98 protein-coding genes, 3 tRNA genes and 2 pseudogenes are annotated in these 115,343 nt (G+C 51.8%); 49 read left to right on the top strand and 54 right to left on the bottom strand.

Annotated features, from left to right (window positions below; genetic code table 11):
• Window positions 1–108 precede the first annotated feature (108 nt).
• The 3 genes from AB1611_10280 to AB1611_10290 all read right to left on the bottom strand — a co-directional run bounded on the left by AB1611_10280 (window position 109) and on the right by AB1611_10290 (window position 6,865).
• The gene (locus AB1611_10280) at window positions 109–393 is read right to left on the bottom strand and encodes a type II toxin-antitoxin system VapC family toxin (protein ID MEW6379979.1); all 285 of its coding nucleotides are present in this window, start codon (window positions 391–393) and stop codon (window positions 109–111) included.
• Window positions 394–414: 21 nt separating this feature from the next.
• Entirely contained in the window at window positions 415–654 is a 240-nt protein-coding gene (locus tag AB1611_10285; protein MEW6379980.1) for a type II toxin-antitoxin system prevent-host-death family antitoxin, read from the bottom strand.
• Between the two features lie 265 nt (window positions 655–919).
• The gene (locus tag AB1611_10290; GenBank protein ID MEW6379981.1) at window positions 920–6,865 is read right to left on the bottom strand and encodes an AAA family ATPase; all 5,946 of its coding nucleotides are present in this window, start codon (window positions 6,863–6,865) and stop codon (window positions 920–922) included.
• A gap of 217 nt (window positions 6,866–7,082) precedes the next feature.
• On the opposite strand from AB1611_10290, the gene AB1611_10295 reads away from it, so the two are divergent.
• The gene (locus AB1611_10295) at window positions 7,083–7,289 is read left to right on the top strand and encodes a hypothetical protein (GenBank protein MEW6379982.1); all 207 of its coding nucleotides are present in this window, start codon (window positions 7,083–7,085) and stop codon (window positions 7,287–7,289) included.
• A gap of 192 nt (window positions 7,290–7,481) precedes the next feature.
• Here AB1611_10295 and AB1611_10300 read toward each other — a convergent pair whose 3' ends face one another.
• The 3 genes from AB1611_10300 to AB1611_10310 form a co-directional block, all read right to left on the bottom strand.
• Window positions 7,482–13,493, bottom strand: coding sequence for an HYR domain-containing protein (locus AB1611_10300; protein ID MEW6379983.1), 6,012 nt, complete (start codon window positions 13,491–13,493; stop codon window positions 7,482–7,484).
• A gap of 110 nt (window positions 13,494–13,603) precedes the next feature.
• Complete coding sequence (locus AB1611_10305) at window positions 13,604–14,320, bottom strand: acyltransferase (protein MEW6379984.1); 717 nt, start codon at window positions 14,318–14,320, stop codon at window positions 13,604–13,606.
• Window positions 14,321–14,848: 528 nt separating this feature from the next.
• On the bottom strand, window positions 14,849–15,238 hold the full coding sequence (locus AB1611_10310) for a desulfoferrodoxin (GenBank protein ID MEW6379985.1): 390 nt from the start codon (window positions 15,236–15,238) through the stop codon (window positions 14,849–14,851).
• Between the two features lie 456 nt (window positions 15,239–15,694).
• Between AB1611_10310 and nusA the strand changes: the two genes are divergently transcribed.
• From nusA to AB1611_10325, 3 genes are all read left to right on the top strand, one after another.
• Complete coding sequence (nusA, locus tag AB1611_10315) at window positions 15,695–16,975, top strand: transcription termination factor NusA (GenBank protein MEW6379986.1); 1,281 nt, start codon at window positions 15,695–15,697, stop codon at window positions 16,973–16,975.
• Window positions 16,972–19,050, top strand: a complete 2,079-nt coding sequence (gene infB, locus AB1611_10320) for a translation initiation factor IF-2 (protein MEW6379987.1) — start codon at window positions 16,972–16,974, stop codon at window positions 19,048–19,050. The genes nusA and infB overlap by 4 nt, the downstream gene beginning before the upstream one ends.
• 165 nt (window positions 19,051–19,215) lie before the next feature.
• A tRNA-Leu gene (locus AB1611_10325) sits at window positions 19,216–19,300 on the top strand.
• A gap of 118 nt (window positions 19,301–19,418) precedes the next feature.
• On the opposite strand, the gene atpC is transcribed toward AB1611_10325, so the two are convergent.
• The 14 genes from atpC to AB1611_10395 form a co-directional block, all read right to left on the bottom strand.
• Window positions 19,419–19,712: an ATP synthase F1 subunit epsilon gene (gene atpC, locus AB1611_10330; protein ID MEW6379988.1), complete on the bottom strand. Its 294-nt coding sequence runs from the start codon at window positions 19,710–19,712 to the stop codon at window positions 19,419–19,421.
• Window positions 19,713–19,875: 163 nt separating this feature from the next.
• A complete protein-coding gene (atpD, locus tag AB1611_10335) occupies window positions 19,876–21,285 on the bottom strand; it encodes a F0F1 ATP synthase subunit beta (protein MEW6379989.1) in 1,410 nt (469 codons plus the stop codon).
• Window positions 21,286–21,425: 140 nt separating this feature from the next.
• On the bottom strand, window positions 21,426–22,322 hold the full coding sequence (locus tag AB1611_10340; GenBank protein MEW6379990.1) for a FoF1 ATP synthase subunit gamma: 897 nt from the start codon (window positions 22,320–22,322) through the stop codon (window positions 21,426–21,428).
• A 117-nt stretch (window positions 22,323–22,439) separates the two neighbouring features.
• Window positions 22,440–23,996 (bottom strand): F0F1 ATP synthase subunit alpha, encoded by a 1,557-nt coding sequence (atpA, locus tag AB1611_10345; protein MEW6379991.1) that lies wholly within the window; start codon window positions 23,994–23,996, stop codon window positions 22,440–22,442.
• A 1-nt stretch (window position 23,997) separates the two neighbouring features.
• Window positions 23,998–24,558, bottom strand: coding sequence for an ATP synthase F1 subunit delta (gene atpH, locus AB1611_10350; GenBank protein ID MEW6379992.1), 561 nt, complete (start codon window positions 24,556–24,558; stop codon window positions 23,998–24,000).
• A gap of 66 nt (window positions 24,559–24,624) precedes the next feature.
• A complete protein-coding gene (gene atpF / locus AB1611_10355) occupies window positions 24,625–25,155 on the bottom strand; it encodes a F0F1 ATP synthase subunit B (GenBank protein MEW6379993.1) in 531 nt (176 codons plus the stop codon).
• Between the two features lie 43 nt (window positions 25,156–25,198).
• Window positions 25,199–25,423 carry an ATP synthase F0 subunit C gene (atpE, locus tag AB1611_10360; protein ID MEW6379994.1) on the bottom strand — a complete coding sequence of 75 codons (225 nt, stop codon included), beginning with the start codon at window positions 25,421–25,423 and terminating at the stop codon, window positions 25,199–25,201.
• Window positions 25,424–25,484: 61 nt separating this feature from the next.
• Window positions 25,485–26,258 carry a F0F1 ATP synthase subunit A gene (atpB, locus tag AB1611_10365; GenBank protein MEW6379995.1) on the bottom strand — a complete coding sequence of 258 codons (774 nt, stop codon included), beginning with the start codon at window positions 26,256–26,258 and terminating at the stop codon, window positions 25,485–25,487.
• Window positions 26,259–26,451: 193 nt separating this feature from the next.
• Window positions 26,452–27,354, bottom strand: coding sequence for an FAD-dependent oxidoreductase (locus AB1611_10370; GenBank protein ID MEW6379996.1), 903 nt, complete (start codon window positions 27,352–27,354; stop codon window positions 26,452–26,454).
• 244 nt (window positions 27,355–27,598) lie between these two features.
• Complete coding sequence (locus AB1611_10375) at window positions 27,599–29,314, bottom strand: hypothetical protein (GenBank protein ID MEW6379997.1); 1,716 nt, start codon at window positions 29,312–29,314, stop codon at window positions 27,599–27,601.
• A gap of 305 nt (window positions 29,315–29,619) precedes the next feature.
• On the bottom strand, window positions 29,620–30,261 hold the full coding sequence (locus AB1611_10380; protein MEW6379998.1) for an HAD-IA family hydrolase: 642 nt from the start codon (window positions 30,259–30,261) through the stop codon (window positions 29,620–29,622).
• Window positions 30,258–31,133, bottom strand: a complete 876-nt coding sequence (locus AB1611_10385; protein ID MEW6379999.1) for a hypothetical protein — start codon at window positions 31,131–31,133, stop codon at window positions 30,258–30,260. Before AB1611_10385 ends, AB1611_10380 begins: the two co-directional genes overlap by 4 nt.
• Window positions 31,134–31,160: 27 nt before the next feature.
• Window positions 31,161–32,285, bottom strand: coding sequence for a geranylgeranyl reductase family protein (locus AB1611_10390; protein ID MEW6380000.1), 1,125 nt, complete (start codon window positions 32,283–32,285; stop codon window positions 31,161–31,163).
• 298 nt (window positions 32,286–32,583) lie between these two features.
• A complete protein-coding gene (locus AB1611_10395; protein MEW6380001.1) occupies window positions 32,584–32,769 on the bottom strand; it encodes a hypothetical protein in 186 nt (61 codons plus the stop codon).
• A 186-nt stretch (window positions 32,770–32,955) separates the two neighbouring features.
• Between AB1611_10395 and AB1611_10400 the strand changes: the two genes are divergently transcribed.
• Window positions 32,956–33,030: transfer RNA gene (locus AB1611_10400), tRNA-Ala, on the top strand.
• 706 nt (window positions 33,031–33,736) lie between these two features.
• Window positions 33,737–33,812: transfer RNA gene (locus tag AB1611_10405), tRNA-Asn, on the top strand.
• 121 nt (window positions 33,813–33,933) lie between these two features.
• Here the strand turns inward: AB1611_10405 and AB1611_10410 are convergent.
• The 3 genes and pseudogenes from AB1611_10410 to AB1611_10420 all read right to left on the bottom strand — a co-directional run bounded on the left by AB1611_10410 (window position 33,934) and on the right by AB1611_10420 (window position 36,845).
• On the bottom strand, window positions 33,934–34,281 hold the full coding sequence (locus AB1611_10410; protein ID MEW6380002.1) for a hypothetical protein: 348 nt from the start codon (window positions 34,279–34,281) through the stop codon (window positions 33,934–33,936).
• Window positions 34,282–34,659: 378 nt separating this feature from the next.
• A complete protein-coding gene (locus tag AB1611_10415) occupies window positions 34,660–36,642 on the bottom strand; it encodes a tetratricopeptide repeat protein (GenBank protein MEW6380003.1) in 1,983 nt (660 codons plus the stop codon).
• A gap of 41 nt (window positions 36,643–36,683) precedes the next feature.
• Window positions 36,684–36,845 (bottom strand): annotated as a pseudogene (locus tag AB1611_10420) (sulfatase-like hydrolase/transferase).
• Between the two features lie 451 nt (window positions 36,846–37,296).
• Between AB1611_10420 and uvrC the strand changes: the two are divergent.
• A complete protein-coding gene (gene uvrC, locus AB1611_10425; protein ID MEW6380004.1) occupies window positions 37,297–39,234 on the top strand; it encodes an excinuclease ABC subunit UvrC in 1,938 nt (645 codons plus the stop codon).
• A gap of 121 nt (window positions 39,235–39,355) precedes the next feature.
• The gene (locus AB1611_10430; GenBank protein ID MEW6380005.1) at window positions 39,356–40,156 is read left to right on the top strand and encodes an MBL fold metallo-hydrolase; all 801 of its coding nucleotides are present in this window, start codon (window positions 39,356–39,358) and stop codon (window positions 40,154–40,156) included.
• Between the two features lie 116 nt (window positions 40,157–40,272).
• Here the strand turns inward: AB1611_10430 and AB1611_10435 are convergent, their stop codons facing one another.
• Window positions 40,273–40,467 (bottom strand): hypothetical protein, encoded by a 195-nt coding sequence (locus AB1611_10435; protein MEW6380006.1) that lies wholly within the window; start codon window positions 40,465–40,467, stop codon window positions 40,273–40,275.
• 90 nt (window positions 40,468–40,557) lie between these two features.
• Here AB1611_10435 and AB1611_10440 point away from each other — a divergent pair, with 90 nt between their 5' ends.
• The 7 genes from AB1611_10440 to AB1611_10470 all read left to right on the top strand — a co-directional run bounded on the left by AB1611_10440 (window position 40,558) and on the right by AB1611_10470 (window position 46,316).
• Window positions 40,558–40,776 (top strand): hypothetical protein, encoded by a 219-nt coding sequence (locus tag AB1611_10440; GenBank protein MEW6380007.1) that lies wholly within the window; start codon window positions 40,558–40,560, stop codon window positions 40,774–40,776.
• On the top strand, window positions 40,707–40,985 hold the full coding sequence (locus AB1611_10445; GenBank protein MEW6380008.1) for a hypothetical protein: 279 nt from the start codon (window positions 40,707–40,709) through the stop codon (window positions 40,983–40,985). The genes AB1611_10440 and AB1611_10445 overlap by 70 nt, the downstream gene beginning before the upstream one ends.
• Before the next feature lie 209 nt (window positions 40,986–41,194).
• Entirely contained in the window at window positions 41,195–42,334 is a 1,140-nt protein-coding gene (locus tag AB1611_10450) for an ABC transporter substrate-binding protein (protein MEW6380009.1), read from the top strand.
• Between the two features lie 261 nt (window positions 42,335–42,595).
• Window positions 42,596–43,522, top strand: coding sequence for a branched-chain amino acid ABC transporter permease (locus AB1611_10455; protein ID MEW6380010.1), 927 nt, complete (start codon window positions 42,596–42,598; stop codon window positions 43,520–43,522).
• A 213-nt stretch (window positions 43,523–43,735) separates the two neighbouring features.
• Window positions 43,736–44,785 carry a branched-chain amino acid ABC transporter permease gene (locus AB1611_10460; protein MEW6380011.1) on the top strand — a complete coding sequence of 350 codons (1,050 nt, stop codon included), beginning with the start codon at window positions 43,736–43,738 and terminating at the stop codon, window positions 44,783–44,785.
• A 2-nt stretch (window positions 44,786–44,787) separates the two neighbouring features.
• A complete protein-coding gene (locus AB1611_10465) occupies window positions 44,788–45,603 on the top strand; it encodes an ABC transporter ATP-binding protein (protein MEW6380012.1) in 816 nt (271 codons plus the stop codon).
• Window positions 45,597–46,316: an ABC transporter ATP-binding protein gene (locus AB1611_10470; protein ID MEW6380013.1), complete on the top strand. Its 720-nt coding sequence runs from the start codon at window positions 45,597–45,599 to the stop codon at window positions 46,314–46,316. Before AB1611_10465 ends, AB1611_10470 begins: the two co-directional genes overlap by 7 nt.
• A 601-nt stretch (window positions 46,317–46,917) precedes the next feature.
• On the opposite strand, the gene AB1611_10475 is transcribed toward AB1611_10470, so the two are convergent.
• From AB1611_10475 to AB1611_10490, 4 genes are all read right to left on the bottom strand, one after another.
• Window positions 46,918–47,538: a LysE family transporter gene (locus tag AB1611_10475; protein ID MEW6380014.1), complete on the bottom strand. Its 621-nt coding sequence runs from the start codon at window positions 47,536–47,538 to the stop codon at window positions 46,918–46,920.
• A gap of 13 nt (window positions 47,539–47,551) precedes the next feature.
• Complete coding sequence (locus tag AB1611_10480; GenBank protein ID MEW6380015.1) at window positions 47,552–47,956, bottom strand: gamma-glutamylcyclotransferase family protein; 405 nt, start codon at window positions 47,954–47,956, stop codon at window positions 47,552–47,554.
• A 45-nt stretch (window positions 47,957–48,001) separates the two neighbouring features.
• Window positions 48,002–48,664 (bottom strand): phosphoribosyltransferase, encoded by a 663-nt coding sequence (locus AB1611_10485; GenBank protein MEW6380016.1) that lies wholly within the window; start codon window positions 48,662–48,664, stop codon window positions 48,002–48,004.
• A 63-nt stretch (window positions 48,665–48,727) separates the two neighbouring features.
• The gene (locus tag AB1611_10490) at window positions 48,728–49,333 is read right to left on the bottom strand and encodes a superoxide dismutase (GenBank protein ID MEW6380017.1); all 606 of its coding nucleotides are present in this window, start codon (window positions 49,331–49,333) and stop codon (window positions 48,728–48,730) included.
• Window positions 49,334–50,135: 802 nt separating this feature from the next.
• Here AB1611_10490 and AB1611_10495 point away from each other — a divergent pair.
• The 7 genes from AB1611_10495 (at window position 50,136) to AB1611_10525 (ending at window position 58,735) form a co-directional block, all read left to right on the top strand.
• Window positions 50,136–50,390, top strand: coding sequence for a hypothetical protein (locus AB1611_10495; GenBank protein ID MEW6380018.1), 255 nt, complete (start codon window positions 50,136–50,138; stop codon window positions 50,388–50,390).
• A complete protein-coding gene (locus AB1611_10500; GenBank protein ID MEW6380019.1) occupies window positions 50,372–51,985 on the top strand; it encodes an ATP-binding protein in 1,614 nt (537 codons plus the stop codon). The genes AB1611_10495 and AB1611_10500 overlap by 19 nt, the downstream gene beginning before the upstream one ends.
• 60 nt (window positions 51,986–52,045) lie before the next feature.
• Window positions 52,046–53,467 (top strand): sigma-54 dependent transcriptional regulator, encoded by a 1,422-nt coding sequence (locus tag AB1611_10505; GenBank protein MEW6380020.1) that lies wholly within the window; start codon window positions 52,046–52,048, stop codon window positions 53,465–53,467.
• A gap of 253 nt (window positions 53,468–53,720) precedes the next feature.
• On the top strand, window positions 53,721–54,869 hold the full coding sequence (locus AB1611_10510) for a glycosyltransferase (protein ID MEW6380021.1): 1,149 nt from the start codon (window positions 53,721–53,723) through the stop codon (window positions 54,867–54,869).
• A gap of 20 nt (window positions 54,870–54,889) precedes the next feature.
• Complete coding sequence (locus tag AB1611_10515) at window positions 54,890–55,987, top strand: glycosyltransferase family 9 protein (GenBank protein MEW6380022.1); 1,098 nt, start codon at window positions 54,890–54,892, stop codon at window positions 55,985–55,987.
• Between the two features lie 39 nt (window positions 55,988–56,026).
• Window positions 56,027–56,971 carry a glycosyltransferase family 2 protein gene (locus tag AB1611_10520; protein MEW6380023.1) on the top strand — a complete coding sequence of 315 codons (945 nt, stop codon included), beginning with the start codon at window positions 56,027–56,029 and terminating at the stop codon, window positions 56,969–56,971.
• A gap of 42 nt (window positions 56,972–57,013) precedes the next feature.
• On the top strand, window positions 57,014–58,735 hold the full coding sequence (locus AB1611_10525) for a phospholipid carrier-dependent glycosyltransferase (GenBank protein ID MEW6380024.1): 1,722 nt from the start codon (window positions 57,014–57,016) through the stop codon (window positions 58,733–58,735).
• 166 nt (window positions 58,736–58,901) lie between these two features.
• On the opposite strand, the gene AB1611_10530 is transcribed toward AB1611_10525, so the two are convergent.
• Both AB1611_10530 and AB1611_10535 read right to left on the bottom strand, forming a co-directional pair.
• A complete protein-coding gene (locus AB1611_10530) occupies window positions 58,902–59,105 on the bottom strand; it encodes a hypothetical protein (protein MEW6380025.1) in 204 nt (67 codons plus the stop codon).
• Window positions 59,092–59,538, bottom strand: a complete 447-nt coding sequence (locus tag AB1611_10535) for a hypothetical protein (protein MEW6380026.1) — start codon at window positions 59,536–59,538, stop codon at window positions 59,092–59,094. Before AB1611_10535 ends, AB1611_10530 begins: the two co-directional genes overlap by 14 nt.
• Window positions 59,539–59,868: 330 nt before the next feature.
• Here AB1611_10535 and AB1611_10540 point away from each other — a divergent pair, with 330 nt between their 5' ends.
• The 6 genes from AB1611_10540 (at window position 59,869) to AB1611_10565 (ending at window position 65,441) form a co-directional block, all read left to right on the top strand.
• Window positions 59,869–60,174, top strand: a complete 306-nt coding sequence (locus AB1611_10540) for a hypothetical protein (GenBank protein ID MEW6380027.1) — start codon at window positions 59,869–59,871, stop codon at window positions 60,172–60,174.
• Between the two features lie 28 nt (window positions 60,175–60,202).
• Window positions 60,203–60,631 carry a hypothetical protein gene (locus tag AB1611_10545; protein ID MEW6380028.1) on the top strand — a complete coding sequence of 143 codons (429 nt, stop codon included), beginning with the start codon at window positions 60,203–60,205 and terminating at the stop codon, window positions 60,629–60,631.
• A gap of 806 nt (window positions 60,632–61,437) precedes the next feature.
• Window positions 61,438–62,604 carry a polysaccharide pyruvyl transferase family protein gene (locus AB1611_10550; protein MEW6380029.1) on the top strand — a complete coding sequence of 389 codons (1,167 nt, stop codon included), beginning with the start codon at window positions 61,438–61,440 and terminating at the stop codon, window positions 62,602–62,604.
• Between the two features lie 24 nt (window positions 62,605–62,628).
• Entirely contained in the window at window positions 62,629–63,204 is a 576-nt protein-coding gene (locus tag AB1611_10555; protein MEW6380030.1) for an FAD-dependent oxidoreductase, read from the top strand.
• Window positions 63,205–63,623: 419 nt separating this feature from the next.
• Window positions 63,624–65,255: an FAD-dependent oxidoreductase gene (locus AB1611_10560; GenBank protein MEW6380031.1), complete on the top strand. Its 1,632-nt coding sequence runs from the start codon at window positions 63,624–63,626 to the stop codon at window positions 65,253–65,255.
• Window positions 65,256–65,291: 36 nt separating this feature from the next.
• Window positions 65,292–65,441 (top strand): hypothetical protein, encoded by a 150-nt coding sequence (locus tag AB1611_10565; GenBank protein ID MEW6380032.1) that lies wholly within the window; start codon window positions 65,292–65,294, stop codon window positions 65,439–65,441.
• Between the two features lie 7 nt (window positions 65,442–65,448).
• Here AB1611_10565 and AB1611_10570 read toward each other — a convergent pair whose 3' ends face one another.
• The 6 genes from AB1611_10570 to AB1611_10595 all read right to left on the bottom strand — a co-directional run bounded on the left by AB1611_10570 (window position 65,449) and on the right by AB1611_10595 (window position 70,315).
• Window positions 65,449–65,628: a hypothetical protein gene (locus AB1611_10570; GenBank protein ID MEW6380033.1), complete on the bottom strand. Its 180-nt coding sequence runs from the start codon at window positions 65,626–65,628 to the stop codon at window positions 65,449–65,451.
• A 104-nt stretch (window positions 65,629–65,732) separates the two neighbouring features.
• Window positions 65,733–66,095, bottom strand: coding sequence for a NifB/NifX family molybdenum-iron cluster-binding protein (locus tag AB1611_10575; GenBank protein ID MEW6380034.1), 363 nt, complete (start codon window positions 66,093–66,095; stop codon window positions 65,733–65,735).
• 200 nt (window positions 66,096–66,295) lie between these two features.
• Window positions 66,296–67,693 carry a sigma 54-interacting transcriptional regulator gene (locus AB1611_10580; protein ID MEW6380035.1) on the bottom strand — a complete coding sequence of 466 codons (1,398 nt, stop codon included), beginning with the start codon at window positions 67,691–67,693 and terminating at the stop codon, window positions 66,296–66,298.
• A gap of 18 nt (window positions 67,694–67,711) precedes the next feature.
• The gene (locus tag AB1611_10585) at window positions 67,712–68,635 is read right to left on the bottom strand and encodes a patatin-like phospholipase family protein (GenBank protein ID MEW6380036.1); all 924 of its coding nucleotides are present in this window, start codon (window positions 68,633–68,635) and stop codon (window positions 67,712–67,714) included.
• Window positions 68,636–68,666: 31 nt separating this feature from the next.
• On the bottom strand, window positions 68,667–69,029 hold the full coding sequence (locus AB1611_10590; GenBank protein MEW6380037.1) for a DUF1232 domain-containing protein: 363 nt from the start codon (window positions 69,027–69,029) through the stop codon (window positions 68,667–68,669).
• Complete coding sequence (locus AB1611_10595) at window positions 69,026–70,315, bottom strand: tetratricopeptide repeat protein (GenBank protein ID MEW6380038.1); 1,290 nt, start codon at window positions 70,313–70,315, stop codon at window positions 69,026–69,028. The genes AB1611_10590 and AB1611_10595 overlap by 4 nt, the downstream gene beginning before the upstream one ends.
• A gap of 628 nt (window positions 70,316–70,943) precedes the next feature.
• Between AB1611_10595 and AB1611_10600 the strand changes: the two genes are divergently transcribed.
• From AB1611_10600 to AB1611_10645, 10 genes and pseudogenes are all read left to right on the top strand, one after another.
• Window positions 70,944–72,935, top strand: a complete 1,992-nt coding sequence (locus AB1611_10600) for an alpha-1,4-glucan--maltose-1-phosphate maltosyltransferase (protein ID MEW6380039.1) — start codon at window positions 70,944–70,946, stop codon at window positions 72,933–72,935.
• 9 nt (window positions 72,936–72,944) lie between these two features.
• The gene (treS, locus tag AB1611_10605; protein ID MEW6380040.1) at window positions 72,945–76,274 is read left to right on the top strand and encodes a maltose alpha-D-glucosyltransferase; all 3,330 of its coding nucleotides are present in this window, start codon (window positions 72,945–72,947) and stop codon (window positions 76,272–76,274) included.
• 34 nt (window positions 76,275–76,308) lie between these two features.
• Window positions 76,309–78,231: a 1,4-alpha-glucan branching protein GlgB gene (glgB, locus tag AB1611_10610; protein MEW6380041.1), complete on the top strand. Its 1,923-nt coding sequence runs from the start codon at window positions 76,309–76,311 to the stop codon at window positions 78,229–78,231.
• Window positions 78,232–78,730: 499 nt separating this feature from the next.
• A complete protein-coding gene (nfi, locus tag AB1611_10615; GenBank protein ID MEW6380042.1) occupies window positions 78,731–79,432 on the top strand; it encodes a deoxyribonuclease V in 702 nt (233 codons plus the stop codon).
• A gap of 299 nt (window positions 79,433–79,731) precedes the next feature.
• Window positions 79,732–80,667 carry a UTP--glucose-1-phosphate uridylyltransferase GalU gene (galU, locus tag AB1611_10620; protein ID MEW6380043.1) on the top strand — a complete coding sequence of 312 codons (936 nt, stop codon included), beginning with the start codon at window positions 79,732–79,734 and terminating at the stop codon, window positions 80,665–80,667.
• 277 nt (window positions 80,668–80,944) lie between these two features.
• Window positions 80,945–83,317 (top strand): endopeptidase La, encoded by a 2,373-nt coding sequence (lon, locus tag AB1611_10625; protein MEW6380044.1) that lies wholly within the window; start codon window positions 80,945–80,947, stop codon window positions 83,315–83,317.
• A gap of 29 nt (window positions 83,318–83,346) precedes the next feature.
• Complete coding sequence (locus AB1611_10630; protein ID MEW6380045.1) at window positions 83,347–84,528, top strand: nicotinate phosphoribosyltransferase; 1,182 nt, start codon at window positions 83,347–83,349, stop codon at window positions 84,526–84,528.
• A gap of 52 nt (window positions 84,529–84,580) precedes the next feature.
• Window positions 84,581–84,880: pseudogene (locus tag AB1611_10635) on the top strand (IS5/IS1182 family transposase).
• A gap of 307 nt (window positions 84,881–85,187) precedes the next feature.
• The gene (locus tag AB1611_10640) at window positions 85,188–85,457 is read left to right on the top strand and encodes a hypothetical protein (GenBank protein MEW6380046.1); all 270 of its coding nucleotides are present in this window, start codon (window positions 85,188–85,190) and stop codon (window positions 85,455–85,457) included.
• Window positions 85,444–85,887 (top strand): PIN domain-containing protein, encoded by a 444-nt coding sequence (locus AB1611_10645; protein MEW6380047.1) that lies wholly within the window; start codon window positions 85,444–85,446, stop codon window positions 85,885–85,887. Before AB1611_10640 ends, AB1611_10645 begins: the two co-directional genes overlap by 14 nt.
• Window positions 85,888–86,056: 169 nt before the next feature.
• Here AB1611_10645 and AB1611_10650 read toward each other — a convergent pair whose 3' ends face one another.
• The 4 genes from AB1611_10650 to AB1611_10665 all read right to left on the bottom strand — a co-directional run bounded on the left by AB1611_10650 (window position 86,057) and on the right by AB1611_10665 (window position 92,523).
• On the bottom strand, window positions 86,057–87,841 hold the full coding sequence (locus tag AB1611_10650; protein ID MEW6380048.1) for a TIGR04190 family B12-binding domain/radical SAM domain protein: 1,785 nt from the start codon (window positions 87,839–87,841) through the stop codon (window positions 86,057–86,059).
• Complete coding sequence (gene selB / locus AB1611_10655) at window positions 87,838–89,769, bottom strand: selenocysteine-specific translation elongation factor (GenBank protein ID MEW6380049.1); 1,932 nt, start codon at window positions 89,767–89,769, stop codon at window positions 87,838–87,840. Before selB ends, AB1611_10650 begins: the two co-directional genes overlap by 4 nt.
• Window positions 89,770–89,867: 98 nt before the next feature.
• Complete coding sequence (gene selA, locus AB1611_10660; GenBank protein ID MEW6380050.1) at window positions 89,868–91,310, bottom strand: L-seryl-tRNA(Sec) selenium transferase; 1,443 nt, start codon at window positions 91,308–91,310, stop codon at window positions 89,868–89,870.
• A 145-nt stretch (window positions 91,311–91,455) separates the two neighbouring features.
• On the bottom strand, window positions 91,456–92,523 hold the full coding sequence (locus tag AB1611_10665) for a sigma 54-interacting transcriptional regulator (GenBank protein ID MEW6380051.1): 1,068 nt from the start codon (window positions 92,521–92,523) through the stop codon (window positions 91,456–91,458).
• Window positions 92,524–92,876: 353 nt separating this feature from the next.
• Here AB1611_10665 and AB1611_10670 point away from each other — a divergent pair, with 353 nt between their 5' ends.
• On the top strand, window positions 92,877–93,422 hold the full coding sequence (locus tag AB1611_10670) for a UpxY family transcription antiterminator (protein MEW6380052.1): 546 nt from the start codon (window positions 92,877–92,879) through the stop codon (window positions 93,420–93,422).
• On the opposite strand, the gene tsaD is transcribed toward AB1611_10670, so the two are convergent.
• From tsaD to mazG, 10 genes are all read right to left on the bottom strand, one after another.
• Window positions 93,419–94,471, bottom strand: coding sequence for a tRNA (adenosine(37)-N6)-threonylcarbamoyltransferase complex transferase subunit TsaD (tsaD, locus tag AB1611_10675; GenBank protein ID MEW6380053.1), 1,053 nt, complete (start codon window positions 94,469–94,471; stop codon window positions 93,419–93,421). The genes AB1611_10670 and tsaD overlap by 4 nt on opposite strands.
• Window positions 94,472–94,695: 224 nt before the next feature.
• A complete protein-coding gene (locus AB1611_10680) occupies window positions 94,696–95,937 on the bottom strand; it encodes a divergent polysaccharide deacetylase family protein (GenBank protein MEW6380054.1) in 1,242 nt (413 codons plus the stop codon).
• Between the two features lie 18 nt (window positions 95,938–95,955).
• Window positions 95,956–97,320, bottom strand: a complete 1,365-nt coding sequence (locus AB1611_10685; protein MEW6380055.1) for a S41 family peptidase — start codon at window positions 97,318–97,320, stop codon at window positions 95,956–95,958.
• 50 nt (window positions 97,321–97,370) lie between these two features.
• Window positions 97,371–98,582: a peptidoglycan DD-metalloendopeptidase family protein gene (locus AB1611_10690; protein ID MEW6380056.1), complete on the bottom strand. Its 1,212-nt coding sequence runs from the start codon at window positions 98,580–98,582 to the stop codon at window positions 97,371–97,373.
• A 20-nt stretch (window positions 98,583–98,602) separates the two neighbouring features.
• Window positions 98,603–99,505, bottom strand: a complete 903-nt coding sequence (locus AB1611_10695) for a permease-like cell division protein FtsX (protein ID MEW6380057.1) — start codon at window positions 99,503–99,505, stop codon at window positions 98,603–98,605.
• On the bottom strand, window positions 99,492–100,148 hold the full coding sequence (ftsE, locus tag AB1611_10700; protein ID MEW6380058.1) for a cell division ATP-binding protein FtsE: 657 nt from the start codon (window positions 100,146–100,148) through the stop codon (window positions 99,492–99,494). Before ftsE ends, AB1611_10695 begins: the two co-directional genes overlap by 14 nt.
• 54 nt (window positions 100,149–100,202) lie before the next feature.
• Window positions 100,203–101,150: a transketolase family protein gene (locus AB1611_10705; protein MEW6380059.1), complete on the bottom strand. Its 948-nt coding sequence runs from the start codon at window positions 101,148–101,150 to the stop codon at window positions 100,203–100,205.
• Window positions 101,151–101,153: 3 nt separating this feature from the next.
• Window positions 101,154–101,981, bottom strand: a complete 828-nt coding sequence (locus AB1611_10710; GenBank protein ID MEW6380060.1) for a transketolase — start codon at window positions 101,979–101,981, stop codon at window positions 101,154–101,156.
• A 198-nt stretch (window positions 101,982–102,179) separates the two neighbouring features.
• Window positions 102,180–102,413: a KH domain-containing protein gene (locus tag AB1611_10715; GenBank protein MEW6380061.1), complete on the bottom strand. Its 234-nt coding sequence runs from the start codon at window positions 102,411–102,413 to the stop codon at window positions 102,180–102,182.
• A 159-nt stretch (window positions 102,414–102,572) separates the two neighbouring features.
• Window positions 102,573–103,376, bottom strand: a complete 804-nt coding sequence (mazG, locus tag AB1611_10720; GenBank protein ID MEW6380062.1) for a nucleoside triphosphate pyrophosphohydrolase — start codon at window positions 103,374–103,376, stop codon at window positions 102,573–102,575.
• A 236-nt stretch (window positions 103,377–103,612) separates the two neighbouring features.
• Between mazG and hrcA the strand changes: the two genes are divergently transcribed.
• From hrcA to AB1611_10735, 3 genes are read left to right on the top strand one after another with little or no spacing between them, the layout of a single operon-like run.
• Window positions 103,613–104,638, top strand: coding sequence for a heat-inducible transcriptional repressor HrcA (gene hrcA, locus AB1611_10725; protein MEW6380063.1), 1,026 nt, complete (start codon window positions 103,613–103,615; stop codon window positions 104,636–104,638).
• A 59-nt stretch (window positions 104,639–104,697) separates the two neighbouring features.
• The gene (gene grpE, locus AB1611_10730; GenBank protein MEW6380064.1) at window positions 104,698–105,255 is read left to right on the top strand and encodes a nucleotide exchange factor GrpE; all 558 of its coding nucleotides are present in this window, start codon (window positions 104,698–104,700) and stop codon (window positions 105,253–105,255) included.
• A gap of 19 nt (window positions 105,256–105,274) precedes the next feature.
• Window positions 105,275–106,063 (top strand): RsmE family RNA methyltransferase, encoded by a 789-nt coding sequence (locus AB1611_10735; protein MEW6380065.1) that lies wholly within the window; start codon window positions 105,275–105,277, stop codon window positions 106,061–106,063.
• 236 nt (window positions 106,064–106,299) lie between these two features.
• Here the strand turns inward: AB1611_10735 and AB1611_10740 are convergent, their stop codons facing one another.
• Entirely contained in the window at window positions 106,300–106,725 is a 426-nt protein-coding gene (locus AB1611_10740; GenBank protein ID MEW6380066.1) for a hypothetical protein, read from the bottom strand.
• A 585-nt stretch (window positions 106,726–107,310) separates the two neighbouring features.
• Between AB1611_10740 and AB1611_10745 the strand changes: the two genes are divergently transcribed.
• Together AB1611_10745 and AB1611_10750 are read left to right on the top strand one after the other, a co-directional pair.
• Entirely contained in the window at window positions 107,311–107,508 is a 198-nt protein-coding gene (locus AB1611_10745; protein MEW6380067.1) for a type II toxin-antitoxin system VapB family antitoxin, read from the top strand.
• A gap of 2 nt (window positions 107,509–107,510) precedes the next feature.
• A complete protein-coding gene (locus AB1611_10750; GenBank protein MEW6380068.1) occupies window positions 107,511–107,888 on the top strand; it encodes a PIN domain-containing protein in 378 nt (125 codons plus the stop codon).
• A 40-nt stretch (window positions 107,889–107,928) separates the two neighbouring features.
• Here the strand turns inward: AB1611_10750 and AB1611_10755 are convergent, their stop codons facing one another.
• Window positions 107,929–108,894, bottom strand: a complete 966-nt coding sequence (locus tag AB1611_10755) for an FHA domain-containing protein (protein ID MEW6380069.1) — start codon at window positions 108,892–108,894, stop codon at window positions 107,929–107,931.
• A 193-nt stretch (window positions 108,895–109,087) separates the two neighbouring features.
• Between AB1611_10755 and AB1611_10760 the strand changes: the two genes are divergently transcribed.
• From AB1611_10760 to AB1611_10780, 5 genes are all read left to right on the top strand, one after another.
• On the top strand, window positions 109,088–109,810 hold the full coding sequence (locus AB1611_10760; GenBank protein MEW6380070.1) for a Stp1/IreP family PP2C-type Ser/Thr phosphatase: 723 nt from the start codon (window positions 109,088–109,090) through the stop codon (window positions 109,808–109,810).
• 6 nt (window positions 109,811–109,816) lie between these two features.
• Entirely contained in the window at window positions 109,817–110,764 is a 948-nt protein-coding gene (locus AB1611_10765) for a serine protease (protein ID MEW6380071.1), read from the top strand.
• 13 nt (window positions 110,765–110,777) lie between these two features.
• Window positions 110,778–112,010 carry a serine/threonine-protein kinase gene (locus AB1611_10770; protein MEW6380072.1) on the top strand — a complete coding sequence of 411 codons (1,233 nt, stop codon included), beginning with the start codon at window positions 110,778–110,780 and terminating at the stop codon, window positions 112,008–112,010.
• A 111-nt stretch (window positions 112,011–112,121) separates the two neighbouring features.
• Window positions 112,122–114,116, top strand: coding sequence for a tetratricopeptide repeat protein (locus tag AB1611_10775; GenBank protein ID MEW6380073.1), 1,995 nt, complete (start codon window positions 112,122–112,124; stop codon window positions 114,114–114,116).
• The gene (locus AB1611_10780) at window positions 114,109–114,642 is read left to right on the top strand and encodes a CsgG/HfaB family protein (GenBank protein ID MEW6380074.1); all 534 of its coding nucleotides are present in this window, start codon (window positions 114,109–114,111) and stop codon (window positions 114,640–114,642) included. The genes AB1611_10775 and AB1611_10780 overlap by 8 nt, the downstream gene beginning before the upstream one ends.
• Before the next feature lie 25 nt (window positions 114,643–114,667).
• Here the strand turns inward: AB1611_10780 and AB1611_10785 are convergent, their stop codons facing one another.
• A complete protein-coding gene (locus AB1611_10785) occupies window positions 114,668–114,961 on the bottom strand; it encodes a hypothetical protein (protein ID MEW6380075.1) in 294 nt (97 codons plus the stop codon).
• Window positions 114,962–114,972: 11 nt separating this feature from the next.
• Entirely contained in the window at window positions 114,973–115,254 is a 282-nt protein-coding gene (locus AB1611_10790; GenBank protein ID MEW6380076.1) for a hypothetical protein, read from the bottom strand.
• Window positions 115,255–115,343: the final 89 nt, after the last annotated feature.

Below are 115,343 nucleotides of genomic sequence, written 5' to 3' on the forward strand. Positions count from 1 at the left end.
ACTTTCATCAGGACCTTGCCGGATTGGTTGTTCTCTGCGTCTCTGCGTCTCTGCGGGAGATCTTTTTTCCCTGTGTGCTTTGTGTCCTCTCTATATTATAAGCTTGGCTTATGTAAGTGCCATTCCACCTAACATCCTTTCCGGTAGCTCTTGTTCGATTACTATCGGAAGATCACGGAGCAAAGCGATAAATCGTGCACTGTCCGCCAAGCTCAGGCGCTTCTTACGTTCAGCCACTAACAACACATTGCCAACTTCCAAAGCCCAAATTGATGGCACGAAGGCGGTAGATACCTCCAGTTGATCCAAAATGACCTCAGCATATCGATTCACCTCGTCCTCGAAGCACCAGGTCATGATAATGGAGTTATCAATAACAAAATTCTCGTTCATCTTAACGCCTTCCACATATCTTTAACGCCTTCCCTCTTCGATCATTTCCCGAAGGGAAAATCCTTTAAGATGATGTTGGCGACGAAATTTGCGCAGTTCAGCAATGGCCTTTTTAGGTTCTGCCTTTCGCAGTGGTTCAGGAGGCAGCAATACCGCTACCGGTACACCATGTTTCGTAATGGTAATGCGCTCTCCTTTGAGCACCTGTTCAAGTAATTCAGGAAGATGAGTCTTGGCTTCATATGCACCGACTGTTTTCATAAGTCACTCCATAAGCTGGTTTAGACTATTTGTAACTACTCAGGCACAAAGGGGCAAAGGCACAGAGGCACAAAGTTACCTTTGGTTATTCGATGCTCAACTGCCCGATTACCGTGCTCAATATACATGGTATCTTCTTTTCCCCCTTTGTGCCTTTGCTCCTCTGTGCCTGAGTAGTTACGACTATTTTAATAATACTATGTCGATCCGTCAAGCCGGAAAGTCCTGGGCAGCGATTCTGCCATTATACACTTATCCCGCATTCTTATCCCTCCCCCCTTATGACCTTGAGCAATACCTCGTTAAGCTCCTTCATTTCAAAGGGCTTGGCAACGACGCCCTTGAACCCGTACTGCTGATATTCCGATATTACCGGATCATTGAAATAACCGCTTGAAACAACCGCTTTCACGTCAGGATCGAGCTGCCGGAGTTTTTGCATGGCTTCCCGGCCCCCCATGCCTCCAGGAACAGTTAAATCCAGAATAACGGCATCGAAGCCCTGGCCTGCCTCTTTATGTTTTTTATAAAGCTCGACCGCCTCGGCACCATCCTGGGCAGATTCTACCTGGTATCCAAGATGAGTCAATATTCGCTCGGTCATCTTTCTGATCTGCACTTGATCATCCATAATCAAAACATTACCCTTGCCTGCAAGGGGCTTTTCCCTTTTGACTCCCTGCTGAACAGGGGTTTCTCTTTCCGAAGCGGGCAGATAGAAGGTGAAGGTGGTTCCAATGCCAGGGGTAGACTCCACCGTGATGTGCCCTTCATGCTTTTTGACAATGGAATAGGTAATCGCCAGGCCAAGCCCGCTCCCCTTCTCCTTGGTCGTAAAGAATGGGTCGAATATTTTCTGCACATGCTCTTGTGGGATTCCCCCTCCCTGATCTCTCATTGATATTTTTACATATCTTCCACTTTTCAGGAATCCGTTATCCTTTGACTCAAGGGTGACATTCTCAGCATGCACCGTAATTGTTCCGCCTTCAGGCATAGCCTGATTGGCATTGATCATGATATTATTGATAACCTGGCTTATCTGGCCTTCATCGGCTTCGACACACCAAAGATCATCCGCTATGAATAATTCACATTTGACCTGAGAACCGCTCAAGGCAAGCATCTGCGCCTCCTGGAATAATTTTGTCAGAGCAATGCTCTTCTTGATTGGCTTGCCCCCCTTTGAGAAGGTAAGTAACTGCTGAGTTAATCGCTTGGCCTGTTTTGATGCCTTTTTTACCTCTTCTACTATTTCACCGATGTCTTTTCCCGTCAGCGCATTCAGCTCAATGAGAGAAACATTGCCTATGATAGCGGTCAGTAAGTTATTGAAGTCGTGAGCAATACCTCCAGCAAGAATCCCCAGGGACTCCAGCTTCTGAATTTTTTGCATCTCCTCTTCCATTTTCTTCCGCTCGGTAATGTCACGGACCAGGGCGAGAATGAGCTTGCGCCCATGATATTCAAGAGAACTCAACTTTATCTCAACAGGGTACGTTGATCCGTCCTTACGCCGGTGAACGCCGGAAAATGTTACCGGGATTTTCTCGATCGCTTGTAAAATCGAAGGTATTTTCTCACGGTCATAATTCATCTCAAAATCTGCAACCGTCATATTCAAAAGCTCTGTACGGGTATATCCCAAACTGTCACAGACCCGTTGATTTGCGTTGATGATCCTGCCCTTTGTATCATGCACAAAAACCATGTCAGGGGCCTGTTCAATCAGCGCTTGCATGAAACGCTCCTGGTCAACAAGGTTCTTTACCAAATGAGCATTCTCTATTGAAACAGCCGCCTGGACTGCAAAAGACTTCATGAGATTCAGTGCTTCCTGGCTAAAAATTCCACCCGCCAGCGAATTATCCAGATAAATCATACCCAGGCACTTGCCTTGTGCTCTCAAAGGGATGCAGAGTGCCTCCTTAATTCCATAATTTCTCAGTTCCCGCGATATCCCCTCTCCCTGCCCGTCGCAGTGACCCTGCGGCTCTGGCAGAGCGGATCCTTCCTGAGCGGCGATTACCGCTTCCTGACTTTTTTCAACAGCGTGGATCATCTCAAGGCTTATTCGGTAGCTGTCATACGCAAAGCTCTGCTCGACAATATCTTTTTTCATCCCCCGGACCACCGCGGGCCGTAAACGATTATCTTCCCTGCCGTAAAGAAACAATGCTCCTCTTTCCGCACCGGTTGCCTTGAGAGCGTAATCCATTACCCTGTCCAGTAATTCTTCCAGGTTAAAAATAGAACCTACAGCCTCGGTCATTGACAGGAGAGATTCCAGGTAACGCTTTTGGGTGAGGGTTTCACAGGATTCCAGGTCTTTTTCCGCTCTCCCTGTCCCATCAAGTAATTTATTGGTCCACGCCAGATCACCCTGTGCATCCGTCCGGATGAATAATTCCCTGGCTTCAAGAAGATATTCATACGCCCTGGAATCCCTGGAGTTATCCTGAAGCAGAAGCGAAGCCTCCTGGAGAAGTATATGCCCGAGGCGATAGGTATCTTCAGTATGCTCTCGTAAAAATTTTATCCCCTTTTCCCAGAGTTTCTTCGCCTTTTCCTTGTTCCCGCTCAACCAATAATACGTTCCATTAACTTGACAGGCCCATCCGAAAATATACGGGAACCTTTTCCCCCACCGCATCGATTGCCTGCAATACCAGGCACCTTTGGGGAGGCATTTCTTTCTTTCCTCAATCGATAAGGCCGGAGTATATAAGATCTTTCTCAGGTAAACCTCTGCTCCCATCGTGAACATATCCAAAAAATAGCATCCCGTATGGTAGCGGAAATAATAATCCCTCGATTTTTCTATGGCATCTATGGCCTTGTCATGTTCCTCTCTTCTTGAATAAGCGAAAGCCAATACCGATAAGGCAAATCCTGCCACAAAGTGATCTGCGGTTTTCTCCAGCAGCTCTATTGATTTTTGCAGATCATCGATGATTTGATCATCTACCTTCCCAAGACGGGAGAATACTCTTCCCTTCGTAACCAAAGCCCAGCCGAGGGCCTGCATAACTTTGGCTTCCTGCATGGCCCTTACAAACTCTTCATTATCCCGGATATTCTCCTGGAAGCTTCTTCCGAGGAGACAATTATGGTGATCTCTGAAAAAGTAACCCATCCCCAGTTCCCAGTATTCACCCAGCTTTTTCAGCAAATCGATCGATTCCTGTGCATATTCGCGGGCTTCTCCCGGTCTATTTGATATAAATAAAGGCATACTGAAATAGCAGTAGCCCCGTCCCTCCTGGATCCTGTCACCTATCCTTCTGGCCATCTCTATTCCTAACCTTCCATCCCTGAAGGCGCGGGATAGCCAGGGGAATATGGTTAATGTGAAAGCAGGGGGCCCGGTTACATAAAGGTGGGCTAATTCTGTGCAGGGACCTATCTTCTTCTCGGTAAAATTGAGTGCTTTTATATAGAAGTAAAACATCCTGTCCATATCCGAGAAGTAGTAAATATAGGCCAATCTCATAAAAATACGCGAGATGATTAAGTTTTTCTGATCATTGCAGTAATTTCTCCGGATAAAAACCTTGGGGAACCAGGTGTGCGCCATCTGGATAAGAAATTCCCCTGCCAGCCCCGCCATTACCCCGGCCTGGGTTCGAGGAACACTGAGGTTCAACATCTTCAAAGCACTCACCAGTGACTCTATCGCTTCCTCTACCTCTCCCTTTTCCCATAACGTATTCCCGATCTTATAGAGCAACTGGGCGCGATGCAGTTTATCCGATGCGGGTACAAGGACTTCACAGATTCTCAGTGCTTCCAGCGATTCAGTAAACCTCCCGGTGAGCCGGTAAATTTCGCCAAGGCTCTCCAGTATTTCCGCATATTGAGGAGTTTTCGTTTTACCTTGTTTCTCAAGTATTCTTCTTGCGGTTGTATAAAGCTCTACGGCCTGATTATGAGCATACGATGCCCTGGCCTTATGCCCAGCTTGTATCGAATATGGCAAGGCCCTGTCCTCTATCTTTGCCTGGGTAAAATGATAGGCCAATGCGTACAGGAAAGACTCACTGTCTTTACTTTCCCTCTCAAAATACTCCCCTATGAGCCGGTGAACAGGAATCCTGTCCTCCTCTTTCAACCTCTGATAAAATGCCTCCCGTATTCGGTCATGGACAAAACAGATATTCTCTCTCCTGCTGATATCTCCCATCACCAACTGTCTCTTGATCCCCTCCTCTATGGCTGACAAGAGTACTTCTGGTGCCTGATGAGAGATTCTCATCAGGATTTCAAATTGTATCTCTCTTCCCATTACCGCGGCATACGAGAGAATTTCCCGGTTTTCGGCCGATAGCTCCTGTGTTCGTTTGAGCACTACCTCGACAACGCTCTCAGGCGTGATGGCCTTTATGCCTCGCGATGCATCATAGGAATAATGATTATCCTTCCGGTAGACTATTCCCTCTTCAACCAAATAGTGCAGTGTTTCAACGAGAAAGAAGGGGTTCCCCCGGGATTTTTGATATATGTCATCAGCCAGGGGGGAAATGGTGTCTTCGTCCTCGGTCAGTATTTGTGAGATGATCTTCCTGGTATCTTCAATTCCAAGGTTTTCCAGGTGAATCTCGGAAGGGGGTGTTCCACCTATTTCGAGTTTCTCCACTGTTTGCCGCAAAGGATGGCTCTCTCCTAACTCGGTGTCCCTGAAGCCCCCTATGATCAGGAGTGGATAAGAGCCTGCTTTTTCAGCGATTCTTCCGAAAAGCTCGATGCTCCCTTCATCCGCCCACTGTAAGTCATCGAAAAAAAGTATCACCGGAATTTCCGGAGTTCCCAGGTTTACGATGAAGTTAGTCACCGTGATCAGGAACCTGGTTCGCTCTTTCTCCGTTTCAAGCTCTGCCAGTCTGCCTGATTCGCCTGTCAACTCGGTCATTTCCGGGGCTATTTTTACTATTTCACCTGCCAGGTCTCCTAAAGTATCTTTGATTCTTTTTCTTAAGACCTCCTGTTCTTCACTGCATCTGCGCTTGAGCTTCTCAAGATAGGCTCTGATTATTTCGCTGAAGATTTTATACGGGGTCTGGAATTCAAATTGATTACACTTGCCTCCGGCAAATATTCCCCTGATACTCTGGACATGGCCAGCCGCCTCATCCACCAGCTTGCTCTTGCCTACTCCTGCTTCTCCATAAACGAGAATCAGTGCTCCTTTTGACTCTCTGGTATTCTCGATACAGACTTTGAGCTGATGAAGCTCTTTTTCTCTGCCAAAAAGCCGGGTGGAATAGGTGATTTCCCGGACACGATCCTGAAGAGCAATGGGAAAATCTATCCTTCCCCCCTGTTTCCGGTAAGCTTTGTATTTATCCAAATCAGCAATCAGGCCGGAAAGACTTTGATATCTGTCTTGTGGCTCTTTAGCGATTAACCGCAGGATGATGCGATCGAGCACCTCCGGAACAGCCTTATTGATTGTGCCTGGAGGCTCAGGCCGTTGAGCGATATGCTGGTAGACTAAAGCCGAAACATCCTGGGCTTTGTAGGGGAGCTCGCCGGTGACAAGCCGGTAGAATAATATTCCAATCGAGTAAATGTCTGTCCGCTCATCGATCGGCCTTCGCAAAATACCGCTGGCTTCAGGAGACAGATACCCAAAGATCGTCTGTATTGTGCCTGCTCCTGCTACCAGGGTCAGATCCAGAAGCGAGCTGTAGCCAAAATTGGTTACCTTAACGTATGGTATGGTATCCGTTGCAGCATCAGGCGGCTCTCCATCCTGAAAAACCTGCGAAGATACCAGGATATTGTCCGGGTTGATTCTCCCGTGAATAGTACCTTTTTGATGACAAAGACTTAAGCATGAGGAAAGCTGAAGGATCATCTCTACCGCCCGGTCGACTGCTATCGGTTGAGCGAGATATTGTGAAAGAGGCTGCCCAGGGAAATTTTCCGTTACGGTATAGTATCTCCCTTCGAATTCTCCGACGGCATATATTTTCAGGAGGTTCCTATGGTCTGCTTTTGAAATCGTCTCCAATCTCCTCTTAAAATGGAGCTGCGAAGCGAGGGGTAACTTTTTAACCTCTTCCTTGAATATATGTATTATGACCCGGCGGTCACTTTTCTGGTCAATAGCTGTATAGTCCTCAGCCAGAGAGCTGGAGCCTATGTGTTCCCGTATCTTATAGCGGGAGGCGATTACCCTGTTTATCATGCCATTGCCAAAAGTGTTCATATCCTGACCCCTGGTGTCTGTCACTTTTCATTACTGCCTTGGGTCTGTGAGTATTCAAAAAGTATGCTTATTCCTGATAAAATGTTACTTCTATTATACCATAAGTCAAATCAATCAGTTAACGATTAATATCATAATATGCAGTCAATCTCGAAAAGAGCTGTATGCCCTATAATGCGTCACTCTCAGGCCGAATGGCACCTACAGAATGAATTGGATGGCTATCCTTATTCCTCTGGGAGCAATGCCATACTGCGAACGGGTGAATATTAAACTTTTTATTCAGGAGTCAGGGGTCAGGAACCAGAAGTCAGAATTAGGCTATCACCTTCTCATGGACTTTAAGGATGTACATGCGGCCACTTTCCTTGCGCATGGCTCAATGCAGCAGCCGCTTTTGAGAAAGCCGGGCTTAACTGAATAACAAGCCCCGGAGGGACTGGCCGCGGATTTATCGCGAACCTGTACTTAGGTAAGTGCCATTCAATAAGTGCCATTCAACTTAAATCCCCTCTACTCCGCAGGGAGCCCTGCCATATGGCAGGGCTCCCTGCGGAGCTCTGATAGCCGATATTTTTTAACTGACCACTGTCTTTACTGACCAGTGGCCACTTCTCTACATCCCATCGCACAGCGGCCCGGTGCACCATGTTCCATCGAACACTGACCTGCGGCCACTCGCCCCTGGCCATAGAGACTGGATTCGGTCCGGCCACACCACAAACTGGATGGTATCGGTACCGAAAAAGGTGCATTCCGTGCCTTTGTACCGGAAGGAGCCTGTCACCTCGAATTGGGTATCGAGCGGCAGCGTTTTGATATCGGCTCTCTGGAACTCGCAGACAGCCCTTTGTTCTGAGGGCTGGTAGTTGATGCCAAGATGCGGAGCTCCATCAGCTACTGCATCATACACGGTCGAGGTATCGTATGGCGGGGGAAGGGTCAGGGAGACGGTAAATGTGCCGGGAAAGGCCCGGAGAATTTCAGGTTTGATGGTAATCTGATTTCCGCTCAGTTTGAGGGCCACCTCAAAATTTACCGTTTCTTTCTTCACGTTGCCGCTCCTATCGGTGACTGTCAGAGTAACCGTATTTTCTCCGGCCAATTCTGCCAGGGGAAGGAGAATGGGTGAGCCTGCGGTAATATCGACTGGCTTATCCCTGTTGTTGGAAAGCTCCACCTTGACCGTCGGGGCAGGATCGCAGGTATCGCTTGCCGTGTAGTGTATTCTCATGACCTGGGTGGTGTCATAGGGAGGATTTTCGCCAAGGGTCAGGGTTGCCAGCGGGGTTGCGGTATCCTGGACAATCACCCTGAAGGTGCAGGTTCCGGTGTTGCCCGCAGAATCCGTGGCCCTCACTTTAACGGTTGTTGTCCCCGGGGAGAACTCGGTGCCTGATTCGGGATCACAGACTATTACCGGCTGGGGATCGGCATTGTCTGAGGCTGTAGCCGTAAAATACACTCTGGTCTTTGGGCCTGTGGCTGCAACGGTCATATCGGAAGGGCAGTTGACCTGGGGGGCTGTGGTGTCCCCGACCGTCACCTGAAAAGAGCAGGTCCCGACATTCCCTGAAGCATCCGTGGCTGTCACCCTGACGGTCGTTGTTCCCGAAGGGAACTCGGTGCCTGGCCTGGGGGCGTAGGTTATCACCGGATTACGGTCCGCGTTATCCGTGGCCGTGGCCGTGAAATATACTCTGGCCCCACCATTGCCGGTGCTGGCCGCAACGGTCATGTTGGCCGGACAGGTTATTACCGGAGGGGTCGTGTCCTTTACCACTACGATGAAGGTGCATTCACTGGAATTGCCCGCCGAGTCAACAGCCGTCACCCTGACCGGCGTCGATCCTGCCGGAAATTCAGAGCCTGGTCTGTGGTCGTAGGATATTATCGGACTGTCATCCGCATTGTCGGTGGCCGTAGCGGTGAAATTCACCCTGGTTGTACCTCCTGTGGCCGGGGCCACAATCTGATCAGGGCAGGTGATTCTGGGAGGCTCGGTATCCCTGACAGTGACCTGAAAGGTGCACTCATCGTAATTGCCCGAACCGTCGTTGACCTTTACCCTGACCCTGGTCGTTCCTACAGGGAATTCTGATCCCGGCTCATGGTCATAGACTATCCTCGGAGCCGGGTCCACATCGTCGATGGCCCTGGCGGTAAAATCCACCCTGGTTCTGCTGCCGGTGGCTGAAACGACCTTATCGGACGGGCACAGGGCCCTCGGAGGATCCTCATCCCTGACTGTGACATGGAAGGTGCACTCATCGCCATTACCTGAAGCGTCAGTGGCCTTCACCGTGACCGGAGTCGTTCCCAGGAAAAATTCAGAGCCGGGCACATGGTCATAGACAATGGTCAGTCTCGAGTCCACAGCGTCAGTGGCCCTGGCGGAAAAATCGACCCTGGTCTTCCATCCGGTGGCTGGAACTGTCATATCTTCCGGACAGGTGACCAGCGGGGAACCGGAGTCCCGTACGTTCACGCTCATATAACTGGTACTGGAGTTGCCCGCTGCATCAGTGGCCGTTATCTTGACCGTGGTTATGCCGGGGGGAAATTCAGAGCCGGATTCATGGTCACAGACTATTTTCGGATTTTGATCCACGTTATCCGTAGCCGTGACCGTAAAATTCACTCTGGTCAGCGGACCTGAAGCGATGGCATCTACCGTGGACGGACAGTTGATCACCGGCGGCCTGGTGTCTTTTACTTCAACTTCAAATGAGCAGTCGCTGGAATTACCCGCTGCGTCAGTGGCCGTTACCTTGACTTGCCGTGTTCCCACAGGAAATTCGGAACCGGACTCAGGATTACAGACTATTTTCGGATTTGTATCCACATTGTCCGTGGCCGTGATGGTATAACTCACTCTGGTCATACTGTCCTCTGCCGGAATGACCAGATTACGGGAGCACTGGATCACCGGCGGGGTGGTATCCCGTACGGTTACCCGAAAGGAGCAGGTGCTGGAGTTACCCGAATCGTCGGTGGCCGTCACCCTGACATCGGTGTCACCCAGAGGGAATTCAGAGCCGGGCTCATGGTCACAGAGCACATTTGGGTCCTGATCCACGATATCACTGGCTGTGGCCGTGAAATATACCCTGGTCTTCTCCCCCAGGGCTGAAACGGTCATATCACCCGGACAGGTGATCCGGGGCGCTTCTGTATCCTTCACCTGCACCGTGAAAGAGCAGGTACTGGACTTGCCTGCCGAGTCGGTTGCCGTCACCGTAACCGGGGTTGTGCCCAGGGGGAATTCCGATCCCGGCTCAGGATCATAGGCTATCAGCGGCATGGGACCGCTGGTATCAGGGACTGGAGCCGAATAATACACCCTGGTCTTTGAGCCTGTGGCTGAAACGGTCATATCGGATGGGCAGGTGATTGCAGGAGGCTTATCCGTGACCGTTACCGTAAAGGTGTAGGTACTGATGATGTTGCCCGATGCATCTTTGACTGTCACCGTAACCGGGGTTGTGCCCACGGGAAATTCGAATCCCGGCGCAGGATCATAGGTTATCAGCGGCATGGGGCCGCCGGTGTCAGGGACTGTGACCGAATAATACACCCTGGTCTTTGAGCCTGTAGCTGAAACGGTCATATCGGATGGGAAGGTGATTGCAGAAGGCTTATCTATGACCGTTACCGTAAAGGTGCAGGTACTGATGATGCTGCCCGATGCATCTTTGACCGTCACCTTGACCGGCGTTGTACCCACGGGAAATTCTGATCCCGGCTCATGATCGTAGGTGATTATTATGGATGCAGGGTCTACGCAGTTTGCAGCCGTAGCCTGATAGTTTACTCTGGTCATTTTGCCGGTAGCGGAAACGGTTATATCAGAGGGGCAGATTACCGGACTCAAGAGGCTGCCTGCAGTCACCTTAAAGGAGCAGGGGCTCGAATTGCCTGATGCGTCCGTGGCCACTACCCTGACCGTGGTTGTTTTCCCGGCAGGAAATTCAGAGCCTGGCGCAGGATCGTAGGTTATCTTGGGGTTGGGGTCTACCGTGTCAATGGCCGTGGCCACAAAATTAACCCTGGTCATACAGCCTGTGGCCGGAACAATCTGATCGGGCGGACAGGAAACAACGGGCGGATCGGTATCCTTGACTATTACCGAAAAATCGCAGGTGCTGGAATTACCCGAAGCATCTGTGGCTGTAACCTTGACCATAGTCTTTCCAACAGGAAATTCAGAACCCGGATTGTGATCATAGACGATCATCGGCTGAGGATCTATATCATCGGAGGCAGTGGCGGTAAATGACACTTTGGTCATTCTGCCGGTGGCTGCAACAGTCAGCTCCCCTGGACAGGTCAGTCGGGGCGGTTCGGTATCCTTTCGGTCATCGGCGAAGGCATAAACCATGCCGCTTAAATCCACGGCATACACCCTGCCTCCGGCGGCAATGGCCGGTGAGGAATCAACGCGGCTGCCAGCCTTGTAGCTCCACTTCAGGCTGCCGTCCCGGGAGTCGAGAGCATAGATATGGCTGTCCAGGCTGCCGATATAGATTGTTCCATCCGCACCGAGGGCCGGTGAGGAGTAGATTCCTCCGCCGGTCTGATAGCTCCACTTCAGGCTGCCGTCATGGGTATTCAGGGCATAGATCCGTCCATCCAGGCTGCCGATATACAGCCCGCCGTCAGCGCCAAGGGCCGGGGAGGAATAGACCCCGCCGTCGGTCTGATACTTCCATTTCAGGCTGCCGTCATAGGTGTTCAGAGCGTAGATACTGCCGTCCAGACTGCCGATATAAACCGCACCGTCGGCACCAAGGGCCGGGGAAGAGTAGATGCGCTCTCCGGTCTGGTAACTCCATTGCTGGCTCCCATCCTGGGAAGAAAAGGCGTAGATCCTTCCATCCCCGCTTCCAACATACACCAGGCCGTCAGACCCTATGGCCGGGGAAGAATAAATCCCGCCGCCGGTTTTTGCGCTCCATTTCAGACTGCCGTCAGGTTTGAGCGCATATACCTTACTGTCGAGCCCTGCAATGTAGACCGTGCCATCGAGCCCGACAGCCGGAGAGGAATAAATCCAATTGCCGGTCTGATAACTCCACTTCAGAGTGCCATTCCAGGATTTGAGCGCATACACCACTCCGTCAAGACCTGCGGCATAGAGGGTGCCATCGGCGGTAATGGCAGGCGTTGACCTGATCCGGCCCCCGGCCTGGTAGCTCCATTTCACACCGTGTCCCGCAGGATCAAGGGCATAAATTTTGGAGTCATAGCTTCCGATATAGATTGTGCCATCCATACCGGTGACCGGCGATGCGTAAACTTCCCCTCCGACCTGGTATTTCCATTTCAGGGTGCTGGTTTGCGGACCGATCGAGGAGCTCTGGCCGGTATGCAGGGCATTGAGCCTCCAGCATGGCCAACTGCTGTCCGCCACCCCTTCCTCCGGAAAACCGAAGGCATAGATCCAGCCATCCAGACCGCCGAAGCAGACTGTGCCGTCAGCGCCGATCGCCGGTTGGGAATAGACCCCGCCCTCGGTTTTGTAGCTCCACTTCAGGCTGCCATCCTGGGCTTTCAGGGCATAGATCCGGCTGTCCAGGCTGCCGATGTAGACCGTGCCATCCGATCCTATGGCAGGTGAGGATCCGATTCCGGCCCCGGTTTTATAGCTCCATTTCTGACGCCCGTCAATGGAATTGAGGGCATAGATCCGGCCATCCAGACTGCCCACATAGATCGTGCCGTCATTGCCGATTGCCGGTGATCCGTAAATGTCATCAGCGGTCTGGAAATTCCACTTCGGCTGGCCGTTCTGAGGTTTCAGGGCATAGATCCGGCCATCCAGGCTGCCCACATAGATTGTGCCGTCCGACCCGACAGCGGGGGAGGAATGAATCCAGTACCCTGTTTTATAACTCCACTTCAGGCTGCCGTCCCGGGCGTTCAGGGCATAGACCTGCCCATCGAGACTGCCGATATAGATTGTGCTGCCGTCCGGCCCGACAGCGGGGGAGCAGTAAATATCATCCCCGGTCCTGAAGCTCCACTTCAGACTGCCATCCTGGGTCAAGGCGTAAAGGGAATTATCCAGGCTGCCGACATAGATTGTGCCGTCCGGCCCGACAGTCGGCGAGGAATAAATTTCATCAGCGGTCTGATAGCTCCACTTCAGGCTGCCATTCTGGGTCAAGGCATAGAGCCGGCCATCGAGACTGCCGACGTACAGCGTTCCATCCTGGCCAAGGGCGGGTGAGGAGTTTATGCTGTCTCCGGTTTCATAACTCCACTTCAGGCTGCCATTCTGAGACCGAAGGGCGCATATCTGTCCGTTATCGCTGCCGGCATAAACCGTGCCGTCAGCCCCTATGGCCGGTGAGGAGTAAATCCTCCCCCCCGCTGACCATTTCCACTTCAGGGCATTGGTTTGAGCCCCCAGAAACGGGCTCTGGCCGGTATGTCTTGAATCATGCCCCTGGCAGGGCCAGGCATGCATGGCCACACCTCCCGGCTGAGCATCGGCAGCCCAGGCGTGGTGCACAGTCAGATAATATACCCCTCCTGCCAGCAGAACCACGAGAAAACACAAGATCAATTGCAAAGGAATAGAGCCCGGTCCACTTCTTTGAATGAAAAAAGACACTTTCTTCATAACCTCCCCCCTCCTGGCTGTGATTATCCTGAGAAAAGTGGTCAGTGGCCAGTGGCCAGTGATCAGTTTTTTCCTGACAACTGAAAATTGGTACCGGACAGCTTCTTTATTCAAGATGAATAGTCCCTGACCACCCTGGCCGGGTTGCCACCGGCAATTACCAGAGATGGTACGCTTTTCATCACCACGCTTCCAGCCGCTATGACACTTCCGCAGCCAATATGAGTGCCCGGCAGGATGATGCAATTGGCCCCAATCCAGACATTATCTTCGATGACAATAGGCCTGGGACTGCCGGTTGTATGGATCCTGTTTTCAACCTGAGAGAAAGAAAGATCATGTCCGCTGGAATCAAATATCTGAGTATTGGCTGCTATCAGGCAACCCTGGCCGATACTGATCCTGCGGTGGGCATGAATGCATGTCCCGTGAATTCTCGTGTTTTTTCCGATGCTGATTTCAGCCCCCGGCCTGTCAGCGAAGAGTTTTACCGGAGAATGAAGATTAATGTGGTATCCCCTGTTCCGCGAATTGAGCGTGACATCCTTCCCGATGGTTATCGATGCACCCCGGCTGATATCGATAAGGGGGAAACCTCTCACTATCACTCTCCCCTCCATGTGCAGTCCCTTCTTACGGGCTATGCAGGCCGGGTATATGCACTCGCAAAGAATCTCGTCCCAGACCAGCCGGGGATGCATAAAGGAAAATTTCAATTGCCGGATAAGGTCCACACCCTGCCGTATCAGCCAAAGGGAAGTCCTCTCTCTGCCTGTCCCCAGATACAGCTCGGTATTTTCCCTCACCCTGAAGGATTCATCAGCCATGAGTGTAGTCCAAAGGTTCTACTCTATTATGAAATTCTATATGGTAATTTATTTTAAATTAATATATAGTTTACTTAACAGCAAAACCGGCGTACATATATCGGCAAAATTTATGATTCAAATGCATGATAGTTTGGGTCTGCCGATAAATTTATTGGTCAATACATCAGGCAGGCACAGAGAGGCAGGTACAAAAGCACACAGGTAACTACTCAAGTTGTTGAGGCTATGGAAATAATGAAAGCAATGCTATAAACGGCTTAGAACTGAACTTTTCATCAGGAGTCAGAAGTCAGAAGTCAGAAGTCAGGAGTCAGAAGAAAAGATAGCCTTTATTCTGGCTCCTGACTCCTGAATTCTCAACAAAAAGTAAAGTTTTAACCCCTTGGCAGTATAATATCTGCACCAAGACTTTCAAGTCGTCGTTATTCACGCGAAACAGGGAACCCTTCCGGCAGGGGGAATCCTTATCCTGACTTCTGGATTCCCGCTTCCAGCGGGTTGTATCCTGAAGAGCATGTCCTTTGTCTAATTTTTCCAAAGCCCGTGAAGATTACAAAAAGCCCTTGCCATCAAACCTTCGGCATTGACATTGACATGGCAGAACTCGGCAATCGGCTGCGTGCCAGGTTTGAGCCTTTTCTCCATGAAAACTTCACCCTCTTTGATAAGCTGGATCAACTCAATATAGTGTTTCTCTTCCATCGGATGGAGCACAGAGCCGACGGTAACTTTTATGCCCCCATCGATGGGTTCCAGCAGCGGGACATGTTTCTCTCTGCCTTCCTGCTCCGCGGTCTTTTCCTCGAAAAGACTCATCGGTTTTCCACAGCATACCAATTCTCCCCGTCCTGCATCGAGGACGGAAACAACATTTCCGCATATCAAACATTTGTATATCCCCTGGGATTTTGCCATCTGTCTGATCTCCTTTTTTAATCAATAACCCGCCTATAACCTGTCTTTTGAAAGCTGCAAATGATCGGTTTCCACTTCGACAAATGCTTCAAATATCTGTTTGACTCTCGGATTGGTGGATTCTGATGCAGAGCCTTGGTATAGAATTCGATTTGGTAACTAGAGTATTATATCCTGAAACTTTCTTAAGTCAATCCCTGAAAAATACCTGACATATTATCCCCCGTGTCAGGAGAAGCATTCACCTCTGATCCGCTTTCCTTTGCCCCCGGCTCAAAGCCTTCTCCGTTGTATTCCATGCTGATCCCGACACCTATCTCTTGGCCTTGTTTTTCAAGTTTTTCCCTTGCATTAATTCATTACTTATGCTACCTTAATGGAGGTATTAAATTAATGAAGCGGAAAGTGGGCAAAAAGCCCGCTTTTTGTTTTATATACCAATCTGGAGGCGCACAAATGGGTAGCGATTTGCTTAAAGTAATCCAACAGGTAGGAAGGGAAAAAAACATCAACCCCGAGGTGTTGATTGAGGCGGTGGAGTCTGCCTTGCTGCTCGCTTCCAAGAAGAGGTTTGGGTCCACCGATAATCTGGCCTTTCACCTTAACCGGGAAACCGGTGAGGTTGAATTATTCAGTGTCCGAAAGGTGGCAGAGGAAATCAAGGACCGGGAGAAGGAGATACTGCTGGAGGAAGCACGCAGGTTTGAAGCCCAGGCCAAAACAGGTGATACCATTGAAGTACAGATGGAAATCGAAGATTTTGGCCGGATTGCTGCCCAGACCGCCAAGCACGTTATCATTCAGAAAGTTCGCGAGGCAGAAAGAGAAAATGTTTACAATGACTTCAAGGACCGGAAGGGTGAATTGATCAACGGTATCATTCTCAGGCATGAGAAAGGCAATGCGATTGTCGATCTGGGCAAGACCGAAGTTGCCATACCTCCCAAAGAGCAGATTCCGGGGGAAAACTTCAGGACAGGGGACCGGATACGGGCCTATATTGCCGATGTGTATAAGACTACCAAGGGGCCGCAGATTACCCTGTCACGGACGCATGCCGGATTTGTGGTTAAATTATTCGAGGTTGAGGTGCCCGAGATCTATGAAGGCATTGTCAGTATTATGGCCGCGGTACGGGAGCCGGGCGAGCGCACCAAAATCGCGGTCCATTCCAAGGACAAGGATGTGGACCCGGTGGGTGCCTGCGTCGGTGTGCGCGGCTCACGGGTGCAGTCCATCGTCAGAGAGCTGCGCGGTGAGAAGATCGATATTATCCGGTGGTCCGAGGACCCTCTCACCTTTGTAGCCAATGCCCTGAGCCCGGCTGAAATCCTTCATGCGGATTTTGATCCGAAAAGCAAATCGGTCAAGATCGTGGTTTCGGACCAGCACCTGTCGCTGGCTATCGGCAAACGGGGACAAAATGCCCGTTTAGCCTCGAAGCTGACCGGGTGGAAAATCGATATCAACAGTGAATCCGAAGTGAAAGAACAAAAAATGCGGTTGAACAAGAAGCGTGAGCAGGTCATCAAGCACCTGTCCAATCTTCCTGATATGAGCATAGAAGTGGCTGAAAGAATCATTAACCGGGGAATCAACTCCCTGGAGGATGTGGCCTCCCTGTCGGTTGAGGAATTAGCCTCGATTTCCGGTGTGGGGGAGGTCATGGCCCGGAACATTATCCAGAGTGCATCGGAAAAACTCAAGAGACAAGATACGGGAGGTGATATAATTTGAAAAAAGTTCGTGTTCATGAAATCGCTAAAAAGTTGGGTATGTCAAGCAAGGAGCTGGTAGCGGAGGTTCAGGATCTGGGAGTGGAAATCAAAAGCTATATGAGTACCGTAGATGAGGATACGGCTAAGCTGATTCTGGAGATGCTCACCCCGGCTAAAGAAGACATCGCTGGAAAGGGAGTCAAAAAATCAGAGGGTCAAAATCAAAATAAAACAGGTCAGGATAAAGTAAAGACATCTCCCGATTTCGAGGCTGAAGAGCTTCTGCAGGAAGAGCCGGTTTCGGTGGAGGATGAAAAGGCCGACGAGGTCAAAGAGGCGGAACTCCCCGCAAAGATACAACTTACGGAAGCGGTTACGGTTAAAGAGCTGGCTGAAAAAATGGGTAAAAAGCCCAATGAAGTAATCAAAAAGCTTATCCAGCTCGGAGTTATGGCTTCCATCAACCAGATTCTGGATGTCAGTATTGCCATGTCGGTAGTTGAGAGCTTCGGTTTTCAGGTCAGTATGGTTTCCCTTGAAGGGAAGGAAGATCTGGATATGACCGAAAATGATCCCGCCCTGCTCGTTCATCGCCCTCCGGTGGTAACGGTCATGGGCCATGTCGATCATGGGAAAACCAAGCTCCTGGACGCTATCCGAAAGACGAACGTGGCTTCCAGCGAGCACGGAGGTATCACCCAGCATATCGGTGCCTACAAGGTGAGGTTGAAGGGTGGAGACGTGACGTTTCTGGACACCCCTGGTCATGAAGCCTTTACGGCCATGCGTGCCCGCGGAGCACAGGTAACAGACGTTGTTGTCCTGGTAGTCGCGGCGGATGACGGTGTTATGCCGCAAACCATCGAAGCCATTAACCACGCACGGGCTGCCGGGGTGCCGATCGTGGTCGCTATCAATAAAATAGACAAGCCGGAAGCTAATCCGGAGCGGGTTAAAAATGACCTTGCCAAGCTGGACCTATTGCCTGAAGAGTGGGGCGGAAAGACTATCGTTGTGGAAGTGTCGGCCAAAGCCGGGATCGGCATTGACAATCTTCTGGAAATGATGCTCCTGGAGTCCGAAATGCTTGAGCTGAAGGCCAATCCCAACCGGACGGCCACGGGAACCATCATCGAAGCCAAGCTGCATAAGGGGCGAGGGCCGGTGGCTACCGTCCTGGTCCAGAACGGGACCCTGCGGGTCGGTGATCCCTTCGTGACCGGCCTGTACTACGGCAAGGTGCGTGCCCTGATTAATGACAAGGGGGAAAATGTCAAGGAGGCGCCCCCTTCTACCCCGGTGGAAATCCTGGGTATCTCAGGGGTTCCCCAGGTAGGGGATTCGTTCATTGTCGTCAGCGATGAGCGCAAGGCCCGTCTGATCAGCACTATTCGCCTTGAAAAACAAAGAACCGAGGGCTTGCGCAAAACAGCCAAAGTAACCCTCGAAGACCTCTACGACCGGATCAAAAAAGGAGAGGTCAAGGAGCTGAAAGTAATTTTGAAGGCAGATGTGCAGGGCTCCGTGCAGGCCATCACCGATTCCCTGGAGCGGCTCAGCACGCCGGAAGTCAGCCTGAAGGTCATTCACGGTTCGGTGGGAGCCATCACGGAAAGCGATATCATGCTCGCATCCTCTTCGGATGCCATTATCCTTGGCTTCAATGTCCGGCCTGAACCGAAAGCCTCAACCCTGGCAGAAAAGGAAAAGGTGGATATCCGCAACTATACGATCATCTACGACCTGTTGAAAGATGTGCGGTCCGCCATGAAAGGGATGCTCGAGCCTACCTACAAAGAGATCATCCTTGGCCGGGCCGAAGTGCGGCAGGTATTTAATATCCCCAAGATCGGGGCCATTGGCGGGGCCTATGTCACGGAGGGGAAAATCCTCAAAGGATCAAAACTGCGCCTCCTGCGGGACAACATTGTCATTTATGAGGGGAAAATCTCTTCCCTCCGGCGGTTTAAAGACGATGCCCGCGAGGTCCAGACCGGCTACGAGTGCGGAATCGGACTGGAGAATTACAGCGACCTCAAGCCCGGAGATATTATCGAAGACTACGAATTACAGGAGATGGAGGTTAAGCTGTAAGCAGGTACAGACTGCGGCACCTCTTCTTTCTCCCCTGCTTAGCCGCTCCTCCCCCGTGTTCGTCCATGCTTCTTGCTTGACAAAAATCCCGAAGAATGGTAAAAAGATATCTGTAGAATGATTTTTTCCTGGAAACCCGATAGAATAATTCCCCGTATCTGAACTGCCGAAGTGGCGGAATTGGCAGACGCGCTAGATTCAGGGTCTAGTGAGGCTTAGCCTTGTGGGGGTTCGAGTCCCCCCTTCGGCATCCTTAAGTCAACGTTTTGGTCAACATTTTCCAAATATGCCTCCAATTTTTCAATCGCGATTTTCAAGTCGTAGAGGTTCCATATATTGTCAGCAGGGAATGAAAATGAAGAAGAATGTTAATTATCCTTATGTTCAGTCAATTTTACATTGCCATGAATCAATATGGTGAGGGAATTCTCCCTGGTTCTGGCCAGGCCATAATCGAAAGAGAGGTTAATCAGGCGGCTGTCCATGAGATGAATTCTGATGGTCCCCTTCTTGACCTTGGTAATGAGCGGAGCATGATGAGCATAGATGCCGATCTCTCCGTCAGAGGTTGGCATTACGACATGGTCCACCTGCTGATCAAATATGGTTTTATCAGGGGTAATGACTCTGAGCTGTAAGGATTGATGCTTCTCTCCTTCCATCGCCGTTCTCCTCTCTCCTGTTTTGAAATGCCTGCCCTTACAAAGAGGCACAAGGTTCTCATTCAGTTTTTTCTCTGTGCTCCTCTGTGCCCCAGTGTCTCAGTGGTGTCCTTATATATTTTATCGGGATTATGGAAACTGCCTGACCTCCTGTTCAACGCCTCTATCCTTCCCCCTGCAGGGTCTTGGCCTTTTGCATGGCTTCTTCAATGTCGCCGACCATATAAAAAGCCTGGTCCGGGATATGGTCACACCGGCCGGACAAAAGTTCCTTGAAGCTCTCGATGGTATCCTGCAGCTTGACATACCTGCCCGGCTGGCCGGTAAAGGACTCAGCCACGAAAAAGGGCTGTGAAAGGAATTTTTCAATTTTACGGGCCCGGCGGACAATGACTTTATCTTCTTCCGACAGCTCATCCATGCCGAGAATGGCGATAATGTCCTGGAGATCTTTATACCGCTGGAGAATCCGCTGGATCTCACGAGCGGTCTCGTAGTGCTCCTGCCCTACCACATCAGGGGCCAGAACGCGGGAGTAGGATTCGAGAGGGTCTACAGCCGGATAAATGCCCTTCTCAGCGATTTTGCGGGAGAGGACCGTGGTCGCATCAAGGTGTGAGAAGGTTGTAGCCGGAGCAGGGTCAGTAATATCGTCAGCCGGTACGTAAACGGCCTGAATACTGGTGATCGAGCCGAATTTGGTTGAAGTAATGCGCTCTTGCAATTCACCCATTTCCGTAGCCAGAGTAGGCTGGTATCCTGCTGCCGAGGGCATGCGGCTCAGGAGGGCCGACACCTCAGATCCTGCCTGAGAGAAGCGGAAGATATTGTCGATAAAAAGCAAAACGTCCACATGGTGGTGATCCCGGAAATATTCGGCCACGGTTACGGCAGAAAGTCCGACCCGAAGTCTCGCTCCCGGCGGCTCGTTCATCTGGCCATAGACCAGAACGGTCTTGCCAAGAACTCCGGCCTGCTTCATTTCCAGCCACAGATCGGTCCCTTCCCTGGTTCTTTCACCGACCCCGGCAAAAACCGAGTAGCCGCCGTGAACCCTGGCAATATTATTGATCAGCTCCATGATAACCACGGTCTTGCCCACTCCCGCGCCGCCGAACAGTCCGGTTTTTCCTCCCTTGACGTAGGGCTCCAGAAGATCTACCACCTTGATGCCGGTTTCAAATATTTCCAGCTTCGGTTCCACATCCACAAACTGAGGGGGTTCATGGTGAATAGGCTTTCGCTCCTTGATGGTGATCTTCTCCCCGTCATCCATGAAGTCTCCCTTCAGGTTGAATACCCGCCCAAGGGTGCTCTCACCTACCGGCATCATGATCGGGTTGCCGGTATCCACGACATTCATACCACGGGCGACTCCGTCAGTGGACCCAAGAGAAATCGCCCGGACCATTGCTCCCCCGATATGCTGCTGGACCTCGGCGGTCAAAGAAGATTTCCGGCCCTCGATCTCGACTTCGATCTCCAGGGCATTGTAAATCTCAGGCAGATCCCCTGACGGGAATTCCACATCCATGGTTGACCCAATAACCTGAACCACTTTTCCAATGTTCATGATCTCCCCCACCTAGTATACCTGAGAATTCAGGAGTCAGAAGTCAGAAGTCAGAATAAAGGCTGTCTTTTCTCCTGACTTCTGACTTCTGGATTCTGACTCCTGACTAAAAGTTCAATAACCACCCGTTCATAGTATATTTAATCCCGCTGAAGAGCTAAGACCGTGCCCATCATTTCATTGACTTCCTTGGTGATCTTGGCCTGACGGAGCGTATGGTACATGCTGCGCAGCTCTTCGATCTTGTCCTGGGCTGCGTCCGTGGCCTGTTTCATGGCCAGCCGGCGGGCAATCTGTTCACAGACCATACTCTCCAGCAATGCCTTGTATATCCGATTGATAATCACCTCCGGCAGCATGGCCTCCATAAGCTCCGGAACGCTTGGATGACACATGACGGGGCTGACCTTCAGGGGTTTCTGTCCCTGGATCTTCTTTAATATTCCTTTCCACGGCGACAGGTGCTCGGCCACTACCCGGTAGGTGGCGCTGGCCACGTAGTGAGTATAAACCAGGTAGAGGTCGTCAATTTTACCAAGGTGAATATCCTGCATCAGCCGGTGGCCGAAGTCCACGATTTGCGCGTATGTAAACCGGTCGCTCACATTGGCCAGGGAGTGCTCGACCGGAAGGTTGCGGCGGTTTACCTGCTGGGCCGCTTTCTTGCCCGCGGTATAGTAGCGCAGCTTGATCTTCGCCTCCCGCAGCCTGCCCTCCAGCTTTTCCAGCTCATGGCTTAAAGCCACATTAAAACCGGCGCACAGCCCCTGATTGGAAGCGATAAAGACAACTCCCGCGGTTTGAATGGTTTTCCGTCCGCTTACGGTACATAATTCAGGGCTGATGCCCTCTCCCAGGGCTGAAAGAAAAAAATCCTCAGCCATATCAAGCAGCATGGCATTATACGCTTTGGCCGATTCCATCCGGTACATCATGCGGGTCATGCGGACCGTGGCGATTTTCTCCATGGTCATGGTGATTTTGCTGATGCTGATGGAAGCCTCGATTCTCTTTCTGATATCCCGTAAATTTGGCATGGTGAGTTACTCTTCGCCCTCCACAAGGAGCTTTCCCGTTTTTTTCCGGTCAGAATGTTACAAGCAGCCATAAGTTCGTTTGCTTTTCACTGACTACTACTGACTACTGACTACTGATCAGACTACTTCATCTTCTACCCCTGTTTCCTCCTGGGTCTGAAGCTTATGGTCCCTGAAAAATTTTACTGAAAATTCTTCCATAATCTCTTTGAGCTTTTCCTCATCACCCAGGTTTCCGGTATCCTTGATCAGGGCTGGGATTTCGGAGTATATACTGTGAACGTAGTTTAAAAATTCCTTCTCGAAGGCAGGAATCAGCTTTTGGGGAACCCGGTCCAGCCCGCCGCGGGAGGCGGCAAAGAGAATCAGAACCTGGTCCTCCATGGGCATGGGCACATACTGGACCTGTTTCAGCACTTCCACCAGCTTTTCCCCCCGCTGCAATTGCCTCTGCGTGGCCTTGTCAAGGTCCGTACCAAGCTGGGCAAAGGTGAGAAGCTCGCGGTATTGGGCCATTTCAAGGCGCAGGGAGCCGGCAACCTTTTTCATGGCCTTGGTCTGGGCATTGCCTCCCACGCGGGACACGGAGATACCGACATCGACGGCAGGTCGAATACCGGAGGCAAAAAGGTTGGGCAGGAGGTAAATCTGGCCATCGGTAATGGAAATAACATTGGTGGGGATATAGGCCGAAACCTCTCCCTCCTGGGTTTCGATAATGGGCAGGGCAGTGAGAGACCCTCCGCCGAGCTTGTCTGATAGTTTGCCAGCCCTCTCAAGCAGCCTGGAATGGCAGTAAAAAACGTCCCCCGGATATGCTTCCCTGCCCGGCGGGCGGTTCAGCAGCAGGGAAAGCTGCCGGTAGGCATCGGCCTGTTTTGACAGGTCATCGTAAACTACCAGGGTGTCCTTGTGCTGTTCGTACATGAATTCTTCGGCAATGGTGCAGCCGACATAAGGTGCTATGTACTGCATGGGAGCGAAGGTACTGGCACTGGCTGAAACCACAACCGTATAATCCAGGGCATCATGTTTGCGAAGCCGTTCCACGATGGCGGCAATGGTCGAGGTTTTCTGGCCGATGGCCACGTACACACAGATAACTCCGGTATCCTTCTGGTTGAGAATAGCGTCCAGAGCAATGGCTGTCTTTCCGGTTTTCCGGTCGCCGATAATCAGCTCCCGCTGTCCCCGCCCGATGGGAACCATACTGTCAATGGCCTTGATCCCGGTCTGCAGCGGGATGCGGATGGGCTGGCGGTCAGTGATGCCGGGAGCGGGCCGCTCGACCAGTCGGCGGTGTTTGAAGGGAATGGGACCGCGACCATCCAGGGGTTCCCCCAAAGGATCGATGACCCGGCCGATCAGCCCTTCGCCAACAGGAACAGACAAGAGCCTCTTGAGACGTTTGACCAGGCAGCCTTCACGAATCTTCAGGTAATCACCCAGAACCACCACTCCGACGGTTTCCGGCTCCAGATTAAAGGCCAGGCCCTGTATTCCGTTTTCAAATTCGATCATCTCCCCGGCCATGACATCACGAAGACCGCTGATCCGGGCAATTCCATCTCCCAGCTCCATGACAGTTCCGACCTCATCCACTTCGAGCCTGGTTTCGTAACTTTCAAGCTCTTTCTGGATGATCGTGGATAGTTCGGTCATGTTGACCTTCATCTTAGTTTTTCACCCCCCTGTTCGAAAGAAGACAAAAGCGTTTTCGCATGATTTCCAGTTCATGTTTGATTGAACAGTCAATATGGAAAGTATCACTATTGATGATAAAGCCACCCAGGATTTGCGGATCGACTACCGGCGTCAGGATAATGTTCTGGGTAAAAACCCTGGTCAGCAGGGCATGAAACCGCTCATAGTACCGATCATCCAGAGGGAAGGGGGAAATAACCCTTACCCGCTGGTTATTCAGATATTCATCCTGCAGTTGGCTAAAGTTCCGGTAAACGAATGGAAGGACCCCGGTATGGTTCCAGCGGATCATCAACCGGATAAAGGACCGAAAGGCCGGATGCAGGTATTTGTCAAAGATACTCTCGATCTTGGCCGCCTTCACCTCCCTGGTTATGGCCTGAGACAGGAAGAAATTCCGCAGCAGCGTATGTTCGTTCCACACCTCCATGAGCTGCCCGAACTGCTCTCCGATCTCCTCGACCAATCCGCGGGCTTTGGCGAACTGAAAAAGGGCCCTGGCATAAGCTGCGGCTGCTTTTTGTTTTCTCATCCCTACCTCTATTCAGGTTGTTGAGGCTGCAGGCTGTTAATGCCTGCAGTCTATCCTACCTAAATATCAATGCGGTTTAAACTGGGTACAATTTTGCTGGTACTCGGTCAGGTATCGCTCCAGAAGTTCGTAGCCTTTGGGGCCATCCAGATCTCTTTGCAAATAGCGATAGGTCAACTGGAAAGAGATATCAATAATATCCTTTTTAAACTCATCCAGGGCTTTGGCCCGCGTCTGCTCGATATCCATCTCCGCCTTTTTCAGGAGCGCCTCTGCCTGAAGTTTGGCTTCGGTCAGGATCTTGTTTTTGATCTCAATAGCCGAGGCCTTGCTTTTATTGATGATATCCAGGGCCTCTTCTTTTGCCTTGAGCAGCGTTTCTTTCCGGTTAGCCAAAAGGACATCCACCTTCTCCCGTTCCTTTTTGGCATATTGAATATCATCGTTGATTTTGTCAGCCCGGCCGTCCAGGCCGTCGAGCACCCTACCCCACACCATTTTCCAGAGGACCGTCACGAGAAGGCCAAAGGTCAACAACGTCCAGATAAACAGGCCAGGCTCTACCTTCAACAGCCCGTCTTGCAGAATCGATAACATGGAAAGATCTCCTTGAGCCTTAAATCAGGGCTATCGGTTTCGCTTACTTGGTAGCAACAATGATGCAAATAACCAGAGCAAAGAGGGCGATCCCTTCCACCAGGGCTGCGGCAATCAGCATCGTTGCCCGGATCGGGTTTAAGGTCTCCGGCTGCCTGGCAATCCCCTCTACCGCGTTTCCGCCAATCAGACCAATCCCTATTCCAGCGCCTACCGCAGCCAGTCCTGCTCCAATGGCAGCCCCAAGAGATGCTACGCTCGGTGTCATATCCTGTTACCTCCTTCAATAGGTTCTTGTAATGGATTTTTGGATTTAAATACCAGGTGTCTTAATGCCCTTCGTTTCCTGCCATGCCTATGTAGATGGCGGACAGGAACGTAAAGATATATGCCTGAAGCAGGCATTCGAGGACTTCCAGCAAGCCTACAGCCACGGCCATAGGCACCGAGCCCAGCCCGATGGCGGCCTGTTGAAACATGATAATCAGGTAGAGAAGAACGATCAGAATGATATGGCCACCCAGCATGTTGGCAAACAGTCGAATCATCAGGGCAAAGGGTTTGCTGAACAGGCCGACGAATTCATTCAGCACGATTATGGGTGAGAGAATCATCGGCACACCCTCCGGCAGAAGGTGTTTCCAGTAGCGGATAACTCCCTGCCGGGCCATGCCGTAAATCTGGGTAAAAATGAAGGTCACCACTGCCAGGGCCATGGTGACAGCCAGATTGGCGGTTGCTGTTTTGCCAAAAGGGAAAAGGCCCAACAGGTTGCAAAAAAGAATAAACAGGAACTGGGTGCAGAAGAAGGGTAAAAAAGGCCGATAGTTATTGCCTACAAACGGCTTGACAATATCATCCCGGATAAAGTTGACGAAAAATTCCACCAGCATCATGAGCCTGGTGGGACGGTCCAGATTACGGGTCGAAAATTGCCGGGCGGCAATGGACAGGATGACAATCAGCAAAACGCACACTACCCACATGGCCACAAGATGCCTGGTGATCGTCAGGTCAATGCCCCAGAGCGAGAGATGAACCAGTGGTGCATCTCCAATGTGATGAAGCAGAATATTCAAGATCCCTTCTTCATGTGCATTCATGATGATCCCTCGGATTGGGAAGAGGTGAAAGTATTGTTTGATAATAGATGCGGGTGAATAAAAGATGCTGTCGCTCTTTTTCCTCTTGCCCATTATATCGGATCAGGTTGAGCAAAAAATCGTCGGAATCAGCCGCAAAGTATTTTCAGAATGCTCATGAATTTTGAATCTTCGAGGGATCTCCCTCCCGTGATTATATTTCCTGCAGATATTTGGCCACCTTCAGTAGGGCGGTGCACCCCTGGCCTGCGGCAATGGTGTATTGATACTCGTGGATGGAAGAACAGTCCCCGGCTGCGTAGACTCCCTTGACTGAAGTGTGGGTATTGCAGTCGATGAGGATATGGTTATGACCATCCAGTTCGACAAACCCTTCAAGGAATTCGGTATTGGGGCTGCGCCCGATTTCCACGAACACGCCCTGAACGGGAAGTCTCTTTTTCTCCCCATACTGCTCGTATTCGATGGCCTCAACACCCTGCTCGCCCAGAATAGCCGTGGTATTGGCATCGGGAATGACCCTCACCTTTTCCTGGCTGGTGATCACGTCAATGAGATACTCATGGGCTGTAAAGTACCTGCCAATATTGATCAGATAGATCTTTCTGGCAATATGCATCAGGTAATCCGCTGCTTCCAGGGCCGAGCTTCCACCACCAATGACTGCCACCTCCCTGCCCGCAAAAAGCGGGCCGTCGCAGATGGCGCAATAGCTTACTCCCCGGTTGGCCAGGCGGTTCTCTCCGGGAACATTCAACTTTTTAGCGCGGGCTCCTGTGGCCAGAATTACCGATTTGGCATGATATTCCCCCTGATCCGAGACCACCAGAAATCCGCCTCTGAGCTTTTCGATCCGCCTGACTTCTTCCCCTTCCCGGATAGGAATTTTATTGAATTCAGCCTGCTTTCGCAAAGTCTCCATGAACTCAAAACCATTGGTTGCAACAATTCCCGGATAATTCAGGATTTCTCCACTTTCCAGAATTTGCCCCCCGAACTGCCTGGCAAGACAGAGAAAATCCATCTTTTTTCTGGCAGCATAGATCCCGGCGGTTACGCCGGCAATGCCAGCCCCAATGATAATCGTCTCGTACATGGTATTTTTTCTCCCTTGGTAATTATCGGTTTTTGCTTATCGTATTGGCTGAAAGAGCCTGCCGCGTTTTGATTGTGCCATGTCCTGCGGCCAGTAATCAAGTATCGGCTTTTTCAGGAACGGGAGATGATCCGGTCAGGCGGGTGGTGAGGAGCAGTAGTGGAGTTAAGCACCTTTTCGGTGTTGTTTTACCAACACCGAAAGGTGCTTAACTCCTTCCCCCCCCCGAGGAAATTCCTCGCCCTTATTGGAAAAAGGATACGGAAGGTGGCGGGAATAAGGAGCATGAGAAAGGATCGAAAGAGCTGGAGAACGAGCCGAACGGGAACGTCAGAAAGTCACAGGCACTGGAAGATGAGCCGCCGCCGCCATCCAACAAATTCACAACACCGCGAGCATAAGAATAAGAGCCGCTCCCTGAGTAAGAACTTGAACTTGATCCGAGCCAGGGACCACAGACACCGGAGAAGCCGTATAAACTGGAATTAGCCACAGGTCCGTATCCTTTAGATAATGTTGTCCAGGGAGAAAAAGCAGTACCGAATAGCGACCACGGGCTCCAGGGGAACCATCCCCCCTGAAGAAATTCCCAAGTAGATGGGGTTGTAATTTCTGTATCGGAAGGTATTTCATCCAGGATCGGGTGATCACTGTTTTCTAATTCAGCCGCAAGCAACCGGGAAGATAGATCGATGGGTTCAGCCCATGACGGATCATTGGGATCGGAAAGATCCGCTACCCGCAGGCCGGAATTATCCAAAAGGTAAAGGCAATCCTCATCGCAGGTCATGCTCAGGGGCCGCTCCGCAAGGCGGAGGGTGGAAACGATGCCCGGTGATGCCGCTTGGTCGGTCAGGTCCAGGATGTCAACATAGAAGCGGCTGTCAAAGACCGATGATTTTAAAACCAGGGCATATTCCCCCTGCAGCACAACCTGTTTCTCTCTGCCCACAAGGTTGACCGATTCCTGAAGAACAGGCTGGCCGGGATTGGTTATATCCAGGATATGCAGCCGGGACTTGACCTGCGTTTGTCCGGTGACCAGATAGATGCGGTTTCCTTTCCAGGCCGTGCTTTCGCCGGTTATATCCGGAATACCGACGGGCAACTCCTGCGCGTCAGCCGCCTGTACATTAAAAACATACCCACCTTCGGGATATTGACCAAACACGTACAGATACCCCTGCCTCAGCAGCATGGTCCCCACTTTCCCCTCCAATGAGAAGAGGGGAGATATCTCCAGCTCATCCGGGCTGCTCAGGGATACTTCGTAGATGATACTTTCTTCTCCGTCCCCGCCTTCATCCAGGGCCAGGTAGACATTCTCCTCTCCGATGGCCAGATCAGCTATTATCCCCCCTTCCAGGATCAGAGAATTCACCAGGAGCGGGTCTTCAGGATCAGCACAATCGACAATCCAAAGCACAGCGGGATATTTCCGGAAGACGAAAGCCAGATCACCAGCTACCATAATTTTGTCCACTCCGGCCATTACCCCGTTCATCTCTTCATCTCCCCAGGGGAGCACAATCCGGGCTATTGGCAGCAGTCCCCCGTCCGCTTCCGGAGATTGCGTAAAAACGGCCAGGCCCGCTTCGGCAACCGGCTCATCCTCCCAGATATCAAACCCATTCCGGGCATAAATAACATACAGATAGTCGCCGCGTACTGCTAAGTCCCGAAGCTCATAAGGCACTGTTGGATAGTCGGGCGCAGGAGTTGCCTTTTTCACCGTCCGGGTCGAGAGAGAAGAAGACAGAAAAGGTGTCCAGAGCGGCGGCATAAAATAGGGCAGTGCTGTAAGAGCGGAGAATCCGGCGTAGGTATCCGAAGATGCCTGCCCGGTTCGCTGCCGGGCTTCGCTGGATACCGCAAAAAAGTGCCCCGTCAGAAGGGCAAGGACAAGGAGCTGAAAAAGAGGTTTTCTGAAAAGAGGCTTTCTGGAAAGATTCGGCAGCATACTTTCTCCTCATCATGAAAGATAAAGGGGGGTTCGTTGAACCGGATAACGGTTACCAGTACTTTCATCAGCCTTCACTCCGGGTACTCATACACAGCTTACCAGTAAGCAATTTTCATGCTGACGGGGAAAGAAAGAACAGAGCAGGTTAGTGGATTCAGGGAGATATGGCCCCTGTGAAGGCACCTGCACCTCTCTGGAGCAGTGCCAGGGAATGGGCACAAAGGAGCAGAGGGGCAAAGTTTGAGCATCTTGGGTGCTGGAAATGAGCAGGGCAGGAATGACAGCCTGCCATGCATACCAGGTCAGATAAAGTAATCCATGAGGTCGGTGAAACGGTCAGCGGTGATATCGGGCCTGATGGTCCCTTTCCGCCCGAATCCGCTGCTCAGGAAAACGGTGGTCACACCCGCCTTCTGGCCGGTTTCAACGTCAATGCAACTGTCTCCGACCATTACCGCCTCCTGCCGCCCGAGGCCGTATGTATCCAGGATGGCCAGCAGCCTGGAAGGGTCTGGCTTCAGCGGCATTCCTCCGGCATCACCGATTACTTCGGTAAAATAGCGGGCTATGCCCAGTTGCTGAACAATCATCCTGGCTTCCGTATCAAGCTTATTGGTCAGCACAAATTGCTTTTTGTGCCGGAAATGCTCAAGCACTTCGGTCACGCCCTGATACAGGGTGGTGAAGTCTGTCAGGTGCCGGTGGTAATAGTCACAGAAGACCCTGAATCCTTCTTCAAGAAGCTCTTCATGGCCGTCGAGCGTCCGGTTGACCAGATGCCTTACTCCAAGGCCGATGTAGCCCTGCACTTCCTCCTCGGTTTTGGGTGCAAGGCCAAAGTGGGTGAGCATGGCATGAGCGGCTGCGTACAGATCACGCCGGGAATCGACTAATGTTCCGTCAAGATCGTAGATAAGGGCCTGGATCGGTTTTTGGTTTGTCATGAATTACCGGGAGGCCGGGAGAGTATCCGCACGGAAGAGAGAATAGCCGGGATATCGAGGCGCTGCACCAGATACATGAACTGGGGCACCGCACAGCCGCATTTCGAGCAATCCACCTCCGGTCCCATAACGCATGGGGTTTTGAATTCTCCCTGCGCGGTCAATCCGACGATGCAGTTGCCGGCCGGGCAACTCCGGCTCCAGGGAGTGGTGCAGCAATTCTCCAGTTGTTTGATGCTGTTGACGACGAAATAGGGGTGGTCATGTTTCAGCTTTTTGATGGTCTCTACGGTATCGTGACGCTCCTGGGGACTCAGGAGCAGGCCCGAAGTATCGTTGAACGTTGGCGTGTAGAAGCCGAAAATGATTCCCCGGCACCGGTCGCGCCAGAACTCCACGGTTTCCCGCAGGACCTTTTCCTCGCGGTTGATCTGGGTAATATCGTAGATGATAAAACAGTCCGGGCGGACATTCTTGACGACCTCCTCCCATTGACCCCGCTGCCGGTTGTGGATCTCCTGATTGCCGTCGATGGAAACCAGAAAAGAGACATTTCTCCAGGTTGCAGGAAGCGGGATGGTTCCGTTGGTGGCAACCCAGTTCCATTTAAACAGGTGAATTAATCTTTCAATGCTCTCGGCCCGCAAAAGAGGCTCTCCCCCGGTCCATGCTCCGTAGTATCGATAGCTTTGGGGAAAAGAAGAGAGTATCTTTTCCCACTGCTCGGTGGATATCTCCGGTTTATGCTGATACCATTTCATGTAGCAGGTCTTGCAGGAAAGATTACATTTGTGAGTAAGGTCAATACTGAACCCGATGGGTTTTCGCCGCAGAATGTGATACCAAATATTGACATAGTCGATAGCGTTCATAACCAGTCTTTCACCCTTCCCGCCGGTTCAGGGCCCGACAAAGGCACATTTCAGAGCCCGTGAAATGACCCTGGTGCCCATAAGCCGCATCAGAATTTCCGCCGCCCAGCCGAACCGGTAAACAACAAAATCAGCCCTCTTTCGCGTATTCAGGGCATTTGCAAACTCCCGTCCACACTCTATCTTCCATTGCTTTTCATAATCTTCAAGGGGCCTGCCCTGCTGCACATGGTCGGCGCTGACCTCACCGGCAATGCGTCCGCAGATCATGGCCGTAGGGATGCCCCCTCCGTTGGTGGCCATGACATGCCCTCCGGCATCGCCGACCAGGATGGTGTTGCCAATGACTGTCTGCGCAAGAGGGCCATTGACCGGCACCAGCCCGGCGATCGTGGAGATTTTCCGGCCACCGGCTGCCTTCTTTACCATGTAGGGACTCTGAATAAATTCGTCCAGGAGCTTCAGAATATTCCGGTCATAGAAGCTCTTTCGAATCCCCAGGCCGACATTCGCCCGGTCTTTCCCCTTGGGGATCACCCAGGCATATCCGCCCGGAGAGACATTCCCGTAATACATCTCGACCACTCCGGGCTCGATCCTGAGTCCCTCCATAACATACTGAACACAGACGGCCAGGTCTTTCTGAATGGAGATACCGAGAAGGGGATTGAGCAGGTTCCGGTTCGGGCCGCAGGCAAGGATAATCACACGGGGACGATAGATTGTGCCGCGAGCGTAAACCGCGCCCTTCTCCACTTTCTCAACCCTGGTGTTCATGTGAACCGTGACCCCGGCCCTGGCCGCCTCATCGAGCAGATGCTGCTCGAACTTCTCCCGGTACACGCTGTGCCCCTTGAGCGGAACATCAAAACTCCTGCCCTTTGGAGAGTATACCCTCACAATATCAATCCGCTGGGCAATCAGATTCTCGCGAATATCGTATAATTCCGGAAGCAGTTGACTGCGCACAAAAATCTTTTCCAACTCTTCGGCTACAGGGAAAAACTCGCCGCACCGGATAGGAATGCCGATCGTCTTTTTCTGCTCCAGCAAAAGAGTCCTGGCCCCCCCCAGTGCTGCATACCTGCCAGCTATAGCCCCGGCAGGCCCTCCTCCGATTACCACAACGTCAATGTCTTGTTTTGAATTCATCCTTGTGTTCCCTCAAGCAAAGCGACAACCTTAAGCAAAATGACGGCCTTAGGCAAAGCGACAGCCTTAATTCCGGGAGAAAAACAGATTCCCACCCTCATTCTGGGAGAAAACCAGATTCTGGTTGGAAACCAGAACTCTGACAGAAAACCAGCTTCTCGATTCTCCGATCATTCTATCTGGATAAAAATCGGGAATTGCTCGAGAATGCACTGTACTGCTATGGCATATACTAATATGTTTACTATGGCAAATATGCTAATTATCCGTACGATAGGCAGTAATATAATATCGTTGGTTATTGAATAGTATACCCTTTTCTGACCTTTTTCACAATGCTAATATTGCAGCCCAGATGCTGCCCACCGCTGCCTTCATTGCTGTCCATAGTTGTAGCATAGGAGCAACCGAACATCCATTGTTCTCCTCCCCCCCATGAATAATTCAGAGTGTCCATCCGCATCACGATAAGCAGCCTTTTCATCCGTCTTTTTCCTCCCCTCGCCACCTTTGAGGTCACCTGTTCTCCCTCGCCCCTTTAATGGATCACCTTTTTACTCTTCCTCACTTAATGGGGGAATCCGGATGGGGGTGATGGTTATTATCAACTTTCTATTTTATTTGTTGACTTTAGGCAGGGAGCTTTATTATAATCAATTCAAAGTGGATTGGGGGACTAGCTCAGCGGGAGAGCGCTGCCTTCGCATGGCAGAAGCCAGGGGTTCAAATCCCCTGTCCTCCACCAAGTAAAATCAATGTGTTAAGTGAAATTCATTATTTTGTAATTTTTTATAGCCACTTCTATTTCCACTTTATTATACTATTATGTAATTTTTTTTAAAAAATCATCAAAAATATTGCAAAAGTAAAGTTTTGGGTTGTTGTTTATAGAGTATTTCATCAGTGGGCCTTTCTTTCTGCCAGGACAATATCTAAAGTCAAATTGCTTCTCTTTAACCCCTTACCTCTATTCCTTATGCATACATACCATCTCTGGTAAGGAAAATAGATATAGCTCTCTAAGACTCTTCGTAATTCCTGTGGCTTATCAGTAAAGATATCAAATGCGTACTCTGCTAAACATTCATGGCCAGGGTTTGTGTGGTCGTTGGGCTGACCCCCAGAACGCGGTATATCTCGCAGAAAATGCGACAGCTCTTAATGACCCCTCGTATGGTCTTGGATTATTTGAAAATGACCCAAAATAGCCGCTACGCATCAACAGTTTAAAAATGAGAACAAATTTATCGTGGGGGAGCGCTGCAGATGTTCCCCATCTTGGATGAAAGCCTCCATAACTCCCATCCCCCTTTGAGGGGGGAGGCTGGGTGGGGGTGATGGTTATTTTTCACCTTCCTCATCGAGAAAAGGAACATGGGGAACATCTGGGAGGCTGTTTCGGGCTTGACGGAATAGGAGAGATATGTTAATATTAAGGCCATATCTTACATTCCCCGGTAGCTCAGTCGGTAGAGCAGGTGGCTGTTAACCACCCCGCCGCTGGTTCGAGTCCGGCCCGGGGAGCCAAAATTCAATCCGCTGATTTCGGCGGTTCTTGTTTAACGCAAGACCCCGAGGGATCATCCCCTCGGGGTCTCGTCGTTTCCGGCGTGTTCACGCCGACTTACGCCCGCCCGCACATTTACCCCTATTCTCCGTTTCGAAGCCCGCAGTCCAGGGGCCGGGTGCAATCCTGGGGGTTGCGGGCGCTCACCGAAAATGTCCTTTCCGAATTCTCCCGTTCTCCGTTTTTCGAGTCGCCTTGTTTAACAGCCCGGCTGCATCCGGGCACCCGCTTCGACATTTCGAACTCTCCTCCGGTAGGTATCTGCCGAAAGCCGGACCAGTGGGTCCGGCGCAAGCGGATTACCAGACAGCGGAAACGGCCGTGAGATCGGAGACCGTTGTGGGTGCCGGCGGCATCGCCCTCGGGCGGTGTCGAACGGGCTCCAACGGCCTTCTTGATGACCGGCCTATCCAGTCCCGCGGCATCCATGACGGAACCCTTCCTCGGCCTCCCGCAAAAGGAGGACCGGATGCCGGCCAACGAACACGTCCCAATCTCTCTCGACGAGGTGATATAGTATAAACGGCTTAGAACTGAACTTTTCCAGAGGAGCCAGGAGTCAGAAGTCAGAAGTCAGAAGGAGGTATGGGCCATCTTAAGTAAGGAGTTCTTTTACCTTACTCCTGGCTCCTGGCTCCTGACTTCTGACTCCTGAGCAAAAAGTTCAATATTCACCCGTTCGCAGTATATCTGAGATCGCCACGATCTTTGTCCGGGGTTACATGCGCCATCGAAACGGACGCCGAATCGCCCCAGATTCCGGCAGTGGGGCAGAGCATGTAGCACAAGTCGAAGAATCTGAAGCGCTTACGGAGATTGACAGGCTTCGTCGATACAATTTTTCTGAGCCAGCAGGATCCCCAGGTTATAAGCGGCCTCAGCCAATGCGGGATCAGCCTTCAGGGCCACACGAAAACAGTGCTCCGCATGGCGCAGGTCGTTGTTTTCGGCCTTGAGAAGCCCCAGGTTGAAGTTTGTATCCGGATTTTCCGGGTCGATCTCTAAAGCTCTCTCAAGCAATGCCCTGGCCTTTTCCCTCTGCCCAAGGCGTACAGAAACGAGAGAGGTATTGAGCAGAGGCGGGATGCTGCGGGGCTCCAGTTTTAAGGCGGCTTCAAAGGCGGACAGGGCTTTTTGAAGATCACCACGATTGAAGAAGTAATTTCCCAGGTTATAGTGTGATGTCCAGTCATCCGGACGGGAGAGCAATGAAGCAACGTACTCCCCGGTTGCCGTTTCAAGGCGCTTTTGGTCTTTCTCCTTCAGCAGCATTCCAGGATAACTGGACAGAGCCGCAGCAGCGCGGATACGAACCAGGCGATAATCGTCCCCGACAGCCGGGAGCAGGGCATCCCTGGCTTTGGGGTTCTGATACGAGGCCAGGGCCTCTGCTGCACTTGCCCGCACGAGTGGCGAGGGGTCTTTAATCAGCTTGAGAATTACCGGCCACTTTCTTTCGTCCTCACATGCTCTGAGGAGTCTGATCAGAGAATTAGCGGATATCTCATCGATCTTATCGGGGCCGTTGCGATCCTTATTGGTCAGATAGTTCAGCATGTCCGGCAACCGCGACCAGTCCTGTTTCCGGGCGGCATCGATCAGACCGGCCCATCCAGGTCGATCACAGCGGGCAGGGCATAGAGGCGTTATTAGCCGTGGCGTCCTCGAACCGGTAACGGCCGCTCGTTGTATATGGCAGTGGAGGCAGTCGAGCTTTCCGGATCGGGCGCAGGGACTCATCCGCCAGAGGGTATAGGTATAATTTTCACCCAGATCTCTGCCATCGGGGTAAAAATCCCTCTGTTCCAGGGTTACCAGGTCGTAATGATCAAAGAATCTGTCACCCGGACTGAAATCTGCCGTTATCGGCACCATCCTGGCATGACAGGGAGCACAGGTGTCATTGGTCTCTTCTCTGGTGAAATCTCTCCCCCCTCTGATAATTTTCATTTCTCTGGGAACCTGCCCCTTCGGTGTCTGCCGCGCCTTCCGGCAGACCGTATTGTGATCTTCAGCAGGGCCGTGGCAGGTTTCACAGTTAATGCCGGGTTCTGCCCAGGCAGTGCGGTAGGTATCGGTTTTAGGGTCATAATTGCTCGACATCTGGCTCACATGGCAGTTGTAGCAGGAAGTATTGAAGGTATACGCCCGGTCTTTCCAGTCGAGGGCTTCATCCGTAATATCAGGAAAATGGCGGACTCCGCTGGCAGCGGTATCGAACCACTCGCTTTTTCGAACATCATAAGCCACCGCAAGAACCTGCAGCCGTCCCCGCTCCAGAGGAGTGAGAAAATAATAAACATTTTTACCCCCCAGAACAGAGGTGATCTTATACCTTTTTTCCTCCCCGGGGCCGTGCTCAAGAACCCAGCCATCATCTGCGGTTATGTCAGCACGGTAGCGAAACCCGCCGATCGGGATATCGTGTGTCTGGGGCTTGAGTTGCCGCCTTCGGGAAAACTCGCTGGTATAGGGCTGCATGGCCAGGCCGTGCCGTGAAGTAGCCCACAATTGATAGAACTTCTCATGACACTCACGGCAGCTCGAAGAGCCAGCATACCCTTTTCCCTGACAGGGAGATGGAGCCTGGACAGCAATCGACCGTTGAGGGTGGGGGCAGCGACACTGGCCTTGACAGGTGCACCGCCCGGATAGTAAAGGTATTTTGTCCGGTATGGGGTGATTTGAGGCCGTAGCTCGATAATCCGGGCCGCCGCCCGCCCGTCGAGCGGCAGAACATGATATTTGCCTGCCTCGGTCCACCAGCATGGTAAATGGCGCGATAGCCAAACATCTCATAGTACTGGGTCTTTCGCTTGCCCGAAAGCTAAGATAAGCTCGCGCGCTTTGTCCCAGCCCATATCAAACTTGCCCTTGTATTTCCCGATCCATTCCCTGCGCACCTGATGCGGAGCATGCATCGCCCCGGTCGCATAGTAGAGGAAAAACGGTTTATCCGGGGCGGCGTTCTTCAGGTCCCGGATAAACTCGATAGTAATGGAGGGTGGGGCTTGTGTCCACCAAATATCTCGGGTACTTCCAGGCTCTTGCCCCACCCAATACCTCTCAAAAGCCTCCAATCCCGTCATTCCTGCCTGCGCGGGAATGACAGAGAATGAATCCGATGGCTGACATAATGGCTGACATATTTGATCAGCCCTATCTTACCACAGGGATGGTGTCTAATAAATGAGAGCGAACAGCCCACTCACTAATTCAACTACTGCCTCTATCGGATAATCTACAAAAATCATGAAAACTATAACCATCATCCTGCCTATGCCTGAGTAGTTACGTATTTTCTTGGGTACCACATCATGGTAGAATAGAAGATAAAGAGAACCAAGCTGAAACATGAGCGAATAAAGTTAGGGATTGCAATAAGATAGAACAATGTCTATAATGAAGGCATACTAAGAATCAACCCAGGGAAAGCAGCACAGCATGCGAGGATCTGCCCTTGGCAGGGAAAGGAAGCTCCTGATGATTTCAGAGGATAGAGCAACGGATAGAGAGAAGGCAGGGAAAGAAGAAAAGGCAGGCAAAGCAGAGAGCCTGAAAAATTCGAAGACCCCGGAGCAATCCCTTGATGAGGTCGTCCGAAACCTGCCGGAAAATCCCGGCGTCTATCTCATGAAGGATGCTGAGGGGAGGATTCTATATATCGGCAAGGCCATCTCGCTCCGAAAACGGGTAAGCTCGTATTTCCGGAAAACCGCGGCCCAGGATCCCAAGGTGGAATCCCTGGTTCCGCAGATTCGTACCATTGACTATATTGTTACCTCATCCGAGTTGGAAGCTCTTATTCTGGAAAACAATCTTATCAAAAAGCATAAGCCAAAATATAATATCATCCTCAAGGATGATAAAAACTATCCCTATCTCTGTCTGACCGTAACGGAGAAGTATCCCCGCCTGATCGTCAGCAGGCGGGTTTCGAAAGACGGCAATCTCTATTTTGGCCCTTACATCCCGGCCAGTGCCCTGCGAAAAACGCTGAGGATTATCTATCAGCTCTTTCCTCTGCGGCAGTGCCGGACCGTATCCAAGAGAGAACGGCCCTGCCTGCAGCACCAGATGAGAAGATGCGCGGGGCCATGCGCGGAGATAACCGATCCTGAAGAGTACCGGGCTGTCGTGCAGAAGGTGAAGCTGTTTCTGCTGGGGAAAAAGGACCATCTTCTGGCCTCGATGGAAAAACAGATGCTGGAGGCGTCCGAGCGGATGGAATATGAAAAGGCAGCCCAGATCAGGGATCATATCCGGGCGATTCGTCAGACCCTTCAACCTCAGGATGTATTCAGCGCGCAGTTGAAAAACAAGGATATTATCGGCCTGGCCAGGTCAGGGGATATTGTCTGCTTTGTCGTTTTCTTTGTGCGCTTCGGCCATCTGATGGGGAAAAAAGATTTTCTGATCCCTGTGCTCCGCACGACCTCCGATGAAGAAGCCCTTGAGTCTTTTATCATGCAATTCTACAGCCAGGATATCGGTATTCCGAAAAATCTTCTGCTGGGACTGGAAACACCAGAAGCCAGGGTTATCGAGAACTGGCTGTCCGAGCGGCGTGGGTCTGCCGTTTCTCTCGCCACCCCCAGGAGCGGCGAGGGAAAGCGGCAGGTTGACCTGGCCGCCCAGAATGCCCGCATCCTGCTTGAGTCCCATTTGACCAGGAATCTCCATGAAGATCCTGCCTTACGGGCCATGAGGGAAGACCTCGGCCTTCCCCGTCTGCCGTCACGGATCGAGGCCTTTGATATCTCCAATCTGGCGGGAAGTGAAGCTGTCGGGTCCATGGTTTCCTGGATCGACGACAAACCGGCCAAATCGGAGTACCGCAGATTCAAGATCAAAAAAGTTATCGGCATCGATGACTACGCCATGATCCGGGAGGTTGTCCATCGCCGCTACGCCCGGCTTCTCCAGGAGGGCAAGGGCCTGCCGGACCTCATTCTGATCGACGGCGGGAAAGGGCATTTGCAGGCTGGCCGGACAGCGCTGCAGGAGCTTGGCATTACCACCGTTCCAGTCGTTTCACTGGCCAAACGGGAAGAAGAGATATACCTGACAGGTCAGGAATCACCACTTCGCCTTTCCCGGCATTCTGAAAGCCTGCGGTTGTTGCAGAGGATCAGGGACGAGGCGCACCGGTATGCGATCACGTATCACCGCAAACTCAGAGGGGAAAACCTGCTGCGTTCCCCGATGCTGGAGATTGAAGGCATCGGCCCGGCCCGGCAGCGGGCAGTGCTTCGCCACTTTGGAAGCATGGCCAGAGTGAGGGATGCCAGCCTGGATCAATTGGCTGAAGTCCCGGGGATTGACAGCCACATGGCCGAGCGGATTTTCCGATTCTTTCACCCGCGGGGGGAGAATAATTGAACGGTACCGGATTTGCATTTCTATCGTGTGGTGCTTCGACCACTTCACAGGCTGGCGCTTCGCGCCACTGGCCACTGGCCGCTGATCACTGACCACTTACTCACCCGCAGGGAGGGAATAATTGAACCAGTCAGAATCAAATCATGCAGATTTTATCAAGTTCCTCGGCACCGGCGGTGCGCGCTTTGTTGTCTCCCAGCAGATGCGGGCCTCAGGTGGAATATGGCTTTCTTTTCAGGGCACCAAGGTGCATATCGACCCCGGGCCGGGAGCCCTGGTCAGGTGCCTTGCCAGCCGCCCCAGGCTCGATCCTTTGCAGCTTGATGGGATCATTTTAACCCACCGGCACCTTGACCATGCGGCTGATGTCAATATCATGATCGAGGCAATGACCAAAGGAGGATTTCAGAGGAAAGGGACCGTATTTGCCCCGGCAGACGCTCTTGAACATGATCCTGTTGTCCTGCGCTATGTCCGGTCATATCTGGGCGGGATCGAAACCCTTTCCGAGGGCGGATCCTATGCTCTTGGATCAATCCGCTTTTCGACACCCATCCGGCATAATCATCCGGTGGAAACCTATGGTTTGAAGATTGATCTTGCGGGGAAGGTAATTTCACTTATTGCCGACACGCTCTTTTTCGATGAGCTGGCCAGTCATTATTACCAGTCCGATTGCCTGATCATCAATGTTGTCCGCCTGAAATCGTCAGACCAGATTATTTATCACCTCTGCCTGGAGGACGCCGAAAGGATCATGACCGAAGTCCGGCCGAGAAGAGCCCTTCTGACCCATTTCGGCTCTCAGATACTTCAGGCCAAACCCTGGCTGCTGGCTGAAGAGTTATCCCAACGTACCGGCATCCAGGTTACCGCCTGCGCTGATGGGATGAGGCTCTCGATGGATGAGCTGGTTGGCTGATTCCCACTTTCACCATTTCACCTAATTTCCGAAAAATTTCTTTCTGATCTGCACTGGAATTCTCACGGCGTTCTGCCACCGATCAATCCGGTCAATCCACAACATCGGCTGAGCGATCACCTTATGAGGATATTGAGACGATAGAGAAGCGCAGCCATATCAACCAACATTTGCATGATGGTATCAAGTCGCTGGTTAATCTGATCTGCCCGTTGACCTAATGGGCCGAATTCCTTCCTTACCTGGCCGACTTGTGTATCTATCTTTTGATCGAGTTTATCAAATCGGTGGTCAAACTTCGCCAATTTCACCGATTTTTCTCCCCTTGAGCTTGAGCCCGATGTTTCCCTGCGCTTTCTCAGGAGCCCTCTGCCGAGGCTGACCTGTGCGATGCCCTGATTTTGCCCGGCAGCAAAGCCACGCTGGCCGATGCCCGCCACCTTGCAGAGCAGGGCTGGTTTTCGCGGCTGAAAAGCGCCTGTGACCGGGGCGTGGCCCTGATCGGGTTGTCTTTCCTGAGCCTGTCACCGTACGCGGCTATGAAATCCACATGGGCCGGACCGAAATACAGGGCAGGGTCAAACCTTTGTTTGATGCACCTGATGCTGCGGTGGGAGTAATGTCAGACGATACACTGCTGCCGGTGCTGGGGACCTGTGTTCATGGCTTCTTTGACGACGATCAGGCCCGGCGGGCTGTCATCAACTGGCTGGCCGGAAAAAGGGGCTTGCTCCGCAGGAGGCAGGCTTTTCCTACCAGCGATTTCGCCAGGAGCAGCTCGATAAACTTGCGGCTGTGGTGCGGGAAAACTGCGATCTTGAGCGGATAATGAACTGGCTGCAATAGCGTTTCCCCGTGCGTCCGGCCAAAGCCGTGCATTATACAATTTACATTTCCATCCCGATTATGCTAATCTCTGGTATCTTTTTTCAACTGTAAAGCCCATCGCCCGCACAACACAAAGCAAGGAGGGAGAAAGTGCGAAAAATATCAGGGTGCAGGATTTTTCTGTTCGTTTCTATCTTCACAGCCTCTTTTTTGGCAACCGGTTTGCTGTTCACACCTTGTGCCTGGAGCAAAGCCAGGACAATCAGGATCGGTTTCAACATCCCGCTTACCGGTGACATCCCCAAGGTTGGCGAGGGCTCGAAGTATTCGGCTGAAATGCTGAAGCAAAAAATCAATGCCGCCGGAGGGCTCAAAGTCGGGAAAGATACCTATCAGCTCGAATTCATCTACGAGGACAATGAGTCAAAGGCGGAATCAGCCACTGCCGCGGCTATGAAGCTGATCACCCAGGATGAGGTCCTGGCCCTCATCGGCCCCCAGGCCAGCAAGCAGGCTATTCCGGCGGGTGAGATCTGCAATTCGTTCAAGACACCGATGATCACCCCCTGGTCAACCAATCCCCAGGCCACCAGGGACCGGCCCTATGTCTTTCGCGGCTGCTTCCTTGATCCCTTCCAGGGGCCGGTAGTCGCCAATTTTGCCACCAGGGAATTCAAAGCCAAAAAAGCGGCCGTACTCTACGACATAGCCAGCGATTATCCGAAAGGTCTGGCCGAATACTTCAAGGCAGCCTTCGAGAAGATCCACGGACCCGGCTCAGTGGTCGCCTTTGAGACCTTCACCACGAAAGACCGGGACTTCAGCGCCCAGCTGACCAAGATCATAAAATCCGGAGCCGATGTGCTCTTTACCCCACAGTACTACGACGAGGTTCCCCTCATTGTCAAGCAGGCCCACGAGCTTGGCTGGAAAAAGCCGATCATGGGGAGCGATAGCTGGGGTTCGGCAGAGCTGATGAAGCTGTGCGGCGATGACTGCAAGGGGCTTTTCTTCAGCACCCATTATGCTGCTGCGGGGGCCAGGGGAGCCACCAAAGAATTCATTGACAGCTATAAGGCGAAATATGGCTATATTCCTGATGATGTCGCTGCCCTGACCTGGGATTCCATCCGCCTGCTCCTTACGGCGATTCAAAACACCGGAGGATTGAGCGGCAAGGTCGAAAAGGACCGCGAAGCGGTCAAGAACCAGTTGGCCAGGATCAGGGATTTCGAGGGCATCACCGGCAAGATGACCTTCACCCCGGAAGGTGATCCGATCAAGTGCGCGGTCATCGTCAAAATCAACAACCAGGGCGAATTCGAGTTTTATGAATCGGTATGCCCGTGAGGGATGAGGGAGAGGGAGAAGATGGAGAGGGGTATCTGACTTGGAGTGGTTGCCAGCAACCACATGCAGAAAAAAGAAAAGGACACCACAGAGACACAGAGGCACAGAGGTACACAGAGGAAAGTATAGAAATGGGGTGTGAGAGCGAGAGAGAGTGAAAGACTCTGTGGATTAATTTTTTGGAGGTTTGCCATTGCGCAGGATAACGCCTTGCGCCACTGACCACTGACCACTACCAAAAAGGAGAGAGCGTGAGTGACCATTGAGGCTTTCTTCCAGAACCTGCTGAATGCGCTTCAGTGGGGGAGTTTTTATGCCCTGATAGCCCTTGGCTATACCCTGGTGTATGGGGTGCTTCTGCTGATAAATTTCGCTCATGGGGATATTTTCATGGTCGGGGCGTATATCGGGTTCTTCATTGCGACTTTTCTGCTGGGAACCTATGCCTTCCGGCTTCCGGTCATGCTCCCCAATGAAGTCGTCTTCGTGATTACCCTGGTAGCGGCCATGCTTTTGACCGCCCTGGTCGGAGTAACCATCGAGCGGATTGCTTACCGTCCCCTGCGGCGCAAGGGTGCAAGCAGGCTCTATGTGGTGATTACCGCGCTCATGGCCGGGCTGATCCTGGAAAACGGCAATCTGGCCCTGCTGGGTGCAAGCCGCCGGTCCTTTCCGGAACTTCTGCCCAAGTCGATCTACACCCTGGGGGGAATTACCTTCAGCAATATCAAAATCCTGGTTATCGCCACGACGGTTGTGGTTTTTCTCATCCTTGAGCTGATTATTCACAAGACCAGACTGGGCATGGCCATGCGTGCCATTTCCTATGACCGGATGGCAGTGCCGCTGATGGGCATTGCCGCCGATACGGTAATTGTATTTACCTTTGCTCTCGGCTCCGCTCTGGCTGCCCTGGCAGGGGTGTTTTTCGCCACTTCGTATCCGGTGCTTGAGCCGTACATGGGGGCGCTCGTTGGCTGGAAAGCCTTCATCGCTGCCGTGATCGGAGGGATCGGAGATATCCGGGGGGCGTTCCTGGGCGGATTTCTCCTGGGCTTCATCGAGATTTTCGTGGCCGCGGTCTTTCCATCCACCCTGCGGGACCTGATCGCTTTCAGCGTGCTCCTGATATTTCTGACCATCAAGCCGACCGGCCTCTTCGGAGTGGCCAGGGCAACCAAGATCTGATGCGGGGGATTCGATCATTTTTCTCCCTCGCCCCTCTGGGGAGAGGGTTGGGGTGAGGGGCTTTCCTGGTAAGTAGTATAAAACTCATGACATTGCCTAAAATATATGGGGAAGATATTGTTTTTGTTCACCACCATCTAACCTCCCCCTCAATAGGGGGAGGGATTATGAGGGGCATTCGCCCCCTTGTGGAGCAAGTCCTTAAGGAAGAATATGCGACGCTTCATAGTGCCGATTCTGTATCTTATCCTCTGTCTGCTGATCGTCGCCGCTATCCGCGGCGAATGGATCAATGCCTATTTGCAGCTCGTGATCATGTATGCCGGAATCAATATCATCCTGTGCAGTTCCCTGAATATGGTCAACGGGTACATGGGAGAGTTCTCCTGCGGGCATGCAGGGTTTATGGCTGTCGGGGCTTATATCACCTCGGTGCTCAACGTGGGGCTTCTGAATATGTGCTCCGGCGCTGCTTCATCCGGGGCTGCGGCTGGCCCGTCCGCACTTCTTCCTGCGGCCTCACTGGCCCTGTTTCCGGTCACCCTGCTGATCGGCGGGGCAGGCGCGGCTCTGGTCGGACTCCTGGTGGCCATCCCATCCTTCAGAACACGGGGGGATTATCTGGCCATTATTACCCTGGCCGTGAATTATATCGTCAAAAGCTCGGTGGAGAATATCCAGGCCATTGGCGGTGCCAGGGGTTTTATGGGCATGCAGCGGGTGGTCGAGACCATGACCGAATTTTCCGACCTTCCCTGGGTGATGATCTGGATTTTTATTTTTACCGGCCTGACCATTGCCGTCATTCACCGGCTGGTCAATTCGACCTACGGCAAAGGCATTATTGCCATCCGGGATGACGAAATAGCCGCCGAGATCATGAGCGTGGACACCCGGCGGATAAAGCTGGTTGTCTTTATGCTCTCCTCCGGGCTGGCCGGTATTGCCGGCGGCCTTTTTGCCCATATTCTCGGCTACATCAATCCCGGCTCCTTTACCATCCTAAAGTCCACCGAGGTCATGATCATGGTCTATCTGGGAGGCATGGGGTCCCTGAGCGGCTCGGTGCTGAGTGCCGTCGGATTCACCATTCTGATGGAAGTGCTGCGCCCCTTGCAGCTCATGAAGTGGGTCCTGATTCCCTTCTTTCTGATTGTCCTGATGCTCGTCCGGCCCGAAGGTCTCATGGGAAACCGTGAACTGAGCGATATCTTCCCGAAGCTCGGCTGGCTTTTCCCGCCCAGGGGCGGCGAGGAGTTATAACAATGGCCATCCTGGAAATCAAAAATGTCAGCCACTTTTTTGGAGGTCTGCAGGCGGTGCATCAGTTGAGCTTACGACTGGCCGAGGGGGAGCTTCAGGGGCTCATCGGGCCAAATGGTGCAGGGAAAACCACGGTTTTCAACCTTACCTGCGGATTCTATACGCCGACCGAGGGTGAAATCCTCTTCCAGGGGCGGAATATCGCCGGTCTTCGGCCCCACAAAGTGACTTCCCTTGGCCTGGCCCGTACCTTCCAGAACATCCGGCTCTGGAACAGCATGAGCGTTATGGAAAACCTCTGCCTGTCCCAGCACTGCCGACTCGGATACGGGCTGATCGACTCGATCCTGGCCACCGGAAGATACCGGGAGGCGGAACGCCAGGTTCGCCGGACTGCCGGGGAAATGCTGGAAATCCTGCACCTTGAAGACCATGCCCGGGAGTGCCCGAAAAACCTCCCCTACGGCCTGCAGCGCCGGGTTGAAATTGGCCGGGCACTGGCCATGAAGCCGAAACTTCTGCTCCTGGATGAGCCTGCGGCTGGAATGAACCCCTCCGAGGTGGAAAACCTCATCGAGCTGATCCGCTGGATCAGAGAGAAATTCAACCTGACCATCTGGCTGATCGAGCACCAGATGCGGGTGGTAATGGCGCTTTGTGAGTGGATCAAGGTCCTCGATTTTGGCAAGATCATTGCCGAAGGCCCGCCATCCCGGATCAGCCGGGATGCGCGGGTCATCAAAGCCTACCTGGGAGAGGACGACACGCCGGCCTGCCAGCAGCAGGAGCCGGAAGAAGGGGGGCAGGCTGCATGCTGAAAATCCAGAACCTGCACGTGCGGTACGGCAACATCGAAGCCCTGCACGGTATATCCCTTCACGTGAAGGAAGGGGAAATCGTGGCCCTTCTTGGTGCCAACGGGGCCGGAAAATCAACCACCCTGATGAGCATCATGCGCCTTCCTCCCCCCGAAGGTCCGGTCCTGACCGAAGGGAACATCCTCTGCCGGGGAACCGATCTCCTGAAAGCCCAGCCCCACCAGGTCGTTGCAGAGCATGGGATCGGCCTGGTGCCTGAAGGGAGAAGGATCTTCGGCAATCTGACCGTATTTGAAAACCTCAAGATTGCCACCTACAGCCGTACGGATGACGGGCAGATCAGGAAGGACTACGAGCGGGTATTTTCTCTTTTCCCCCGGCTTTCGGACCGGAAAAACCAGCGGGCCGACACCTTAAGCGGCGGAGAGCAGCAGATGCTGGCTGTGGGACGGGCTTTTATGTGCGCTTCAAAATTCATCCTCCTCGATGAGCCCTCCATGGGCCTTGCCCCGGTGCTCATGCAGGAGCTGTTCAAGGCCCTGCGCCAGCTCAATGAGGCCGGAACTACCATTCTGGTGGTCGAGCAAAACGCCCATGTCGCCCTGAAGTATGCTCACCGGGCGTATCTCATGGAAACAGGCAGGATCGTCCTGGAAGGCCCGGCCAGGGAACTGGCCGAAGATCCGGAGGTGAGGAGAGCGTATCTGGGGTGAGGGGCTTGGTGGTTACTCCAAAACCGCGCGGCTGACGCCTATCGTATGTATTTAGCGAGAGGACCACTAAGAAATGGCCATTATTCTGCATTTCGCAGTTGCTCTAATTCATCCAATGTTAAATCGATATCAAAGGTTCCTAAATCCTCCCGGAGAGTTGCCCTATTATATTGCCGGATCAGTGCACGAAACCCTTTCTCAATAACCTCTCTTTTGGATCGCGCCCCTCTGTAACCTCTACGGCCCGCTCAAGGAGTTTTTCATCAATATCAGTACGGTAGTTTTTTTCATAGCTATCCCTTGGAACACATATAAACGATACAGCAATTATTATACAACTACTCAGGCACAGGTTTTTATACTGTGAACGGGTGAATATTGAACTTCTTATTAGGAGTCAGAATCCAGGAGTCAGAAGTCAGAAGAAAAGATAGCCTTTATTCTGACTCCTGACTCCTGACTCCTGAATTCTCGACAAAAAGTAAAGTTTTAACCCGTTTGCAGTATACTCTCAGGTTTTCTCTGTGTATCTCTGTGTCTCTATGGTGTCCTTTGTTTTTGTCCTTTTGTAGTACAGGCAATTGAGAACCGCCATAACGCTCTAACGTAATACCGTGCTCAGGAGAGCAAACAAACCGAATCCGGTGATAATTGCGCCTGAAATTCTGTTGACCCATTGCAACCCGGGGAGGTTGAACTTTGCTCGAAACACGCTGACACCGCAGCTCAGGATAAGCCACCACAAGATTGAGCCGATAAATACACCCAGGACCAATATTCCGGCAGAGAGATAATGTCCCCGTGCGCCCGCTATCCCCACCCCTGCAAATATCGCGGCAAAGGAAAGGATCGTCACCGGGTTGGTAAGCGTCAGGAAAAATGTCGAGGCATAAGCACCCACAAGGCCGTTTCCATTGGCCGAGGCCGCTTGCTCAGCAGATTTGGCCAGGAAGGTCTTGATGCCCAGACAGCAGAGAAACACACCGCCGATAAGGCGAAACCATAGTTGTTGACTGATCAGGATGCCCGATATAAACGTCAGCCCGAATCCGGCAATACAGCCGTAGATCGCATCAGCCGTAGCAGCTCCAAGACCGGAAATAAGGCCACAGGCTCGCCCTTCGGCCAACGTGCGGCGTATGCACAGCACACCGATCGGCCCGACAGGGGCAGCAATCGAAAAACCAATGATGAGACCCCTCAGCAGGAAACCGAGCTCCATAAAAGTCCACGCTTCAATCATTCGGAGTGAAATCCCCTGACTGGATAGCCTCCAACCCGTTTGTGGGACGATTATACCAGTAAACCCAGGCACTGACCTCCTGGCCGTTTTCCAGAAAGATGGCGGCACGTTCACGGCGGAATTCCGTTGGCTGAGGATCATCAGGGCCGCAGCCCTCATATTCGTCGAGGACCCGGAAAGCACAGTCCCGATCCCGAAGGGCGTAGAGCTCTCCCTGTATGATATCGGAGACCGAGGTCGAGGGGACAGCCCCAGGGTATTCACCCACCCGGTAGAGTCTGCCTCTCAATGTCCCCGTGCCGATAAAATCGGCATGCTGAACCAGGACAGAGTGCAGGCGATGATTCCGGCATTTGCGAAGGGTTCCATAGACAAAGAGATATTCTGTCTCGTCCATTACCGGCGGCATTCTTTTTTTAACTGACCACTGACTCGCCACTGATCACTGACCACTTTCCTGCTCCTGGCCGTGCCAGGAGCGGTTGAGCAGGTCTACGACTTCCTCATCCGATGTCTGCCTGAAGTCATCGTACCACAGACTGATGGCCCGAAAATCAGGGGGTGTTTCGAGGCAGACAAAATCATCGACTTCGGCTCTGAGCAGCCTGGCCGTATCCGGGGCACATACCGGAGAGGCAAGGATGAGCTGCCGCGGCTCCTGCTGGCGGATAGCCTGAATCGCCGCCCGGGCCGTTACTCCGGTGGCGATGCCGTCATCTACCAGAATCACGGTCCGGTTACGAACATCGGGCAGGGGACGGCCACCGCGATAGCGTTCGATGCGCCGCTGCATCTCCTCCCTCTCCCGGTCAGCGATCAGGTCGATCTCCTCCCGCGGGATGCCAAGCATCCGGATAGGGCGCTCATCCAAAATGAGGACACCACCCGGAGCAATGGCACCGATGCCGTATTCCGGCATGCCGGGCGCACCGATCTTGCGGGCTACAATCACATCGAGCGGGGCTTTCAGGTTTATGGAGATTTCGAATCCGACCACCACTCCGCCCCGTGGCAGGGCCAGGATCAGCGGCTCCTGGTCCTGGTACTGTATGAGGTGCCTGGCGAGCTGACGTCCGGCATCCTTTCGATCACGAAAGAACATCATTTACTCCTTGAGCCGGTTAATTACCTGAAACACCAGGTTATTTATCATCATGAATCTCCTGGCCTATTTGCGGGCCTGGTCAAACCGTTTGGCCACATCATCCCAGTTGACCAGATACCACCAGTTTTCAATCCATTCCGCCCGGCGATTTTGGTATCTGAGGTAATATGCATGTTCCCAGACATCCACAACCAGCAGTGGTTTAATGCCCCACAAGGTCTGATTCTGGTGAATTTCAGCTTCCAGAACGACCAGCTTGCCAAATTCCGGCATCCATCCGAGGATGCTCCACCCGCTGCCTTCCACACTCGTGGCAGTCGAGCTGAACTGTTTCTTGAATGCATCGTAGCTGCCAAAATCGCGGGTAATCTGATCAGCCAATGCACCTGACGGGTTGCGGAGGGTGCCGTCACGGTTCGGGGCCATGTTGGTCCAGAAGATGCTGTGCAGAAGGTGCCCTGACCCATTGAAAGCCATAGAGCGCTCCCAATGCCTGACCAGGGAATAATCTCCCGCCCTTCGGGCCTCGGCCAGTTTTTCCTCTGCCAGGTTGAGTCCTTTTACGTATGCAGCATGGTGCTTATCATGGTGAAGACGCAAGGTTTCCTCATCATAATACGGCTCCAGTTCGTTATAGTCATACGGCAATGGGGGTACTTCATGCTTCATGATTTCCTGTTTCATTTCCCTGCTCCCTTTCTCATAACCTTGAAAATTACCCGCAGCCTGAACCTTTTGGCTTGCGGTCTGCTTCTCTCCTGCATACGCAGGGGAGAAACAAAGTCCCGCTGCCATTACTGTCAGGGCTACCACTATCACTGCCCAAAACCTGCCTCTGACCTCCTGACAGGCTAATAATCCGGTTACCATGTGCTTTCTTCCTCCTCCTTCTTCTCCTCATCATCACGATTTCCAGTCACTGACCAGGTGTCATTCCTGTTCTTATCATCCCGACTGGATCATCTTTCACTTACATCGGTCATTCTCACCAGAAACGAGGAGGAAGTTGACTGATTACCAGAGCATCTAAAATCGGCCAAGATCTTGGCCGGTGATTAAAAATAGCCAATAATCAATGTGTTAAGACTATTAAAAGGGGTCGATAACCGAAAAACGGCCAAAAAGTTGGCCGGTGATTAAAAATAGTCAATAATCAATATGTTAAGACTATTAAAAGGGGTCGATAATCGAAAAACGGCCAAAAAGTTGGCCGGTGATTTCTCCCTCGGTCATCGGAAGCCAGTCAACTGAATACCCTGGGAAGCCCCGGAAAAACAGAGGCCGGAAACTTTTTTAGAGTATTTTATTCATTCTGGCCCCAAGCTTGCTTATATATCAGTCAGCCCGGGCATTTCAGAAGATGCAGTCAATATAGCGAACAATTCAATAACAATCAACAATAAATATCACTGTCAACAGGAGACTTTTATGGTTGTGTACACCTCTTTACCGGGGAGGAGAGAATAATATCATGGAAAAAAGACTTATTAAAAGCGGACTTATCTGGCTGAATGATATACAATATGAAATCAAGTTTTTTCAAACAAAAAAAACAGCCGATCAGACCAGCTATTTTTTAGAGGTTGATTTTGACAACTGCGATAAAATTATTATTGATGATGATGATTTTGACAGGCTGGAAAAAAATGCCTATGTTGTGCTGCCGATAGCTTATCAATCCAGAGTAGTAGCGAAGATGAATGTTGAATGCGTTACCATGAGATAGTTATCAAGGCAGCAGGCAAGATGGTATGGAAGGAGATACAGGGGATGGTGAAACCGGAAAATATCAATAAGCGAAGCTATGGAGAGGCAGTGAGGACCCTGTCGCTGGAAATCGAGAACCAGGTATTGAAGAAGCAGGTTCAGGAATATGAGGCTTTGATGAATAATTGCCCTTATGGATGCATGGTCGTCCAGGAAGGGGAAATAGCCTATGTGAATAAAACGGCCTATCAATTCCTGGGCTGCCAGATGGATTTGCCGCTGATCGGCAGGAAATTTGAAGAGTTCCTTGCTCCTGAAGATCGGTCCCGCGTCCTTGAGGGTCTTGCGGTTACGGGTGGTGAAGCGGGCAGCATGAGGTGCCACTTCTGTATTCCGACCAAAAGAGGCAAGATGAGGCTCAGCTCTGAGCTTTTAAGCACGGCGATATCTTTTCAAGGCCGGCCGGCGGCTTACCTGATGATCAGGGACGCCGGGGAAATTCAGGAAATCAGCAGCTCCATTCTCAGGTCCAAAGCTATCCTGCAGAAAGCAATGGATGCCATTTACGATGGGGTCGCCGTTATCGACAGGCAGTATACCGTAATAATGATAAACAAAAAAAACCTTGAAATGTGCGGCCTGGAAGATTTCAGACAGGTAATTGGAAAGCCATGCTATACCGTCTTTCATCAAAGATACGCCCCGTGTCCGGATTGTCCCGCCCACTCTGTACTAAGGACACAAAAACCATTTCACCAGGTTGAACGGAGAATTTCCTGCAAGGGGAAAGAAATGGCCTATCAGTTGTCCATATTTCCTGTTTTTGAAAACGGCGAGGTAAAACTGTTTGTCAAATATCAGCGGGATCTGAGCAGAGAGCGGGAGCTCCAGGAGCAATTGATCCATTCGGAAAAGCTGGCCATGCTGGGGACACTGGCGGGAAGGGTCGCTCACGAAATCAATAATCCCCTCACCAGTATTATCGGCATGGCCCAACTGATGGCCAGTCAGAATGAAGGGAATGAAAATCTCGATCTGATCATTAAAGAAGGCCAGAGAATCAAGAAATTGGCTCAAGACCTCACCTCCCTGAGCCGCCCTTCAAAAAATGAGCTTTCCGATGTTGACCTCAACGAGACGATTGACGCTGCCCTGGCAGTTGTCCAGCATACGGTGGGACTGGTAAAAAATTGCCGGATTGAAAAAAAATATCTGCCGGAATCACCCGCCGTCTATGGTGATCGTGACCAGATCGAGCAGGTTTTCCTCAATTTAATGATCAATGCTGCTCACGCTCTGCAATCGAATCCTGAACACGGGGTATTGACCATTGGCTCGAAAATGAGCCCTGATGGCAGGTATGTCATAGGGTATGTAAAGGATAATGGCTGTGGTATAGCTGAAAAGGATAAAAAGAGAGTATTTGATCCCTTCTTTACCACCAAAAAGGAGGGAGAAGGGACTGGCATTGGTTTATCCGTAGCCAGGGAGATAGTTCTTAAACATCAGGGACTGATTCAATTCAAGAGTAAAGTCAATCAGGGGACTACGTTTGAGGTCTTTTTTCCACTCTCTCAGACTGATAACAGCCAGAAGGTAAAAAACTGCTGTTGAGTGGGGTGCAACCAGGGGCTCAAAAAAACTCCCGTAAAATCCTTATTATGAGGGCATCGTATGGAATTCCAAAGGGGAAAAGACCTGCCGGCCATCCTCATCGTCGAGGATAACGAAAACACCAGGGACACGCTGGAGGCAATTTTAAAAAGAAGCTATCGGGTGATCAAGGCTCCCGATGGAGAGACTGCTCTTGAGATCGTCAAAAACACCGAGATAAACCTGGTTCTCCTGGACATCATGATGCCTGGCATCGATGGCCTTGAAGTGCTCAGGATCATTAAGGACCAGCATGAAGATATCGAAGTGATCATGATTACCGTGGTCAAGGAGCTCGAAACCGCGGTCAAGGCCATAAAATTGGGCGCTTATGATTACGTCACCAAAGACTTTGACTATGATTCGGTTCTGAACCTGGTGGCCAGAGCACTGGAGAAGCAAAACGACCGGAAAAAGCTGCTCTACTTCCGGTCCGAAATGAAGCAGCTTGTCCGCAGCGACTTTGTCCTGGGCACCACCGCGAAAATGAAGGAAATCTACTCCCTGGTCCAAAGAGTGGCCAAACTTCCGGCCACTGTTCTGATTACCGGCGAAAGCGGTACAGGAAAAGAGCTCATAGCCAGAATGATCTATCAGGAAGGAGATGATCCGGCCATCCCCTTCGTAACCGTCAACCTGCCCTCCATCCCGCCGGAACTGGTGGAAAGCACCCTCTTCGGACACGAAAAGGGAGCCTTCACCGGTGCAACCCACCAGCATATCGGAAAATTTGAATTGGCCCATAAGGGTATTCTGTTCCTGGATGAGATCGCCGACCTGCGCTACGATCTTCAGGCCAAACTTCTGCGGGCACTGCAGGAAGGAGAAATAGAAAGGATCGGCGGCAGTAAGGTCATCCACGTGAATACACGATTCATCGCAGCCACCAACAGGGACCTGAAGCAGGCGGTCAGCCAGGGAACCTTCAGGGAGGACCTCTATTTCCGGCTGAATGTTATTCCCATTCATCTCCCACCGCTGCGGGAGCGGGCCCAGGATATACCCCTGTTAGCGGATTTCTTCGTCAGGAAATACAGCCAGAAATTTGGGAAGAAAGTAGACGGCCTGACCGATTCGGCCCTGGAGGTGCTGACCAGCTACCATTGGCCGGGCAATATCAGGGAATTGGAAAATCTCATCGAACGGCTGGTGGCCGTCTGCGGAGGGGATGTTATTTCTCCTGCGGATATCCCCGTAGACTATTACATCTCCTATCTGGACAGCATCAGCCAGAGCGGCCAGGGCTCATCAGAAGATCTGCTGAAAAAAGCCTGTACCACCTTTGAGCGGAATTTTATCCTGAAGGTCATGGAAAGAGTGAAATGGAAAAGAACCAAAGCCGCCGAAGCCCTGGGCATCCCCTTGAGCACCCTGAAGTACCGGATGAAACAGCTTGATATTGCCGTGCCAATCAAGGGAAAGAACGAGCCGGACGAGGAGTGAGCTCTCAAGAGGAGATTTCCCCTCTGGTGTCAGTTTCTCCTCTCTTCCCTTTCTGAGGCTAATCTCATCAATGCCTATCTTTTTATTCCATATCCTTCCCTTGTTGGCTTCTGTCCGCCGGTTAAGAGAGCGGCTTAAGCATCAGGGATCCCCGGTGGCTTTTTTCTCTTGCTTTTTCCTTGCCATTTTGAGAACATAATCAACTTAAACTGTGACTTATAGCTGCCATTGAGGTATTGGAGATCACCGCGTGATGTCCCTGCTTTTCCTGTTTGGAGGGTTTTCCACGGGGTTTTGTCTGCTCATCTATGGAATCTACTTCCTGGCCGTGATCAGAGGGGAACAATACCAGCCCCCGGATGAGCTGAAAGAATACATTCCCGTTTCCGTACTTATTCCGGCACGGAACGAGGAAAAGGTCATGGAGAGAAAGATCGGGAATCTGGCTGAGATTGACTACCCCAGAGAACTGCTTCAGGTGGTGATCATCGACGATGCCTCGACCGACCAGACCGGCAAGGTTGCTCAGGAGGCCCTGGCTCGATATCAGATCAGCGGCACCGTGGTTTCAAATGACACCCGAAAAGGAACGAATTATAATTATAACGAAGGGATGAAGCATGCGGTATACGATATCGTGATAACCACCGATGCCGATGTGACTCTGGAAGATCAGGCCCTCAAGAGAATGGTGGCTGTCCTGCAGAATGACGAGAGGATCGGCGCGGCCTGCGGAGAACTGGTGCCGCTCATCGACGGCCAGCATCTATCCACCGGGGTCGAGAAGCCCTACCGGGAGGTTTTCGGCAGAATCTGCTCCTGGGAAAGCTCCCTGCACAGCACCTACTGCTTTAACGGCCCACTGATAGCTCTCAGGAAACGGGCTTACAGCCCTATGAATCCCCACAAGGGGGCCAGCGATACCAATATGGCTCTTTCGGTTATCCGCAACGGGTATCAGGCCAAATACATCTCGTCTGCCAGGTTCCTGGAGTGGATTCCGACCATGCTGTCTCAGCAGCGAAGACAGAAGATCCGGCGGGCATCCCGGCTTCTGGAATCCACCTGGGCGGCCAGAGGGATGCTGTTTAACCGCAAATACGGAAAATTCGGCATGATAGTCCTGCCGCTTCGGATGGCCATGTTCTTTCTGGTCCCTCCTCTGTGCGGGATAACGATACTGTTTTGGGGGCTCTGGTTTTTTCGGCTTCCCGGTTTTACCGGCATCGTGTTTGGTTTGCTCTATGTGCTCTCCGTCCTGGGGGTTATTCTCCTGGGGGCAATCAAGAGCAATTTTTTGACCTCATTTGTCTGGCACCAGTATTATCTGCTTGCTGGCCTTATGAGCATGATCAAACCCATGCACCTGTGGGAATCTGTGGATAGAACGGTCTTGCCGTGAGATTTGCCGGAAAGGATATCATGGCCCAGGTGAAAAAAATTCTGATTATCTCCTTATCCGGCATTGGAGACCTGATCCTGTTTACTCCGGCCCTGCCCCTTTTGCGGAAAAGGTTTCCTGAGGAAGAAATTTCTCTCCTGGTGAAGAAAAAGGAAGCGGAACAGGTGATTCAGGGAAATCCCTGGATTGACAAGGTCATCGTTTTTGACCCGCAAAGGGCCACACTCAAGGAAAACTTTCGGTTCTACGTGAGCATGCGAAAACAGAAATATGACCTGAGCCTGACCGTCTTTCCGGCCATGACTGCGCTCAATAACCTTTCAACCCTGGCTATTGGGGCCAGGGAACGCTGGGTCTACAAAACCGGCAATGCAGTGCGATCTCTCGATTTCCTGAACAACAGGCACATCCCCTACCGGCACGGCAAACACCGCATCGAGTATAATCTGGACATGGTCCAGGCCGTGACCGGCGATCAGGAACCGTATCCGGAAGATCCTCAAAAGCTGGTATATATGCATGGATATGGACAGGGAGATATCCCCAGCGACCGGTCCGATCAAATCCTGCAACCGCTCGGTATAAATCCCGCACGGCCGCTGATCGGCATTCATGCCGGATCAGGGGGGAACCAGCCATTCAAGCGGTGGGGTGAAGAGAAATTTGCCCTGCTGACAGACAGGATTCGGCAGGAGTTTCCTTTTCAGGTTGTGGTGCTCGGCGGACCGGAAGAAGAGGGGCTGGCCCGGAGGATTGCCCGGCGGATGAAAACCGGCCCCCCCATTGTCGCCGGAAGCTGCGGCCTTGAGGAGACCCTGGCTCTGATCAGCCGCTGTGAGCTTTTGATCTGCAATGATTCGGGGGTCATGAACATGGCCTTTGCCCTGGGCACGAGAATCCTGGCCATTTTTGGTCCGACGGATGACACCTGCACCCGGCCAATGGGCAAAAACGATGCCTATGTCGTGAAAGAATTACCCTGCAAGCCAAAATGCCGGACAAGATATCTGTATTCCAAAAAATGCAGCCTGAATTATGCGTGCCTCAGAGAGCTTTCGGTGGATGAGGTATGGAAGGTTGCCAAAAAGATGCTGGAATTTCTGAAAAATCAGCAATAAGGGCATCTTGCAGAGTTGTGGTATGAGGAAACTTCAGCTATGAATGATCGTGACAATACGCAGACACCGAGCCATCCCCGCATTGCAGTGACCATCCCCTGCTTCAACGAGGAGGCTTCCATCGGTAAAGTCATCAGGGACTTTCAGGCTGCCCTGCCGGGGGCACAGATTATTGTCTTTGATAATGACTCCACCGATAAGACCGTACTCATTGCCAAAGAGAGCGGGGCCCGTGTCATCCGGGAAACGAGGAGGGGAAAGGGCAACGTTGTCCGGGCAATCTTTGATAAGATCGATGCTGACTATTATGTCCTGGTCGATGGCGATGATACCTATCCGGCTGAGGAAGTCGGAAAACTGATGGCTCTGGTCCAGGATGAGCAGGCGGACATGGCAGTCGGCACGCGGCTTGATAATTACACCAAGGAATCATTGGAGCTTCTCCACAGCATCGGCAACCGGGTATTGCTCAAGATCCTGAACCTCTGCTTTCATACCGACCTGTCCGATATTCTGTCCGGCTACCGGGTATTCACCCGGGAGTTTGTAAAAAACGTCCCGATCTTTTCCACCGGCTTTGAAATTGAAACCGAACTGACCATCCAGGCCCTGATGCGGGGATTTCGCATTCTGGAAGTGCCGGTAACCTACCGGGCGAGGCCGGAAGGGGGAAGGTCCAAGGTCAAGCCCTTCAAGGACGGATACCGGATACTCATGACTATTCTCATGTTTACCAGGGATTTGCGGCCAATGATTTTTTTCCCCGTCCTCAGTCTGCTTCTCATTACCGGCGCGCTCATCCCCGGATTCCGGGTCATCCGGGAATACCTTCAGACCGGCCTCATCCGCTATCTCCCCTCGGCCATCCTGGCCACCGGAATGGTAATTCTCGGCATTCTTTTCTTTATCGCCGGCTTCATCGTTCATACCCTGAACCGCCGGTTCAATGAAATCAACTTTGTGTTAAAGAGGATGCAAAAATAAACCATGCTGCCAAATGAGCACAGTAATCAGCAAAGACTTGATATGCACAAACCAGATGACAGGCCCCCCCGGGCGGCAATCGTGATATTGGCCGCGATCCTTCTTCTGGGGCTTGCCCTGCGGCTGTGGGGCATTCAATTCGGATTGCCTGAATACTTTTACGTCGATGCCACCAAAACCGTACACCCGGCCAAGAGAATCGCCCAGAGCTTTCTGACCGGAAAACCGAGTCTCGATCCCGGATTTTATCAGTATCCGACCTTCTATATCAACCTGCTGGCCCTGGAATATATTGTCTATGGATTCGGCAAGGGTCTCCAGATAAAGTCTCACAACCATCCTGCCAGCCTGAAGGAGGCAGTGGATGTTCTCTACCAGGATCAGAGCAGGGAACACATCTTCTTCCTGCTGGCCCGACTGACCAGCGCCGCAGCCGCCACCCTGACCATCCTGCTCCTCTACCTGGCAGCCATGGCTGCCTATAAGGACCGCAGGATAGCCCTGCTGAGCGCCTTTTTCCTTGCCGTTACCTTCCTCCATGTTAAAGATGCAAAATACCCGATGACCGATGCCACGATGGCTGCCATGGCTACCTGGGCCTGGCTCTACATTTTGAAAATCGCCCGACACGGAGGTGACGGGGAAGACAGGAAAAGAGGAAGCAGCGGGGGAAGGATGAAAAATTACCTTCTGGCAGGTCTTTTCATCGGCCTGGGAACATCTACCAAGTACCTGCCCCTGTTTTTAATCCTGCCCCTGGGAATGGCATTCCTGGTCGATCTGGCAAATGCCAGAAAGCAGAGCGGCTACCTGCTGCAATGCCTCGCTCTGGGCCTGGTCTTCATCCTGCTGGGGTTTATCCTTGGCACGCCGAGCTTTCTCTATCGCCACGACCAATTCATCGAACGGGCTTGCGGAGAACAAAAAGGGCAGTACAGCATCGGAGGAAAACCGGGAGATGTCCAGCAGGGATACTTCGATTACCTTTTTTCTCAAAATCCCACCTACAACGAGCCGTTTGCACAGAATTCCCTGGCAGGCTCGATGGGTATTCCTCTCCTCCTGCTGACCCTTCTGGGAATTTTCTTTGCCCTGCGCCAGGGAGTGCTCCAAAAGCTCAAAAAGGGAAATGCGGACCTGATCCTGAGCGTGTCGTCCCTCGTTTTTTACGCTCTTCTGGCCAGGCCGGGGCAACTGAGAACCGTGCGGCACTTTTACTGGTTTCTGCCGATCTACGCCCTTTTGTCCAGCAGGGTGCTGGTTGCCGCAGGGGAAAAGTTCCCGGACCAGAAAAAGCAAGTGGTTATTATTCCCCTCCTGGCTATCCTGGCAGCCGGTTCGACCCTGGTGCGCACCGTGCGCTGCGATTATCTCCTGTCCCATACCGATAACCGTGTCTTTGCCCAGCAGTGGATGGATGAAAACCTTCCGGCAGGCAGCAGTATCCTGATGCCGAGCATGTACTATCCCAAAATCTCGCCGGAGAAGTTCAAATTTTTCTTCTATAACCGGAATGTGGTCAATGAAAGGGTCCTGAGTGTCGAGGCCCTGCAGGCCAACAGGATCAATTACTTTGTCACTTCAAGCTACTTCGATGACCGCTACTTTACCCTGGAAGCACTGAAAGAATTCCCCTCCATTGTCACTCATTACCGGGCGTTTTATCAGTCGCTCGGAGAACAGGGGCAATTAGTCAGGGAATTCCCGGCCAATCTTACCGACCGACCCGGCCCGACAATCAAGGTGTTCAGGATCGGGGGGTAGGAGCATGAAGGGACTGCACTGTGGATTATCCGGCTACAATTATCTTGACAATGTTAACTTACTCAGATTGCCTTGATCATCACGGGCGAGGGAGAAAAGCGCTTACTCTCCTTCGCGTAAAATTCATAATTTTAAACAAGTCAATGGGTAATGTAACATTGTCAAGTTATTGCTGCATAACCATTTCTGATTCCGCGGTGCTCAGATACTGGATTATCTCACTCTCCCGCTGCTGTAACTCTATCAATAGAGGCTCTGATAGGGCCTTATATTCAGATGAGGTGTGTACTTTCCTCGCCTTTTCCAAAATAGTCTCTAAATTCCTAACAGCTTCTTTTGCTTTCCTTAATTGTTCATCATTCTTTATCATGAGTTATCACCTCCACTATCCCACGTGGTTCAAAATCACGGGTCATTTGGTAGGTCTCCAGCCATAGATCAATCATCTCCTCACCAATTGAAGACTTGCTCCAAAAAATATCGGCATTGAATGCGATTCTTCCCTGTACATAATCAAATATCTTTTTTGCTTCAGAGGAAACCTCGTCGGCAATAAAATCTTCTTTCATAATGAGCAGCAGATCTATGTCTTGGGGCAATTCCTTATTTGAAACGAAACTACCCCACACAAACACTCGCTCTAATTTATCAGTATAATTTGCAAGATTGATTATTTTTTCAAGATTTTTGATCAGCCATTTTCTCCTCGCTGAGCCTGCACCAAAGATTTCCTTTACTTCATCCAAGGTCGCTTTATGAATTCCTTTTGGTAGATTACCATCTTTATTAAACTTTGGAATCATTTTTTCTCTTACTGTTAATTTATTCGCTCATATTGGTAAGATGACACACCTCTTAAAGTGATCAGCCCCATGTTAGGGTGGGCCTTTCCCCTCATGCCAGGATTGCTTTTTCCCTCATGGCAGTGATGAGGCATTTTAGCCCCACCCTACTGTTGCTTTGTACTATCACAATGGTGTGATGGCTATCACCTAGTGATTTAATACAGAATAGTGTAAAAGGAGACCTTACTCACTCAAGTATCACCTAAACGAACCTCTCCTGTCAAGGCAAAAAGGCTATGTTCCTCCAGAGGAATTGCTTGTTATCCCCTGGCAGGCAGCAGGTACATCGTGGCGGCCTGTGGGTGTACGCTGCCTGCTGCTGAAGGGCCAAGGGTCTATATTGCCTATGAAGACAGGGAAAGGTCAACCTGGGGCCTTGCGGCCATAGATCTGACCCTGCCGTCAGATCCGGTCCTTGTGTGGTCCGTTGACCTGTCTTCGGGGCTCGATGATCTCAGGGTGGAGGAGGGGTATATCTGCCTGCCTGGCCCCGGAGGGCCGATGGTTCTGGGTTGCGCCGATCCTGCTGACCCGGTCCATCCGCAGGATCGAGGTTCTGCCCGACGGACAGAAGACCCAGGTCAGTTTCAGTGAACGACTGAAGAAAGATGAGGCCACCCAAGTGGTCCATATTCCGGCTGAGGCTATTGACGATGCCAGCAGGATTACGGTCAAGGTCTATCCCTGCCTGTTCAGTCAGGTCGTGGAGGGCCTGGACAAACTCTTCCAGGTCTCGTATGGCTGCTTCGGCCAGACTACGGCAGTGACCTGGCCGAATGTTCTTGCTCTCGACTACCTGATGAGCACAAAGCAGGTGACTCCGGAAATCGAGATGACTGCCCGCCAGTATATCAATCAGGGCTATCAGCGGCTCCTTACCTTCGAGTGTTCAACCGGGGGCTTCGATTTATCTGGAGAAGATATGGCAAGCCGATATCCATTACCTACCGGCTCCAGGCCAAATACCCGCTCAAGGTATCGACGCCGACATCAACGGCTTATGACTACAATAACCCTGACATCAGGGATGAGGAAAAGCCGGTGGTGCTGACCGTGTATCAAATTAATTGACTTATTTAATGGAATCCAATCGAATTTATTTCGATTTATTCTATTGGAGAAAAGATGAAGACATTAGTTGAATATGCAAGGGAAAAACAGGATTCATTAAGACGCTCAGTAACTGGAATTATCGGGAGTTGCTGAGTATATTGCAGATGCGCTGTGAGGAAAACCGTGTTTTCTTCCGGTCGGTCAATCCCTGTAAAATCAGTCGGACATGCCCCGCATGTTCCCATACTGAGCGGGGTAATCGAGTCGGAGAAAATTTCAAGTGTCTACAGGTGTGGGTACTCAGAACAGGCCGACATTGTAGGCTCACTGAATATTTTGACTCGTTTTACCACCGGACGATATGGTGCCGGTTTCCAAACTTGATTGATGGATTTTCTATGAGATTCTATCAATTAGGTAACTATTGATGTGTGCTGACCGTCACTCATCCCCCCTTGACTCCTCCCCCTTGAGGTAAAGAGCCCCTATGGCAGGGGAGGATGGGTGAGGGTAATGGCTGTTATCACCTTTCTCATCGGTAAAAGGGAAATGAGATTACCTTGGATATTTATGCTTAAGTAAAATATGATTCCTATTCAATTAAATTTCAAGGTTAGAATTGCTGCCATTGATTAAGTCGTATTTATCCGACAAGTCAGTGAAAAAGGTTAAGTAATTGATAATTGTCACGTTCGCTCGGATTCCGATCTGCGACTGATGGATGTGTTCAGTACAGATAAGCGACAATATCACCCGCGGGGAGATGCGGTCTACCAATAGAACAGCATTGAGGGGGATAACCCGGTGAATGATACAGTGAATAATAATGATACAGTTAATAATACAGTAAAGGATGTTTACCGTGTCGGCATTCTGGGCTCCTACGGAGGGCTCAATATGGGTGATGAGGCGATCCTGGAAAGCATGATAACCCAATTGCGGGAATCCCTGCCGGTTGAGATTACGGTATTTTCCCGGGATGCGGAAGATACCCTGCGGCGTCATAAGGTCGAGCGTGCGATTGCGGTACGCAAGCTCAAGCGCATCGAACTGCTGCCGGAGATGAAGAGGCTTGACCTGTTGATCCTCGGCGGAGGGGGGATACTTTTTGACACTGAGGCCAAGATATTCTGCACCCAGGTAAATCTGGCCCTTGAGAACCAGGTGCCGGTCATGGTTTATGCCGTAGGTGCCGGCCCTCTTCACGACCGGGATACTCAGAAAATGGTCAGAGACTGTCTGAATCGGGCAGCCGTGGTTACCGTGCGGGAGCGGGATGCGGCCAAGATACTGGAGGATATCGGGGTAAGCAAGGAGATTATTGTAGCCGCAGATCCTGCCCTCCTCCTCCGACCTGAGCCTTTGCCGGAAAAAACCCTGGAGCATGAATATATGGACAATGTCAAGTGCCTGGTAGGCATGTCAGTCCGCGAGCGTGGTGCGGCTGCACCGGGTATGGACGAGGAGCACTATCATGCCCTTTTGGCCAATGCGGCTGATTTCATGGTTGACCGCTTTGATGCCGACATACTCTTTATTCCGATGGAGCGCAAGATGCTGGACATGCAGCAATCGCACGCCGTTCTCTCGAGGATGGCGAGAGTGCACAGGGCACGGGTACTGAAGGGTGAGTATACCAGCAGGCAATTGCTCACCCTGGTAGGGCATTTAAAATTTGCTGTCGGCATGCGTCTTCATTTTCTGATTTTTGCTGCGCTTCAGGGTGTACCTTTTGTAGCCCTGCCCTATGCCTCCAAAGTAATGGGATTTCTTGAAGCTCTGGACCTGGAGACTCCGCCGACCCACTTTGTCAACCCCGGTATGTTGATTGCCTACATAGATCACTCATGGGACAGGCGGACTTACCTCCAGGACCGGATACAGCGTGCCCTTCCCTGGCTTCAGAAGCTTGCCCGGGAACCAAACGATATCGTTGTCAATTTGCTGAAGGGCAGCTATGAGACGATATAAGGTTTTATTTCGAAAGAGAGGCATATGGCAGATTTCCCCGCCGGATCGGAGGGTATGGTGTATGCGTTTTCCTGCAACCGCAGGGATTTTCTTAAACTGTGCGGTTTCCTGGCGGTTGGGTCCGGGTTCCCAATGCTGATCGCCAGGGCATGCAAACCCGAGGGGGTCGGAAATGAGGTAACTGCCGATATGTTTATCGCCGGAGGCGGGCTGGGCGGGTGCGCTGCAGCTCTGGCGGCGACGCGCCGGGGATTTCGCGTGGTCATGGCCGAGCCGACCGACTGGATCGGCGGACAGGCCACCCAGCAGGGAGTATCGGCCCTGGATGATCACCCCTGGATCGAATCTTTTGGCCGCACCCGATCATACGCCGAATTCCGCACCCGGATCCGTGACTATTACCGCAAACATTACCCGCTGACACCTGAGACGATGGCCTGCAGGTATTTTAATCCCGGTGACTGTCTGGTCTCGAAACTGTGCTTTGAACCCAAAGTGGCCCTGGCCGTACTTCAGGAAATGCTGGCCCCGGCAGTCAGAGACGGCCTGCTGGTGCTGCTTCCGAACACCACCCCGACGAAGCGCCGATGTGGATCATGACCGGGTCCGGGCAGTTCGGCTTTTCAACCAGCGGGAAGGGCGGTGGATAGTGGTCTGGGCAAAGTACTTCATCGACGCATCAGAGACCGGGGAACGTGCAGGGAAGTGCTCGGCACGGATGACGGACTGGCCAAATTCCCCTCCATTCGTGAGTCACGCAGGATCAGGGCCGAGTTTACTGTCTTCGAACAAGACGTCTGCGAGGAGGCACCGAATCTTGAATACACCCCAAAAAATAGGCGAGATCACATCTTATTCAACCCAATCAAGCAGAAAAATTACATAATTTTTGTTTCTGTTAACATAGGAAAAGTGGTATAATGGTTTGATTGTTATCTGAAAGACCGGCCAGAGCTGGCCTTTCTCAAGGATCTGAAACACTGTACCAAAGAAGAGAATTTTCATAAGGAGAAAGAAAAATGCCTGCTCTTCCAAGCCCTGAAAGTTCCGATACCATCCCTTTGCCACCCCGGCGAGCCAGGGTTGCCGCTGAAACCGATGTCCTGATAGTTGGCGGTGGACCTGCCGGGATTGGTGCTGCCCTTGGGGCAGCCATGTCCGGGGTTAAAGTGGTTCTGGCAGAGCGATACGGCTTTCTCGGCGGCAGTGCCACCGCTGCTCTGGTCACGATTTTCATGTCCTATTATACTCGTCGGCCGCGAGCGGAGCAGCCCGGATCGACCACCCTCCTTCCAACAGATCATGGCGGAGGAGAACCAGTTATCGAGGGGGTTCTCAAAACGCTGGTAAACCGGATGGTCGAGCGGGGTGGAGCCATTCCTCCCTCTCCCGAAACCGGTTTTGTCGTACCGTTTGACCCGGAAGTATTGAAACTGGTCACCCTCGAATTACTCGATGAGGCCGGGGTACAGTTTCTGCTTCACTCACTGGCCACCGGCGTTATCGGCGAAGGCAAGCTGGAAGGTGTTGTTTTCGAGACGAAATCCGGTCCGCTAGCCATCAAGGCCAAGACTGTTGTAGACTGCACCGGTGATGGGGATATTGCCGAAAAGGCGGGAGCACCCTTTCAGATCGGGCGCGCTGTTGATGGATCGGTGCAGCCCATGACCCTGATGTTTACCATGGGTGAATTCAACAAAAATGAATTCGAGGGCTATGTGAGACGGCATCCGGATCAATGGCATGGTGTTCACGGGTTACGGGATCTGGTGCAGGATGCGACTGAGGCCGAAGACCTTGAGCTGGAACGGGAAGATGTCCTGTTCTTTGCCACCCCTCACCGGCGTGAGGTGAGCGTCAACAGCACGCGGGTAATCAAAGTGCTGGGTACGAATGTCTGGGATCTGACCTATGCGGAATCCGAAGGCCGACGGCAGATGGGCCAGATCGCCGCTTTTCTGCGCCGTTATGTTCCCGGATTTGAAAAGGCTCACATCGCCCAGAGCGGATCTACAATTGGCGTGCGGGAAACTCGCAGAATCATGGGAGAATATCAACTGACGATCGACGATATTCTGACAGCACGAAAGTTTGACGATGTCATTGCCCGGGGCTCCTACCCGATCGATATCCATAATCCGGACGGGGCTGGAACCACCTTGAAGCAGCTTCCCCCCGGCGAGGCATACGATATCCCGCTGCGCTGCCTTATTCCCCGGGGAACGGAAAACCTCCTGGTTGCCGGGCGATGTATCTCCGGGACGCATGAGGCGCACTCCTCCTACCGGGTCATGCCCATTGCCATAGCCACCGGCCAGGCAGCCGGGGTGTGCGCTGCCATCGCCGCCCGTGCAGGCAGGGCTGTACGGGACATCCCCACCTGGGTCGTGCAGGATGAGCTTATCCTCCAGGGAGCCAATCTGGGTGCTGGACTGGAGAGCGACGCTGTGGTGGGCGATGTGATGATACATGAGGAGATTAATGAGAAGCCTCAGGTGAGAACCGGTGAAGAGAACGCTCTGGAGTCCGGGGGGAAAGAGATATGCCTGGTAGGCAGCGAAAAAGAGATATACCCGCTCGACGGTGATATCAGAAAAGTTGAGGCAGATGATATTCTTGTTGAGCCAGACGTTGACGCAGATAAATGGTAATAAGCAATGGAGCCTCACATTCTCAGGATGGAAACTTTGTGGTTCAGATCGAAACAGATGGGCGCTCTGTCCCTGAATAGTTCCGAATGGGGGAGAAATGCCGGGAGAGAGGGGTTAGGCTATTGTCCCTCTCCCGGCATCTCCCATCAGGGAGTATGGTGGCGCTCCCGGGAAATTGCAGCCTGACCCCCGATTATGAAACCGAGGGGCCAAGCTGTGCTGGGGATGGAGAAGGCGAGACCACCGGCCCAAAGGGGTCCTGCCTGTTTCTTCTGAGCCGCTGTAAGTCAACAAGTTTCTTGATCCCCCCGGAAATCCTCGATGGTCCCGCACCTGGGAGTTGTGGCTTACTGCTTCCGGTGTCTGTTCTCATGCCTGTTGTTCCTCCCTATCGAGGAATTCCGAGGGGTTCCGATGGCATAACCTGGTATTTTCTATGTACTGAAGCTCAATTCTTCACTTTACTGTTTCTTATTATTACCTGCCCTGCAATCTCCTGCACCTTCTCAGGCAGCCTGGCATAGCCATTGCCGGATTGGGTAGATTACCTGCAAGATAGGCCGAAATGACATCCTCGGCTTCGCCGGCGATGAACGGTATTATCCGGATGCCGTATGCTGCCAGTAAGTTGGACAGACATCGGGAAATGGCTCCGCAGAGCAGCGTTTCCACTTTCATGTCAGCCAATCTGCCTGCCCTTCGAAGCGGATCATTGTCATCCAGTACCTGCCTGTTTCTGGCGATAACGGTTCCATTCTCGATGTCCAAAATAAGGATCTGCCGGGATACATCGAAAACCGGCGAAACCCTTCCATTCCAGATTGCCAGGGCTGTTCTCATGGTGCATTCTCTCCAGTATCACTTCCGAAGAGTAAGCATCTGATGTGCCAGCTTGAGGAGAATACAAAACGAGGCAGGTAAGTAAAGCAATTACAAATGGTTCACAAGTTTTTTACTGACTGGTAAGGCATCATGCGCTGTCTTTTCAGTCGCAGGGATGCGACCCTATGCACGAATGAAGTTGCTTCTCTGCTACTGTGCTACTGCTCGAAGCGATGGCGTCCATCTTTTTCAGGAAGGATAATGCCGAGCGCCTTGATCTTGCGAAACAGGGTGCTCTTGTGCATACCCAGCTCACGCGCTGCCGCCAGACGGTTAAAGCGGTTTCGCTGGAGAGCTTCCCGGATTGCCTGGGCTTCGACCGTCCGGATAGCGGTAGTTATTTCGCCCGCACTGGAAGGCAGGGGATCGCGGGCGATGAATTCATCCGGGAGATGGCAGAGCTCGATCCGGTCCTGATCGCAGAGAACAAAGGCATATTCGATGATATTTTCCAGTTCGCGGATATTGCCGGGATAGTCGTGGGCCATAAGAAAGGCCATTACCTGCGGGCTGACGCCGGGGATGGATTTACCCTGCGTGCGGTTGAATCGCGATACGAAATGCTCCACCAGAAGAGGGATATCCTCTTTGCGTTTTCGCAAGGGAGGAAGATCCATCCTGACCACGTTGATCCGATAGTACAGATCCTGCCGGAAAGCACCTTTCTTGACCTGTGCGGCAAGGTTGCGGTTGGTGGCGGCGATCACCCGGACATTGGCTTTTACGGATGCCGTACCACCGAGGGGTTCATAGACTCTTTCCTGCAATACCCGCAGCAGCCGGATCTGCAAAGCCTGACTCACCTCGGCGATTTCATCCAGAAAGAGCGTCCCCCCTTCGGCCAGGGCAAAACGGCCTGGTTTATCTTTATCCGCTCCGGTGAAAGCACCTGCCTTGTAGCCAAAGAGCTCCGATTCCAGAAGGGTATCGGGCAGCGCACCGCAATTGATGGCCACGAAGGGGTTATTGCGCCGGGGGCTGAGATTGTGCAGCGTGCGGGCCAGAAGCTCCTTGCCGGACCCTGTCTCTCCCTGAATGAGGACGGTACTGTCACTTGCCGACACCTGGGGCAGGACATCGAATATCCTGCGCATCGAGGTGCTGCGGCTCACCAGGTCACCCGCCTGGAAGCGGCCTTCCAGTTCTTTGCGAAGCTCCTCGACCAGGCTCAGGTCACGGAAGGTTTCCGCACCACCGATTACCTGCCCCCTTTCGTTTCGCAAAAGAGCCGTAGACAGACTGATGGGAATGCGCCTTCCTCCGGCATCAACGATAAAGGCGGACCTGTTGATGATCGGAATTCCCGTTTCCAGGGTGCATCGCAGGGCACAATCCACTTCGCACATGCTGGAGCGAAAGACCTCCGAGCACAGCCTGCCGATGGCTTCCTCGCGGTCAATCCCCATGATTTCCTCCGCGGCACGGTTGAAGGAGGTAATCCGCCAGCTACTGTCCACGGTAAATACCCCGTCGGAAATACTCTCCAGGATGATTTCAGTCGGGTTGGAAGTACTCTGTTGTATCGTTATTTTGCTCTTTTCATGCAGCTTTCTCATGGCATGTACTATCCTTCATCAAGGGCTGAAAAGAAAAAGGCGGCGGATCCGCTTCCACAGCTTTTTTTTCCTGATCTCACGGATAGCCTGGCGGGCGGCCTTCTCTCCTTCCTGGATACATTCTCTGGCCCGGGAAAAATCAGCCCAGTTAAACTCTCCCACTCTTGGGCAGATCAGCACATCAGCCTCCCGCAGTTGGTTATTCCGCAGGGAAAACAGGGTGATATCATAGGAGCGCATGACCACGTCGAGCCCGCTCTTCAAAGAATGCAGGGGCTTCAACCGGCTCTTGCCCACGTTGCAGGCTATGACCAGATCAGCTCCCAACTGGCGGGACGCATGGATGGGAACCAGACTGATGCAGCCCCCGTCAACCAGGGTTCTCCCGCCAATGCAGACCGGCGGCAGGATTGACGGTATGGCACAGGAGGCGGCGACAGCTTCCCGGATAAGCCCCTGACTTAAAATGATTTCCGTGCCTGATTCGATATCCGTGGCTACCAGATAGAGGGGTATACGGCTCTCCTGAAACCTGGCCTCACCAAAAAGATACGAGCTGTTCTCCCGGACAACGTCGGGAGAAATAAACGACAGCCTGGTCAATGACCGGCTGAAGAAAATACCCTTTTCCAGTAAGCCGGTGGGGATGACAGGCAGCAGCCATTTCCTGGGCTTGTTCCCGCTCTCCTCTGCACCCTCCCTGATAAAAGAATCTATCCGGAGTTTTTTAAACGGCTCGCTCTCGAGATACTCCAAAACTCTCTTCTCAAGACTGTCAGCCCTCGGGTCCAGAGCATAGAGCCCGCCGATAATGGCACCGATGCTGGTACCGACAAGCAGGTCGAATTGGAACCTCTCCTCTTCCAGCACCTTGAGAACCCCGATATGGGCCAGCCCCCGTGCAGCTCCACCTCCCAGGGCCAATGCAATTTTCATAGCCATCGATCGCTTTTCGAGCCAGCGGTTTGCTTGTTTATTTCTGGTTTTTGAGCCGCTTTTCCCGGTCAATGCGGGCTACCTGCTCCCGCACTGCCTCTGGCGGCGACCAGGACAAAAACATTCGTAAGCCAAGGATCAGTACAATAATGTCATCAATCCCCCCGATCACGGGTATGAGAAAACCCGGTATCAAATCGATAGGGCTGATGATATACAGGAAAATCCCTGCCAGGAATAATTTCAGATACACAGGGACCCGGCTATCCAGAAACAGGCGGTAAAAGAGCTTGAGAAAATCCGGCAGATGCCAGAGAAGCCGGAAGAGGTGCAAGGGATTAAGCAGTTGTAAACCAAAGGGATTTTCCAGCAATTTTTGCTCCTCTCCCCATATGATCACTCCCCTGCTCCGGCAAGGTTACGGCCTATGTAACGCTGCATCTCCTCTTCTCCTTCAGTATGTATATGGCCTTTGAGATAAAGATTCCAGTGGAGAGCAGCCTGCTCTTTTTTGCCCTGCTTCTCATAGGCCATGGCCAAGGCAGCCCGGCATTCCGGGTAATCGGGATTGATGGCCAGCGCCTTTTCAAACTCTCCCACAGCATCCGGCATATTTCCCTTCTCGGCATAGAGAGTCCCCAGATAGTAATGAAGGTCCGGATAATGAGGCTGAGCAGCAATTGCCTTGAGTATCATACTGATACTCTGATCGATCTCTCCCGCTTTCAGGTAAGTCAGGGCCAGGCTGATCATCGCCTGGACATAGCCGGGATTGATCTTGAGAGATTTGAGAAAGGTTTCGATAGCCCGCTGATGGAGACCCTTTTTAGCGTAATACATCCCAAGCTGATAGTGAAGGTCTGCATAGTTTGGATTTACCAGTACGGCCTTTTCGTAAAACAGGATGGTATTGGAGATAATGTCGTCGCCTTCAGTCAGTTGAACCGACGGGCCAAGAAGAGGCCGAGAGACATCAATTGGTGGAGCGGCAAAAACCCTTGAAAATTCTTCGAGTAATTTCTGATTGCAGTCGGTCTTCCGAAGCTCGCCGCCCCGGTCAGACAGGGAGCATTCCTCGATAAGGGCCATTTTTATCCTGGCTTCCCGGTAATGAGGATTAACTTCGAGCGCCTTCTGGAATTCCTTCATGGCTGCATTGAACCGGTGGGCAAGACCATGAATCGAACCAAGCAGGTAGTAGAAATCAGCATAGCGGGGATTAATTTCCAGGGCTTTCCGGTAGCATTCCGCGGCCTCGTTCAGGCGGCGGAGCTTAACATAGGTAAATCCCAGAAGGGAAATAGCCGCCGTATAGCGGGGATTGATTTCCAGCGCCCTGCGAAGCTCCTGTTCCGCCCGGTCAAATTCCCCAAGAGAGCACAAGCACTGTCCCAGATGGTAGTGAATGTCCGCGTAGTTGCCGCTGATCCGCGCGGCAGCAGCCAAATGCTCCACTGCCTTGTCGTACATCCCCAGGTGCTCGTATGCAAACCCCAGGTGCAGATAGGATTCCTTCAGATAAAAGAGAGAAAAGGTATGGAAAATACCTGCTTTTTTAGGCTGGGAAATGATTCTGCTGAATCCCTCGATAGCCTGTTCGAAATTTCCCTGCTCATAATGCCCGAGGGCTTGAGAATAGATGCTATTCTGGCCAAGAAACGGGAACTTGCCAACGATCTGGTTCATAGGATGAACTATAGAGTATCACCGGAAAAAAGTCAAGAGGAGGAGTCGGGATCAGCAAAAAGTTCAATATTCACCCGTTCGTAGTATAAATATGTTGGCCATTATGTCAGCCACCGGATTCATTCTCTGTCATTCCCGCCTCCGCTGGAATGACGGGATTGGAGGCTTGTGAGAGGTATTGGGTGGGGCAAGAGCCTGGAAGTACCTAAGATATTTGGTAGACACAAGCCCCACCCTCCATTCTACATTTAAGGTCAAGAAGAGCAATAGCTCAACACCTCTGGGTTTGTATCCCACCGAACACCTTGAATGGAGGGTGGGGCTTGTACCTACCGGACCCCATATCCTCCCATGCCCTGTAGCCCCACCGGATACCTGATAAATGAGAGCTCCAATTTGCGTTTGACCGAATAGTATCCATAGCGAACCTGCCGCTCTCTGTGTCTCTATGGTGTCCTTATGTCTTTGCCTTTGCCTCTGTCTTTGTCTTTCTTGAGTAATTGCTCATTGAAATAGTAATAATAGGGTTGATTTGGCCGAAGAGATTTGGTAAGGTAATGTGTAAGCAATTTAAGCTGAAAATGAACATAATTATCATCTTTTTCCGCACTTAAATTGAGTAATTATTATGCCTGATGAAGGAAGAAAAAGAGTCAGTATCGAGGGGGTCAAGCCGGAAATCGACGGCGGACGTTTTCCAATTAAAAGAGTTGCCGGAGAAAAGGTCATCGTGCAGGCGGATATCTTCGCCGATGGGCATGACTCGATTTCAGCCAATCTTTTATACCGCAAAGGAGCTGAAACCGACTGGCAGGAGACTCCCCTGCAATTCCTGGTCAATGACCGGTGGCAGGGAGAATTTGTGGTTGACGGTCCGGCTGTCTATTTCTACACGATCGAAGGCTGGATCGATCACTTCAAAACCTGGCAGAAAGACCTGAGAAAGAAATTCGAGGCCGGACAGGACTTACGGGTAGATATCCTCATCGGTATCGAACACCTTGAATCGGCCGCGAAGAGGGCTCCGGCGAGCGAAGCCGCAAGGCTCCTCGAATTTGCCGGTATTTTCAGAAACGCGACGGATGTTCAGACAGTGGTCTTGGCCGCTCTTGGCCGTGAGCTTGGCGAATTGATGGCCCAAAATCCCGACAAAAAATTGTCTACCCGCTACGGGCGGGAGCTCGAGGTTGTGGTCGATCGAAAGCGCGCTCTGTTCAGCTCCTGGTATGAGCGGTTTCCCCGCAGTTGTTCCCCGCAGCCTGATCGTCCGGGAACCTTGCGGGATTGTGAGCAGCTCATTCCGGAAATAGCCAAAATGGGCTTTGATGTTTTCTACCTTCCTCCCATTCATCCGATATCCGAAACCAGCCGCAAAGGCAGAAACAATTCGCCGAACGCCAGTCCAGGTGATGTCGGCAGCCCCTGGGCTATCGGATCAAAGGAAGGGGGGCATCGGGCGATTCACCCTCAGCTTGGGACGATGGAGGATTTTGAACGGCTGCTCAGGAGGGCTGAAAGCTTTGGAATAGAGATCGCCATGGATCTGGCCTTCCAGTGCGGCTGCGACCATCCTTACGTTCAGGAGCACCCTGAGTGGTTCAGATGGCGGCCTGACGGCACGGTTCAGTATGCCGAGAATCCTCCCAAAAAGTATGAGGATATCCTCCCGCTCAATTTTGAAACAGCCTCCTGGCAGATGCTCTGGGAGGAGCTGAAGGGGGTGGTGCTGTTCTGGATCGGGAAGGGAGTGCGGATCTTCCGGGTCGATAATCCCCATACCAAACCCTTTCCCTTTTGGGAGTGGCTGATCAGGGAAATTAAAAGGGATTACCCCGATGTTATTTTCCTGGCCGAGGCTTTCACCCGGCCAAAGCTCATGCAGCGCCTGGCCAAGCTTGGATTTACGCAAAGCTACACCTATTTCACCTGGAGAAACAGCCGGCATGAGTTGACCGCCTATCTCGAGGAACTGACTAAGACCGACATGGCCGAGTATTTCAGGCCGAACTTCTGGCCCAACACACCGGACATTCTCCCTGAGCACCTCCAGTATGGGGGAAGGCCGGCCTTTATCATCAGGCTTGTTCTGGCGGCAACCCTTTCTTCCAGCTATGGCGTCTACGGGCCTGCCTTTGAGCTGTGCGTGAGCGAGGGCCTGCCAGGCAGGGAAGAGTATGCGAACTCGGAAAAATACGAGATTAGATACTGGGGGGATTTGAGCCGGCAGGCGGGAAACCTGCGGGATTATCTGCGCAAGATCAACAGTATCAGGAGGGATAACCCGGCTCTGCAGACTACCCGGAACCTGCAATTTTACGAAACGGAGAACGAGTATCTCATTGCCTATGGGAAGGCCACCGATGACCTTTCCAATATCGTCCTGGTGGTGGTCAACCTCGACCCCTTCCATATCCAGTCCGGATGGGTAAAACTTCCCCTCTCCCAATTCGGCATAGGCCCGGACCAGCCATACCTGGTTCACGATCTGATCAGCGAGATCAAATATATCTGGTATGGCGAGAGAAATTATATAGAGCTTAATCCCAATCTTCTTCCTGCACATATTTTGAGAATCAGGAAGAGGCTGAAAAGAGAAACCGACTTCGATTATTTCGTGTGAGGAAGGGAATTGAAATCACGAAAAGCCGCTTACCTTGAAGAGGATCCCCTCTGGTATAAGGATGCGATCATTTATGAGCTCCATGTAAAGACCTTTTACGATAGCAATAATGACGGCATCGGAGATTTTCAGGGACTTACCCAGAAACTCGACCATCTGGCAAACCTTGGAATTACGGCTGTCTGGCTTCTCCCCTTTTATCCATCTCCCCTGAAGGATGATGGCTATGATATAGCCAATTATTTTGAAGTCCATCCTGATTATGGCACGCTGCGGGACTTCAAGGAATTTCTCAAGGAAGCCCATCGGCGGGGAATACGGGTCATTACCGAGCTTGTTTTAAACCACACTTCCGATCAGCATGACTGGTTTCAGAAGGCCCGAAGAGCAAAACCCGGCTCCAGATGGAGAAATTATTATGTCTGGGATTCACCGGAAAAGTATAAAGATGCCAGAATTATCTTTAAAGACTTCGAAACTTCCAACTGGGCCTGGGACCCTGTAGCCAAGGCTTACTACTGGCATCGTTTTTACTCCCATCAGCCGGATCTGAATTACAATCATCCGCATGTCCAGAAAAGCATGCTGCGGGTCATCGACTACTGGTTGAATATGGGTGTGGACGGGATGCGCCTTGATGCCGTTCCCTACCTTTATGAACGGGAGGGAACCAATTGCGAAAATCTGCCGGAAACCTATGAGTATCTGAAGAAACTGAGGTCGCATATCGACAGCAAGTTCAGAGGCAGGATGCTTCTGGCCGAGGCCAACCAGTGGCCGGAAGATGCGGTCAACTATTTCGGAAATGGTGACGAGTGTCATATGGCCTTTCATTTTCCGCTGATGCCCAGGATGTTCATGGCCATCCGGATGGAAAACCGGTATCCAATCATGGAAATCCTCAATCAGACCCCGGCGATCCCTGATGTCTGTCAGTGGGCGCTCTTTTTGAGGAATCACGATGAGCTTACCCTCGAAATGGTGACCGACGAGGAGCGGGACTATATGTACAGGATCTACGCCAAAGACCGCACGGCACGGATTAACCTCGGCATTCGAAGGCGTCTGGCACCGCTCCTTGGCAATGACAGAAAAAAGATAGAATTGATGAATTTTCTGCTCCTTTCCCTGCCGGGGACCCCGGTTATCTATTACGGGGATGAAATCGGCATGGGAGACAACTACTATCTGGGAGACAGAAACGGCGTCAGGACCCCGATGCAGTGGAGTGGAGACAGAAATGCCGGTTTCTCGCGGGCCAATCCCCAGAAACTCTACCTGCCGGTGATCATTGATCCTGAATACCATTATGAAGCCGTCAATGTGGAAAACCAGGACAGAAGCCAGGCTTCCCTGCTATGGTGGATGAAGCATTTTATCGCCATGAGAAACAATTTCAAGGCCTTTGGCCGGGGAACGATCGAATTCCTCTTTCCGGAGAATATGAAGGTTCTGGCCTTTATCCGGCAGTACCAGGATGAGAACATCCTGGTGGTCGTGAACCTGTCACGGCACCCGCAGCTCGTCGAGCTTGACCTGGCAAAGTATGCCGGGTATGTGCCGGTGGAGGCTTTCAGCAAGAATTCATTCATTGTTATTAAAAATCATCCCTACGCCCTGACCCTTGGATCGTATGGCTACTACCTGTTTCTGCTCCAGAGGCAGGAGGAGGGGGGGGCAGTCCGGACCCCGAGGATCCTGCCGGAAATCAAGGTAAGCTGGAAGTGGGAGATGGTTTTGGCCGGAAAAGCGGGGGAGGAGCTTGAGCGTGAAGTATTGCCGCTTTTCCTGAAAAGTGCCCGGTGGTTCGGAGGGAAGACCCGTCTGGTCCAGCAGGTCAAGATAGCCAGGGATATCCAGCTCGGCAAGGGCAGCCAGGTCACGCATCTTTTGTTCCTCGATGTTCAGTACACGGAAGGGGTGTCCGACCTCTATCTTCTTCCCCTCTCTTTTGCTCAGGCAGATCAGGCGCAAAAGATCCTGGAGGAGTCGCCTCAGGGGGTGGTGGCCAGGCTCGTGGTCGATGAGACGAGGGGAATCATCTATGACGGCATCTATAACGAGAAATTCCGCCAGGATCTTCTGATGATGATTGTCAGACGGTATAAAATCCGGGATAAGGAAGGGGAGGTGGCTGCCTATCCGGGGAAGGACCTTCGGGGTTCCATCAGGGGAATGCAATTACCTTCCGAATCCCAGGTACTGCGGGGTGAGCAGAGCAACTCGTCGATTATCTACGGGAACAGGTTTTTTCTCAAGCTGTTCAGGCGTCTTGAGGAGGGAATGAACTCGGAGCTCGAAATGCTGTGGTTCCTGACTGAAAAGCTATCCTGTCCTCATGTGCCGCCGTTTGCAGGAGTGATCGAGTATCGAAAGCCGCATGCCGAATCGACCATTCTGGCCATTCTTCAAGGGCTTGTGCCCAATGCAGGGGATGCCTGGAGCTATACTCTCGATGCTCTGGAGAGGTATTTTACCGGTGTCCTCTCGAAGTCAGGCGAGATTCAGGAGGTCCCGAAGGCTCCAGCTTCGCTCCTTGAGATAGCTTATCAGGAAATCCCTCCGCTCATGCAGGAGCTCATCTCGGGTTATCTTGAAATGATAAGCCTGCTGGGCACAAGAACCGGAGAGCTTCACCTTGCTCTGGCCTCGGACCCGGAAGATCCGTTTTTTGCGCTGGAACCCTATTCACTCCTTCACCAGAGGGCCATTTATCAGTCACTGCAAACCGGGGCTCAGCGGACTTTTCATCTTCTGGAAAAGAGCCTTGCACATCTGCCTGAGGATGAAAGGAACCTGGTGCAGGAGATCCTGAGCTTAAAGAAACAGGTGGTCAGTCTGTTCAAAGCCATTCTCCAGAAGAAGATCTCCGGCGGGAAGATCAGGATCCACGGGGATTACCATCTGGGCCAGGTGCTCTACACGGGAAAGGACTTTGCGATCATCGATTTTGAAGGCGAGCCGGCCCGGTCGTTGAGCGAGCGGCGATTGAAAAGGTCCCCCCTGCGGGATATAGCCGGTATGCTCAGATCGCTCCACTATGCAGCCTATACCGCTCTCTTGAAAAAAGCGCTGATCAGGGCTGAAGACAGGGTACAGCTTGAGCCCTGGGCTGACCTGTGGTACAAATATACGGGGGGTGCTTTCCTGAGATCGTATCTCGATACGGTCAAAGATGCACCCTTTATCCCCCGGGAAAAGAACGAGCTGCAGATCATGCTCAATGCCTTTCTCCTCGATAAGGCAATTTACGAGGTCAGATATGAATTGAACAACCGGCCAGAATGGCTGGCCATTCCCTTGCGGGGGATAAAACACCTGCTGGAGGAAAACAAGTAGCGGGGAGAAAAAATGAGAAAGGAGAGAGAGGGCGATGGATATCGGGAGCCTTTTGACTGAGAATGATATTTACCTGTTCAGGGAAGGGAGCCACTTTCGGCTCTATGATAAGCTCGGCTCTCATCTGGTAACCGTTGACGGAGTCAGCGGAGCGTACTTTGCGGTCTGGGCTCCGAATGCCGAGGGGGTTACGGTGATGGGAAAATTTAATGGCTGGAACCCGGATTCCCATTCTCTGGCCTTGAGAATGGATGGCTCAGGGATCTGGGAGGGCTTTATTCCCGGTATCGCTCATGGTGCTCCGTACAAGTATCATATCAGATCACGCTATCGGCATTACCGGGTCGATAAAGGAGACCCTTATGCCTTCCGCTGGGAGCCTGCGCCGGAAACAGCCTCGGTGGTCTGGGACCTCAAGTATGCATGGGGAGATGGCGAGTGGATGAAAAACCGCGCCGGGGCCAATGCCTTCAATGCACCCATGTCTATCTACGAGGTGCATCTTGGATCGTGGAGACGGGTTCCGGAAGAGGACGGGCGGTTTCTTACCTACCGGGAAATGGCTGAAAGCCTGGCTGATTACGTCGAGAAGATGGGTTTTACCCATGTCGAGTTTCTGCCGGTCATGGAGCATCCCTTCTATGGTTCCTGGGGATATCAGATCGTGGGCTTCTTTGCTCCGAGCAGCAGGTTCGGCACTCCGCAGGACTTCATGGCGATGGTCGATTACCTCCATCAGCGGGGGATAGGAGTTATCCTTGACTGGGTGCCTTCGCATTTTCCCGATAATATCCAGGGGCTGGTCTTCTTTGACGGCACTCACCTGTACGAGCATGCAGACCCACGGAAAGGATTTCATCCCGAATGGAAGAGCTATATCTTTAACTATGGCCGCCAGGAAGTCAGGGCATTCCTGATCAGTGCCGCACTCTTCTGGTTTGACAAGTATCATATCGACGGTCTCAGGGTGGATGCCGTAGCCTCCATGCTCTACCTGGACTATGCGCGCAAATGGGGTGAATGGATCCCGAACGAATTCGGCGGCAAGGAGAATATCGAGGCCATCAGCTTCATCAAACGGCTGAACGAGGCCATATACAGCGCATACCCCGATGTTCAGACCATTGCCGAAGAGTCGACCGCCTGGCCCATGGTTTCCCGTCCGACCTATATCGGCGGTCTGGGATTTGGTCTGAAGTGGAATATGGGCTGGATGCACGATACCCTGTCCTACTTTTCCAAGGACGCCGTTTACCGCAAGTACCATCAGGGCCAGCTCACGTTCAGTATCTGGTACGCCTTCTGGGAAAATTTCGTGCTTCCTCTCTCCCACGATGAGGTGGTATACGGGAAAGGCTCGCTGATCGGGAAAATGCCGGGGGACGACTGGCAGAAATTCGCCAACCTGCGGCTGTTATTCGGATATATGTATGGTCATCCGGGCAAGAAGCTTCTGTTCATGGGGGGAGAGTTTGCCCAGTGGCGGGAGTGGAACCACGATCTCAGCCTTGACTGGCACCTCCTCGAATATTTCCCTCATCAGGGAGTGCAAAAGTGGGTCGCGGACTTAAACCGCATGTATGCCACTGAACCGGCCCTTCACGAGCTGGACTTTTCCAGTGAAGGATTCGAATGGGTGGATTTTCACGATGCCGAATCGAGCGTCATCAGCTTCATCAGAAAAGGGAAAACCACCGGCGACCTGATCATGGCAGTCTGCAATTTCACCCCCGTGCCCCGGGAAAACTACCGGCTGGGAGTGCCGTGGAGCGGCATCTGGAAAGAGATCCTGAACAGCGATGCCAGGGTCTATGGCGGAAGCGGCCACGGAAACTTTGGCCAGGTTGAGGCCACACCGCTTCCTGCACACGGAAAAAGCTGCTCCCTATCCCTGCTCCTGCCTCCCCTGGGCATTATTTTCCTCAAGGGTGAGGAGAGTGAGAAATTTCAGTTGTAAAATGTAGGGGGGCTCTTCGCCCCACCAAACGCCACGCCGTCTACAGTATAGATCAGAGAGGGTAGTAAATTGAAAACCAGGGAATATATTGCCGAGGTCATGTTGGACGGCCATCTTTCTTTACCTGAAAAGGTAATTCAAGATCCAGGTCTTCAACCACATACCAAGGTCAGGGTAACCATTGAAAAAGCCGAATCAGAAGCACATGGAATATATTGCTTGATATAGACCTTTCTCAAATTGTTTCTATTGATAAGCAATTGGAAGAGCAAGCCGTTGATCTCTTTTGGAAGTATCAGGATAAAAGGTGGGGAATCGTGGATTGCTCTTCAATTTAGTGATGGAGATGGCAAACTGTTCGCTCTCATTTGGCTATGACCATCATTATTGTAGAGGCCGCAAGGCAGTTTGGTTTTGCTTTACTCGACAGTTAATTTTGATTGTGGATTAAACTTTAACATCCCCTTTAAAGTCAGTTGGGATTTATGGTGATTTCCAGATGTACTATCAGGATATTCACCCCTGGGAGGTCAGCTATCAGGAGGCACTGGAGATTCAGCGAAAGCTCAGCCGTATGGTTGAGACCGGGCCGCTCAGCCAGCCGGTGACCTTGGTCGCCGGGGCCGATATCTCTTACTCGAAGATGGATGAGCGCCTGTTTGCCGCAGTTGTGGCCTTTACCTTTCCGGACCTTGAAATCGTGGAACAGGCCAAGGCCGAAGGGCGGGCCACCTTTCCCTATATTCCGGGATTGCTCAGCTTTCGCGAAGCACCGACACTGCTGACAGCTTTTGCCCGGCTCCGGCATGAGCCCGATGTCATTCTTGTTGACGGCCAGGGTATTGCTCACCCGCGACGGCTGGGTATTGCCTCTCACCTTGGGATACTCCTTGACCGCCCGACCATAGGCTGTGCCAAAACCCGGCTGAGCGGAAACTATGTCGAACCCGGAGAGCACAAAGGAGAGAAATCCCCCTTGCAGCATGGCAGGGAAACAATCGGCATGGTGCTCAGAACCCGCACCAGGACCAGGCCTCTCTTCATCTCGGTTGGCCATAAAATCGATCTTGAGACAGCAGTGTCGATTGTTTTGGCCTGCACCCGCACCTTCCGGCTTCCTGAACCCACCCGGCAGGCCCACCTGCTTGCCAATCGTCTCCGAAGGGAATTTTCTCCTGCCCATCGATTACCCGGTGAATGATATCTTTATCCTGATCAGGCAAAAGATAAATCCTTATTAGACCGTGCTGTATTGCCTGATCACTTCTCCTTGCAGCTAATCGCCGCTCCTTGCAGTTTATCTCTGCCTTTGAATATGATCAATTTTCGCCGGGTTGTACTGGCCATTCCCGAAAAATTCTCATGAGCTCCATCACTATTAGAGATATTATACCTTGACTTTTTAAGACCTTATCTATAAGATAGCATAAATCAGGTAGTGGAGTGCCATCTTTCATTTCGTGATGTATTGTGAAACTCTGAGTAAAGGAGTGTTACCGAATGAACGAGTGCTCAAATATCAAAAAGGCGATATTCCCCGCCGCAGGTCTTGGAACCAGGTTTCTTCCAGCCACCAAATCCTCTCCAAAAGAAATGCTGCCTCTGGTTGATAAGCCGATGATTCAATACGTAGTTGAGGAGGCGGTTGCCTCCGGCATCGAGGATATTACTATTGTCACCGGTCGAGGGAAACGGGCGATCGAGGATTTTTTTGATATTTCCTTTGAGCTGGAATATGAGCTGCGCAAAAGGGGCAAGGCCGAAATTCTGGAACAGATGCAAATGATATCCCATATGGCAAAAATTTCCTATATCCGGCAGAAAGAGCCACTCGGTCTTGGCCATGCCATCCTGGTGCCACGGGATCTTGTCGGAAATCAGGCATTCGCCGTCCTTCTCGGAGACGACATTATCGATGCCGATGTTCCCTGTCTCAAGCAATTGATCGAAGTTTATAACCGATACAAATGCTCGGTCATCGCCGTGCAAAGAGTACATGACGATATCTCACAGTATGGCGTTATCAAGCCGAGACATCTGGAAAACAACGTTTATCAGGTTTTAGACCTGGTTGAAAAGCCATCACCGAGTGAGGCCCCTTCCGATCTGGCTATCATTGGCCGATACATTTTAACTCCCGAGATATTCGACGTTCTCGAAAGGATAGGAATGGATAAGACCGGCGAAATTCAACTGACCAACGGTTTGCGCGAATTAAGCAAACGCCAGGCCATCTATGCCTGTGAATTTCAAGGGAAGCGCTACGACGCCGGAAGCAAGCTTGGCTTTCTCCAGGCCACAGTTGAATTTGCCCTGAAATGCCCTGGTCTGGGCGAAGAGTTCGCTCAGTATCTGGCAAGCCGAAACCTGGCGGATTTACTCGCTGAAAAAAAGACCTCTCAGGTTCCTCACAAAGCGAGTGACCATATCCAATGATAAGTCTTGAGCGATCATCTGCCACGAGGCAGTAAAGCCAGATATGCCGGCTGCTTGCCGGTGTAATATTGGGGTAAACAGGATTGATACTCTGACATGGGGAGAAGGAATGGTTTTGCCGATAACACTTATGAGCACTGTTAAGCTCAATCGGAACCGTTCTTTCACCAACATCATCCAATTCCAATGTCGTCGGATAACTGTATGTTCAGCAGGCATTACTTCAGGGTGACCCGTTAATCGAAGGGATCGTGAAATCTAGTAAGGAGGATATGCTGTGGCCGAGGGTGATACCAAAAAGAACGTGCTTTTGGATAATATACCATGCTGTTTGCCACTTTTGCCGGTTAGAGATATCGTTGTTTACCCCTATATGATTCTGCCTCTCTTCGTAGGGAGAGAAAAATCCATCAAAGCTGTCGAGCAGGCCGTTGCCGAGTACGATCGCAAAATCTTCCTTGTCGCTCAGAAAGACTCGAAAGTCGAAGACCCCAGTCCCGAGGAAATATTCCGGTTCGGAACGGTCGGCAACATCATGAAACTCCTGAAACTACCTGACGGCAGGCTGAAAATCCTGATTCACGGCCTGATACGGGCTGAGCTGAAAAAGTACAAGGAAGACAAAAACTGCTTCATTGCCAAAATAAAGAAGATCATCGAGAAGGAGAATACCGAGCATACTCTCGAAGTTGAAGCCCTGATGCGGAATGTAAAATCGCAGATGGAAAAAAGCCTCTCGCTCGGAAAAGCTCTGCTGCCGGATGTCGTGGTTATCGCCAGCAACATCGATGATCCCGGCAAGCTGGCTGACCTGATCGTATCCAACCTGGTTCTGAAGACCGATGAAACCCAGAGTGTTCTTGAGATCATCGATCCTGTCCAGCGGCTCAAAAGAGTCAATGAGCTTTTGTCGAAGGAGCTGGAAGTTCTGGCCATGCAAAAAAAGATCCAGTCCCAGGCCAAAGAGGAGATGGACAAGGATCACCGGGAGTATTACCTTCGCCAGCAGTTGAAAGCCATCCAGCACGAGCTGGGCCAGGTGGATGAGCGCACCGAAGAAATCAATGACCTGAAATCCAAGATAGAGAAGGCCAACCTGCCGGATGAGGCCAGGAACGAGGCCGAGAAGCAATTGTCCCGCCTGGCCAAGATGCACCCTGAAGCCGCGGAATCCGGTATGGTCCGGTCCTATCTGGAATGGCTGGTCGAGCTTCCGTGGAGCATATCAACCGAGGATAATCTCGACATTGCCCAGGCTTCCAGGGTGCTTAACGAGGATCATTATGACCTGGAAAAGGTCAAGGAAAGAATCCTTGAATACCTGAGCGTCAGAAAGCTCAAGAAAAATAAAATGAAAGGGCCTATTCTCTGCTTTGTCGGCCCTCCGGGAGTTGGGAAAACCTCCCTGGGAAAATCCATTGCCCGCTCTCTGGGAAGAAAATTCGTGCGCATCTCCCTTGGCGGTGTCCGGGACGAAGCGGAAATCCGGGGCCATCGCCGGACCTATATCGGCTCCCTGCCGGGCCGGATTATTCAGGGAATCAGACAGGCGGGCTCCAACAATCCGATTTTCATGATGGATGAAGTAGATAAAATCGGTGCTGATTTTCGCGGGGACCCTTCGGCAGCCCTGCTGGAGGTTCTGGACCCTGAGCAAAATTCAGCCTTCACCGACCATTACCTGGGGATACCCTTCGATTTGAGCAATGTCATGTTTATCGCTACCGCCAACCTCCTCGATCCAATTCTGCCGGCCTTCCGGGACCGGATGGAGATCATCCATCTGTCCGGCTACACCGAGATAGAAAAAATGAAAATCGCCAGACGATACCTGATTCCCAAGCAGCTGGAGGAGAATGGAATTACCGATAAAGACCTCTCTATCTCGGATCAGGCCACCCTGAAAATTATTAATGAGTATACGCGGGAGGCGGGATTGCGAAATCTGGAGCGGGAAATCGCCACCATCTGCCGCAAATGTGCAAAACGCAAAGCCGAAGGATCAACTGGCAAGATGAGTGTCGTGCCGAGAAACGTCCACCATTTCCTCGGCATCCCCTCCTATCAGAGGGAGCTGGAGTATAAATCGGACGAAGTTGGTGTCGCTACCGGATTGGCATGGACCGAGTCCGGAGGAGATATTATTCATATCGAAGCTACCACCATGAGAGGCAAAGGAGCTTTGATCCTGACCGGACATCTGGGAGATATCATGAAAGAATCCGCTCAGGCAGCCCTGAGCTTTGCACGTTCCGAAGCCGAGCACCTGGGTATTGACGGAAACTTCAATGCTGAAAAAGATATCCATATCCATATCCCGGCAGGTGCCATTCCCAAGGATGGCCCTTCGGCTGGAGTAACCATGGCTACCTCGCTGGTTTCGCTCTTCACTAATAAACCGGTCCGCAAGGATGTGGCCATGACTGGCGAAATCACCCTGCGAGGTCATGTCCTGCCGGTTGGAGGGCTGAAGCAGAAGGTTCTGGCTGCCAAGCGAATGGGCATTAACAATATCATTGTCCCCGCACGGAATAAAAAAGATATCCAGGATATTCCGAAACAGGTACGTCAGAATATCCATTTTACCTTTGCGGAAAATATGGAAGATATTCTGAATGTTGCCCTGAAGAATACGAATGGAAATTCGTAATTGGTGACTTCTCACTCTAAGGAGAACAGGTGTTTCATATCGCCACTGAGGATGAGATCAAGGCCGGGGCGGTCACGGATGTTTATTTCCAGCGCACTGAAGAAATCCTGCGGCATGAAGGGATCAATCACCAGGTTGTAGCCGAGGTGACCATGAAGGATGCTTCCCCAGGATGGAATTGGGGGATTCTGGCCGGCACGGAAGAAGTCACCCGCCTGCTGGAGGGGCTGCCGGTCAATGTCTGGGCCATGTCCGAAGGGACCCTGTTTGGCCTGGAGCAGCCGGTTCTGGTCATCGAAGGGAAATACCTTGATTTTCTAAAGTATGAAACCTCCCTGCTCGGCCTCCTCTGCCAGGCTTCCGGAATCGCCACCAAATCCTCCCGCTGCCGCAAGGCAGCCGGAAACCGGATATTAGCCAGTTTCGGAGCACGCAGAATGCACCCCGCCATTGCTCCCATGATCGAGCGCAGCGCCTTTATCGGCGGATGTGATGGCGTGGCGGTAATCAAGAGCGCCGAGCTCATTCATGAGCTGCCGGTCGGAACCATGCCCCATTCGCTGATTCTGATGCTTGGAGACACCGTCAGCGCCTGTCGTGCCTTTCACGAAACCATTGACCAGCAGATACGGCGGGTAGCCCTGATCGATACCTTCTGCGATGAAAAAGAGGAGGCCCTTCGGGTAGCCGGGCAGCTTGGTCAGAACCTGTTTGCCGTTCGTCTGGATACCCCTTCCTCCCGCCGGGGCAACATGCGGCAGATCCTTGAGGAAGTCCGGTGGGAATTGAATCTGCGGGGCTTCCAGCACGTTAAATTATTTGTCAGCGGAGGGATCGATGAGCGCAGGATCCTTGAGCTCAACCCGGTGGCTGACGCCTATGGCGTGGGGACCGCCATCAGCAACGCCCCGGTTTCGGATTTCGCCCTCGATATTGTAGAAGTCGCAGGCAAGCCGATAGCCAAACGAGGGAAAAAATCTGGCCGGAAAACGGTGCTGCGATGCCCTGACTGCTTTCAGACTCAAGTCCTGGCCGCAACCGCTGAAGGCCTCGGCATTGCTCAACAGGAAGTCATCTGCTCCTGCGGAACCCCTCTTGAACCCCTCCTCACCCCGCTCATCCACCAGGGAAACGTAGTCCGCCCCCTTCCCTCACCCCAGGAAATCCGCTCCTTCGTCCTCCGGCAACTTGAGCAGGTGACGTTAGTCTAGGTAGTGTATGCAAAGCCTGTAATTTATGTTAAGTCTTTGATATAATGAAAGTATGGAGAAGAACAACAGAGGAGAATTAACCGATGGACAATGGGAGAGGCTGAAGGCATTGCTTCCCCCACAAAAACCAAAGACAGGGAGACCTGTGGCGTAAGGCTGGTGTCTGGGACAAGATATTTTCTGTCCTCCAGGCACAGGGTGAGGCTCAAGGTGCTATAGAGTGGGAGGTGAACTTTGTTGATAGCACCATCATCAGAGCCTACCAGCATGCGGCTGGGGCAAAAGGGGAGACCAATCCACAGAGGCTCTTGACTACAGCCAGGGGGGATTCAGCACCAAGGTACACCTCAGATGTGGTTATGAGTTTACCCCAGGAGGTATAAGGAATCTCCAGAGGTCGGAGTAAAGATTTTCCCACAAGCTGGTTCAGCAAGGAGAGAGGTCTATACTTTATCCCCTGCTGCTAAGGCCACCTCCCTTTCAGGGACTCACTTGTGTTCGCCGCCTTGACAGCGCTTTCGTTTCGCGTAAAGGGCTGCTCAAGTGGTGCAGAGAATTTTCTTTATCGGTGGCTATGGAAACCCGTTTACCACTGAGGCTTTGCATACACTGCCTAGAAACAGTAGGAATAGGGAATAAAGAAAAGTTTATATGAAGTCATGTTCAAACATTCAACCATTGACTTACAAAAATTAGAAAAAGGAGGATTAAAAATGGTTGATAGCATTGATGTCCATGATTTACCGGAAGAGGAAGTTAAATTTATTCAGGAATTCACAGAGTTTATAAGACAGAAAGTAAGGAGCAATAAAGTGCAAAAAGGAGAAGAAGGGATAGAAGAAGAGATAACAGAAGAAAAAGCCCTTACCGCCCATTCTTCAAATGTAATTGGTAAACTTACGAGAAGAGAAATCTATGACTACCTCTAATCTTGCACTCTTGGATAGTAACATTCTCATTTATAGACATCAGGCTCTTTCGGAGTTTCACACCAGGACAAGAGCACTGTTAAGGAAAGGATTTAAAGGTGATTTGCTTCTTGGTATCTGTCCTCAGGTTCTCAATGAATTTTATGCGGTAATTACCAATCCCAGACGGGTGACCGATCCTATATCGCCAGCAGAGGCGGTTAGAGAAATTGAGACATACATTAAAGCTAAAAATATCATAAAAGTATATCCTAAAGAGGATATCTTTGATGTAACTATCCATCTCTTGAAAACCTATAAGATCAACGATAGAGATATTTTTGACCTGCAATTAGTGGCTACGATGATCTCTAATGATATTACCTGCCTTTATCCATATAACCAAAATGATTTTTCCAGATTTAAAGAGATAGAAGTATTAACACCGTAGATTATAGACTTTCTCCCCGTTGGTTGCCTTAACCGTCCACAAGGAAAGCGGTATCGTGCTGCCGCAGTCCAAAGCGGCTGCCGCTGCTTTTTGCCTTGTTCGTTTGCAAAAAGATGAGGAACCTGTGCCTGGCAAGGAGGATTGAACCCTTACCTTACCCCATCCCCCTCTAACAGCTCCACTGCCCGCGGTTTCTGATGGCCTGGAAGCGGTGCCAGATCTCAATGAGGAACCAGTTTTTCAGGATCCATCCGATATTCATCCGCAGCAGGCGGGTGGGCCATTCGAGCTCTTTTTTCTCACAGATGGTGTTTTCACTCAGCTTGCGGACCCTGGCTTTGAGCTTCTGCATTTGCCGGTCCCGCTCGGCATCGTCGGATATCAGCATGATGTCGTCGATCTCCTTCATGGCCTTGATGGCCAGTTGCATCCGCTTCTCCGTCCGCTCGGCCTTTTTCGGATTTATCAGGCCATAGCGGGCCTTCAGGCGGTTGAGGATCATTCCGGCCTCATAGGAGCTGTCGACGATCTCGCTTCTGGTCATCCACCTGGTTTCGTAGCTCAAGACATATTTCCAACTGGGGCTTTCCATTGCCCGGCGATGCTCTTCCACCGTGCGGCAGAGGATTTTGTAGCCGAATTTTTCGGGATCCTCGTAGGCCTCGCTCCCCGGATCGATAAAGGGGGCATAGGGAGAGATAAAGGGGATCAGCCGTCTGGTATGGCCAAATCGTTCCAGCAACAGGCGGCAGTAGTCAACGGTGTTCAGAACCGACTGATAGGTCTGCTTTGAAAGGCCGATCATGAAAAAAAGGTCGATGCGCCGGCAGCCAAGGCGCAGCGAGGTATCGATCATCCGCTCCAGTTCCTCGTTGCCGTAGGGGCGGCCAAAGGTCCTTCGGACCTCTTCATCGTGGGATTCAGGGGACATTTCGATATTGAAGTTTGGCACTGCATCGGCTATCATTTCGAGGATATCGTCGGCGGGCGGGACAAAGAACTCCACGGCTACGGGATTGCGGATTTTCTGTTTCTTCAGCTCCTTCAGCAGCCGCAGGGCATACTGACGGCCCGGCTGCATCATGTCGCCGATGATGATGATCGGGGCATTCAGGTTGTTGTCGATGGTCTTCATGTCCCTGGCCAGCAATTCAGGATCCCGGTAGGCGGGCTTGGGGCGGTTGCAGTTTTTCCGGAAGGCGTAAGCCGCTCCTCCGCAGGTCCGGCAGGTGTGGGTGCAGCCCCGGACATTGAAAACCGCCGTAGCAGGATAGTTCAGCCAGTTCTGGTAGGGAGTATATCCGTGGAGGTCACGGTATCGCATGACCTTTTTCATGATATGGGAATAATCGATTTTAATGTCGTCAAGATCGGCCGGTACATTGGTCAGGGGATTGACCTGCACCTTTCCCTGACTGTCCCGCCAGGTGAGGTTGGGAATATGGTCAACCTTGGGGGCAGTGTGGCCATCGGCTTCCTTGAGCGCCGAGATGAGCTGGCGCAGCGGCTCCTCGGTCGAGTCTCCCCGCATGACGTAGTCGATCTGGGGATAGCAGCGGATCAGTTCTTCATGGAAGTAGGTGGAAGAAAGCCCTCCGAAGATAACCGGTGTTGCGGGATGGTATTTTTTTACAATCTCAGCCAGAGCAAGACTCCCCTGGACATGGGGCATCCAGTGCAGGTCGATACCGAAGATGCGGGGATGGAGGTTTTTAATCTCCTCTTCCACATTGTATCGTTTGCTTCGCAGCATCTTCAGGGCGATGTTGATGATCCGGACATGGAATCCGAACCGGCTGAGGTATTCGGAAATGCTGGTAAAGCCGATCGGATACATCTCAAAAACCGGTGTCGAAGGAACCAGATCGCTGATGGGTCCAAAGAGAATGGCTTTTTCTCGAAAATCATAAACGGTTGGCGGATGAAGCAATATCAAATCTGCTTCCTGTCTCATGGTGCTTCCCTTCTTTTTTTCAAAATTCTTTTATCCCCCAGTCTCATAGTCAAATTCGAAGTGTCGAAATATTCGAGCAGAGCAATAGCGTACTTTCTGGAAAATCCGAATAAATCCTTAAACTCGGCTACCGAGATATCAGTTTTGTGCTGAAGATAGCTCTGCAGCTTCTGCTGGATCTGCGACAGGGCCTGCTGATGAAATAACAGTCCTTCTTTCAGCTTGATCAATGTGCCTTCGTCGATCAGGTGCTGGATCAGTCTGGCAACATCGATGCCGGACGCATGGCAGGTCTGTGCCACTTCATCGAGGCCCGGAGGCTGATAGCCTGCCTGGCGGCACATGTCCAGGATTTTGGCTTTCTGTTTTTCCTCCTCCGGGGTCAATCTGATCTGGTGAGTAGACAGGCTCAGGGTTTTCTCCTGGACAATGATTTTCCCCTGCTCCAGCAGCGAGGAAATGATCCGGGCATACAGCCGGGAATCAAGGTCCGGATGCAGGCGGACTTTCAGCTCCTCCCTGGACATTCCCGATTTCAGGGCAAACCGCTGGTGAAAGCTGGTCAAGGTGTCAATTGCCGCACTCACCAGGCCGTGGAAGACCTCCTGATGAATGACCCATTGGTCGAGCGGATCGATGACAACAATCCGCTGCTTTGCCTGCAAATGTCCAAGATGACCGGCTATTCTGTCCTGATCGAGATTGAGGCGGGTTGTCAGACGGGCATTGTTGATTCCCTGGATTCCCGCCTGACGGACGATGAATTCAAGGCGCGTCAGATCATCTCCCTCTTCCAGAATACGGAGCCCAGAAAGGACCGCCGCATCAGACCGCCGGTGCCGGGATGGAAGGTTGTCGATGATGTTTCCGCCTCCGATGGTGATGACCGGAGAATAGGAGCGCACCACAAAGCGGTCTTTGGCCATCAGGGCCAGGGGGGATTCGAGCTGGAATTGAACCAGGGCCTCCTGACCGGGTGCAAGCTCCTCCTCCTTGTCGAGCAGGACCGCTCTGGCCAGCACCTCCGATGTTCCGGCATGAAACCGCAGGCGGGCCCGGTTCTTCAGCGGATGAGGAGCGGACGGGAGAAGGGAAATTCGCCCGTCGAGAAGATAGGAGGCCTGCAAATGGGAAGGCAGTGATACCACATCCCCGCGGGTCAGGTCTGCCTTTTCCACGCCATGCAGGTTAATGGCCACCCGCTGTCCGGCCAGGGCCTCTTCCACCGACTGGTTATAGACCTGAATTCCCCGGATCTTGGCCTGTTTCCCGCCGGGGAATATTTCAACGGTCAGGCCCTTTTTCAAAGTCCCCGATAAGAGCGTACCGGTAACTACCGTCCCGAATCCTTTCATGGTGAATATCCGGTCAACCGGCAGCCGGCAGATACCTCCCGGATTCCGGGGCGAAACGCTTTTGGCCAGTTCTTCAAGGCCCTTGAGCAGAGCCGGGATCCCCTGGCCGGTCGTGGCCGAGACCGGAAAGATGGGGGCGTTTTCCAGGAAGGATTCCCGGACAAAACTCCTGACATCATCAAGGACCAGCTCCAGCCACTCCGGATCAACCATGTCTGTCTTGGTGACCACCACGATCCCCTTCTGGACCTGGAGCAGACGGCAGATATCGAAGTGCTCGCTGGTCTGGGGCATGACCCCTTCATCAGCGGCGATAATCAGCATCACCGCATCGATGCCGGTCACTCCGGCCACCATATGCCGCACAAACCGCTCATGACCCGGCACATCGACAATGCCAAGGCGCTCTCCATCCGGCAGGTCCAGATGGGCAAATCCCAGCTCGATCGTGATTCCCCGCTCTTTTTCCTCCTTCAGCCTGTCCGTGTCAATGCCGGTCAAGGCCCGAACCAGGGTCGTTTTCCCATGATCAATGTGCCCGGCGGTCCCCAGGATAATCCACTTAGAGTCCATCCCAAAGCTCCATTCCAAATAAAGAAAAGACACCACACAGACACAGAGACACAGAGAAAAGCACAGGATGTCGCGGTGTCTTTATCTTTTTCAAGGTATCACCTCGCATCGCTTCCCCACTGTTCGAGAATTTGTCTGCCTGCCTGGATAATCTCCGGCACATCCTCATCCTGAATGGTCCGCAGGCTCAAAAGAAACCGTCCATGATTGATGCGCCCCAGAACAGGAGGCTGATTCAGGCGAAACCGCTCCTCGAGCTGGTTGATTTCTTTTCCGGATGAGGAGATGGCCACCGAAAGGGAAGGAATGTTGTGCAGGGGAAAGGAGCCGCCGCCCACCTGGGCATCGTCATCGACCATCTCGATACTGACAGTATCATCATCATGCCGGTCTGAGGCCAGACCTTCCAGTATCCGTCTCCCCCGCTCCTCAAGCTGCTGACGGGAGGCGGTGATCATGCGCAGGGTGGGAATTTTCTGCAGAACGTCCGGTTCCCGGTACAGCTTGAGCGTACTCTCAAGAGCGGCCAGGGTCATTTTGTCAGGCCGCACAGCCCTGGTCAGAGGATTTTTCCGCAGAAGTCCGGCATATTTTCCCCTGCACAGGATAATCCCTGCCTGCGGCCCGCCCAGGAGCTTATCGCCGCTGAAGGTTACAATCTCTGCCCCCTGCTGAATGATCCGGGAAACAAGGGGCTCATCCAGCCCGTAAGGGGAAAGGTCGGCCAGCATGCCGCTTCCAAGGTCGCAGATGACGATCAGCCCCCGTTCCTTACCCAGGTGAACCAGTTCCGGAAGGCTTGTTTCTTCCGTGAAGCCCACAATCCGGAAATTACTGGGGTGTACTTTCAGAATGGCTGCACTGTCTGATGTAATCGCCTGCCGGTAATCCTCGATGCGGGTTTTATTGGTGGTGCCGACCTCCACCAGCCTGGCCCCTCCCTTTTTCATAACCTCCGGAACCCGGAAAGATCCGCCGATTTCTACCAGCTCTCCCCGGGAAACGATTACTTCCCGGGATTCGGCCAGGGTATTGAGAACCAGCAGAACCGCAGCCGCATTGTTATTTACCACCAGAGCATCTTCTGCGCCGGTCAGATGACAGAGCAGCCGGGTGATGGAATCCCCGCGCTTTCCCCTCTTTCCGGTCAGGAGGTCATACTCGAGGTTCGTGAAGCAACTGGCCGCCGTGGTAACCCTTTCCACCGCCTCACCGGCTAAAACAGCCCGTCCGAGATTGGTATGCAGAATAATCCCCGTAGCATTGATCACTCTTCCCAATTCAGCATACTGGGTTCTCTGAAAGTACAGGTCCACTTCTTCCAGGACAGAGCTTGCCGAAACCCGGAATTCTTCAAGCTCCTGCGGGCTGGTACAGGATAAAATCCACCCTCTTTTCCCATCAAGAACCTGCCTGATCCCCTCAACCAGAATCCACCTGGGATACCAGGAAAATCTTTCCCCCCTGGCTGCGGCATGGTGAAGGATTGATTCCACCGAAGGTATCGATCTGAGGCAGGCAGTTTGCAATTCACTCAGCATACAAGCCTGTAACAGTCAGATAATTAATTCATAAGGTGCCGGTAAATGTCAGTAATTACTTTTGGGACTATTCGTCTTATCTATAAAGGTATCACAGCCCGGCCAAAATCTCAAGGCTTGATTTGGAAGTCCCTGGAAAGTCTCATCAGGCATCCGAGCGGCTTTCGCGCTCCGGCGGCATCAAAATATGATGCTTTTTCATGAAATATCCCAGGTTCCTTCGGTCAATTCCCAGCAGCTTGGCTGTTCTGCTTTTAACCCAATTGGCCCGGTCAAGGGCATTGAGGATTATGATTCTCTCGTACATCAATAACTGGTTTCGTAAATTAAGATCCTTGGCCAGCAGCTTCCTGTCCATCGGGATGCTTTCAGTCGGAGAGACCGCAGGCTGGTGATTCTCCCTGATATGGGCAGGAAGAATATCCGGATATATTTTATCCCTGCTTTCGATAATCATGGCATTCTCGATAACATTTTTCAATTCCCGGATATTGCCCGGCCAGTCATACTTTACGAGCAGTTCCATAGCCTCGCTGGAAACTCCCTTCACTTTAGTCTCCATTTCATTGCTGTTATGCTGAATGAAATGCTCCAGCAGGGAAGGGATATCCTCACGCCGATCTCTCAGGGGAGGAAGAAAAATAGTAATGACGCTCAGCCGGTAATAGAGGTCTTCGCGGAAGGTTCCCTTTTGAGCGGCATCCTTGAGAATGACATTGGTCGTGGCGATAACCCGGACATCCACCTTAATGGTTTTACTGCTTCCCACCGGCACGATCTCGTCTTCCTGGAGCACACGCAACAGCTTGGCCTGTCCGGCCAGCGGCATATTTCCAATTTCATCGAGCAGTATGGTCCCTTTATTGGCCAGCTCAAACCGGCCCTTTCGATCCGACAGGGCACCGGTATAGGATCCCTTCACATGACCGAACAGTTCACTTTCCAGCAATGTCTCGCTTAAAGCCGCGCAGTTCACCTTGATAAAGGGCCGCCCATTCCGTAAACTGTGCTTATAAATCGCATTAGCCACCACTTCCTTGCCTGTTCCGCTCTCGCCCTGAACCAGTACTGTTGACTTTGTCTTGGCAATGATTCCAATCAGGCGGCAAATCTCTTTGATCTTCTCGCTCTTACCGATGATATCTGCTTGAACGTAATCCTGACCCATAATCAATACATCCCCCCGATCAATGTGAACAGGTTCCAGTTTCATAAGGGATCTTTCTCGCGCACCTCCATAAGGTGAGCAAATCCTATGCCAGCTTAAATTTTATCCCCCCCGCTCATTTTTATGCCCATAGGTGACTATAATTCTTCAGACAATCTATCCGACCTCATGAGGCTGCACGGCGCTCCAGACAACGGGAGAGAGCCGCCTGGCATGAAATAGATTTCATATATGAAAATATTTTCATACTAGTTCAGAAATAGTATATTTCCATTCATAGTGGCATTTTTACGAACTCACGGCTATCTTATCTGTTGATTTTCTGATCTCGATACGATAAACTAGAGTATTCTGATAGTATACTTTTTTCCCTTAACGCGAGGAGCATGAAGTCGAGTATGGAAGAAATAATTCAACTTGATCCGATCATCCAGCCATCGCCAGACCAATGGTATGGCGTGCATACCCGATCTCGTCATGAGCAGGCGGTTTACGAGCGACTGACAAGTAAATCCATCCATACCTTTCTCCCCAAAATGGAGGTCTGGAGTGCGCGAAAGGACAGGCAAAAGCGGATTAGAGTGCCGATGTTTCGGGGGTACCTCTTTATCCGGGCCAACCTGGAAAACCGGCTCTGGCTTACTGTCCTGCAAACTCCGGGAGTCGCCCGGATCATCAGTAGCAACGGCAAGCCGGTACCTATCCCGGAAAACCAGATTTCCTCGATCCAGACCATTCTGGAAAACGATACGGTCGTCACTCCCTATCCTTATTTGAATATTGGCGAAAAGGTACGAATTGTGGCCGGCCCCCTTAAGGGGGTGGAAGGAATTCTTCAGCGATTTAAGTCGAATAAACAAAGACTTATTCTCTCGGTAGACCTTCTTCAGCAGTCAATCTGTGTTGAATTGAATACCATTGAAGTAGAGCCGATTAATTTCTAACTGCCGAGGGGAAGACTGCTTACCGCGTTCAGAGGAAAAATTTCTTTTCCCTCGATAAAATTCCCCGCCATTTTCCGAAAAAAACCCGCACTGGCAATCATGGCTGCATTATCGGTACACAGGAGCGGCGGGGGGTAAAAGAGCCGCAAGTTCAATTTTTGCGCACTGTGCTCCGCCCTGGTCCGGAGGCAGGAATTACAGGCCACGCCGCCGACCAGAACCAGTTGCTCTATCCCCTTGATCCGGCAGGCCCTGACGGCTTTGGTAACCAGGATATCCACCACCGCCTCCTGGAAGGAGGCGGCAATATTCCGCACCTCAGGAGAAACCTCGTCGTGCGGGGAGCCCGCTTCAGGAAGCACCAGGGAACCCTGCCGGGAGCGGACATGGTTTAAAACCGCCGTCTTTAATCCGCTGAAACTGAAATCGAAGCTGTCTTTTTCCAGGTATGCGCGAGGGAATTTAACCGCCGCCGGATTGGCGGTTTTGGCGAGCCGGTCAATTATCGGCCCTCCCGGATAGCCCAGTTGCAGGATCTTGGCAACCTTGTCAAAAGCCTCGCCTGCCGCATCGTCCCTGGTTCCGCCCAGGAATTCGTAATCCGTATGACTGTGAACGGCAAAAAGGCTGGTATGCCCGCCGGAAACCAAAAGAGCGATAAAGGGGAATTCCAGGGTGGGATAAGCCAGGAAGATCGCCTTGATGTGCCCTTCGATATGATTGACGGGAATAAGGGGCTTATGCTTCAGGTAAGCAAGCGCTTTGGCGACCGATACTCCCACCAGCAGTGAGCCGATCAGTCCTGGGCCAACGGTCACGGCAATGGCCTCGAGGTCATCGAAATCCATCCGTGCTTCCTGAAACACCTGATCCAGGATCGGAATGATGGCTTCCATAGCCTTGCGGGCTGCAATTTCCGGCACTACCCCCCCGAATCTGTGATGGACTGCAATCTGGGAGGCTATCTCCTGGGCCACAATGTGCACTCCATCCCGGACAATGGCCACTGATGTTTCATCGCAGGAGGATTCTATGCCTAAGATGTTCATACTAATACCCCCCCATGAACAAGCAATAACCCGCTATAACACTAACTGATTTAGTATTTCTCCCGCAGAGACGCAGAGGCGCAGAGGATATCATTTGCCAGTTGACATATGGCCATGACAAGATCAACACTATAGTTATCTCTATATCATTTTTGGTCATTCTCTGCGCCTCTGCGTCTCTGCGGGAAATCGTTTACATTTTGTATTTCTGGGCAACCCCTTACTTATTTCACCAGCTCCGATACCCTGACCAGGGTGATACCCTTGTCCCGGAACTTCGAAGCCGACTCCCTCAATGCCTGAATGGTCGCCGGATGAAGATGCCCTATGCCCACGGCCTGGCCATCCTTCAATGCCGTGTCGATCAGGAGGTCAATCTGACGACGGATAGAGCTGACACTCTTCTGGTTGTCTAAAAATACCTGCCGGCGGGCACTCGGAACCTCAAGGGCCTGGGCGATTTCATAGCCGACGCTTCCTGGCGTGGTCCTGCTGTCAAGAAAATATAATCCACGGCTTTTCAGCTCTTCGAGAATCACCTGCATGGATTTTCGGTCCTCCAGCATCAGGGAGCCCATGTGATTATTCACTCCCCTGGCCCCCGGCACATCCCGCAGGCCGGAGTCAAGGATTTTGAGCATCTCCTCTTTACTCATGCCAACCTGTAAGGTGTTCTTTTCCCAATAGGCCAAAGCGCATTGGCGTGGCTGCATGGGAAGGTGGAGGATGATTTCCCATGAGCGGTCATGGGCCATCTGGGCGCACTGCCGGGAAAAAGGGTGATGGGGCAGAATGGATACATTCAGGATGAGGTTCAGGTCAAACAGTGCCCTGGCCAGCTGGCGGTTATACCCCAGGTCATCGATCACCAGGGCGACCCTGGCTCTCTGCTTTCGCCTGGCCGCAGGATGCCGCTCTTCGGAGAGAATCCTGCTCTGGAAGATCAGGATGTAGCTTGCGGTATTTGTGTCTTTACTCCCCAGGAAGAAAACCATCTGCCGGTGCGAAGGGGAAATCGTTTCTTCATGGCTGGTGAAGACTTTTCCGCCACGGGCTTGAACCAGATCAAGAACTGTCTTACGGATTTTCGTCCACAGGCCCCTGTCCCCAAGCTCGATTACCCGCTTCAGCGGCAGCGAAGAAGAATCCTCGCCGCCGCTGGCAGTAACACCTTCAAGCCCCAAATCAGACAGGGCTGTTTGAAGAGCTGAATCGAATTCCTGTGCCCAAAAGAAGCGTTTTTCTTCTTCATTCAGAATATCCGGCGGTGGCGGGATAAGCGGGGAGCCCTTCCCCCGGCTGAAGAACAGGGACTTTGCATATTCAGCGCCCTGGTGGAATTTATCCGCAAGCCTGCTCGTGGTGATGGAGAGGAAGCCCAGGATCAGGAAGAAACCTGCCAGAGCCAGAATGATGCCGGCAGGTTTCCCTTTGTCGCTTCGCTTTCTTTTTTTCCTTCTTCCCATCTTCTTCTCTGGACAAGCTTACAGTTTTTTGCTTGCCTCGAGAATTTTGGAAGCTTTAATAATATCGATGGCACGCTGCAGCTGCAGGTCCTCGAAGTATTTGGCCTCATCACCCTCTTTGGTCTTCGGTGAGTTGGGATCAGGCTGCGGCTCTGGCGGGGGAGCCTCTTCTTCACCCTCCGGCTCCAGATTCTTTTTCCGGTTTTCCATATCGACCAGATCCTTTTCCCTGATGGCATGCTCCTCCGAAATGACCATTTTCTTATCTTCCAGGCGCATGTTCTCAACGACGATATCCGGTGTAATTCCCTTGGCATGGATGGAGGTGCCTTTTGGAGTATAATATTTGGCCGTGGTCAGGCGCAGGGCGGAACCATCCGATAAGGGGTAGATAGTCTGAACCGACCCCTTGCCGAAGGTTTTGGTTCCCACCAGTACCGCCCGGCCCCAGTCCTGCAAGGCCCCGGCCACGATCTCGGAAGCGCTGGCACTGCCTGCATTGACCAGGACAACCATGGGCATGCCCTTGGGGATGAGAGGATCATGGGTTGATTTGAAGGTAATGGTCTGCTCCTCCCCTCTCCCTCTGGTGGTGACAATCACCAGTCCTTTAGGCAAAAACTTGTCGGCCACATCTACCGCCACGCTCAGCAGTCCGCCGGCATTGAACCGCTCATCGAGAATAAGTCCGTCAAGTTCCTGAATCTTCATGCCCTTGAGCTCTTTCACCATGTCCGTGGCGGTATTTTCCTGAAACTGGCGCAGCCGGATGTAGCCGATTTTCTTGTCGATGACCTTTGAGCTGACACTGGCCAGTTTGATGATTCCCCGGGTAACGGTGAAATCCTTGGGTTTTTCGAACTCCTTGCGCATTATGGTCAGGGTCACTTTGGTCCCTTTCGGTCCCTTGATTCTCTTGGCCGCTTCGGTCAACGACATGTCACGGGTCGAGACATCGTCGATTTTTAAAATCTGGTCTTCGGATTTCAGACCCATCTGAAAAGCAGGCGTACCTTCAATCGGAGAAACAATGATCAGCACCCCGTCACGGATGGAGATTTCGATTCCGATGCCCTCGAACTTGCCCTGAGTATCAACCTGCATCTCCTTATACATGTCCGGTGTCATGAAGGAGCTGTGAGGATCAAGGGTCTGGAGCATGCCTTTGATAGCGCCGTAGACCAGATCCTTGACCTGGAATTCATCCACGTAGTTGCCCTGCACCTTGGAGAGCACCTCACTGAAGATCCTGAGATCCTCATAGGATTCCTTTCCGGATACTACGGCCCGGCTGCCCAGACTGAAGATTCCTCCCATGAATAAAGCCATAATGAGAAGAGCATAGAGAATAATTCTTTTCTTCCTGTGCACTGCTTTTTCCATTTGTATCTCCTTAAAGTTTTTATCTATAACTTTAGTTACCTGCCATTAGGTTACTGTAGCCATATTAAGGGGTCTACAGGATTTCCCCGGAAGCGGATCTCAAAATAGACCTGCGGACTGCTCACACCTCCGGTATCACCAATCCGGGCGATGGGTTGTTTCTCCTGGACGGAGTCCCCGGAATTTACCAGCAATTCCGAGGCATGGGCATAGACACTGCAATACCCTTCTCCGTGGTCCACAATCAGCAATTTCCCATATCCAAGACACCAGTCCGCATAGGCCACTCTTCCTGGATAAATAGAGCAGATTTCCTTCCCAGCCGGGGCCTGAATAGTGACTCCTTTTCTCCAGGTTGCATTCCCCGCTGTGCCGGTGGGTTGTTTGCCGAAAGGAGAAGAGGAAACGATCTTTCCCTGGACAGGCCAGGGGAGCTTGCCCCTTCTGGCTGCAAATCCGGACGCAGGAGAAGGTTTGATCTGCTGCAGGCGGCGCTTCTTTTCCAGATCGGTCAATAATGCCTGAAGATCGTTTAATCGGTTCGATAATCCCTGATGGGCAAGACGGTATTCATTTTCCCGGGCCCGAAGTGCCTTGAGGTGCTTTTCTTTCTCATTTTTCTTTTGGATCCACGCTCTTTCCTGTTCGGCTGCGCTTTTTTGAAGCTCCTCGATTTCCTGCTGATGAAGATACATCTTTTCTTTTTTAATCTTAAGCTCTTCTATTTGATGGGAAAACCGCTGGATCAATCGGGAATCCTCTTCGGCAATCAATTTCATGTAGCTCACCTTCCGCCAAAGTTCAGTCATGGACTCAGCTCCCAGAATCACCCGCCAGAATCTCAAGGGTCCTGCCTGATATACTGATCGAAGGCGTAAGGCCAGGAGATTTTTCTGCCTGGCCACAGAGCCCTGCTCTCGGTTGATCTCAAGGCTCAATTCTTCCTGCTTCAGCTTAACACTATTTATTTTATCGTCCAGTATGGCGCGTTTATACTTGTACTTTTCCGCTAATTGATCGCAGAGTTCAATTTTGCGGAGAACTTCCTCCTCTCCGGCCCGGGTTTTTTTCAATCTGTTCTCACTCTCCCGGATTTGCTGCTCAATCGCCTTTACCTTTCCCTGCGCCTGATTGATTTGCTGCTGCAGCGAGTCCTTTTTATTTGCCGCATACCCTGGGGAACTGAAAAGAGCCGCCAGAAAAAGTACCACGGTTTTCAACAACAGGATATCATAGCTGTTTTCTCTCCAAAAAGCAATCATTTCCAAGCATTATCCTATCTTTAGGCCGAGCGGAGGGATAATGAAACCACGGCCCCGAACCCCCCGATAACCGAACCCAGAACAAGGACCAGAATCACTTTTTCCAGTTCCAGAAAGGTGATGGCAGATGCCCCGAAAATCAGATTTACCAGGGGGCTCACTTTCCAGCAGAAGGCATGGTATACTGCGGCTGAGATCGCAATCGCCAACCCCCCGCCGAGAAAGCCCTCAAACATCCCCTCAAAGAGAAAGGGAAGACGGATATACCACTCGCTTGCGCCTATGAGTCGCATGATCGAAATTTCCTCCCGCCGCCGGTCAATGGTCAGATGAATCGTGCTGGCAGTGATAAACAGGGAAATGATGGCCAGTATGGCCCCCAGGAGGGACAGAACCAGACGGCTGACCGATACCAGGCTGGATAACCTTTCCACCCATTCAACTCCCCCCTGGATACTTTCCACTTCGGGCTGTCTGGACAGATACTTCATCAGGGACTTTAACCGGGCAGGCTCTTTCAGAGCGGGATCCAGGAATAATTCAAAAGAGGCAGGCAGCGGGTTGGTATCAAGGCCATCCAGAAGTCGTGCATCCCTGCCGAGCGAATTTCTGAATTCCTCCAAGGCCATAGCCTTGGAAACATAGCGGACTCTGGAGATTTCAGTTATGCTGGCGAGTACCTGCTGCAGCCGCCCGGTTTGCTCGCGGGTAAGATTGTCCCGCAGGTACACAACAACCTGAAGATTGCTGGCTGAGTCAAGGGCTTTGGAAAGATTGGAAAGGGCCATGAAGTACAGGCACAGAAGAAGCATCGAGCAGGCGATGCTCATTACGGCGATACCGGCGGGTATTCCGGCAGATCGAAGATCCTGGAGCCCCTGGCGAAGGAGGTAGGACAGTTGGCGAACCTTAGCAGTGAACAATTTTACCTTCTCGCAGGTAAATGACCCGCTTTTTCATCTCCTCAATGATCCGCAGGTTATGCGTTGCCATCAGCACCGTTGTCCCCTGGATATTGATATCGGTAAAAATCCTCATCACGTCCCTGGCCGCGTCCATATCCAGGTTTCCCGTCGGCTCATCCGCCAGGAGTAAGACCGGATCATTGACCACGGCCCGGGCAATGGCTACCCGCTGCTGCTCGCCCCCCGACAGCCTCTTCGGATAGTAATCCATCTTGCGCTCGAGGCCAACCCGCCTGAGGCAATTCCATACCTTCCGCTCGATTTCGGGTTTTGGTTTGCCCAGGACCTGCAACAGGTAGGCGACGTTCTCAAACACCGTTTTGGAGTGAATCAGTTTGAAATCCTGAAAGACTACCCCCATTTTCCGGCGCAGATGGCAGATCTGGCTGCTCTTGATCTTACCGATATTCCTGCCGTTAACGATGATTTGTCCGGAAGATGCCTGCTCCTCCCGGAGAATGAGCCGCATCAGGGTCGTCTTTCCGGCTCCGCTCGGCCCGGCCAGGAAAACCATCTCTCCCGGATCGATTCGCAGATTGATGTCAGTCAGAGCACTGCAATGGCCATCGAATGTTTTATGGACATGAAACATTTGGACGATAGCCGATAAAGAGGCCGAGATCGGGGCCGAAAGCGGTTGCACGGGAGCTATCCTTTAATTCCTCTTCTTTCTGGCCACTATTTCCCTGACGGCTTTAACGACCGCCTCAGCGGTCAGGCCATAATGGGTCAGCAGTTTTTCTGCATCTCCGGAAACTCCGAAGCTATCATTCAGGCCGATTCTTTTCAGGGGAACCGGGCATTGTTCTGAAATGACTTCAGCCACCGCGCTTCCCAGTCCTCCAATAATCGAATGCTCTTCAGCGGTCACGATACAGCCGGTCTCCCGGGCTGCGGCCAGGATAGCCTGCTGATCGATGGGCTTCAGGGTGGACATATTCAGGACGCGGACAGAAATGCCCTCGCTTTTCAGTATCTCGCTGGCCTTCAGTGCCCGGCTGACCATGACCCCAATGGCGATCACGGTGGCATCGCTGCCATCTTCAAGCAGAGCGGCCTTTCCCTTCTGGAAAGTGTAGTCGGAACCCAAAACCACCGGGAACTTGCATCTGCTCAGCCGCACATAGACAGGGCTTTTGTCATTGACCAGATATTCCAGCACCTTCTCCGTTTCAATTCCATCTGCGGGTACGATAATATTCATATTGGGCAGACTCCGCATCAGGGCAATATCCTCATTGGCCTGGTGGGTAGCGCTGTCTTCTCCCACGGTCACGCCTGCATGGGTGGCTACGATCTTAACGTTCTGCATGGAATAACAAAGAGATTGCCGGATCTGGTCCCAGGCCCTTCCGGTAGCGAAAACGGCAAAGGTGCTGACGAACGGAATCTTCCCGAAGGCAGCCAGCCCGGCTGCCGTGGCAATCATATCCTGCTCGGCGATTCCGATATTAAAAAACCTGTCCGGAAAGGCCCTGGCAAATTTTTCGGTCCGGGTAGAACAGGAAAGGTCTGCGTCGAGCACGACAATGTCAGGATTCTGCTGTCCCAGTCTCACCAATACGTCTCCATAAACATCACGAGTACCTAAACTTTGACTCATAGCTCACCTCAACTCCAGTAATGCTTTTTCCAATTCCGCCTCGGTCGGCGCAACCCCATGATAGTGCACTTTGCCTTCCATAAAGGAAACCCCCTTGCCTTTGACCGTGTGGGCAACGATCAGCGAGGGCTTGCCCTTGACCTGTTCACACCGCTCAAATGTCGAGAGGAGAGCCGACAGGTCATGGCCATCGACCTCAAAAACCTGCCAGCCGAAAGATTCCCATTTTGGGGCTATGGGCTCGATATTCTTTATTTGGGACAGTGAACCATCAATTTGCAGTTTATTGGCATCGATGATGCCGCAGACATTATCGAGCTTATAATGGGCCGCGGTCATGGCCGCCTCCCATATCTGGCCCTCCTGAGTCTCTCCGTCCCCCATTAAAACATATATCCTGGCCTCGGATTTGTTCAGTCTGGCAGCCAGGGCCATTCCATTGGCTACGGATAATCCCTGCCCCAGGGAGCCGGTTGAAATTTCGACCCCCGGAGTGGTCAGATTAAAGGGATGCCCTTGCAGCATCCCGCCGAGTTTGCGAAGGTTGTCGAGCTCTGCCTTGTCGAAGTAGCCGAGTCGGGCCAGAGTGGCATACAGGGCCGGCGCTCCGTGTCCTTTCGACAGGACGAACCGGTCGCGGCCGGGCCATCGGGGATTTTTCGGATCATGGCGTAACTTCACCATGTACAGTGCGACCAGAATCTCGATGATGGATAAAGATCCCCCCGTATGTCCGGATCCGGCGCGGGTTAACATGCGCAAAACTTCGATGCGTAATTGACGGGCCGTCTCTTTCAATTCTATAATTTTGCTCTCCGGCAATGATGACATAAATTCTTCCTCTTTACTAGGGCTCAATCAATCTGACAGTTCCAGCGCGAATAGGCTCAACCTGAATGCAAAGAAAAATACCCAACATATCTCACACATCGGTATTCTTCAAGGCAAAATACGAGGGACGAATTACTCCGTGGTAGAATGGAAAACACTTGCGTTGGCTGGACCTTACTGATAATAGGTTGAATAATATTATTCTTCAATTAATTCCAACACGTATCTCATTTTTTCTTTCCCGCCGGCGCTGGCCAGCAGAGTTCGGATAGCCGATATGGTACGGCCTTTTTTCCCGATTACCTTCCCAATATCATCTTTTGCTACCTTAAGTTCAATAATCGTCGTTCTGCCTCCATCGATCTCGCTGATATTCACATCTTCCGGGCTGTCCACAATCGCTTTCACAATTTTTCTAATAATGTCTCTCATACAACCGTACCTCTTTCTACCTTGATCTTCCTTGCTCTTTTCTTCATTTTCTTTTGATCTGTCTCGAAAAAATTTTCCTAGCATAATGGATTCATTTTATAACAATTGGCATCATATTTGTCAACAAAAATAGTGAATCGTGAAAAATCCCGGTTTTCCTCACGCCATATCCTTTTTTGCCTCTTCCCACAGCTCATCCATCTCCTGAAGAGACATTTCCTGAAGAACCTTTCCCCTCTCCCTGGCCTTTTTTTCAATGAGCTGAAAGCGGCATATGAACCGGGTGATAGACCGGCTTAACGCCCTGTCTGGATCGACCTTGATGAACCGGGCCATATTTACTAAGGCGAATAATATATCTCCTAACTCATCTTCCATCTCCTGGGTGTTTTTCCGAAAAAAAGCATCTTCAAATTCCGATATCTCCTCCCGGACCTTGTCAAGGACCTGGTCCGCGTGCTCCCAATCGAATCCTGCTCTGGCTGCCTTCTCCTGAAGCCTGTGCGCCCGCAGAAGAGCCGGCAACTGCCGGGGGACTCCATCCAGTACCGATTCTCTTGGTTTTTTCCCCTCAGACTGCTTGATCTGCTCCCATCTGGTCAGTACTTCCCGGCTGCTGGTCGCTGTTTCTTTACCGAATACATGAGGATGCCTGCGGATGAGTTTGGCACAGATAGTTTCAATTACCTCGACAATGGTAAACCTGTCCTCTTCGGCAGAAAGTTGAGCGAGGAAAATTATCTGAAACAGCAAATCCCCCAATTCTTCCTTGAGATGATTACCATCATCCTCGTCAATCGCCTCCAGAACTTCGTAGCTTTCCTCGAGAAGGAGGGGTTTTACCGAAGCGAAGGTTTGCTCTTTATCCCAGACACAGCCATGCTCTCCCCGGAGTGTGGCCGCGATCTGAACCAGGCGGGTAAAAGCTTCGCCGACAGTATGCCGATTCTTATCCTCGTGCACCGTGCTGATGTGGTCTCCTTTACGATCTTTTTATTATGAGGGCAGTTGTCTGATTATTCTGTAATGGACGGTACCACCTAAATTATATATCGATGCTCATTGGATTTTCAAATTAAATATGTCTCATTCTGCATTATTTTTTACCTCTTGACATTAAAAATGAATCTTGTTATTTTTATTCTGATGTTAGCACTCTATTTAATAGAGTGCTAATTTGCTATCATGGAGACATCGACGTGATTGAGGAACTTACTGAACGAGAAAAATTTATCCTTGAAGCAATTATCAGGCAATATATCGGTATGGCTGAACCGATCGGTTCCCGGACCATTTCCAAAAAAATCAACCTGCCGCTCTCCCCGGCCACCATCCGTAATATTATGGCTGATCTGGAAGAGAAGGGATACCTTCAACACCCTCATACCTCTGCCGGGAGGATCCCGACGGATCAGGGCTATCGATATTATGTTGACAACCTTCTCAAATCAAGTAGCCGGAAAAAGTCCAGAAAGACAGGGCTTGAGCCCCTGTCAAAAATTCATGAGCGGGAGGAGCTCATGGAAGGAGCCTGCCGGCTCTTATCCCTGCTGTCCAAATATGTCGGTATCGTCATTCCACCCAAGATCACTGACCTGCGGATGAAGCGCATGGATTTTATCCCCTTGAGCTCACACCGGATACTGGCGGTATTTGTATCTGAGACCGGCCTGGTGTACAACAAGATTATCGAGGCCAGGGAACCGTACACCGAGCGAGAGCTGAATATGATGAACCAGTTCATCAATGAACGGTATCAGCATATGAATATCGTGCAAATCAGGGATAAACTCATGGAAGTAGTGTCCGAAGAGGGGAGACTGTACAAGAACCTGTTTGACAATATCAACCTCCTCAGTGAGGAAATCTCCAGAAGTCAGACAGACAGCCTCTATCTGCAGGGGCAGTCGAATATTCTGAAGCATCCAGAGTTTGCCGATGTCCAGAAGATCAGGGCGCTGTTCGATGCCTTCGAGGAAAAGATCAAGCTCATCCGGCTGCTGGATAAATGCATCGATTACGAGGGAGTAAGGGTTATCATCGGAGCGGAAAACGATAACCCTGATATTCAGGATTGCAGCATTGTCGCGGCACGCTACCAGATGGGAACCCTAGCCAGCGGCGTTATCGGCGTTATCGGGCCTACCAGGATGCGGTATCAGGAAGTTATCGAGCTGGTAGGCAGTGCAGCGAAAATCATCGATACGCTTTTCTCCGAAGAATAACAGATTATCAATCCATATGAATTCAAAAGAACATCAGTAATAACAGGAGGAATTATCTTTTGGCTGAACCAGAAATACAATCAGCCCAGGCCGATGATCAGCAGGAAGCGCTGAGTGCACTTCATCAGGAACTCAATAACCTGAAGCGGCAGCTCGAACACTGTCAAAGTGCGCTCCAGAAGGAAAAGGAAATAAATAGAGAGCTTTCCGATAAGTCGTTGCGCCTTCAGGCGGAGTTTGAGAATTTTCGCCAGCGGATGCAGAAAGAAAAATCTGATTTCATGCGGTATGCACTCGAAAACCTCTTCAAAAATCTCCTGCCCCTGATCGATAACTTCGAGTTGGCCCTGGAATCGGCTGAAAAATCCTCGTGCTTCGAGGGGCTTTCCGAAGGAGTGAAACTTATTCACAGCCAGTTCCTGGATACTCTCCAGAAAGAGGGCCTGACCCGCTTTTCCTCTCTCGGCGAGCTCTTTGATCCCCGAAAGCATGAGGCTGTTATCCAGGTAGACTCTGACGGTCATGGTGAAAATACCGTCGTAGAAGAATTCAAGAAGGGATATTGCCTCCATGACCGGCTTTTACGGCCCGCTCTGGTGGCCGTTGTTAAGGGCTGACCCCTTAACCCATGAAAAAATGCCCAAATTTTTTATACTCCCGAAGGATATTTCCTCCGATCAGGCAATTATCAGAGGTGGTGACGCCCATCACATCCGCCGTGTTCTCCGCTTGAAGGCGAACGATGAGATAACGATCAATTGTCAGGGCAGAGACCTCCTGGCCCGGATTGAAACCATCTCTCCCTCCGAGGTCCGGCTTCGGATCATGGAGCATCTTCCCTCCCCCTTCCAGAACAAAAATTCCCTCGTCCTGGTCCAGGGGATTCCCAAGCACTCGACCATGGACCTGATCCTCCAGAAATCCACCGAGCTCGGAGTTGAGGAAATCATGCCCCTGGCCTCAAGCCGCAGCTTCGTCAATGAACAAAGGACAGTATCTGAAGGAAGGTGGCAGCGATGGCAAAAAATCTGCCAGGAGGCTGCCAAGCAATGCGGCCGAAGCACGGTTCCCAAGCTCCATCATCCGCTCGACCTTCCCGCCGTGTGCAGCCAGGTGGTCAAAGAGAACCGCATTCTTCCCCTGCTCCTGTGGGAGAAAGCCCAGCAGAGCCCCCTGAAATCCATCCTGGCTGGGAGGAGAAGAGTACACGGCAGAGAAGAAGAGGAAGATAGAGAATCAGGGACCAGAGAAGGAAATAAAATCTTTATCCTGGTTGGACCGGAAGGGAGCTTTTCCGGGGATGAAATTCAAATGGCCATACAGGCCGGGTTCATCCCCGTATCCTGTGCTCCCTGGATACTTCGGGCCGAGACTGCTGCCCTCTATGCACTATCCATTATTCAGTACGAGTTCAATTTCCCATAGGCACCCCGGGATGAGCCGGATATGCAGGGTATGCAGAGCGCGCTGAAGCCGCCTTCTTTCTCCCTCGCCCCTTCGGGGAGAGGGCCGGGGTGAGGGGCTTTCTCGGTACGTAGCCTAAAGCTATTGACATTGCCCACTGGGGCTCCCTGCAGGCTGCCCACACAAGGGGCAAGGGCAGGCACATGAATGCCTGCCCTTCCAGGTGATAAAAATCATTACCCCCACATTGGCGCAGATTAGATTCCAAGTGCCAGCAGGGTAGTGGTAGATGTGCTTCCTCCCAGGAGAAGAGCAGTAGCTATACCGATACTGGTAGAACTGGTGGTGTAGGTTGGATAGGAGTAAGTAGGTGTTGGAGTGGGCGTAGAATAGGTAGTATAGGGAGTATAGCTCGTATAGGGAGTAGTGCTGTAAAGAGTGGTGGAGGAAGTGGGAAGTACGCCTAACAGGGCAAGTGTGGTCAATAGTGCCTGAGCACCCCGGTAAGGAATAAGCTCTGGAGGAACGGGAACATAGGGAGAATACCCAAAGGGGCTGTAAACATAGGTATAATAGGGACCGGAAGCACTGTAGTAGGCATCGGCAGTGGATACAAAAGCCGGGGAGGATATTAACACTACCATAAAAAGCCACAAAGCTGCTTTTCCAATTTTTGCTCTCATTGCGTTTCCCTTTCATAATCTTGAAGCTTTCCGATTTGTTTTCTCATAAACCCTGACCTGCTTACCACGGGCAAAGCATAATAGCCATCTCTCACCCCCTTTGTGAACTCAGTGCGAACACTCTTCTCGCCGGAAAAATGAGAAAAACAGATGCATGAAAATAGCTGGAGAAGAAGTCGCTTAATTAAAGAGATTGTTAAAAAAGGCTGGGGAACTGGGGAGAAATAATTATTGTATCGTATGAGCCGTTGAATGAATGAAAATATGTGTCTATTATATTGAGACGAATTTTTTTCGATTTCGTTATGGAACGGCCTTTGTTTAATTGAGAGGCTATCTGAAAATCTCCCTCCAGATGAAGAACTGTACCTGCCGTCATCGAGAAGCTGGAGAAAAAGGTTAAAAACATCCGGCCTCAATGTCCTTTTTCCATTTCATCCAGTAAAATAACGCTGTAGGACCTAACAGTTTTAACTTATACTGAAATATGTTAAGGATTAATCTATTAATATATAATTAATCGTGGGCACATCTCCTTCCAGAATCAAATTGACATTTATGCATAAATGATGCATACTTGTGCATATGAGGACGACATTAAACATTGATGACAAAATTTTAGAGAAGGCTTCACTGTTAACAGGTGTAAAGGAAAAGACAGCCTTAGTGCGTCTTGGATTAGAGGCCCTTATAGCTCGTGAAAGCAGTAAGCGACTCGCAAGGCTGGGTGGCTCTGAAAAGAATCTTCGGCCTATTCCAAGACGAAGGTTTAAAGAATCATAATCATGGTTATCGTCGATACTTCTCTTTGGGTTACCCACCTGAGAGAAGGCAACAACCACCTTGAAGAATTGCTGCTGAATGGAGAAGTACTCTGTCATCCCTTCATCGTCGGTGAATTGGCGTGTGGGAACATCAAAAACAGAGTTGAATTACTGACGCTTCTTCAATCACTTGAGATGGCTCCAACTGTCACCTTGGATGAACTATTGTATTTTATTGAGCGAAATAGATTAATGGGCAAAGGGGTCGGTTTTGTTGATGCACACCTATTAGCCTCAGCCCAATTAGCGGAAGTGCCCTTATGGACTTCTGATAAGAGATTGAAATCATCGGCAATTGACCTTAAAGTCGCCTATAAAGACGGGGCTGTTATATTCTGAAGGGCGAAATGTAACCCTGTCCCCCTTACCCCCTTCAGCCTTAATGTTTCCAGAGCTTCTTCAAAATGGAAAGCGGGCCTTTGGTGTCTTTATTCTCAGGGGCATCCTTGTGCTGGTGTCCTTCCCCTTTTTGATCGGAGGAAGGGGAACCCGGACGCTCATTGGAGGAGGGCTTTGGTATTTCAGCCAGGCGGCCGCTGCCCAGAAAGCGAAACAGGGGCCCCAAGGGGCCGAGGGACAGCTCATCGCCGGGATTGAGCGGTGACTGAAGGTCGATGGGCTGCCGGTTGACCATAATCAATCGTTGTCCCGTGAGGTCCTTGACCCAGTAGCGATCCTGACTGTAGAAGACCTGGACATGCTGACCCTGGATACCAGGATGGTCAAGCTGAAAATCGCAGCTTGCCTCTTTTCCCATGGTAACCGGCACCGCTTTGTATGAGCGCAGCGTAGGGCCATACTGGATAATGAGGGGGACTCTCACGTTGTGCACCACGACTTTGCCTGCTGCCTCGACAGGCTCAGGATGAAGGGGTGGGGGTTCGGGCTGGAGGAAGGGGTGCTCAGGCTCCAGCCGGGAAGATGAATCCGGTTCACTCTCCGGGGGATGATGCGGCGGTGAAGGCAGGGGGCCGCTTTGCTGCGGAGCCGGGAGAACGCTTTCTTTCCCGGCTTGGTTTTCCTGAATCTGGGTCAGGAAGCTGACCTTTGGCCCGCCTTCGGCAAAAGACAACACGTCTCCGTTCTTCAGGTACGCCTCTTCAACCACTCTCTTGCCGTTGACAAAGGTGCCATTGGTGCTGTGGTCTACCAATTTAAAGCGATTTCCGTCTCGGACTATTTCGGCATGGTTGCGGGAAATTATGGTCAGATCCGCCGGGAACTTCAAATGACATGACTGGTGGCGGCCAATGGCAATCCTGGCTTCGGAAAACTCCTGAATTTCGCCCTTGAGAGGCCCTTGAATATGAACGAGTTGAACGGTAATAACCGGCTGTTGCTTCATTGGGAATAAAAATTATCTGATGGTAAATGGTTTATCATCCTGTTTGCAGTCCAGAACTCAATTATAGCCTGAATCTCGCATTTCTTGCAAGAAAATAATTATTTACAACCTGCCATAAGTTTACTAAAATAGGATTGACTTTTAACCTTTCTCATGAGAGGATCTATAACCACCAAATTGAAAGGCGATGCCTATGACAGTCTCATTTGGACAATCAGATCCTGGCCTCAGACGCTCGAATAATGAAGATGCTTTCATCATCATATCCGAAGCGGACCTTCTGGCAGTGGCCGATGGAATGGGCGGGGCAGCGGCTGGTGAGGTGGCCAGCCGGATATTTATTGAATCCGCCTCGGCACTTTCCGGCGGTGCGAAGTGTCAATCCGAGCAGGAAGCCCTTGTCAGGGTCCAGGATATCTTCAGATCAGCCAATGAAAAAATTATTAACCATGCCAGGCAGAACCCTCAGTGCCGGGGAATGGGGTGTACCGCCGAAGTCATTGTCTTCACCAGCCAGGGTTATGTTCTTGGCCATGTAGGAGACAGCCGCACCTATCTGCTGCGAGCGGGACAACTGAAACGATTGACGCATGATCACTCTGTGGTCCAGGAGCAGATCGACCAGGGCCTCATCACGCCAGAGGATGCCAGAAAACATCCCCTCAAAAGTGTTATCCTCAGAGCTGTAGGTGTCAACGAACAGTTGGCCCTTGACCTGATACGGGATAAAACCGTTCCCGGCGACCTTTTTCTCCTCTGCTCCGACGGTCTGACAGATATGATTGACGATTCCTTCATCAAGGATATCCTTTCCCGTCCCCTGACTCTTTCTCAAAAGGGAACCCAGTTAATCGAGGCTGCCAAATCAGCCGGGGGGTATGACAACGTAACGGTAGTTCTCGGTGAAGTAAAGTGATTGACCATGAGCAAGTTCACTCGGGCGTGGATGGTCCTGGCCGTTGCCGCTGTCACGGTTTTTCTGCTGTTTGCGTTTGCCGGGGCTGGAAGCGCGGACGTGGAGTTCAGATCGTATCCTTTTCCTCTGCCGGAGGTGGAGGATGTCATTTCACGATGGCTGCACAGCAACGGCTTTGAGATCGTCCGTGCTTGCCGGGAAGGGGGCCAGGTCCACCTGGGAGCGATGAAAGAAGGCGAGCGCTGGCAGATCATGCTCAAGCCCCGCTCTCCCCTGGCCTCGGAGGTCCAGGCCGAATACTTCCGGCAGGGGCAGCCCGATCAGGCGCTCCAGAAAGAACTATGGGCCCATCTGCAAAGATATGCCCGGAATCCTGCTGCCGAACAAGAGGATTACGGTGTCCCCTCCCCGGTTTTGGCCCACAGTGAATCGGTGGTCTGCATCAAAGCCGAGCGGGGAGGAAAACCGATTCAGTTCTCCGGTTTCATTATTGACCGGGAGGGGTTAATATTAGGAACAGCCCATGACCTTGAAGGGATCCAGGAGGTCAGGGTTATTCTCGATAACGGCCATGAGCTGAACGGACAACTATGCAGGGCCGATCATGACCGGGATTTGGCTCTTATTGCCGTCAAGACCAGGTTCGATGCCTGCATTTCTCTTTCCCGGGGACGAAACCTCCTGAGCATGGGTGAAAAGGTGTTTTCGATCGGATGTCCCGTCAATCTGCAGGGAACGGTCCATGCCGGTTTCATCGACGGCCCTCCGAGGAAGGTGAATACTCTGCTCCTGTGGCAGGTGAATATGGAAGTCCTGCCGGGAAGCAGCGGCAGCCCGGTGTTTGATACCCAGGGAAACGTGGTGGCTGTTGTCAAGGGCAGATACCGCGGCACGGATTCAGTGGGCTTTCTGATCCCAATGGAGACGATCAGAGAATTTATGGGACAAAAATAGGACGGAAGTTAGCATGTTATTACAGTATGGACGGTATCAGATCGAAAATGAGCTTGGCAAGGGAGCTATGGGGGTGGTCTACCGGGCCCATGATCCCCGGATTGACCGGTCAGTCGCTTTGAAGGTCCTGCGTCCGGACCGGGTCACCAACGAGGATTTCGTCCAGCGGTTCCTCAAGGAGGCTAAAGCGATTGGCAGGCTTTCGCATCCCAATATCGTTACTGTCTATGACGTCGGGCAGGATCAGGACACGATCTTTATTGCCATGGAATTTCTCGATGGCAAACCTCTTCATACGATCTTGCAGGAAGCAAAACCGGATATTGGCACCATCGTCGATCTTGGCATCCAGGTAGCCTGTGCCCTCGATTATGCCCACCAGAAGGGAATCGTTCACCGGGATATCAAGCCCGGCAATATTATTGTCCAGCCCGATGGCCGGGTGAAAATAACCGACTTCGGAATTGCCCATATCGAAGATTCCTCGGCCACGCAGCAGACCAGGGCGGGAGAGATTCTCGGCAGCCCGGCTTATATGTCCCCCGAACAGGTGATGGGCCAGCCGGTGGACGGACGCTCAGATCTGTATTCGCTGGGCGTTGTCCTCTACGAGCTGTGCGCCGGGAAGCGGCCCTTCCAGGAAGATAACCTGGCCGCTCTTTTCAGGGCCATTACTCAGGATAATCCCCCTGAACTGTCAGCTCTCGACCCGGCAATCCCCCCCCTGCTTTCGCAGACAATCGTAAAGTGCCTGAGCAAGCAGCCGGAGAAACGCTTTCAGACCGGCCTTGCCCTGGCCGATGCCCTGAAGACCTGCCTGAAGAAGACAAAAGCCGCCCCGACCGGACAGGATCGGCCAAAGGGCAGGTTCCTGGTGCTCCTGATCGCGGTTTTCCTGATCAGTATCACGGCGGGGATTTTGGTCTATTTCTTCGGCTCAGCCAGGGATGATCGTCTTCCTCCTCCTTCTCCTCCTCCGTCGGTTACGGAGCAGCAACCGCCGCCGACTGGAGAAGCGCCTCCGGTGATTGCTTTTCTCAAGGTCGAAAGTACGCCCGTCGGTGCCCAGATTTTCGTGGATGGAACCCTGCACGGGAAAACGCCTGCCCGGCTTGAGCTTGCGCCCGGAAAACATGAGGTCCGGCTGACTTTGCCCGCTTATTTTGACTGGGAAGCCCAGGTTCAGTTACCCGAAAAGGTCGAGACCCCTCTCCTGGTCCGGCTGATGCCGACCGAGGAGGAGTAGTGGTCAGTGGTCAGTGATCAGTGGTTAGTGGCTGGAATCCAGAAGTCAGGAGAAAAACAGCCCTTATTCTGACTCCTGACTCCTGAATTCTTTAAAAAAAAGGAGTGTCAGATGAAGATTACCCGAAAATGCCGTGCCGTCAGTTTGATCCTCACCCTTGGTTTTTTCCTCTCGGGAATGGGCGTAAGCTATGGCCAGATCGCACCCGGCCAGTCCGCTCCGCTCTTTTCCCTGAAGGATATCGCCGGAAAATCCCATGACCTGGCCCAGATGAAAAATCAGCCCATGATTATTCTCTACTTCTTCGATGCAGAATCGAGGCCGAGCCAGGAAGGAATCGTAAGCCTGAATCAATTGGCCAGACAATACAAGGGCTATGACCTGACCACCCTGGCCATTACCCTCTCTCCGCGGGCCAAGATCGATCAGTTCAGGAAGCAGACCGACCTAGGGTTTCCCATCATCCAGGACCAGTCCGGGATCAGCGACCGGTATCAGGCCCGGCAGATACTGCCCACGGTCTGCATTATCGGGCCGGGTCTTCGCGTTCTCGACCATTTTCAGGGCGGAGGCAAAACCACCGAAGTGATGCTGGTCAGGCTGGCCGAGAGGGAATTACAGAGAAAACAGACCACGCTGGCTAAAGCCATCAGCGCCGAGGTGGTAAAAAAGAACCCTCACAATACCAGGGCCAAAACAGTGGCTGGTTATGCAGCCCTCAGGGAGGGGAACCTCAAGCAGGCGCAGGAGGTTTTCCAGAACCTGGCCAAAGACAGCGGACAGGCAGAGGTACTTGGCAAAGAAGGGCTGGCCGCCGTTCATGTCCAGAAGGGAGAGGCGGCCAGAGCCCTTGAGCTGGCCAGAGAGATAGAGCACAAAGCTCCTGAAAGATCCTATGTCCATGTCATCAAGGGAGATATTCTCGCCAGTCAGGATAAAAAGCAGGAGGCCGAGGCGGAATATCAGAAAGCGATAGCCAAGAAGGATGCCGAGCCGTACCAGGAAGCGGTCAGGCATAACCAGCTTGGCCGGTTGTATGCAAGCAGCGGACAGTATCAAAAGGCGCGTGAGCTTTACGACCAGGCGGTGGCCATCGATCCTTATTACATCGAGGGGACGACCAACAAGGGGATAACCTACCAGAAAGAAGGCAATTGGGATAAAGCCCTGGAATCCTTTCAGCAGGCCGTCACCCTTGACAAGGGCGATACCTTTGCGGTTGTCCTGGCCAAAAAAGCCCAGGAGATGCTGGAGTTCCAGAAAGACAACGAGCGTAAAAAACGGGTTGACCAACTGGTGAAAGACCTGGCCGAGCGGTACCGCAGTCAGGAGAAGTCCAGGCCAAAGGATGAAGATACCTGGACCTCCCGGCCCATGATTATCTCCTTTGTCGATTTTCAGGAAAAAGGCGGCCTGGCCGAGCGGGATGGCTTCTCGACCGTGATGACCAGCCAGTTAAGCGATTCCCTGACCGCCTCGAACCGGGTCCAGGTGGTGGAGCGGGTGCTGATCGAGCGTCTCATGGAGGAGTTGAACCTTGGTTCTTCGGATCTGGCTGATCAGGAAACTGCGCTCAAGCTTGGCCGGGTACTGGCCGCCAAACTGATCGGCACCGGATCCCTCTTTTACCTGCCCAACGGGACGCTCCTGAATCTCAGGCTCATCGACAGCGAAACCTCAGCCATCCCTTTGGTGATCACCCGGCAAATCAGCCCCCAGGCATCTCTGGAAAAAGAGCTTTACGCCCTCAACCGGCAGATATTAAGGACAGTCATGGAAAAGTATCCCCTGCACGGGTATCTGGTTGAAGTCACAGGAGATCAGGCCCTGGTTAACCTCGGCTCCCGCCAGGGAGTGGTTCAGGGGACACGGTTTGAAGTGCTGGAAGAAGGCAAGCCGATCACCTACAAGGGGAAGACGCTCCAGAGCTCACCAAAAATCATCGCCCAGGCCGAGGTTGTCCGGGTTGAGCCTGACCTGTGCCATATCCGGATCATCAGCCAGGAAAGACCCCTGAAAACCGATGACAAGGTCCAGGAGAGAATCGCGGAAGCGGTCCTGGGAGAAGGCAGCGAAGAAGGTAGTGGAAGCAGGGATCATGAATAGAAGAGCATGGCTGACAGGTCTTATCCTGGTTGGATTTTTTTGCGCCTCCTGCACGTTGCGTCAATCCCTGCCCCTTGGGCAGGGCACAGCGATGGAAAAGGATACTGCAATTGAAAAGGGTGCTGCGGTAGCTGTCTGGGATTTCGATAACTTGAGCCCATCTGCCGAAGGCCAGCCGCCTTCACTGGGAGAGCTTCTCTCCGCTCAGGTTATGGAATCGCTCCAGTCTCGCGGGGATGTAACGGTCATCGAGCGGCAGCGGCTGCACCTGGCCCTTGAGGAGCTTAAATTGGGATCGACCTCACTGGCGGATGAGGCCACACGGTTAAAGCTCGGCCATCTGGTGGGAGCCCGGCTGATGGTTTTTGGAGCCTACCAGGCGATCGCCGGCACCATGCGCCTCGACCTGCGGCTGGTCGAAGTGGAAACCGGCAAGGTGCGTAATGCTGTCAAAGGAACGGCTTCGAGCGGGGATATGGCCGAATGGCTGAAGACCGCCAGGGAAGCCGCGGCAGGGCTGCTGTAGGGCACACATTCTCCGAAAATTCTATTCAGGGATGAGAAGTTATTGCAATGATGGTAATTTGACCTGCATCAGGACCATAATACCAAAAGACCCTATATGCCGCAGGAGTGGATTGTTCAGCATAAGCTTCAAAGACTTTTTCTTTTTCGGGTCCTTTTAAGCTGGTGAATTCATGGGTTTCAAGACTTTTATGTCTTGGATTTTCAGCTAATAAATGGACAGTCCTGGTTACTGCCTTGTACCTTTTTTCGAGTCCCTTGTCAGTTTTAAGCCTCTCTAATTGCTTTTTTGCCTGATCAGTAAGGAAGATTTCAAACAAAACTGGCTATCCTAAAATTCATCAAGATTAAGTTTCGATATCTTGCCCTCGGATGCATCCTTTAAGCCGTCCATAACACTTTCAAGGGCTTCTTTATTTTGAAAAAGCCAAACCTCTGAAGCTGGAATTTCTGCTATAGGTTGTAAGAGAATCTCTCCCCGGTTATTTTTATATAGTCTGACTCTTTTATAACCCTTCAAAAGATCACCCAGAGTAATTCGTGTTCTGTCGTCAATTGTTTTAGTATCAACCTCTTGAAATTCATCATTAATCTGCAGGGTATTATTTTTCATAGTATCACCTCCTGAACAGAATATACTATAATTCCCATATTGGGTCAATGGGCAATTCTATTCCTCCAGCAATTCTAATTATGAACTTT

Source organism: bacterium (assembly GCA_040755755.1).
Lineage (GTDB): Bacteria > SZUA-182 > SZUA-182 > DTGQ01 > DTGQ01 > DTGQ01.

What these genes read in the sequence shown, in the direction of transcription:
- AB1611_10515 (MEW6380022.1), top strand. Translation starts at nt 54,890, where the DNA reads ATGGCCCAGGTGAAAAAAATTCTGATTATCTCCTTATCCGGCATTGGA.
- atpH (MEW6379992.1), bottom strand. Translation starts at nt 24,558, where the DNA reads ATGAGAAAACAAAAAGCAGCCGCAGCTTATGCCAGGGCCCTTTTTCAG.
- AB1611_10745 (MEW6380067.1), top strand. Translation starts at nt 107,311, where the DNA reads ATGAGGACGACATTAAACATTGATGACAAAATTTTAGAGAAGGCTTCA.
- AB1611_10530 (MEW6380025.1), bottom strand. Translation starts at nt 59,105, where the DNA reads ATGATAAAGAATGATGAACAATTAAGGAAAGCAAAAGAAGCTGTTAGG.
- AB1611_10520 (MEW6380023.1), top strand. Translation starts at nt 56,027, where the DNA reads ATGAATGATCGTGACAATACGCAGACACCGAGCCATCCCCGCATTGCA.
- atpB (MEW6379995.1), bottom strand. Translation starts at nt 26,258, where the DNA reads ATGAATGCACATGAAGAAGGGATCTTGAATATTCTGCTTCATCACATT.
- AB1611_10735 (MEW6380065.1), top strand. Translation starts at nt 105,275, where the DNA reads ATGCCCAAATTTTTTATACTCCCGAAGGATATTTCCTCCGATCAGGCA.
- atpA (MEW6379991.1), bottom strand. Translation starts at nt 23,996, where the DNA reads ATGAAGGTCAACATGACCGAACTATCCACGATCATCCAGAAAGAGCTT.
- AB1611_10410 (MEW6380002.1), bottom strand. Translation starts at nt 34,281, where the DNA reads ATGGATGCCGCGGGACTGGATAGGCCGGTCATCAAGAAGGCCGTTGGA.
- AB1611_10305 (MEW6379984.1), bottom strand. Translation starts at nt 14,320, where the DNA reads ATGGCTGATGAATCCTTCAGGGTGAGGGAAAATACCGAGCTGTATCTG.
- AB1611_10680 (MEW6380054.1), bottom strand. Translation starts at nt 95,937, where the DNA reads ATGGGAAGAAGGAAAAAAAGAAAGCGAAGCGACAAAGGGAAACCTGCC.
- AB1611_10595 (MEW6380038.1), bottom strand. Translation starts at nt 70,315, where the DNA reads ATGAACCAGATCGTTGGCAAGTTCCCGTTTCTTGGCCAGAATAGCATC.
- AB1611_10760 (MEW6380070.1), top strand. Translation starts at nt 109,088, where the DNA reads ATGACAGTCTCATTTGGACAATCAGATCCTGGCCTCAGACGCTCGAAT.
- AB1611_10380 (MEW6379998.1), bottom strand. Translation starts at nt 30,261, where the DNA reads ATGACAAACCAAAAACCGATCCAGGCCCTTATCTACGATCTTGACGGA.
- atpC (MEW6379988.1), bottom strand. Translation starts at nt 19,712, where the DNA reads ATGGAAGGAGAGAAGCATCAATCCTTACAGCTCAGAGTCATTACCCCT.
- AB1611_10585 (MEW6380036.1), bottom strand. Translation starts at nt 68,635, where the DNA reads ATGGCTATGAAAATTGCATTGGCCCTGGGAGGTGGAGCTGCACGGGGG.
- AB1611_10640 (MEW6380046.1), top strand. Translation starts at nt 85,188, where the DNA reads ATGTTCAAACATTCAACCATTGACTTACAAAAATTAGAAAAAGGAGGA.
- AB1611_10600 (MEW6380039.1), top strand. Translation starts at nt 70,944, where the DNA reads ATGCCTGATGAAGGAAGAAAAAGAGTCAGTATCGAGGGGGTCAAGCCG.
- selB (MEW6380049.1), bottom strand. Translation starts at nt 89,769, where the DNA reads ATGGACTCTAAGTGGATTATCCTGGGGACCGCCGGGCACATTGATCAT.
- AB1611_10645 (MEW6380047.1), top strand. Translation starts at nt 85,444, where the DNA reads ATGACTACCTCTAATCTTGCACTCTTGGATAGTAACATTCTCATTTAT.
- nusA (MEW6379986.1), top strand. Translation starts at nt 15,695, where the DNA reads ATGGGTAGCGATTTGCTTAAAGTAATCCAACAGGTAGGAAGGGAAAAA.
- AB1611_10490 (MEW6380017.1), bottom strand. Translation starts at nt 49,333, where the DNA reads ATGAAGCATGAAGTACCCCCATTGCCGTATGACTATAACGAACTGGAG.
- AB1611_10665 (MEW6380051.1), bottom strand. Translation starts at nt 92,523, where the DNA reads ATGAAACTGGAACCTGTTCACATTGATCGGGGGGATGTATTGATTATG.
- nfi (MEW6380042.1), top strand. Translation starts at nt 78,731, where the DNA reads ATGTACTATCAGGATATTCACCCCTGGGAGGTCAGCTATCAGGAGGCA.
- AB1611_10385 (MEW6379999.1), bottom strand. Translation starts at nt 31,133, where the DNA reads ATGAACGCTATCGACTATGTCAATATTTGGTATCACATTCTGCGGCGA.
- AB1611_10750 (MEW6380068.1), top strand. Translation starts at nt 107,511, where the DNA reads ATGGTTATCGTCGATACTTCTCTTTGGGTTACCCACCTGAGAGAAGGC.
- AB1611_10770 (MEW6380072.1), top strand. Translation starts at nt 110,778, where the DNA reads ATGTTATTACAGTATGGACGGTATCAGATCGAAAATGAGCTTGGCAAG.
- AB1611_10475 (MEW6380014.1), bottom strand. Translation starts at nt 47,538, where the DNA reads ATGGAGCTCGGTTTCCTGCTGAGGGGTCTCATCATTGGTTTTTCGATT.
- AB1611_10705 (MEW6380059.1), bottom strand. Translation starts at nt 101,150, where the DNA reads ATGAGTCAAAGTTTAGGTACTCGTGATGTTTATGGAGACGTATTGGTG.
- AB1611_10370 (MEW6379996.1), bottom strand. Translation starts at nt 27,354, where the DNA reads ATGTACGAGACGATTATCATTGGGGCTGGCATTGCCGGCGTAACCGCC.
- AB1611_10290 (MEW6379981.1), bottom strand. Translation starts at nt 6,865, where the DNA reads ATGAACACTTTTGGCAATGGCATGATAAACAGGGTAATCGCCTCCCGC.
- AB1611_10485 (MEW6380016.1), bottom strand. Translation starts at nt 48,664, where the DNA reads ATGATGTTCTTTCGTGATCGAAAGGATGCCGGACGTCAGCTCGCCAGG.
- AB1611_10470 (MEW6380013.1), top strand. Translation starts at nt 45,597, where the DNA reads ATGCTGAAAATCCAGAACCTGCACGTGCGGTACGGCAACATCGAAGCC.
- AB1611_10445 (MEW6380008.1), top strand. Translation starts at nt 40,707, where the DNA reads ATGGGCCGGACCGAAATACAGGGCAGGGTCAAACCTTTGTTTGATGCA.
- AB1611_10510 (MEW6380021.1), top strand. Translation starts at nt 53,721, where the DNA reads ATGTCCCTGCTTTTCCTGTTTGGAGGGTTTTCCACGGGGTTTTGTCTG.
- AB1611_10300 (MEW6379983.1), bottom strand. Translation starts at nt 13,493, where the DNA reads ATGAAGAAAGTGTCTTTTTTCATTCAAAGAAGTGGACCGGGCTCTATT.
- AB1611_10310 (MEW6379985.1), bottom strand. Translation starts at nt 15,238, where the DNA reads ATGGCAAAATCCCAGGGGATATACAAATGTTTGATATGCGGAAATGTT.
- AB1611_10340 (MEW6379990.1), bottom strand. Translation starts at nt 22,322, where the DNA reads ATGCCAAATTTACGGGATATCAGAAAGAGAATCGAGGCTTCCATCAGC.
- AB1611_10525 (MEW6380024.1), top strand. Translation starts at nt 57,014, where the DNA reads ATGCACAAACCAGATGACAGGCCCCCCCGGGCGGCAATCGTGATATTG.
- AB1611_10500 (MEW6380019.1), top strand. Translation starts at nt 50,372, where the DNA reads ATGCGTTACCATGAGATAGTTATCAAGGCAGCAGGCAAGATGGTATGG.
- galU (MEW6380043.1), top strand. Translation starts at nt 79,732, where the DNA reads ATGAACGAGTGCTCAAATATCAAAAAGGCGATATTCCCCGCCGCAGGT.
- AB1611_10775 (MEW6380073.1), top strand. Translation starts at nt 112,122, where the DNA reads ATGAAGATTACCCGAAAATGCCGTGCCGTCAGTTTGATCCTCACCCTT.
- AB1611_10465 (MEW6380012.1), top strand. Translation starts at nt 44,788, where the DNA reads ATGGCCATCCTGGAAATCAAAAATGTCAGCCACTTTTTTGGAGGTCTG.
- AB1611_10575 (MEW6380034.1), bottom strand. Translation starts at nt 66,095, where the DNA reads ATGAGAACAGCCCTGGCAATCTGGAATGGAAGGGTTTCGCCGGTTTTC.
- AB1611_10505 (MEW6380020.1), top strand. Translation starts at nt 52,046, where the DNA reads ATGGAATTCCAAAGGGGAAAAGACCTGCCGGCCATCCTCATCGTCGAG.
- AB1611_10480 (MEW6380015.1), bottom strand. Translation starts at nt 47,956, where the DNA reads ATGGACGAGACAGAATATCTCTTTGTCTATGGAACCCTTCGCAAATGC.
- AB1611_10690 (MEW6380056.1), bottom strand. Translation starts at nt 98,582, where the DNA reads ATGATTGCTTTTTGGAGAGAAAACAGCTATGATATCCTGTTGTTGAAA.
- AB1611_10685 (MEW6380055.1), bottom strand. Translation starts at nt 97,320, where the DNA reads ATGGAAAAAGCAGTGCACAGGAAGAAAAGAATTATTCTCTATGCTCTT.
- AB1611_10295 (MEW6379982.1), top strand. Translation starts at nt 7,083, where the DNA reads ATGGCTATCCTTATTCCTCTGGGAGCAATGCCATACTGCGAACGGGTG.
- selA (MEW6380050.1), bottom strand. Translation starts at nt 91,310, where the DNA reads ATGCTGAGTGAATTGCAAACTGCCTGCCTCAGATCGATACCTTCGGTG.
- AB1611_10790 (MEW6380076.1), bottom strand. Translation starts at nt 115,254, where the DNA reads ATGAAAAATAATACCCTGCAGATTAATGATGAATTTCAAGAGGTTGAT.
- tsaD (MEW6380053.1), bottom strand. Translation starts at nt 94,471, where the DNA reads ATGAACATCTTAGGCATAGAATCCTCCTGCGATGAAACATCAGTGGCC.
- AB1611_10740 (MEW6380066.1), bottom strand. Translation starts at nt 106,725, where the DNA reads ATGAGAGCAAAAATTGGAAAAGCAGCTTTGTGGCTTTTTATGGTAGTG.
- AB1611_10460 (MEW6380011.1), top strand. Translation starts at nt 43,736, where the DNA reads ATGCGACGCTTCATAGTGCCGATTCTGTATCTTATCCTCTGTCTGCTG.
- AB1611_10560 (MEW6380031.1), top strand. Translation starts at nt 63,624, where the DNA reads ATGCCTGCTCTTCCAAGCCCTGAAAGTTCCGATACCATCCCTTTGCCA.
- AB1611_10755 (MEW6380069.1), bottom strand. Translation starts at nt 108,894, where the DNA reads ATGAAGCAACAGCCGGTTATTACCGTTCAACTCGTTCATATTCAAGGG.
- AB1611_10710 (MEW6380060.1), bottom strand. Translation starts at nt 101,981, where the DNA reads ATGTCATCATTGCCGGAGAGCAAAATTATAGAATTGAAAGAGACGGCC.
- AB1611_10285 (MEW6379980.1), bottom strand. Translation starts at nt 654, where the DNA reads ATGAAAACAGTCGGTGCATATGAAGCCAAGACTCATCTTCCTGAATTA.
- atpE (MEW6379994.1), bottom strand. Translation starts at nt 25,423, where the DNA reads ATGACACCGAGCGTAGCATCTCTTGGGGCTGCCATTGGAGCAGGACTG.
- atpF (MEW6379993.1), bottom strand. Translation starts at nt 25,155, where the DNA reads ATGTTATCGATTCTGCAAGACGGGCTGTTGAAGGTAGAGCCTGGCCTG.
- glgB (MEW6380041.1), top strand. Translation starts at nt 76,309, where the DNA reads ATGGATATCGGGAGCCTTTTGACTGAGAATGATATTTACCTGTTCAGG.
- AB1611_10495 (MEW6380018.1), top strand. Translation starts at nt 50,136, where the DNA reads ATGGAAAAAAGACTTATTAAAAGCGGACTTATCTGGCTGAATGATATA.
- AB1611_10390 (MEW6380000.1), bottom strand. Translation starts at nt 32,285, where the DNA reads ATGAATTCAAAACAAGACATTGACGTTGTGGTAATCGGAGGAGGGCCT.
- atpD (MEW6379989.1), bottom strand. Translation starts at nt 21,285, where the DNA reads ATGAACATTGGAAAAGTGGTTCAGGTTATTGGGTCAACCATGGATGTG.
- AB1611_10280 (MEW6379979.1), bottom strand. Translation starts at nt 393, where the DNA reads ATGAACGAGAATTTTGTTATTGATAACTCCATTATCATGACCTGGTGC.
- AB1611_10670 (MEW6380052.1), top strand. Translation starts at nt 92,877, where the DNA reads ATGGAAGAAATAATTCAACTTGATCCGATCATCCAGCCATCGCCAGAC.
- uvrC (MEW6380004.1), top strand. Translation starts at nt 37,297, where the DNA reads ATGCGAGGATCTGCCCTTGGCAGGGAAAGGAAGCTCCTGATGATTTCA.
- AB1611_10715 (MEW6380061.1), bottom strand. Translation starts at nt 102,413, where the DNA reads ATGAGAGACATTATTAGAAAAATTGTGAAAGCGATTGTGGACAGCCCG.
- AB1611_10555 (MEW6380030.1), top strand. Translation starts at nt 62,629, where the DNA reads ATGGCAGATTTCCCCGCCGGATCGGAGGGTATGGTGTATGCGTTTTCC.
- AB1611_10535 (MEW6380026.1), bottom strand. Translation starts at nt 59,538, where the DNA reads ATGATTCCAAAGTTTAATAAAGATGGTAATCTACCAAAAGGAATTCAT.
- AB1611_10580 (MEW6380035.1), bottom strand. Translation starts at nt 67,693, where the DNA reads ATGAGAAAGCTGCATGAAAAGAGCAAAATAACGATACAACAGAGTACT.
- AB1611_10650 (MEW6380048.1), bottom strand. Translation starts at nt 87,841, where the DNA reads ATGAGACAGGAAGCAGATTTGATATTGCTTCATCCGCCAACCGTTTAT.
- AB1611_10375 (MEW6379997.1), bottom strand. Translation starts at nt 29,314, where the DNA reads ATGCTGCCGAATCTTTCCAGAAAGCCTCTTTTCAGAAAACCTCTTTTT.
- AB1611_10570 (MEW6380033.1), bottom strand. Translation starts at nt 65,628, where the DNA reads ATGAGAACAGACACCGGAAGCAGTAAGCCACAACTCCCAGGTGCGGGA.
- AB1611_10395 (MEW6380001.1), bottom strand. Translation starts at nt 32,769, where the DNA reads ATGAAAAGGCTGCTTATCGTGATGCGGATGGACACTCTGAATTATTCA.
- AB1611_10765 (MEW6380071.1), top strand. Translation starts at nt 109,817, where the DNA reads ATGAGCAAGTTCACTCGGGCGTGGATGGTCCTGGCCGTTGCCGCTGTC.
- AB1611_10780 (MEW6380074.1), top strand. Translation starts at nt 114,109, where the DNA reads ATGAATAGAAGAGCATGGCTGACAGGTCTTATCCTGGTTGGATTTTTT.